Genomic DNA, 115,343 nt, shown 5'->3' on the forward strand with positions numbered 1-115,343 from the left:
GTCAACGACTTCAAAAGTTATTTTTTTTGAACAAACGCCTTTTGGATCATAACTATACATAATTTACTCCTCCGTCCTTTGTAATATTAATAATTACAATAGTTATTATATACTATTAAGTATCCTCATTTCAAGAATTTAATTTTAATGAAAACAATGTTAGCATATTAGCGCTATTTTCATATTATGGTTATGGGGAGGTGAGGGATTTGAGAAAGTTATATGTGTGTAGTACTTCAGCAGATTGCATATCAAAAGTTAACTTGGATTTGTTTATAGAAGAAGAAAAAATATATTTGGATAAAAAAAATCTCAAAAGAATTGGTCCTCATGGTATATATATATATAAAAACAAGATATTAACAGCTAATAGTTATGATAATAGTATTTCTATGGTTGATATTGATAATAATGAAACAGAAAGTTATTTTATAGGTATGCATTGTAATGATTTATCAGTTTATGATAATAGGGCATATGTTATTTGTGGAGATTCTGATGATATAATAGTTTTTGATTTAGACAAAAAAACAATTGTAGAAGTAATTCCATGTGGTAACTCACCACATAGTATTTATCTTTGTAAAAGAAAGAACCTTATTATAGTGGCAAATATGAATAGTGACAGCATAACAATAATAGATTGTGATCAGAATACAAATATTAAAAATATTAGGGTGGGGGCATATCCTACTAAAGCTCTAATTACCCCGGATGGAAATTATATTTTAGTTTGCGAGAGCAATATAGGTATGGACAATAAGGGAAGTATAAGCATTATTTCATTAAAAAACTATAACGTATTATACAAGATACCTGTTGGTAATTCGCCTGTGGACATGTATTGTAATGAAAAATACTGTTATGTATCAAATTTTGGAGATGGCACGGTGAGTATATTAGACATAAATAATTACAAAGAGATAAAAAAAATTAAAATTGGGGGTATGCCTCGGGGAATACTCGAAGATGAAAAATATTTGTATGTAGGTGATAATTATAACAATTTGCTTATTAGAATTGATAAAATTACTGAAAATAAAAAAGCCATCTCTATTGGCGGAGAGCCCACAGGTATGGCACTTTTATAAAAATCAGATTCTATAGAAGATTAAGATTAATCATCTATGAGAAGATTAATTATTTTAGCATAAAGTTCAGAAGGGTTTTTTCTCCATTTACTGCATAAATTTCGTGCTTGCTTGTTCGACGCAACACTAAGTTTAATATCTATAAGTGTAAAATTATCTTCTGAAGCGGTTAGATTAACTAAATAATTATTATTGTTTTCTATTGTGTAATCAGCACTAACCGTGAGTGCTTTTTTGATGTTTTCAATATGAACTTTCAAATAGCTATCAATAAGTTGTATCTTGCTTTCAGAAATTCTTCCTTTAAATAAAGATAGAACATTGTCACCTTTTTGCGAAATGACTAATCTATGCTTACCTTTCTGATCAGTATGCTTAAGTAGGTTAGATGCAATAAGTTCAGTAATATATTGTTGCAAAGTAAAATAATTTATAAAATTATTCTCTAAAATAATTTGCGTTATTTGAATATTAGAAATAGGGAGCTTTATTTTATAAAATATATAAAGTAAAAGAAGCTTATTTTCAGCTAAGTCTAAAGCATCCTCAAACATATCTGTTCCTCCTTGTAGTCTGCTTAATATAAAACAATAATGAACGGTATCATTTCATGTAAAATTAACTATAAACATTATAACATAAAAAGCACCGAAATGAATCGGTGCTTTTAATTTTAATACTATATAATGGTTTATCTGAATTTTCAAAAGAAATAAACTTTATAAATTAAATTATACACATATATATTAACTTATAGAATATAAATTTAAAGTATAAATGTGCGAGGAGACGATAGGGGATATCTATTACTTTGGCACAAAGTGATTATAAGGAGGATATAAGAGGATATGAATATGAATTACATAAAAAAAAAATTAATAGTATTTTGTGCGATTTTCATTGTGATTTTATCAATTATAGGTGTTTATAACTTAAAAACTAAGGGTGCGTTTTTGGGTGAGCAACGTAAATTACCAATTTACTCCGTAGATACTAAAGAGAAAAAGATTGCGATCTCTTTTGATGCAAACTGGGGCGATGATAGAACAGATGATATATTAAAAATATTAGATAAGTACAATGCTAAAGCAACGTTTTTTATAGTGGGAGCGTGGCTAGACCAGTATCCGGATAGGGTAAAGACGATGCATCAAAAAGGTCATGAAATAGGAAACCATTCCAATAAGCATCCTATAATGACTACAATATCCAAGGAGAGAATGAACAAAGAAATAACCACCACAGATGCTAAAATAATGGCTATAACAGGGAAAGAAACAACCCTTTTTAGATGCCCATCTGGAGAATATAATAATTTAGTAATTGAAACCGTAGAATCAACAAATCATTATTGTATTCAATGGGATGCAGATAGTATTGATTGGAAAGAGCAGGGGGCAGAAATTGAGTATAATAGAATAATTAAAAAGACTAAGCCGGGCTCCATACTTTTATTTCACAATAATGCAAAGTATACCCCTGAAAATTTAGAAAAAATTTTAAAACATTTTAAGGCTCAAGGCTATAAATTTGTAAAAATATCAGATCTTATATACAAAAAAAACTATTATATAAATGAATCAGGAAAACAAATACAAAAATAAAAATTAAATGTATTGAAATCCACGGTGTATTTGTATTATAATGGAAATACCAATTAGTTATAATTTTGGAAAAATAGATATAAACAAAATTCTCTTAATATTAGGTATATTACATTGAAAAGCTGAATATTTATATTCTAAAGAAAGTTTATTAAAAAAAACTAAGGGAAAGAGGGATTATGATGGATAATGTTATGTTAAATAACAAGATTTATTTAGAAGGAAAGGTAGTATCTGAATTGAAATTCAGTCATGAAATGTATGGAGAAGGCTTTTATGTATTTGATTTTGAGGTTTGGAGACTTAGTGAAACAACAGATATTTTAACTATAACAATTTCTGAAAGATTAATTGCAGGTATGAATATTACAATAGGAAATGAGTTTATAGTTGAAGGTCAACTTAGATCTTACAATAAATTCGTTGACGGATCTAACCGATTAATATTAACGGTATTTGCTAGAGATATTAAAATTTGTGAAGAACACAGTAAGAATCCAAATCAAATATTTTTAGATGGATATATTTGCAAGAGTCCAGTGTATAGGACAACTCCGTTTGGGAGAGAGATTGCGGACATGCTTTTAGCAGTTAACAGATTGTATAATAAATCTGATTATATACCTACAATTGCTTGGGGACGAAATTCTAGGTTTTGTAAAAGTCTTGAAGTAGGAGATAATATAAGAATATGGGGAAGACTTCAGAGTAGAGAATATCAAAAGAAATTATCAGATGACGAAGTTATAAAGAAAGTGGCATATGAAGTCTCTATATCAAAGATGGAAAAGGTTGCTAAAGATGGTGAGGGCACTGTAGAAACGGATATGATTGATGAAGAGCAGGACCTTGAAGCTCTACACGTTATATAGTATAGATATGTAGAATGAATTTTCTTCTTTTAATGGGGTTGAAAAGAGCATATATTACGTAAAATACATTCGAACAAGCTTTAGTAATTCAAACTAATTTTATCGGAAGATACGTTAAGAACAGTACATGTTTGAGCGTTAGCGAGTTTGTACTGTTTAGTATCTTTCAATAAAATTAGTTTAGAATTACTTAGCAAAGTAAGATGAATTTGTAGTAATATATGCTCTTTTAATTTTTGTTATTTTCTTAAATCATCAAGTAGTTTAGTTTTTTCTTTAGTTCCACTATCCACATTTTTTATTATTTTTGCGGGTGTTCCAGCAACTACAACATTTTCAGGAACATCATTTACAACTACAGATCCTGCTGCCACTATAGAATTATTTCCGATTTTTACTCCTTCTAAAATTACAGCATTGGCTCCAATTAGTACATTGTCTCCAATTTCACAAGGACTTTTACTTGGAGGTTCTAACACTCCTGCGATTACTGCACCTGCACCTAAATGAACTCTTTTACCGAGTTTACCTCTGGCACCAACAACAGCGTTCATATCTACCATAGTTTCATCGCCAATTTCAGCACCTATGTTAATTATGGCACCCATCATTATAACGGCATTTTTACCTATGGTAACCTTGTCGCGTATAATTGCACCTGGTTCAATTCTTGCATCGATATTTTTTAAATCTATCAAAGGAATAGCGGAGTTTCGTCTGTCTTGTTCAAGTTTGGATTTTTTGATTCTGTCTTTATACTTTATTAGAAAATCTGATACCTCATTACTTTCTCCAAAAAGGATATAAAAGCTTCCGTTACCAAAACTTTCTATATTGCCAAATTCGCATTGTGATAAATCTCCATCAATATAGAGTTTAAGTGGAGTTGCCTTTTTAGCTTCTTTTATGTATCTTGCAATTTCATAAGGGTCGGTTAAATCATAGTTCATAGTTAATCTCCTTTCGTATTATAAGTATTAAGCCAAATTTTCATTTTTATGCATTTAATTTCGATTACACCATAAATATTAGCATTATCCTAGAACAATTTAAAAAATACTGATTTTTATTCTATTATATAGTAAAATACTTATAATGCAAATAATTGAAAGCACAAACACATTGAAAAGGATGATGTTATGAATAATTTATTTTCAAAAAATGTAAGCAATGTAGAGATTTCTGGAATTAGAAAATTTTTTAATAAGGTTCCACAAGTTGAAGGGGCGATTTCACTGACTCTTGGTCAACCTGATTTTCCAGTGCCTAAAAATATTAAGAAAGCCATGATCCAAGCTATTAATGAAAATAAAACTGAGTATACAACTAATGCAGGTATTCCGGAGCTACGACATGAGATTTCTAATTTTTTATGCGGCACAGGCATCAACTATTCAGCTGATGAAATAACTGTGACTGTTGGTGGAAGTGAGGCACTTCTATGCACATTTGCAGCATTTTTAAATGTTGGAGACAAAGTGCTGGTACCGACTCCAGCTTATCCAGCTTATGAGAGCTGTGTAAAGATTTTTGGAGCAGAAGTAGTTAATTATAAGCTTAACAGTGATTTTACTATTAATTTTGAAACACTAAATAAACTTATTAATGAAGAAAATCCTAAGATTTTAGTGATGTCACATCCGTCTAACCCTACTGGAGCAACATTAACATTATTCGAGCGAAATAAACTTTTTCAAATTCTAAAAGAAAAAAATATTTACATAATAAGTGATGAAATTTATAGCTCATTATGTTATGAAAAATACTATTCATTAGCTCAAATTGATGAATTAAGGAATAAAGTAATTTTGGTGGGTGGATTTTCTAAAATGTTTTCAATGACGGGACTTAGAGTTGGATATGTTTGTGCTAGCAAATATATCATGGATAATATAATGAAAGTACATCAGTATAATGTTTCTTGTGCAGCCTCAATATCTCAATGGGGCGCGTGCGAAGGATTACTTTCTAGCATGAATGATGTAAATAATATGAAAGTGGAGTTTGAGAGGCGAAAAGATTATGTATATAAAAGGTTGAAGCAAATGGGAATGGATACAACTATTCCTAAAGGGGCCTTTTATATATTTCCCTCTATAACAAAATTTTCTATGAGTAGCGAAGAGTTTTGCAACAGACTGTTGAATGAAGGCAAGGTCGCTGTTGTGCCTGGTTCGGCTTTTGGCACCGGAGGAGAAGGTTTCATAAGGATATCATATTCTTATAGTATGGAAGTGTTAAAAGAGGCTTTAGATAGAATGGAAAAGTGGATTAAATCATTACCTGAGTAATTTTTAAAAATATTGAACTAGAAAAGCAACCTATTTAAGTATTTAATACTTTGAAGGTTGCTTTTCTAGTTTAAAGGCTAAATCATCTCCTGCGGAGCTGTATTAACGACTTCAGAAGGAGATTTGCACTCCAACTGAAGTTTTTTATTTGTTAGGGAACGTAACTCCAGCGTGTAGTAATGGGAGACTTTCCGTCTGAACTGTCGTTATATTGACATATTAACTACATCATCCATACTATATAGACCTTTTTCTTTTCCGTATATATATTCGCAAGCTTTAAGTGCACCTATTGCAAAAACATCTCTTGATATTGCAGTATGCTTAATTTCAATACATTCTCCTTTTCCTGCAAATATGACTTCATGATCACCTATAATACTTCCACCACGGATAGCATGAATCCCTATTTCATTAGGTTGTCTTTTACTTAAACCATCACGTCCTTTGACAAAGGTGGTTTCGTCATCTATAGAATCTTTAATTGTATTTGCAAGGAGTAAAGCGGTACCACTAGGGGAATCGACTTTTTGATTATGATGCTTTTCAATTATCTCAATGTCAAAATCCTTATAAAGCATATTGCTTATGCTTTTAAGTATATTATTAACAACATTTATACCTATAGACATATTTGCAGAGTGGAATACTGGGATTTCGGTGCTGAGGGAACTAATTTTAGATAACTGTTCTTGCGTGTAACCAGTAGTGCAGAACACAATAGGGATATTTTTCTCTTTAGAATACTTACATAAGGAATCTAAAGCATCTGGCCTTGAAAAATCTAAAATCACATCTATATCATTTTCGCATTCAAGTATGCTGTCATAGCATGTATAGCCTAAATTAAATGAATTTTTATCAACACCTGCAACAATTGAAATCGTTGTTGATGCTTTAGCCATTTCAGAAATAACTTTGCCCATCTTTCCATTGCAGCCATTTAGAAGCATTCTAATCATTTGATTTCCTCCTTTAAAGGGATATTATATGCTTTTAATTCTTTTTTTAGAATCTGTAAATTTATTTCATCCATTTCACATAGTGGTAGTCTTAAAGCCCCGACTTCCATTCCCATAAGATTCATAGCTGTTTTTACAGGGATAGGATTAGTTTCTATGAATATAGAGCCATTAAGAGGAAGATACTCCAATTGTATTTTTAGAGCTTTTGCATGCTCGCCTTTTAAATATAATTCACACATGTTATGAATCACTGTAGGAATTATATTTGAAAGAACAGATATAACTCCGATACCTCCTAAGGAAAGTATAGGTATAACTTGGTCGTCATTACCTGAATAGATATCTATTCTATCTCCGCAGAGTGCTTTAATCTGTGCTATCTGACTTATATCGCCGCTCGCTTCTTTAATTGCTACAATGTTTTGTACTTCGCATAATTTTAGAAGTGTGTTTGGAGTAATATTAAGACCTGTTCTCGAAGGAACGTTGTATATTATTATTGGTGAAGTTACACTATTTGCAATTGCTTTGAAATGCTCAACTAAGCCTTTTTGAGTAGTCTTGTTATAGTAAGGCGTAATTACAAGTAATCCGTCTACGCCTATTTTTTCTGCCCATCTACTCATACTTATTGCAGCGGCAGTATTGTTACTTCCTGTGCCCGCGATTACTGGAATTCTCTTATTAACTAGATCAACTACAAATTTTATAGTCTCTTTTCTTTCTTGCTCTGTCATAGTAGAAGCTTCACCTGTAGTACCACATACTACAATAGCATCTGTCATGCTTTTGATATGCCATTCTATTAATTCTTCGAGTTTTTTAAAATCTACGCCTCTTTCATTAAACGGAGTGACTATTGCAACACCAGAACCTTTAAAAATACTCATAAGATTACCTCCTAGTAGTTTATACTATATAGTTATTAATTTAGATCGCTTTTAGTGAAGCATTTCGTAATATTCTTCATAATGAATTAGGAAACACATAAATTATCACTAAAATATTTTTCTTCATTAGATTATATTATATAGCCCATATGTAAAAATATATATACTTTTAAAAAAAAAACTGAAAATCAGCAAGGTATAATTTAATGGGTATATTTATAAAACTGTAATTTAAATCATATTATGATTAAATAACGGGTAATATTTATTTTTTATTATGAATAAAAAAACCTCGAATTGTAAAAAATATAAGATATTACAATTATAATTAGGAGGTATATGATGGGTAAAACACCTTTGAAAAAAGTTATAAAAGCTAAGTTAAGAACTAATAAAGAGTTAACTAAAAACGAAATGCTAAGAGAATCGTTAAAATATGAAATAGCGGAAGAATTAGGATTAACAGAAAAGATAGATGTGGATGGTTGGAGTGGATTAACAGCAGAAGAAACAGGAAGAATTGGAGGCTTAATGACAAAAAGAAAGAAAGCCATAAATCTCCCTAAAAACAAAGATTTTTAAAGATATTAAGCAAATTAATTTGGACAATATTTGGTATATAGGTTAGTATATTATATACCATTATAGTATTAAGAGGAATATAAAGGAGAAATGTTAATATGAACTGTTACAAAGAGTTTGCTTGTATATATGATGAATTAATCAATTCTGATATTGATTATAAAACATGGGCTTCCCAAATATTATGTATTTGCAAAGAGCATCACTTAGATATGGAGAGTTATTTAGATTTAGCCTGTGGTACAGCAAATCTTACTATAGAAATTGCAAATGAGTTTAAGCATACCTGGGCAGTTGATTTATCTTGTGATATGTTAAGTCAAGCAGAGAAAAAGATGAGGGATGCTCGGGTAGGAGCAAAATTTGTATGCCAAGATATTTGTGAATTGAATTTAGATAATACTTTTAACCTTATAACTTGCGGATTAGATTCTAGCAACTATATATTAAAAAAAGAAAATTTTAAAAAGTATTTATTAGGCGCTTATGATTTATTAAAACAGGATGGGTTATTCATCTTTGATATTAACTCTTATTATAAACTTACCAATGTGCTTGGTAATAATATTTATAATTACGATAGTGATGATGTAGTGTATATTTGGGAAAATTATTTGGAAAATGATATAGTGCAAATGAATTTAACTTTTTTTGTAAAAGAAGGACAAGTGTTCAGACGCTTTGATGAGCAACACTCTGAAAGGGCTTATAAAGAAGAATATGTAGAAAGTGTTATAAAAGAAATTGGGTTCGAAATAATTAAAAAGATGGATAACTATGAAGATAAAGTAGTAAGTAAAATCACAGAGCGAATATGTTATGTACTTAAGAAGTAAAAAACAAAAATAGTTTACAGGAGGCTAGTATATGGATAAATTGGTTAGAGCTACTGCAAAGGAAGGCCAGGTTAGAATAGTCGCAGCAATAACTACGGGTTTAGTAAATGAGGGAGTTTCTATGCATTTGTGTGCACCCACGGCAGCAGCTGCTTTTGGTAGGATGCTAACGGCTGGTGCTCTTATGGGAAGCATGTTAAAGTCGCAGCAAGATAGTTTAACACTTCAAATTGATGGCGGAGGAGAAGCGAGAGGCGTGGTAGTAACTGCACATGCTGATGTAAGTGTAAAAGGGTACATAGGAAACCCTAATGTAGATTTGCCTGCAAACAAACAGGGGAAACTTGATGTAAGTGCTGCCGTTGGTACGGATGGTTATTTAAGGATTATAAGAGATATGGGACTAAAGGAACCGTACATAGGTCAAGTGCCAATCTGTACAGGTGAAATTGGGGATGACTTAGCTTATTACTTTACTGTATCAGAGCAAACGCCGTCTGCTGTGGGACTCGGAGTTTTAGTTGACACGGATATGAGCATTAAAGCTTCAGGAGGTTTTATAATCCAAATGATGCCTGGTGCAGACGAATTTTTAGCTGATATAATAACGTATAGGCTTGAAGAAATTCCATCTATAACTGAATTAATAGCAAAAGGGATGAACATCGAAGAAATTTTGGAATTTATTTTTGAAGATATGGAACTTAAAATACATGAAGAGGTTAAGCCGACGTATAAATGTGATTGCTGCAGGGAAAGGGTTGAGAGGGCCTTAATAAGTATAGGTAAAAAGGATTTAGAAGAATTATATAATGATGGTAAAACCGAAGAACTTAAATGCCATTTTTGTAATGAAAATTATGAATTTAATCATGAAGAAATTGGGCAATTACTTAAAGAAGCTAATTCATAGATAAAAATGCAGCTTTGGATAAAGAGAATATAGTATATGTGGTATTGCTTTTTATAGAAAGCAATACACAAACTATATTCAATAGTAATATATGTTTCAAATCGTAGCAAAGTGGAGTAAATTCGATAAATAGGGAGTATAATTTAAATATACGTGAATATTCACCATATTTATGGTTGACAGCCGTAAGAAAATCTTATAATATAATAAAGTACTCACAAAGTACACATGGACGAGGAAGTTAACAGTAAAGTAAAAAAACAGTTAATACATAAAGTTGTTGACAAGTTTTATGAAATGATGTAAACTGTACTAGTCTGATAAAGATATGTGGGAGCATAGCTCAGCTGGGAGAGCATCTGCCTTACAAGCAGAGGGTCACAGGTTCGAACCCTGTTGTTCCCACCACATATGGCTCAATAGCTCAGTTGGTTAGAGTGCCGCCCTGTCACGGCGGAGGTCGAGGGTTCGAGTCCCTTTTGAGTCGCCATTTGAATTTAGTAAATTTGAAAATTATTAAGGCTGGATAGCTCAGTCGGTAGAGCAGAGGACTGAAAATCCTCGTGTCCCTGGTTCGATTCCTGGTCTAGCCACCAGTGTTGCGGAAGTGGCTCAGTGGTAGAGCGTCACCTTGCCAAGGTGAACGTCGCGAGTTCGAATCTCGTCTTCCGCTCCAACTATAATTATGAATAATGGCGCTATAGCCAAGCGGTAAGGTCAAGGTCTGCAAAACCTTTATTCCCCGGTTCAAATCCGGGTGGCGCCTCCAAAACAATAAAAAGTAGTCTAAATGCTGATATTTCAGCATTTAGACTACTTTTTTTATTTCAGTATATTTTGGATTCGTTAGACTCTAAAAATACTACCTCTATCGATTAGTTTTCCATTTCTCAAAAATACAGGTTCTACCTTATGCTTATTTAAAAAATTTAATACTTCTTTCCCATACAAATAATGATCTAAGTGACCATAAAAAGCTAAGACATTATCTTCGATAAGACCTGTTACGCCACCTATAAAACCGTAGTTAAGCCCGGGAAGGATAATATCACCAGGTGGAATTAATAAAATATCTATTTTTTCAATGCTTAAAGCCTTAGCGATAGAAACATCACTAGTTATGACTGCATGATCATTTACAATGCAAGTAGAACATTTTGTATAACCTTGCTTAACGTTTATTAATTTTCTTGTTTTTAATAGTGACAAAAGATTAGTATCAGTAAAATTAACTGAGTGAATAAAAAGATTGCCTAGGCTTAATGAATTGAGACATATGTCATAAGGGTATTTATCTTTTAAAGTTGAATTTGATTTATAAACTTTATAATTTAACAAAATTAAGCTCAGTATGAATTCATTATCCATGTCTTTATGAACTATAATATCTTTGCCTAAAATATGCATAAGCATATCAGGGTGACCACATACAGCCTCGTATAAAATGTTGCTAGGTGGGCAAATAAGCAAGTTATATCCTCTAGAAACTAAATATTCTTTTTCTTCATTATGAATTCTAAAATCAACAATAATATTTTTCATTACAATACTCCTATTTAATATTTATTTTCTTATGTTTATTTTATAACACAAAGCTATCACAAATTGCAATATGTCGATAATTGTTTAATCTATTTTGCATATACATTAATATTACACACATACTATCTTAGTGAGAAAGGAGTGTGCGAAATGCTTTTATTAACTATTGTATATAATAGGAGTATGGAATGTATTATTGATGAAATTAAAGACATTAAGAAGTGTTTTGAAGATAAAAAAAATTTTTCAGGTATATCGGAAAATATAATAGGGGATACTCACGTAGTAAAGTTTTTTTGTGATGATGACAACTTAAGCGATGCTAGTATCAAAACATTTAATTTGCATGTTGCAAACATGTTATATAAAATAGTTGTAATGGAATTTTGTAAAAAAGGACTCAAAAAATTTTTAGATGAATCTTATTTTTTTCTGCAATATGATGAAATAGAACAAATTAAACCTAGGATACAAGAATACTTGAGTAGTGAGGGCGAAATATCCGGACCTAATGGAGTATATTGTATGAATAGGAAAAATAGTATAATTGATAAGATAACTAAATGTATAGAAGAAAATAATGAAATTAATATAAGTGGATTTTTAACCTTTAGGACAAAAGAGCTAAAGGGAGATTTAGAGTGCATAGTGGATAAAGTTGTGGAAGAGTATATGGTAGAGAAAGAATATAATGAGTTTATAAAATTGCTTAAATACTTTGTTGATGTTCAGGATAGTAAGGTAGATGAGATTAATATTCTAATTGAAAAAAACGGAAATTATCGTTTAACAGATGAAGAAGGTAATGATTTAGTAGGAAATATGATGATGGAGTTACCGGATGTTAAATTTGATTCAAAAGAAAATCGAGAGGAACTTATTATTAGCACTATGATAACCAATGCTCCTAAAAAAGTAATTATACACTGTGTAGAGCATTGTAAAAATAAAGAACTAATACAAACGATAAACAAGGTTTTTGCAGATAGGGTCTATTATTGTGATAAATGTGTTAAATGTGAAGAGATAAAAAAAGAAACTCTTGTATGGTAGTAAGGCATATTGATATGTGAATAAAATAAATAAAAAAGTGTTGACAAACAAATACTTAGATAGTATACTTTGAATTGTTGTGAGTGAAAATATAAAAAATATTTTAATATAATAGAGTTATCTTTTACAAGAAGAAACAGCCGTTTCTCACCTAACAGTAATGCTAGTTAGGTTAATTAGTAATTTAAATTTGTTACTATTAGGGACGGCATTTTGTCGTCCTTTTAATTGTTTAAATATTATATTTTTATCTAAATACACTTAGGAGGTGAAAATTATTAGTAAAAACAAAGATTTCATGATGAATGAAGAAATCAGAGTTAGAGAAATAAGAGTTATTGGAGCTGATGGTTCTGCATTGGGTATTTTGAATACTAAAGATGCGTTGAATCTTGCGGAAGAGAAAGATTTAGATTTAGTTATGATGTCTCCTACCGCAAAACCTCCAGTATGTAGAATAATGGATTTTGGTAAGTTTATCTATGAACAACAGAAAAAAGAAAAAGAAGCTAAAAAGAAACAAAAAGTTGTTAATCTTAAAGAAATACGATTAAGTGCAACAATAGAAGATCATGATATTGCAATTAAGGCTAGTAATGCTAAAAAATTCTTGTTAGATGAAGATAAGGTAAAGATAACCGTAAGATTTAGAGGTAGAGAAATTGAAAACTCAAAAGTCGGACATAAGATATTAAAATCTTTTGTAGAAAAAATCGGTGATGTTTATATTGTTGAAAAACCAGCGAGACAAGAGGGAAGAAATATGATAATGATTTTAGCTCCCAAAAAAGCATAACTGAGAGGAGGAATTTTATTATGCCTAAAATGAAAACACATAGAGGCGCAGCAAAAAGATTTAAGAAAACAGGAACAGGTAAGTTAAAAAGAGCTAAAGCTTTTACAAGTCATATATTAACAAAGAAAAGCCCGAAAAGAAAAAGAAACCTTAGAAAAACAGCATATGTTTCAACAACTCAAATAAAATCGATGAAGAAATTGTTACCATACTTATAATTGAATGGTGATTAGGAGGTATATTAAATGGCAAGAATTAAGCGAGCAGTTAACTCTCGTAAAAACCATAAAAAAGTATTAAAGCTTGCAAAAGGCTACTATGGTGGTAGAAGTAAGTTATTTAAAACAGCTAATGAAGCAGTAATGAGAGCACTTAGAAATGGTTATATCGGAAGAAAATTAAAGAAAAGAGATTTTAGAAAACTTTGGATAGCTAGAATCAATGCTGCTACAAGGTTAAATGACCTTTCATATTCAAGATTCATGAATGGAATGAAACTTTCAGGCATAGATATTAACAGAAAAATGCTTTCTGAAATTGCAATAAATGATCCAAAAGCTTTTGCTGAATTAGTAGAAGTTGCAAAAAAACAATTACAAGCATAAAAATTATTTATTCAAAAATGTAGCCATACGGCTGCATTTTTTATTGCATTTTTGACAAAAACATGTAAAGTGATATAATTAGTAAAACATCATAGTTGAAAATTTAGAGGTGAATAATTTGAAATTAGATATTAAAGATCTTAAAAAGAAAAGCATATATACTCCTGTTCGGATACTTGCATTAGGGTTTGCTATAGTCATAGTCATAGGGGCTATACTATTAAGCCTACCTATAGCTTCGCAAAGTGGTAAAATTACGCCTTTTATAGATTGTATATTTACCTCTACATCTGCTGTGTGTGTTACGGGACTTATAGTACTAGACACGGGAACGTATTGGACATATTTTGGCAAAACAGTGATCATGTTACTTATAGAAATAGGTGGACTTGGATTTATGTCTGTAGCTACTTTAGTTTTTTTAATTTTAGGGAAAAGAATAACATTAAAGGAAAGACTAGTGATGCAGGAAGCTATGAATGTAAACTCATTACAAGGGTTAGTGAAAATGGTCAGATATGTATTGATATTTACAATTTATGTTCAGATAACAGGTGCGGTGTTATTCTCAACACAATTTATTCCTGAATTTGGAATTGCCAAAGGGATTTATTATAGCGTGTTCCATTCGGTGTCTGCGTTCTGCAATGCTGGGTTTGATTTGATTGGAAACTTTAATAGTGTCACTGCTTATGCTAGTAATTCTGTAGTAATATTAACAATTGCAGCATTAATAATAATAGGTGGGTTAGGATTTTATGTTTGGGTAGAAATTTATAATTGCAAGGGAACAAAAAGATTGTCACTCCATGCTAGAATAGTTATTTACTCGACGATAGCATTGGTTGTTTTAGGGGCAATACTTATGTATATTTTTGAGATGAATAATGCTGACACTATGCAAGGAATGTCTATTAAGGGCAAATTTTTATCTTCCGTTTTTGCATCAGTTTCCCCAAGAACAGCAGGGTTTAATTCTATACCACTCGGTAAAATGACCACGGCGGGAAAGTTTTTAACAATAATTTTAATGTTTATTGGAGGATCGCCTGGATCAACGGCGGGTGGAATAAAAACGACTACTGCCATTGTGATTTTTATGACTATAGTGTCTGTGGTTCGTGGAAGAGAAGATACTGAAATATTTCAAAAGCGCATAAGCAAAGAATTTGTGTATAAAGCGTTTGCAGTATCACTTATTTCCCTAACAATTGTAATATCAGTTACCATGATATTATCTATTACACAGAGCCCGAATATTCCTTTTGAATACTTTTTGTATGAGGCTACTTCAGCATTTGCTACAGTTGGATTAACACTCGGATTAACTACAAAATTAACATTTGTAGGAAAGGTAATAATCTTACTTACCATGTATGCAGGGAGAGTGGGACCACTTACTATAATACTAGCATTAGCTAAAAATAAAAAAAGTAAATCGGGAAATATAAAATACCCAGAAGGCAAAATTTTAATTGGATAGGGGTGGGGTTAATGAGTAAAAAACAGTTTATCGTTATAGGTCTCGGAAGATTTGGAGAATCCGTTGCTGAAACATTATATTCTTTGGGAAATGATGTATTAGCAGTTGATTTTGATGAAGATGTAGTTCAAAATATTTCGGATAATGTAACTCATGCAGTTCAAGCTGATGCGAATGATGAAAATAGCTTAAGGGCTCTTGGAATTCGTAATTTTGATTGTGCAGTCATTAGTATAGGTTCTAATATCCAATCTAGCATTTTGGCAACACTCTTAGTTAAAGAATTAGGAGTAAAATATGTGATAACAAAAGCGACTAATGCCCTGCATGCTAAAGTATTATATAAAATAGGTGCAGACAGAGTAGTTTTTCCAGAAAGAGATATGGGTGTACGCGTTGCTCATAATTTAGTATCATCAAATATATTAGATTATATTGAATTATCTCCTGATTATAGTATAGCTGAAGTTATTAGTCCTGAAGAATGGCATAATAAAACCCTGGGAGAATTAAATATAAGAGCTCAATATGGTATAAATGTAATGGCTATAAAAAGAAACAATGATATTGATGTTGCTCCAGCAGCTGATAATATTGTTGAACCAGGTGATATTATTGTTGCAATAGGTAATATTGAAGAATTAAATAAGTTGGAAAATCTAGTTAAATAAGGAGCATTCAGTTTGGAACATATTCAAAGTAAGGATAATTTATTGATTAAAGATATCAAAAAGTTAAAAGAAAAGAAATATAGGAAAGACAGTAATATGTTTTTAGTTGAAGGTTTCAGATTTGTAGAAGAAGCTTTGGATTCTGATTTTGAAGTGGTGCACATTTTTATAAGTGCTAGAGGAGATTCAAAATATGAAAACTCTTGTATGAAAAACAAGCTACAGAAGAATACTAAAGTTTATAGTGTTAGTGACAGTTTATTTAAAAGTATTTGCGATACGGATAATCCGCAAGGTATTATTGCTACAGTTAGAAATAAACCGGTAGAGATTAAATATGATCATGGCTTCTATATGTTAGCTGATAAAATACAAGATCCAGGTAATATGGGAACTATAATTAGAACAGCTCATGCGGCGGGAGCACTAGGAGTTATAATTACAAAAGGAACTGTAGATATCTATAATGAAAAAACTTTAAGATCCACAATGGGTTCTATTTTTAAAATACCCGTTATTTGCGATAGTGATCTATCGGTGGTGCAAAAGCTTAGGAGCGCTGGATTTAAGCTAGTTACTAGTTCATTGGATACTGATAAAAACTTCTATAATGTAGACCTTAGAGAGAAAGTTATTATATCAGTTGGAAATGAAGGAAATGGAATAAGCGCCGAAGTTTATGAGATATGTGATTTGAAAATTAAAATTCCCATGCCTGGTGGTGCAGAATCTTTAAATGCAGCTGTAGCTGCATCAATTATGATGTATGAAGTCGTAAGACAGAAAAATAATATATGATTTTTAAATTCATAGTTGAATTTTTTTGTAGTTGTGGTTATAATATTTTGTATACTACCATAAATTAATAATAAACTGTGACGGAGAAAGTAAATATAAAGATACTTACAGGGATAAGAAGCCTTAGACTGAGAGCTTCATTAAGAAATTTTTATATCCAAGTTCACTCCAGAGTTCTAATGGTGAAAAAAAGTAGCCGATAGCGGGTAAAACCGATAAATTTATCTAAGAGGACTGTTTTTAGTCAATTAGGGTGGTAACGCGGATTTTCCGTCCCTTTATTGGGGATGGTTTTTTTTGTTTTATAAAGAATTATCAAAATATGAGAGGAGCATTCATTATGAAAGAAAAGTTAGAAACGATAAAAGCTGCAGTTTTAGAAGAATTAAAAGGAGCTGCTATTAAAACAGAATTAGAAAATATCAGAGTTAAATATTTGGGCAAAAAAGGTGAATTGACGCAAATATTAAGAGGCATGGGACAGTTATCAAATGAAGAAAGACCAATTGTTGGAAAATTAGCAAATAAAGTAAGAGAGGATATAGAGACACTTATAGATAAAGCTTCAGATACATTAAAAAACAATGAAAAAGAAATGAAGCTAAAAAGTGAAGTTATAGATATATCTATGCCAGGGAAAAAACAAACAGTAGGTAAAAGACATCCGTTAGAGTTAACACTTGAAAAAGTTAATGAAATATTTTTATCTATGGGATTTGTTATTGAAGAGGGCCCTGAGGTAGAAAGAGATTATTATAACTTTGAGGCATTAAACATACCTAAAAATCATCCGGCAAGAGGTGAACAAGATACTTTTTACATAAATGATAATATAGTTTTAAGAACCCAAACTTCACCAATACAAATAAGAACTATGGAGCTTCAGAAACCGCCTATAAAAATGATAGCGCCAGGTAAAGTTTATAGATCCGATGCAGCAGATGCTACTCATTCACCAATATTTTATCAAATTGAAGGGCTTATAGTAGATAAGGGAATTACCTTTGCTGATTTAAAAGGGACGCTAGAATTATTTACGCAAAAAATGTTCGGGGACGAAATGGAAACAAAGTTTAGACCACATCATTTTCCTTTTACAGAGCCATCAGCTGAGATGGATGCCACTTGCTTTGTGTGCAATGGTAAAGGGTGCAAGGTTTGCGGCGGTAGCGGCTGGATAGAACTTTTAGGTTGTGGCATGGTTCATCCGGACGTTTTAAGAAATTGTGGGATTGATCCAGAAGTTTATAGCGGATTTGCTTTCGGGTTTGGCCTTGATAGAATTACAATGTTAAAATACGGAATAGACGATATTAGAGCACTTTATGAAAGTGATATGAGATTTTTAAAACAATTCTAAAATATAAATAATAATGCAGCTTCGCAGAAGATGATTTAATACTATACAAATTCTAGGAGGATATAAAATGAAAGTTCCAGTTAAATGGCTTAAAGATTATGTAGATATAGATATTTCACCAAAGGTGCTTGGAGATAAGTTAACCATGTCTGGTTCAAAAGTAGAAGAGGTTATTATATCAGGTGCTGAAATTGAGAAGGTTGTTACAGGGAAAATAATAAAAATAGAAAAACATCCGGATGCTGAGAAATTAGTTATATGTCAAGTAAATATAGGATTAGACGAGCCGACACAAATCGTTACAGCAGCTACTAATATGAAAGAACAGGATATAGTACCAGTAGCACTTCACGGATCAACGTTACATGGAGGACTAAAAATAAAAAAAGGTAAACTCCGTGGAATAGTTTCAAATGGTATGTTCTGCTCTGAGGAAGAACTTGGAATTGCAGTTGATGAACCAGTTGATGGACTAATGATACTTCCAAGCGATACCATCATTGGAAAAGACATAAAAGAAGTATTAAATCTTCAAAGTGTACTAATAGATTTTGAAATAACTTCAAACAGAGCAGATTGCTTAAGTATTCTAGGAATAGCTAGAGAAACGGCTGCAACTTTAGGCACGCAGTATAGAAAACCAGCACTTGATTATAAAGCTACCTGCAAGGATAATGTGGAAGACCTTTATAAGGTTCATATTAATGATGAACTTTGCAGAAGATATATGTTAAAGGGTATAAAAAATGTAAAAATTGAGCCTTCTCCACAATGGATGCAGGAAAGACTTATAGAAGCAGAAATTAGACCTATAAATAATATAGTGGATATCACAAACTTCGTTATGGTAGAGCTTGGTCAACCTATGCATGCATTTGATGCTAGGCAAATTACGACTAATGATATAGTGATAGAAAGAGCGGGTAACGGAGAAAAATTTATTACCTTGGATGAGATAGAAAGAGATTTAGATGAAAGCATTTTAACTATTAAAGATGGAGATAGAACAATAGCAATTGCAGGCATTATGGGAGGCTTAAATTCAGAAATTAAAGAAGACAGCACAAGCATAATATTTGAGAGTGCAAACTTTAATGGGGTTAATATAAGACTCGCTTCTAAGAAATTATCTTTAAGAACCGATGCATCTTCTAAATTTGAAAAAGATTTAGATCCTAATATGGCTGAAATGGCAATGGATAGAGCTTGTCATTTAATAGAAGAATTAGGTGCGGGTGAAATAATGGACGGATGCACTGAGGTATATCCGAGTAAAGTTAAATCTCATACTTTAGAAGTAGATGCAAATTGGATTAATAAATTTTTAGGAACTAATATATCTATGCCCAATATGAAAATATACCTTGATAGATTAGAACTTGCTACAGAAATAACAGGGGATTTTTTAGTTATACATGTGCCTACGTTTAGGTCTGATATTAACATTAGAGAAGACGTCGCAGAGGAAATAGCTAGAATGTATGGTTATGATAACATACCATCTACTATTCCTAATTGTGAAACTTCAAAAAGTGGGAAAAGTGAAAAGCAAAAATTAGAAGATAAAGTAGTGCTTTCTTTAATTGGCAGTGCACTTAATCAATCCATAAGTTATTCTTTTGTAAGTCCTAAAATATTTAATAAAATATTAGTTCCAGAAGATAGTGAGTTAAGAAAAGTAGTTACTATAAAAAATCCTTTAGGAGAAGATTATAGTATAATGAGAACTACAACTATAGCATCTATGATGGAATGTTTATCAAGGAATTATTCAAGGAATAATGAAGAAGCTAGGTTATTCGAAATAGGTAAGGTGTATATACCAAATGAAGATGCAGATAAGCTTCCAGAGGAAAGAAATATATTAACTATAGGAATGTATGGAAATGCTGATTATTTGGATTTAAAAGGTGTAGTGGAAAATGTATTAGATATTTTGGGAATGAAAAATACATCATTTAAAAGAGAAAGTGAAAATCCAACTTATCACCCAGGAAAAACATCAAACCTATATGTAAAGAGAGAATTTATAGGTGTGGTTGGAGAAATTCATCCGAGTGTTTCGGAGAACTATGAAGTGCAGCCAAGATGTTATATAGCAGAATTAAACTTAGATATATTATATAAATATGCTGACTTAAATAAGAAATACAAAGCACTTCCAAAGTTTCCAGCTGTAACAAGGGATATCGCACTTATAGTTGATGAGAGGGTTCTAGTTCAAGACATTGATGATATAATTGTAAAGCAAGGTGGAAATATTTTAGAAAGTGTAAAATTATTTGACGTGTATAAGGGGAAACAAATAGCAGAAGGAAAGAAAAGTATAGCCTATGCTATAGTATATAGACGCTCGGACAAGACATTAACAGATGAAGAAGTAAACAAGGTGCATGAAAAGATATTAAGATCTCTAGAGCATAAATTAGGTGCTGAACTTAGATAATGAAAGTAAACTAAAACTCCCTTAGTAATAAGGGGGTTTTATCATTTCATGCAATCTCAAAAAACAAATGAATATTGTATTAATTGTATGCATAATTTGAAAAAATTGGTTTTATTAAAAGTTATATTGTGGTACAATAAGTTTAACTAATCTGTCTAAGAGGGTGTTTTAGATGAACGTTGTAACAATAAAGATAAACGGTGTTGAATATAATTTAAAAGGTGATGAAAGAGAAGAATATTTACATATGGTAGCTAGTTATGTTGATAAAAAAATAAAAAATATAATGAGTAATAATGAAAAGCTTAGTACTTCCTCAGCAGCAATTTTAACTGCTTTAAATTTAGGTGATGATATGTTTAAAAGTAAGTCACTTTGCAAGGAACTTTTGAGTAAGGGTGAATCTTTAGAAAAACATGATAATGAATTGACTGAGCAGTTAGAAGGTTTAAAAAAACAGTTAAATCATTTGGAAGACTATAATCAAGAATTACTTAACAAGTGTAAAAACACAGAAAAAACTGAATATGTAAAAACATTAGAGCAAGAAAATATAGAGATGCAACAACAATTAGATGTGATGCAAGTGACTAGTAAAAGTTGTATCGAAGAAAATAGAAGAACAAAAACAGAAAATAAAGAAATGAGATTTAAGCTTCAATCTTATAAGTACAAAATAATCGATTCACAAAATAAGTTGATAGAATACCAAATTAGTTTAGCTAAACAAAAGAAAATTAATAATCCACTTTTAGCTTCACATAAAAAATAAAAATTATTTAATTGTCGCCGAAAGGCGATTTTTTTAATGGACGAGAAATATATTTACAAAAGGCTCACAATTTTTTAAATAATTGTGAGTCTATTTTTTATTATAATGACTTTAAGTTGATAAAGTGTAATATTAAAATGCTCATGAAACATATAATTATATTGATAGCGAAATTAAAGACTGTTATATTAACAACAATTATTAAGTTATATCAAATTGTTTATAAAAAAAGGGGGGAAAACAATGAAAAGAAGAATTGCTGGATGTTTAAGTTTAGCAATGTCAATGGCTCTAGTATTATCGGGTTGCGGTAAAAGTGATGTTGGGAGAGCAGCGAAGGATTTAAAAGGATCAGAAGTTATAGCGGCTGTAAATCCAGAAAAAGTGCCACAAACAGCAAAAAACAGAAAAGATACTTTAATTGTTGGATTTACAGCACCAGAAGGAAAATTTAATCCCATATATGAAAGTTCAGTAGATGATGGTTATGTTGCTCAATTAGTTTTTGAAGGGTTATTGACAAATGATGCGAAAGGAAATCCTGTAGAAAAAGTAGCTAAGAAATGGGAGATTTCAAAGGATAGCAAAACCTATACCTTCCATTTAAACAAAGGCATTAAATTTAGCAATGGAGAAGAATTAACTGCAAAGGACGTGGAATTTACTTATACAGCTATTTGTGACCCAAAGTATGATGGACCCAGAACAGACGCTGTAGATAAATTGGTTGGGTATAAGGAATACAATAAAGGTGATGCTAAAACTGTTAAAGGCATAAAGGTTATAGATGACAATACAATTTCATTTACATTAACAGATGTTAAATCACCAGCTCTAAGTTCTGATTTTATTTATGGAATTATGTGCAAGAGTTATTATGCATTTGAAAAAGGTAATATAGATAAATTAAAAAAAACATTCTTAAAACCGATGGGCAGTGGTCCATATATATTTAAAGCATATAAGGCAGGTCAAGAAGCTGACTTTGAGAAAAACCCTAGTTATTGGAAGGGTGAAGCTAAGATTAATAAGTTAATATTAAAAGTTACTAATGCTCAAACCAATATTCAATCACTTTCCGCTGGTGAAGTAGATATTGATAGAATTGCAACTGAACCAGAAAATATCCAAATGCTTAAAAGTGCAGGATTCATAGATATGCAACTTTTTCCGGATAATGGATATGGATATATAGGGTTAAATCTTAAAGATGAAAAATTAAAAGATGAAAGGGTACGGCAAGCACTTACTTATGGTTTAAATAGAAAAGGATTTATAGATGCTAGATATAAAGGATATGCTGATGTTTGTAATGCACCAGTATCACAAGTATCTTGGGCATATACTGATGACATAAATAAATATGAATATAATCCTGAAAAAGCAAATAAATTATTAGAAGCAGCAGGTTGGATTAAAAAGGAAGATGGATTTAGATATAAGGATGGTAAAAAGTTTCAAATCCATTGGATGACTTATCAAGGAAGTAAATACGTAGAATTGTTAATTCCAATAGTAAAGGAGAATTGGAAGGCCATAGGAATAGATGTTATTCCTGAATTAATGGAATTCAAGACTATGTGTACAAAGGTTTTTGATGAACAAAAATTTGATATGTATAATATGTCTTGGACTTTAAGTATTGATCCAGATCCATCAGGATTATTCTCAGAAAAGCAAGCAGAGCTCGGTGGATTCAATCCAGGAAATTGGGTAAATAAAGAAAGTGAAAAATTAATGGCAGATGCTCTTAAGACTACGGATGTAAAAGAAAGAAAGGTATTATATCAAAAGTGGTTAAAACTTTTCACAGAGGAAGCTCCATATGTTTTGTTAGATCAATGTAAAATGATGTGGGCTGTAAGTTCAAGAGTTAAAGGTATAAACATCTCTCCATATGTTAATTTTACTTATCAAATTGCAGATGCAGAATTGATTGAACCTAAAGCTAAATAGGTAAATGATGCTTTAATTATATTTTGCTATGCTTGGGGTTACCAAGCATAGTTTATAAAGGGGGATTGTCATGAGGCAGTATATAACTAGAAGATTACTGCAAATGATACCAGTTTTAATAGGGGTATCTATAGTAATATTTTTAATATTGCAGTTGGCACCAGGTGATGCATTAACAGGTAAAATGGATCCACATTTAACACCAGAAAGAAAGCAAGAATTAAGACATCAAATGGGACTAGATCTACCGGCGTATAAGCAGTATCTTAGATGGGCTGGAGGAGTACTTCATGGGGATTTTGGCGAATCTACTAACTTTAAACAGCCAGTAGGAAAGGTTATGAACACATATATTTGGAATACATTTTACCTAGCTATACTCTCATTAATACTAAGTGTATTAATCTCAATTCCAATCGGAGTGGTTTCTGCAACTAAGCAGTACTCAAAATTTGATGGATTTTTCACCGTGTTTGCCCTGATAGGTATTTCTATGCCCTCATTCTTTTTTGGTATGCTTCTTATAAAAGTTTTTGCTGTAGACCTTAAAATACTTCCGGTTTCTGGAATGAGCACGGCTGGAAGTACAGTAGCAGGCATTTCCTATGGTTTAGATGTAGCTCGTCATATGATACTACCGCTAATTGTACTTACTTTAAGTAGTGTGGCAGGTCTTATGAGATACACAAGATCAAGTATGCTAGAGGTAATAAGGCAGGATTATATAAGAACAGCTAGAGCTAAAGGACTTAAAGAAAAAGTGGTTATATATAAACATGCTCTTAGAAATGGAATGATTCCTGTTATTACTTTACTGGGATTTTGGCTTCCTTTATTATTTTCTGGAGCGTTTATTACAGAAAGCATTTTTGGGTGGCCTGGCATAGGACCTATAGAAATTGCTGCAGTAAGTGGACGTGATTATCCACTGCTCATGGGAATAAATATCTTATTTGCAGTGTTAACTTTGGTTGGGAATTTAATTGCAGATGTTACTTATGCCGTAGTTGATCCGAGAATAAGGCTTAAATAGGAGGTGTTAAAATGCAAGCAGAAGTAAAACCAAAAGTGAAGCAAATTAAAAAAGAAGAAATTTTAAGCCCTTGGAAGATAATAAGAAAACGGTTAAAAAAGAATAAACTAGCTATATTTGGAATGTATATACTGTTGTTTATGGTGATTATGGCATTAATTGGTCCATTAATATCACCTTATAAAATGGAAACTATAGATTTATACAATGTATCATCTTCACCTTCTTTTAAACATCTTTTGGGTACCGATGATGTGGGAAGAGATGTTTTAGTAAGAGTGATGTATGGGGGCAGAATATCTCTGTCAGTAGGAGTGCTCGCTGTATTTGTTGAAGTACTAATTGGAAGTATGTTAGGAGGAATAGCAGGCTTTTATGGTGGAACAGTGGATAGTGTAATAATGAGGATAGTTGATATATTCTTATGCTTTCCAAGTTTGCCACTACTAATAATGCTGGCAGCTGTAATGTCAGATTTAAATGTTGCCCCACAGTATAGGATGTACGTAGTTATGTTTATTATAGGATTACTTGGATGGCCAAGCCTTTGCCGTATTGTTCGAGGACAAATACTATCGCTTAGGGAACAGGAATTTATGCAGGCAGCAGAAGCTTTAGGACTTAAGGATAGAAGGAAAATATTTAGTCATCTACTACCAAATACCTATGCGTCTATTATAGTTTCAGCTACTTTAGGTATAGGTGGTGCAATTCTAACGGAATCAGCATTAAGTTTTCTAGGACTTGGAGTTACTCCCCCTACGCCGTCTTGGGGTCAAATGGTCCAGGCAGTTAATAATGCATATATATTACAATTCAAACCTTGGATTTGGGCGCCTCCTGGCATATGCATTTTCTTAACGGTAATGGGTATAAATTTATTTGGAGATGGACTTCGCGACGCCATCGATCCCAAACTAAAGGTTTAGGGGGTGTATTATGAGTAAAAATTTAGTGGAGATAAAAAATTTGAAAACATATTTTTACACAGAAGATGGAATTGTGAAAGCTGTTGATGATGTTAGTTTTAATATTAGAAAAGGTGAAATAATAGGTGTAGTTGGAGAATCGGGTTGTGGTAAAAGCGTTACGGCAATGTCAATAATGAGATTAATTCCGTCACCACCCGGAAAAATAGTTGGAGGCGAAATTCTGTTTGAAAATAAAAATATTTTAGAACTTAAAGGCGATGAAATAAGAAAAATAAGGGGGAATGACATAGCGGTAATATTTCAAGAGCCTATGACTTCATTAAATCCTATATTCACTATAGGGTATCAAATAGAAGAAGTAATAATGCTCCATCAAAAGTTAAATAAAGTTAAGGCTAGGGAAAAAGCAGTAGATATGTTAAAGCTAGTTGGAGTGCCAAGAGCTGAGGACATAGTGAAGTGTTACCCTCATGAGCTTAGTGGAGGTATGCGCCAAAGGGCAATGATTGCAATGGCTGTGTCTTGTAATCCAAAGCTTTTAATAGCAGATGAGCCAACTACTGCATTAGATGTAACAATTCAAGCGCAAATACTTGATATTATGAAGGATCTAAAGAAAAAGCTTAATACTTCAATAATGCTAATAACTCATGATCTTGGAGTAATTGCTGAAATGGCAGAATATGTAGTAGTAATGTATGCTGGTAAGGTTATTGAAGAAGCACCTGTAATTGAGTTATTTAAAAATCCAATGCATCCATATACTGAAGGCTTAATGAAATCTAAACCTTCACTGGATAAAGATGTAGATAGATTATACTCAATACCCGGACAGGTTCCAAACCCAATTAATATGCCAGAAGAATGTTATTTTTGTGCAAGATGCCCGAAAGCTATGGATATTTGTAGAAAGAAGCAACCACCTACTTATGAGATAAGGCAAGGACATAAGGTAGCCTGCTTTTTATATGAGGAGCAAAACAACTAATAAATATTTTGTACTATGAAGCGATGCAAGGAGGGGAAGTAAGTGCACGATGAAATAGTTAGAGTAGAGAATTTAAAAACATATTTTCCTATTCAGGGTGGAATACTTAAAAAGACTGTAGGTTATGTTAAAGCTGTAGATGGGGTATCTCTATATATAAATAAAGGTGAAACCTTGGGCCTAGTGGGTGAATCAGGATGTGGGAAAACTACAGTTGGTAGAACTATGTTAAGGCTTATAAACAAAACAGAAGGCAATGTTTATTTTAAAAATCAAAATGTATTTGATTTATCGAAAAAAGATTTAAGAAAGATGAGACCTAAAATGCAAATAATTTTTCAAGATCCATATAGTTCTCTTAATCCAAGACTTACTATAGGGCAAATAGTTGGAGAATCGCTAATAGATCATGAGTTATTGCCTAAAAGCGAAATTGCTGGTAGAGTTAAAGAGGTGCTTGAGATTTGTGGGCTTGCACCTTATCACATAAGAAGATACCCACATGAATTTTCAGGTGGGCAAAGGCAGAGAATAGGAATAGCAAGAGCTCTTATATTAAATCCTGAATTTATAGTTGCTGATGAACCTGTATCAGCACTAGATGTGTCCATTCAATCTCAAATAGTTAATTTAATGTGTGATCTTCAAGAAAAAATGGGGTTTTCATATTTATTTATTTCGCATGATTTAAGTGTAGTAAAACATATTAGTCATAGAATAGGGGTTATGTACCTAGGATCTTTGGTGGAATTAGCATCAAAAAATGAATTGTATAATAATCCTCTTCATCCATATACGAAGGCATTGTTATCGGCAGTGCCTCTACCAGATCCAACATTAAAGAGAGAAAGAATTATTCTTAAGGGAGACATACCAAGTCCGGCAAATCCACCCTGTGGCTGTAAATTTCATACCCGATGTCAATATGCTGTGGAAAGATGCAAAAATGAATGTCCACAGTATAAAGATGTAGGCAGTAAACATTTTGTAGCTTGCCACTTGCTGTAAGGTAATGATTGGTAGCATAAAAGGATAGTATATTGAATTTCCAAAGTAAGGGGGGAATATATGAGACAGGAAAGAGAACTAGAAAGAATAAAGGATAGTGATTTGAATTGTGATGAAGGTGTAGGATGGAAGGACATTGTAGCCATTGTTATAGCACAATTTCAGATATTTATGCCAATAGTTATGGGAGCTGCATTAGTCATGAGTTTGTTGTTATTTATTGTAATGAAAGTATGGATCAGAAGTTAATAATAGTCAACTAGTAGTTGTAAAAAAAATGTATATTTGTTTAAGAATACACCCTAGAGATAATGAAAAATTTGTCGAAGATGAATTTGCACTATCACTTGGGTGCTTATTTGGGTATAATTGAAGTGTAGGGACATTTAATCTCATGCCCCTAATGTTAGAACATGAAAAGGATGGTATGTATATGAATTTGTTAACAATAGAAGAAATGAGTAAAAGTTATAGTGAAAAAATACTCATTAATAAAGTGTCATTAGGTATAAGTGATGGCGATAAAATTGGATTAATAGGAGTTAATGGAACAGGAAAATCAACTTTTTTAAAAATAATAGCTGGCTTTGAAGTTCCTGATGGGGGAAGAATTTTAAAGGGAAACAAAGTGAATATAGAATATTTATCTCAAAATCCTAAATTTGACCCAGAAGCTACAGTGCTTGAGCAAATTTTTAAAAGTGAAACTGATGTTATGAAGGTTATAAGAGAATATGAAGTAGCTATGGAGAAAATGGAGGAAAATCCAGAAGATGAATCCGTTCAAAATACTTTAATGAACCTTAACACTAAGATGGACGCATGTAACGGATGGGAAGTTCAAAATGAAGCTAAAATAATACTTACAAAGCTTGGAATAACCGATTTTAAGCAGCGAATAGGCAACCTTTCAGGTGGACAAAGAAAAAGAGTCGCTTTGTGTAGTGCTCTAATTACTCCCTCAGATTTATTAATTTTGGATGAGCCTACAAATCATATGGATAATAAAATAATAGATTGGCTTGAGAAATTTTTAAATAGTAGAAAAGGTGCACTACTTATGATTACTCATGATAGGTATTTTTTAGATAGAATAACAAATAAAATTATTGAGCTTGATAAGGGTAATCTATATAGTTATCAGGGGAATTATAGTGTGTTTTTGGAAAAGAAAGTTGAAAGAATGGCTTTAATGGATACAATAGAGAAAAAAAGAGAGAGTTTATTTAAAAAGGAACTAGCTTGGATAAGACGTGGGGCTAAAGCTAGAAGTACTAAGCAAAAGGCGAGAATTGACCGTTTTGATGAGCTTCGCGATGGAAAAGTTGATGTAACAAACGAAAAGTTAGAATTATCCTCGGCATCTACTAGACTTGGTAAAAAGATTATGAATGTAGAGAACATATATAAAGCATATGGTGATAAAAAATTAATTAGTAATTTTAGTCATACTTTTACTAGGAGAGATAAAGTAGGTATTATAGGACCTAATGGTATGGGGAAATCTACGCTTATGAATATTTTAAGTGGAGTATTAAGCCCAGATTCAGGGGTAATAGATTGGGGAGAAACATTGAAAATTGGCTTTTTCCATCAAGAAAATGGTGAGATGAACGAAAAGCTACGTGCTATAGAGTACATTCGAGAAGGTGCAGAATATATAACTACAGGCGATGGAGAACAGGTTACAGCTTCTCAAATGCTTGAGAGATTCTTATTTGATGGAACTACTAAGCATTCATTTATTTCTAGTTTATCCGGTGGAGAAAAACGAAGACTATATTTATTAAGGATTCTTATGGAAGCTCCAAATGTACTATTTTTAGATGAGCCAACTAATGACTTTGATATTCAAACTCTAGCAGTACTCGAAGATTATTTAGATGGGTTTAGTGGTGTGGTTATAACTGTATCTCATGATAGATACTTTTTAGATAGAGTATCTGACAAAATATTCAGTTTTGAGGGAAATGAAAAGATAATTCAATTTGTAGGTAATTATTCTGAGTATAAAGAATATATAGAAAAAAATCCGAATTTACTAGAAGTAGATAAAGAAGACAAAAAAGATGTAAATGAAGAGGTTGCAAGCAGTAAAGATGAGGCAATTAAAGAAGAGAAGCTTTTGAAAATTACATTTAAAGAGCAGAAAGAATTTGATGAAATCGACGGTAAAATTGAGCAAAAGGAAGCAGAACTTGTGGATATTAATAAAAAAATCAATGATGGAAGTAGTGATTTTGAATATTTGCAGAAACTAGTTAAGCAGCAAAAGAATATTGGAGTTGAAGCTGAACAGCTAATGGTGCGATGGACATATTTAAATGAATTAGTTGAGAAAATAGAGCAGCAGAAAAACAATTAAATCATCACCCACTTATACAAGTGGGTGATTTTGTTTCTGAAATGTTATTGAAAATTTATGAGTGATAAGTTTATTTAATAAAGAAGGTATGGTCTGTGGATAAAAATAGAGATATAAAAATATCTGTGCGTAACTTAGTAGAGTTTGTACTAAGGGCTGGCGATTTAGATATGAGGTTTATGGGGAGTAGCAGAGCTGTAGAGGGAACCAAAGCACATCAAAAAATTCAAAGTGAGAATAAAGAAAAGTATTCGGTATTACTTGGAGAAGAATATCGCGCTGAGGTAAGTTTAAAACACAGTATACTATATAATGGGGCCTCGATTATAATTGAGGGGCGTGCTGATGGTATTCTAATCAAAAATAATAAAGTTACCATAGATGAAATTAAAACAGTTGCTAAAGATATAGAACTTATTAAGGAAGATTATAATAGTCTTCACTGGGCTCAAGCCAAATGTTATGCATATATATATGGGATTCAAAATAATCTTGGGCTTATTAATGTTCAATTAACCTATTATGAAATAGATACGCAAAAAACTAAGCAGTTTGTCAAAGCTTTTTCAATTGAAAAACTACAAGAATTTTTTGATGAAATTATCTCTAGCTATTTTGTATGGGCAAATATTGCTAGTGAGTGGAATAAGGAAAGAGATAGTACTATAAAAGAGTTGTTGTTTCCGTTTGAAAATTATAGGGACGGTCAAAGGGAACTAGCTGTCTGCGTATATAAAACAGTAGTAGAGAAAAAGAAAATGTTTGTGCAAGCCCCCACAGGAATAGGTAAAACTATATCTACTTTGTTTCCGGTGGTTAAAGCTATGGGAGAAGGGCATACCACAAAGATTTTTTACCTAACAGCCAAAACTATAACAAGACGAGTTGCAGAGGATGCCTTTGATAAAATGAAATCAAATGGACTTAAATTTAAGACGATTACACTAACAGCAAAGGATAAAGTATGTCTTAGTAAAGGTAGTGCATGTAATCCGCAGCAATGTAAATTTGCAAAAGGACATTTTGATAGAGTTAATGAAGCGCTACTTGATATTCTGAAAAATGAAAATACATTTAGCAGAGAAATAATTGAGATATACTCAAATAAATATAACGTATGTCCATTTGAGTTTTCATTGGATTTAACTGTGTGGGCTGACAGCGTTATATGCGATTATAATTATGTATTTGATCCTAGGGTTTACTTAAAAAGATTCTTTACTGATAACGGTGGGGAATATACTTTTTTGGTTGATGAGGCTCATAACTTAGTGGATAGAGCTAGAGAAATGTTTTCAGCGCAAATTAGTAAAAAATTGATTATGCAATTGAAAAAAGATATAAAAGGTCTTGACGATCAAATGTGCAAAGTTTTGAATAAGTTAAATGCTCTTATCAACAGCATGAAGAAAATGTGTAATGAAGATGGATATTACAAACAAAATTCTGAACCAGTGGATATATATAACCTCCTTACGAGGCTTACTAAAATATTAGAAAAATGGCTCACGAAAAATGAAAAATCTGAAACATATGATAGTTTTTTAGAATTGTATTTTAACTCTTTGAGTTTTATTCGGGTAGCTGAACTTTATGATGATAAATATATAACCTATGTAGAAAGTGGGTTAGATGACGTAGTATTAAAAATGTTTTGCTTGGATCCATCTAAGCTTTTAAGCGAGGCGTCAAAAAGAGGTCAATCAGTGATATACTTCTCTGCAACGCTACTACCATTAGTATACTTTAAAGAGATTTTGGGTGGAGAAAGTAAGGATTACCATTTAACGCTGAATTCTCCCTTTGACAAAAGTAAGCTTAGGGTAATGGTAGCTAAGGACATTTCTACTAAATATAAATATAGAGAAAATAGTTACCTAAAGATAGTAGAGTACATATATTCTGTAATAAGTGCTAAGAATGGAAATTATATGGTGTTTTTTCCTTCATATAAATATATGGAGGAAGTGTGTAATAGTTTTACGCAAAAGTATCCACATATCAAAGTAAGTATCCAAACCAATTCTATGACTGAAGATGCCAGGGAAGAATTTTTGCAAAACTTTAGTAGTTCGAGTGATGAGAATATTTTAGGTTTTGGAGTTTTAGGTGGTATATTTTCTGAAGGTATTGATTTAAAAGGTGATGCATTAATTGGTGTTATAATCATCGGTGTAGGTCATCCTATGATTTGCTTTGAACGGGAAATTATTAAAGAATACTTTAATAATAAAAGCAATTGTGGCTATGAATATTCTTATATGTACCCAGGTATGAATAAAGTACTACAGGCGGCGGGAAGGGTAATTAGAACAGAGGAAGATAGTGGGATCGCGCTATTAATAGATGATAGATTCCTTAACCAAAGGTATAGACGACTTTTCCCAAAGGAATGGGACAATTATCATATAATAAATAATAGCACTCATGCTAAAAAAGAGATTTGTGAATTTTGGGAATAAGGAATTGTAAAAATAATATTATCTAAGAAAATAAAAAAACTTGAGCATTTGCTCAAGTTTTTTATATACAAATAATTAAAGTCTATTTATAAGATACTGTGGGGGGATAAAAAAGGAAACTAATTTAATAATAACCGCTACAGATACATCTACATAAAATATTTTCCTTTTTATAGTTGGGGGTATTTAATTTTAAAGGGATTATATCAAAATAAGTTTCCTATATATAAACGGTATATTTCGACTTATTTCTTACTCTAAGATTAACATGTATTACACATATAGTCAATGGGATTTTTAAAAGTTTAATATAAACTGATTAAAAATGAAAATAGATAAATATATTCGACAAAATATAATGAAATTTACATTTTCATTTAGTGATTTATCAGTGATGTTATAACATTTTTGTAAAAAATTAATTCTAACTAGTTTTATATTTTACTTATATCGTATTCTCTCTATAGGTTAGTTAGCTATATAGGTTGACGATTTCCTATACTATTAATTAAATAAGTAATAGTAACAGGAGCTTAAAAGGTTTTTGGGGGTATTTTTTACAGAAAATTAATAATAATATAGCATTTATAGTGCTAGAATATAATATAAGAATAACAATGCTGAAAGTGCTAAATTAAAATTATTATATTTAGTTTACTGCTTACACATGTTAAAGTAGATAACAATTAATAATTGTTATTTACTTCAGAAAATGATAGGGGGAATAGTATAAATGTTTGTTAAATCTTCTAGAGAAGTTTATGGCTGGGATAGATTTTCAACAGCAACCTTATTGATAGGAATATTTTTGTTAGTAGCTAGGTATTCATGGATTTTAGGAACAGCACTTATTATATATTCAATTTGGAGATGTAGGTCAACTAATGTACATGGGAGAAATAATGAAAAATTTGTTTTTGAAAATATAGAAAGACATTTTTATCGTAAAATCAATAATTTAAAACAAAATATTAAACTAATTAATATTAAAATTAAAAATTATAGACCTATAGAGAGATTAAAGGAAAAAAAGAAGTATATAATAACTAGCTGTCCTAAATGTGAACAAAAATTAAGATTACCAAGAGGAAAAGGTAAAATTATTATAACTTGCTCAAAGTGCTGTAGCGAGTTTAGGTTGAAGACATAAAAAAAAGATATCCTTTTAAAGGATATCTTTTTTTTATTGTTAGGCTTATATGCCCTATTTTATTTAATAAAAAATTATCTTGAATTATTTACCTGAACCTAACTCAGCAAGACAGTCTTTACAAATATTTTTACCTTTGTAGTTTACAACGTCTCTTGCATTTTGACAGAAAATACAAGCTGGTTCATATTTTTTAAGAATAATTTGATCACCATCTACATAGATTTCTAAAGCGTCCTTGATATCTATATCCAAAGTTCTTCTCAATTCTATAGGAATAACAATTCTTCCAAGTTCGTCCACTTTTCTTACAATACCTGTTGATTTCATTTAATTTCCTCCTCAAACATCTTTCGACTTATTTATAATTAAATTGTAGCAAAAATAACATAAAACGTCAATAGGTTTATGAAAATATTTAAGAAAAATAATAAAAATTAACAAACTTTTACGTATTATGCAAAAAAAATATAATGGTCTGTCATTTTAAACATTATTATAATATCTTATACAATATACATAAAATTTTAATAATTACAATATTCATAATAGATTGTAATTGGTGTAAATCATGATAGTAAATAAAAAAAGGTTAGTACAGTGGGTACTAACCTTTAAAAATGTAACTATCTATAATTAGTGAATTGTAGGGGAATATCAAAATCTTTCGATTTTATTAAAGCCATTACTTGCTGTAGATCGTCAAGGTCCTTACCGGTAACCCTTAGCTGATTATCCATAATTTGAGCTTGAACTTTAATTTTGCTGGATTTAATTTCAGCAATTATTTTTTTCGATTTTTCAGTAGAAATACCTTTTACAATTTTGGCTGTTTGCCTTGCAGAACCTAATGTAGCAGGTTCTTGTTTACCTAGATCTAATGCTTTTCCAGATATACCTCTTTTAATTAACTTACTTACAAGAACGTCTATAACTGATTTTAATTTAAAATCATCATCAGATATTATTTTAATATCTTCTTTTCCTAGGTTAATTTCAGTAATAGTATTTCTAAAATCATACCTTTGTTTAACTTCTTTCAATGCTTGGTTTATTGCATTGTCTACTTCTTGCATATCGACATCTGATACTATGTCAAACGAATGTGCAGTTGCCATAATTAAAAACCTCCTATATATTTTTATGTTAATTAATAGAATCTTATTAATTAATAGTAGATTAATAATTTGAAAATGTCCAGTAGTTAATGAGTAAAAATTATAAAAACTATAAACTTGATAGCGATTTGTTTATTTATGAAATGTTATTAAATCATGAAAATCAAATGTTTGATATGTTTTAAATATCATAAAGTTGACGAAAATAGATAATAATACATGTTTTGATTAAAACAAATACAAAGTTCGTCGCCATAAAGGTACAAATTTTTTAAAATAATGTTATACTATTGTAAGAAATTATTACGTATGAGAGGAAGAAATATATGTTGCGTGAAGCACAAGAAAAATTAAAAAAGTATTATGGATATGATAATTTTAGAAAAGGACAAGAAAATGTAATAGAGAGTATAATAAGCGGAAAAGATACCTTTGCTGTAATGCCTACTGGTGCAGGGAAATCGGTGTGTTACCAGATACCTGCTCTAATGCTAAAAGGAGTAACACTCGTAATATCACCACTTATATCGCTTATGAAGGATCAAGTAGATACATTGAATAGTATAGGGATAGCTGCAACATATATAAATAGCTCATTAAGTATTAATGAAGTTAATGAAAGAATTGATAAGGTAGCGCTTGGGGAGTTTAAGCTTCTTTATGTTGCCCCAGAAAGGTTAGAATCAGACTTCTTCTGCAATATGTTAAATAGATTAACAATATCGCTTTTAGCAGTGGATGAAGCTCATTGTGTATCTCAATGGGGACATGATTTTAGAACCAGTTATGCAGCAATTTCTAGTTTGATAGAAAAATTACAAGAAAGACCAATTATAGCAGCATTTACAGCTACTGCAACAGAGGAAGTAAGGTTAGACGTTATAAAGTTATTAAAATTAAGAGAGCCGGATGTTTATGTAACTGGTTTTAATAGAGAAAATTTGAGCTTTACTGTTATTCGTGGAGAAAACAAAAGAGATTTTGTATTAGAATACATTCAAGATAATAAAGACCAAGTAGGGATAATATACACTTCTACAAGGAAGGAAACGAATAATCTCTATGAGCTTTTGAATAAAAAGGGATATAGTGTTGGAAGATACCATGCGGGGCTAGGAGATGAAGAGCGAAAACAAAACCAAGAAAAGTTTTTGTATGACGATATCAACATTATTATAGCTACAAATGCTTTTGGAATGGGAATAGATAAATCAAATGTTCGATATGTAATTCATTATAATTTGCCAAAGAGTATGGAATCTTATTATCAAGAAGCGGGACGTGGAGGCAGAGATGGAGAGCCTAGCGAATGTATACTGTTATTTTCTGCAGCAGATGTGTTACTTCAAAAATTTTTTATAGAACAAAGTGTCGTATCACCTCAAAGGAAGGTAAATGAATATAAGAAACTTCAAGCTATGGTGGATTATTCACATACTTCAAGATGTTTACGACAGTTTATTTTGGAATATTTTGGCGAAGAAAATGTTCAAGATAAATGTGACAATTGCAGTACATGCAATGATGAAAGTGAACTGGTAGATATAACTATAGAGGCACAAAAAATATTTTCTTGCATCTTTAGGATGAAGGAGAGGTATGGTACTTCATTAATTGCAGAAGTACTTCGTGGCTCAAAGAATAAAAAAGTTTTGGAACTTGGATTTGATAAGTTATCTACCTATGGGATAATAAAGCAATATACTGTTAAAGAGATAAGAGACCTCATAAATGTGCTTACGGCAGAAGAATATCTTTCACTTGCAGATGGTCAATTTCCGGTGGTTCATTTAAAAGATAAAGCAGTGGCAGTACTTAAAAATGAAGAAAAAGTGTATCAAAAGGTTGAGAAAAAGAAAGCTAAGGTAGCTCGCGATACTGGTTTGTTTGAAATATTGAGGTCCCTTCGAAAAGAAATTTCAGACCGGGAAAAAGTTCCACCTTATATTGTGTTTGCAGATAGCGCGTTAAGAGAGATGAGCGAATATTTCCCAGTAAATAATAAAGAAATGCTAAACATTAAAGGGGTAGGAGAATCTAAGCTTAAGAAGTATGGTGAGGAATTCATTCAGGTTATAAAAAAATATATGCAGGAAAACAATATAGAACTAAAGGCAGAAATACTATATAATGAAAATGATGAGAAGGTTCAAACTGAATGTGCGGTAGAAAAAGCTTGCGAAAATGAAGGAAAGATCCCTAGCTATGTTATTACTTATAATATGTATAAAGAGGGTAAAAGCATAGAGGACATAATTTACGAGAGAAAATTAAAAAGCCTCACAGTACAAGAACATATATTTAAATGTGCTTATGAGGGTTTTGATGTTAATTTAGATGATTTTATTCCAAAACATCAGGAAGCACTTATTATTGAAGTTATAGAAAAAATTGGAGCTTCAAAGCTTAGACCTATCAAAGAAGCATTACCAGAAGAAATAGATTATTTAGCTATAAAAGCAACAATATTTAAATACGCTAACAATAAGATTTCTTAGAAAAAAGGAGAAAATATGATTAAATTATTTAATGAACTAGGATTACAAGAAAACCTTATAGAAGGTTTGATTAAACAGGGGATACAGAGCCCTACAGAAATTCAAGTAAAGGCTATACCAATTGGACTTGAGGGCAAGGATATTATAGGAGAATCAGAAACAGGTTCAGGTAAAACACTGGCTTACTTATTACCTATATTTCAAAAAATAGACACAACATCAAAGGATATTCAAGCGATTGTACTTGCACCTACTCATGAACTTGCAATGCAAATACATAAGCAAATAGAATTGCTATCAGAGAACTCAAATAGCAACATCAAATCAACTACCATAATAGGTAATGTTAACATCAAAAGACAGCTAGAAGCTCTTAAGGAAAAGCCACATATAATAGTTGGATCCGCAGGAAGAATTTTAGAACTTATAACTATGAAGAAACTGAAATCACACTTCGTTAAGACTATAGTAATAGATGAAGGCGATAGAATGATAGATGAAGATAACATAGATGGGGTAAAGGCCATAATAAAAACTACGCTTAGGGATAGACAAATTATGATATTTTCAGCTACGATTTCGCTTAAAGTTGTTGAGATTGCTAAAACTTTGATGAAGGATCCAGAAGTAATTAAAGTGGGTGATAAAAGTCAGGTAAATCCTAATATAGAGCACATGTATTTCGTAGTTGAAAAGAGAGAGAAACTGGTTCTACTCAGAAAACTCATAAGTGCTACTAAACCTGAAAAAGCAATAATATTTATAAACAAAAGTGATGAGGTAGAAATTACAACTTCAAAGCTTGGTTATCACGGATTAAAGGTTGAGGGTATTCATGGAAGCTCTGATAAACTTAATAGAAAAAAAGCTATTGAGGATTTCAATGCAGGAAAAATTCAACTATTAGTTGCTTCTGATTTAGCAGCTAGAGGCCTTGATATAGTAGGAGTGTCACATATATTTAATCTTGATATACCAGAGAATCCTAAGGATTATTTACATAGGGTAGGTAGAACGGCAAGAATGGGTGAACATGGTTTTGCATTATCTATAACAGAAGAGAGAGAACTTGATCTAATTAAAAACTATGAAAAAGATTTTAATATAGAAATTCTGCCTAAAGATATTCGTATGGGAACAATTATTGATTTACAAAACACACCTAAAGCAAAGTCAATAGAACATAATTTTAGATCTGATAGCAAAGCATCAAACACTAATAAGTCTAATAAAACTAGATAAGAAAGAAATAAATTACATTGGCCTAGTTTCTTTCCGTATGGTATAATGAGTCAGTAGTTTTGACTAGAATGAAATTACTTAATGTATGGAGGTATTTATAAAGATATGATTAGTACAAATAACGTAAGTTTAAGATATGGTGCACGTAAATTATTTGATAATGTTAATATAAAATTTACTCCAGGTAATTGTTATGGATTAATTGGTGCGAACGGTGCCGGTAAATCAACGTTTCTTAATATATTATCAGGTCAAATTGAACCTAATACAGGAGAAGTTAATATTACAGCAGGAGAAAGATTAGCATTCTTAAAGCAAGATCATTTTGAATTTGATGAATATGAAGTTGTCAAAACTGTAATGATGGGGCATGTAAGATTGTTTGAAATAATGAATGAAAAAGATGAATTATATGCAAAACCAGATTTTACTGATGAGGACGGAATTAGAGCTTCGGTACTAGAAGGCGAATTTGCAGAACTTAATGGATGGGAAGCTGAATCAGAAGCTTCAACTCTATTGATGGGACTTGGAATAACTGAAGACCTTCAAAACAAAACAATGAAGGAATTAACAGGATCAGAAAAGGTTAAGGTACTCCTTGCTCAAACACTATTTGGAAAACCAGACATTCTATTACTAGATGAGCCTACAAACAATTTAGATGTAAAATCTAAAAATTGGCTTGAAAGTTTCCTACTGAATTTTGATAGTACTGTTATAGTTGTTTCCCATGATAGACATTTTTTAAATAAAATATGTACTCATGTTGCAGATATAGACTTTAGCAAAATTCAATTATTTGTTGGAAATTATGATTTTTGGTATGAATCTAGTCAGTTGGCTCTTCAAATGGCTAAAGATCAAAATAAGAAAAAAGAAGAAAAAATTGTTGAATTACAAAACTTTATTGCTAGATTTAGTTCTAATGCATCTAAAGCAAAACAGGCTACTTCTCGTAAAAAGCAATTAGATAAATTGACTTTAGATGATATAAAACCATCTTCTCGTAAATATCCATTTGTTGGATTTAAGCCAGAAAGAGAAGCGGGAAATGATTTATTGACAGTTAAAAATCTAAGTAAAACTGTGGATGGAGAAATACTTCTTGATAATGTTTCTTTTATAGTTAACAAGGGAGATAAGATTGCTTTTACAGGTGCAGATGAAATAGCTAAAACTACATTATTTAAGATAGTAATGGGTGAAATGGAGCCGGATAGTGGTGAGGTTAAGTGGGGAATTACTACTTCTAAGGCTTACTTACCAAAGGATAACACGGAATATTTTAATGGCGTAGATTGCACATTAGTTGATTGGCTTCGCCAATATTCAGATGAAAAGGCTGAAAGCTTTATTAGAGGCTTTTTAGGCAGAATGCTTTTCTCTGGAGAAGAGGCCCTTAAAAAAGCCAGCGTATTGTCCGGTGGAGAAAAGGTTAGATGCATGCTTTCTAAAATGATGCTTAGTAATGCTAATGTATTAATTTTTGATGAGCCCACTAATCATTTAGACCTAGAGTCTATTACGGCGTTAAACAATGGGTTAACTAGCTATACTGGAACAATGTTACTTACATCTCATGACTCCCAACTAGTTGCAACAGTTGCAACTAGAATAATAGAAATTACACCTAAGGGAATAATGGATAAACAAATGACTTATGATGAATTTATAGAAAATAATGAAGTTCAAAAAGAACTAGAACTTATGTACAAATAAAAAAGAAGCACTTCTAATAATATTATTAGGAGTGCTTCTTTTTTTATTAAATTAACAACCAAAGCCACCAAAGCCGCCGAAGCCGCCACGGCCACCAATACCACCACAGCCTAATAGTAAAAGAATTATCAAGATACTGCCATTTCCGCAGCCAAAGCCACTTCCAAAGCCACTTCCAAAGCCACTTCCAAAGTTATTATCACAGCAGCAAGCAGGTTTACAACAACTAACAGGCTTACAACAACTAACAGGTTCACAGCAACAACAACAATTTTTATGTCTATGACTCATATAAATAACCTCCTTATTTTTAATAAGTAAAAGTTTAAAAATCAACGTAGGTAGCTAAATTAGCAACTTAAGAAGAAATTTTACACTTAAACTTAAGTAATGAAGTTGCTTTGGTGTTAATGCCACCATAAATAGGTGATGGACTGTTTTTGAAAGGTCGTTAAATGAATGAAGTTGTAGCTGTACTTTAATATATTCCGCATTTTATTAAGTGTGAATATAAGTTGTAGGAAATCTTTAAAAAAAAATTTGATGAATCCTTTTATTTTCTCATAAAATATTCATAAGACCTATTCATCATACAGAAGTAATGTCATTCCCATACGCATAGTATAATTATGTATATAATAACAAAAAATAGAATTTAATTGCGATTTATGATATAATAGAGTACATAATTAATATTAAGTTATAAATATCTTATATGGGTCACTGACAGTCACCTAAAAAAAGGGTTTTTCCTAAAAATATAGAATATAAGTATTAAGGATAAAAATTGTTTTAAAATGGGAGGTACATGATATGATAAAAGAGAATACGTTAACTTCGGCTAAAGAAGCTGGTGGATCAACAGCAGAAGAGGCAATAACAATAGTTTCTGATGTTACAAAAGAAAATGTTGATAAGACTATTAATGCGGTGAAGGATATTGCTAAAAATGTTAAATCAAAAGCTAGAAGGGCAACTACTGCTACAAAAAAAACAGCTAAAAAAACAATAGCGAAGAGAATTGATGTTGGATTCTATGTTCAATATAAGGGAAAAGAGGTTTCCAAAAAAACAATACTAGAAAAAGTTTATGAAGAATGGGTAAAATCTCACAAAATTACAGAACTTAAAACCTTAGATGTATATATAAAGGTTGAAGAAGATATAGCCTATTGCTTGGTAAATGGTGAAATTAAGATTAATTTGAAATTATCCTAACATAATTCAATAATATTTTAGGAGGGGATTTTTAATGTTGCAAGAAAGACTTAATAAGGTTCTAAAGATCATGGCGCTAAAGAAAACACCTCAAATGATAGTTTCTGACCCAGCGGCTATATTCTATCTTACGGGGAAGTGGATTTTATCAGGAGAAAGAATGCTTGTACTCTATATTAACTTAGATGGACATAACAAATTGTTTATAAATGAGTTATTCCCTATAAGTGAAGATTTAGGGGTAGAAAAGATATGGTTTAACGATACTCAGAGTCCAGTAGAAATTATTGCAAGAAACATTGATAAAGATAAGCCTATGGGAATAGATAAAAATTGGCCAGCTCATTTCTTAATAAAATTAATGAAGCTTAAAGGTGGAAGTACATTTGTTAATGGATCTGAAATTCTTGACAGAGTAAGAATGTGTAAGGACGAAGGTGAAAAAGATCTAATGAGGGCAGCTTCAAAATTAAATGATACCGCTGTGGATAAAATGATAAAGCTTATCCCTAAAAAATATTCAGAAAAGAAAATGGGAAAGTTGCTTGGTGATATATGGGAAGAAATGGGTACTGAAGGGCATTCATTTGATCCGATTATAGGTTATGGGGCAAATGCTGCTGATCCTCATCATGAATTGGATGGATCAATGGTTAAAGAAGGGGACAGCGTAGTTATTGATATCGGATGTAAGATGAATTCATACTGCTCAGACATGACTAGAACTGTTTTCTATAAAAGTGTATCAGATCATAGTAGAGAAGTTTATAATATTGTTAAAGAAGCAAATAAAAGGGGAATTGAAAAAGTTAAAGCAGGCGTTAGATTTTGTGATATTGATGCTGCAGCTAGAGACTATATCTCGGAGAAAGGATATGGAAAATATTTTACTCATAGATTAGGGCATTCAATAGGAATAGAAGTTCATGATTTCGGTGATGTTTCCTCTGCTAATACTGATAAAGTTCAGCCAGGACAAATTTTCTCCATTGAGCCAGGTATTTATCTTCCGGGTGACGTGGGTGTTCGTATAGAGGATTTAGTAATAGTTACGAAAGAAGGTTGTGAGGTATTAAACCATTATACAAAGGACTTAATTATTGTAGAATAGTATAAAAGTGCTAAATAAAATAAAAGAGCTAAATAATATAAAAGGGCTTTGATAAATTAAAATTTTATCGAAGCTCTTTTATATTATTTCGAGGGTATAAATAATTTTCATTGTTATATATAATGTATAAGGTGTGGGTACACTAATGTAAGAGGATATCCACAAAATTGAATTTAGTAAATAACAACAAAGTAAATGGATATAACTTGTAAGATAAATTTTAAAATTTAAAAGGAGCGATTTAAAATGGCGAAGAGCTTTCCAAAAGGATTTCTATGGGGCGGAGCAGTAGCAGCTAACCAATGTGAAGGTGCGTACAATGAAGATGGCAAAGGGTTATCAACACAAGATATTGCACCAAAAGGTATAATTGGGAAAGTTACAGAAGAACCAACAGAAGATAACATGAAATTAGTAGGTATTGATTTTTATCATAGATATAAAGAAGATATTAAACTGTTTGCACAAATGGGGTTTAAAACATTTAGAACATCAATTGCATGGTCTAGAATATTTCCAAATGGTGATGATGAAATGCCAAATGAGAAGGGATTACAATTTTATGATAATTTATTTGATGAATGTCTAAAATATGGAATTGAGCCACTTGTAACAATTTCACATTATGAGACTCCTCTTGCTCTTTCTAAGAACTATAATGGGTGGGTAAATCGTGCGTTAGTAGGATTTTTTGAGAACTATATAAGAATAATTTTTGCTAGATATAAAAATAAGGTGAAATATTGGCTTACTTTTAACGAAATTAATTCAGTATTAAATGCACCATATATGAGCGGTGGTATATTTACGGATAAAGAAAAATTAACGAAGCAAGATTTATATCAGGCGATTCATCATGAATTAGTAGCAAGTGCAATGGCAGTTAAGATTGGGCATGAAATGATACCAGGAGCAAGATTTGGATGTATGATTCTTGGTGTACCAAATTATCCATTAACGCCTCATCCAAGCGATGTAATTGAAGCAATGAAACAGGATAGAGAAAATTTATATTTCGCAGATGTTCACGCAAGGGGAGCATATCCTAAATATATGGATAGATACTTTAAAGATAACAATATTAAAATACATATGGAGCCAGGAGACACTGAGGTACTTAAAAATACAGTGGATTTTATCTCATTTAGCTATTATATGAGTTCTTGTGCAACAGCAGACCCTAAAAAGAGAGAAATGGGAACAGGAAACATTATTTCAGGTGTACATAACCCATATCTTAAGGCTTCAGATTGGGGGTGGCAGATAGATCCACAAGGATTACGTTACATACTTAATCTTTTTTATGACCGTTATCAAAAACCTTTATTCATTGTTGAAAATGGGTTAGGTGCTATTGATAAATTAATAATTGATGAAAATGGAAATAAAACAGTAATTGACGATTACAGAATTAAGTATTTAAATGATCATTTGGTTCAAGTAGCGGAGGCAATCGACGACGGAGTCGATATAATGGGGTATACTTCATGGGGATGTATTGATCTTGTCAGCGCAACAACTGCAGAACTCAGAAAGCGTTATGGATTTATCTATGTTGATCGTAATGATGATGGAACAGGTACATTAGAAAGATATAAGAAAAAAAGCTTTGATTGGTATAAAGAAGTAATTTCAACAAATGGAAAAAGTTTAATATAAAATAAGAATATAATTTTTTATAGGAGGGATAATCATGTTAAATATAGGTTGTCATTTATCAGTATCAAAAGGGTATAAAGCCATGGGGAAAGATGCTCTTAGCATAGGGGCAAATACATTTCAGTTTTTTACTCGTAATCCTAGAGGTAGTAAAGCAAAAGAAATTGATCCGAGTGATGTAGAAGCTTTATTAGAAATATTAAAAGAAAATAAATTTGCGACAATCTTAGCGCATGCGCCATACACACTTAATGCTTGTTCTGCTGATGAAAAAACAAGGGAATTTGCAGTGATGATTATGGAAGATGATTTATCTAGAATGGAATACTTCCCGAATAGTTTTTATAACTTCCATCCGGGTAGCCATATAAAACAGGGTGTTGAGAAGGGAATAGAATATATTATAAATATGCTTAACACTATATTGAAACCAGAGCAAACCACTACGGTACTTCTTGAAACAATGGCTGGTAAAGGAACAGAAGTAGGACGAACGTTTGAAGAATTAAAACAAATTCTTGATGGTGTTACCCTTTCAGACAAAATGGGTGTATGTCTTGATACTTGCCATATATATGATGCTGGTTATGATATCGTTAATGATTTAGATGGCGTAATAGATGAGTTTGATAGAATTATTGGACTTGATAAGCTTTATGCAATTCACTTAAATGATAGTAAAAATCCATTTGAAAGTCATAAAGACAGACATGAAAAAATTGGAGAAGGTTCAATTGGAATAGAAGCTATTAGTAGAATTATTAATCACCCCAAGTTACGTCACTTACCATTCTATTTAGAAACACCAAATGAATTAGCTGGTCATGCTGAGGAAATTAAGATATTAAGAGAAGCATATAAAAACTAATAAAATACTATTGATAAGTTAGGTTTTCTTTGTTAAAATAGAATCGAAGACATATTTCAATTATTGACCCAGTGGGACGTTTTAATTCCCACTGATTATAAAGCGTATTAAATTACCATATACATATGGAAGGAGATAATATTATGATTTATTCAACAGAAGTTTCAGAAATGATGTGTGTTGCAAAAGGACCTAATCATGGATCGGCACCAATTCCTGAAGAAGGAAAATGGGTACAAAGTAAAGAAATTAAAGATATCTCAGGTTTAACACACGGAATTGGCTGGTGTGCTCCTCAACAGGGTGCATGCAAGCTTACTTTAAATGTAAAAGAGGGTATAATACAAGAAGCATTAGTTGAGGTAATAGGATGCTCTGGTAGTACTCACTCAGCTGCAATGGCATCAGAAATACTTCCAGGAAAAACTATTTTAGAAGCGTTAAACACAGATTTAGTGTGTGATGCAATAAATACAGCTATGAGAGAGTTATTCCTTCAAATTGTTTACGGAAGAACTCAAACAGCATTTTCAGAAGGTGGACTACCTATAGGAGCTGGACTTGAAGACTTAGGTAAAGGTCTTAGAAGTCAAGTTGGTACAATGTATGGAACACTTGCTAAGGGCCCAAGATATTTAGAAATGGCTGAAGGTTATGTTACCAATATTGCATTAGATAAAAATAACGAGATAATAGGTTATAAATTTGTTCAACTTGGAAAAATGATGGAAATGATCAAAACAGGTATGGATGCTAATGAAGCTATGGAAAAAGCTACTGGAAGTTATGGTAGATTTGCAGAAGCAACAACAGTAATCGACCCAAGAAACAAATAATATAAGAAGGAGGAATAATTAAATGGCTTTATTTGAAAGTTATGAAAGAAGAATAGATCAAATATTACCTGTGTTAAGTAAGCACGGTATAAACTCACTAGAAGAAGCAAGAACAATTTGCGAAGAAAAAGGTATCGATGTTTTTGGTATAGTTAAAGGAATTCAACCTATAGCATTTGAAAATGCTTGCTGGGCATATGCAGTAGGGGCTTCTATAGCAATTAAAAATGGTTGTACTAAGGCAGCTGATGCAGCAGTATATATAGGAGAAGGTCTTCAATCGTTTTGTATACCGGGTTCTGTTGCTGATGACAGAAAAGTTGGAATTGGACATGGTAACTTAGCAGCTATGCTTCTACGCGAAGAAACTAAATGCTTCGCATTTTTAGCTGGACATGAATCATTTGCTGCTGCTGAAGGTGCAATTGGCCTTGCAAGAGCTGCAAACAAAGTAAGAACAGAACCTTTAAAAGTAATACTTAATGGTCTTGGAAAAGATGCTGCTTATATAATTTCAAGAATTAATGGATTTACTTATGTTCAAACTAAATTTGATTACTATACTAGTAAATTAACAGTAGTTAAAGAAACAGCTTATTCTGATGGAGAAAAAGCTAAAGTAAGATGTTACGGAGCAGATGATGTACGCGAAGGCGTTTCAATAATGCATTCTGAGGGAGTAGACGTTTCAATTACAGGAAACTCTACAAATCCAACAAGATTCCAACATCCAGTTGCTGGTACTTATAAAAAAGAATGTTGCGCAGAAGGTAAGAAATACTTCTCAGTTGCATCAGGTGGTGGTACTGGAAGAACTCTTCACCCAGATAATATGGGAGCAGGTCCTGCTTCATACGGAATGACTGATACTATGGGAAGAATGCATTCAGATGCACAATTTGCAGGTTCTTCATCAGTACCAGCTCACGTTGAAATGATGGGACTTATCGGAATGGGTAACAACCCTATGGTTGGAGCTTCAGTTGCAGTTGCGGTTGCAGTAGAAGAAGCAATGAGTAAATAAAGTCTAAGAAAAGGTACAAGCCCAGCATTTAGTGATAATTGACTAAATGCTGGGCTTTTATTTTCGTCTATAACTAATGTCAAATCAAATTACTAGATTCAAAAAAACCTGCTGAATGGTCAAGAGCGGAGTAGATAAAAAGATAGACATGAGAGAAGTCGCATGTCTATCTTGTGTTAATGAAAACTAGTAGTCATTACTACCAGTTGGTTTACCTACATAAAGGTTATATCCTATGAAAACCGAGACAATGCCTATTATAACTGTAGCAATAGCTACACAAATCAGAATAGTAGTTCCTAGAGGCATTATAGAAAAACTTTCAAAAAATTCTACTTCGCCAGTGTATGATGATATCGGCATAGAAGATTTTAGAAAAGCTAAAAGTCCATAACCGATAGTAGCAAACCCAGCAAAACTTAAGAGCCTAAGTTTTTTGCTTTTTATAAAAGTAATTGCAACTCCCACAAAAACAATTATTACTAATATGCATAACATTAATAGATCTCCTTTTGTTGTGTCTATTACTTGATTTATAGCAGAGTCTGGAGGAGCGTTACTAAAACCTTGGGAATCCGTAAGGTATACAAATCCAAATATACTACCGAGTAACACAGCACCAGAAATATAGAATAGGATGTACATTATAAATATCATAACTATTGGTAGCAAAAATATATTTAACGCTGTATATTTTCGGCTTACAGGAACAGTTTCAAAAAGTTTGTGATCACCATGAAGTATCCCATTAATCATCCATACAATTATAATAGGCAAATTACAAGGTAAAAAAGAATCGAAAATTGCTGTGTTTCCGAAAAATATAGATATATTCATGAAAATTATTACAGCAAAAGCAAAAACATAAAGTAATACCTTTAAAGGGGCTGGTGAGTTAATATCAATTGGAGGATATGAATTTAGCAATAGCCTTTGATATGCAATAAATTTTTTTAACATACTAAGCACCTCTTTCCTTTATAGAGTCTGTAGGATATTAACATTGAAATAGGGATTATTACTACGCAGACACAGACTAATAATAATAAAAATTCATTGTAATGAGGCATTGTTGCAATGCTTTCTAAAAAATGCAATGTACCAAATTCAGTCGAAACGGGCAATGCATTTTCGAATAATAGAAGTGCTATTGTGACAAGTGTAACTATCGATATTGTAAGGGCTTTTCTAAGAGGATTAAGCCTTATAAAAAATATGGGTAATAAGACACTTGCTATTATAGTAGATATGCAGCTTGTTACTAATACAGCTTTCCAATTATTTGCTAATGAAATCATATCCAAAACGTCGGTCGATTGTGGTGAAAGTCCAGTTAGTATGAGTCCTAAGGTAATTCCAACAGTAAAACAGAGATTTTTTACAAGAACAAATAAATAAATATTTATAATGGAATACAATTTTGGAACTGGTACAATCTCAAATAATTTGTTTTGTGAATTTATAGTGTAATAAACTGCATGTAAAGTAAAAAATATGGGGCAAAATACCAATCCTCCAGCGTCTAATATTAATGATAAAGTAAACAAAAATAACACGTAAATAAATACAGTGAAGAAACTCGATTTTAAAGAGTTTTCCGTACTAGCAATCCCTGATGAATAACTTAAAAGCGTCTGATAATTCAACAACTTCTTTAACATTGTTCCATCTCCTTGTAAAACTCTCTATAACTTGATATATGGTAGTTTCCATTCATCTTCATTTTTTCGCACCCATGTAAAGCATAATATCTTCAATTGTAGGCCTGGCAGTTTTAACCCCTTCAAAATTTTGAAGTTTTAGATTTTTGTTGCATAAACCCTCATATCCGAAGGTCGTTTCCTTTATTCCTACAAGTCCAGATTTAATTTCATCTGTCATAGATTCTCTTTCAATATGTGCAAGGAGATAGGTATCAAGCATTTCATCTTTCCCCTTAGAAAAAACAATTTTACCATTATCAATCATTGTTATATAATCTGCAATTTTTTCAAGATCACTTGTAATATGAGTTGAAAATAGTATGGATCTTTGCTCATTTTGCATAAGTTCTAAGAGTAAATCAATTACGTCAGCTCTTGCGATTGGGTCAAGGCCTGCTGTGGGTTCGTCAAGTATAATTAAATCTGGATTATGACATAGTGCCATTACAACTCCGAATTTCATCTGCATACCTTTTGAATATGCTTTAAGCTTTTTACTTGGATTAAGTTCAAAGCGCTTCATAAGTTCGTCAAATTTTTTATCATCAAAGGTTTTATAAAAGGGTGATATCATTTTTTTAATTTTAATAGGTTTGAGGTTAAGAGGATAAATTAGACTGTCAAAGACAACTCCTATTTTTGCTTTAACTGTTTCTTCATTTCCAAACATAGGAGTACCATCGAAGAATACTTGTCCCGAAGTTTTTGGAATCATATTAAGTATTGTTTTAATAAGGGTGGTTTTTCCTGAACCATTCTTTCCTATAAACCCCATGATAGTTCCTTTTTCAATTGAAAACCTTATATCATCCAAAGAGAAATCTCCTATATTTCCATTTAAGTTTTTGATTTCCAAAGCCTTATTAGTCATTTTTACTACCTCCGTATATTTCATTTATAACTTTAAGCATTTCCTCAGGGGATATGCCACAAGCGTCTGTAAATTCTTTAATTTCAAGAAGTTGTTCATGAAGCATGTCAATGTGTATTGACTTAATTTTTTTTCGGTCAATCTCTGCCACAAAGCATCCTCGTCCTTGTAAATTGATGACAATACCCTCTTTTCCAAGTTCTTCATAAGCACGTTTTACTGTTATGATTCCAACCTTCAAATCTTTTGCCATAAGCCTTATTGATGGCAATTGCTCCTTGGATTTTAGCTTTCCGCTGAGTACCATTTCTTTTATTTGATTTCGTATTTGCTCATATATGGGCGTTTGAGAAAGGGATGATATAAGAATATTCAAACATATGACCTCCTTGTCTACTGTTATTATAAGATAGACACAGAAAGATGTCAATAATTTCTTTGAAATACAATTTATTAATTAGAGACTATCCTTGACATGTTTTTTAAAAAGAATTAACATTATAATAATTAAAACTTAAGAGGGTGAGTCCTATAAAAAAAAGAATAGCTGTTGTAGCGTTGGATTATATGGCTGCAAAATTTTACGAAAATCAGATTAAAGAGCTTTTTGGTGAGTTAGTAACCACGTGTGCTTATAATGTATTAAATGGATCGGTTAAAAAAATAAAGGAAGCTGATTTATTTGTGGTTTCAACCGATGCTTTTGAAAACATTACGGATTTTCAGGAATGCATCCCCATTGATGTCCCTAAAGTAGAAATTGCAGTGGCCTTTACTAACAAATCTCTTGATATTTTAAGGAGTATTCCAAATGGAAGTAAAGCTTTATTTGTCAATCTCAGTGAAAAAATGGTGCGCGAGGCTATAACTAGACTCAGCCAACTAGGCATCAATCACATAGAGTTTACACCATATTATCCTGGAGCTAAGCCAGTTAGTGGGTTCGAGCTGTCGGTAACACCAGGTGAATTACGTTATGTACCAAAAGATATAAAGACTATTATCGACCTTGGGCAGCGTGTGCTAGATTCAACCACAATGGTGGAAATAGCACTGAGGCTAAAATTTGATTACCTATTAGAGAGGGAAAAATTCAAGGAATATTTTCGTTCTTTAGCTGTCAATAATTATAGCTTTAATCAACTGTTTGGAAGATCTCTTCAAATGGAAAGTCAATTTGAAATTTTGATGGAAATCATGGATGAAGGTATTATTGGTGTGAATGAGGATGATATTATTTTTGCTTGTAATTCAAGAGCACTAGAAATTACAGGTGTTACAAAAGAACAATCCATCGATCATCCTGCTGCGTTAATTTTATCGTTTTTACCTTTTGAGGAGTGTAGGAGTACGCGAAAAAAGATAAATAATCGTTTGATTAGAGTGAGTGGTGTGGATATTACTGTAACCGTTACTCCTGTAATACGTGGAGATGAATATCTCGGTTCTTTTGCTACTATACAAAAATTTACTGAAGAAGAGTATAAACAACATAATTTGCGTCTTCAATTACTTAATAAAGGTCATAAAGCTAAATATACCTTTGATGATATCATTGGGGAGAGTGATGTAATAAAAAAAGCATGTACCATTGCTAAAAAAATGGCGAGAACCAATTCTACTGTCTTAATTACAGGTGAGAGCGGAACGGGGAAGGAACTTTTTGCACATGCTGTACATAACGAATCAGAGCGTCATAACTATCCTTTTATTGCCATAAACTGCGCAGCGATACCAGATAATCTGCTAGAAAGTGAACTGTTTGGTTACGATGAAGGATCTTTCACTGGTGCTAAAAGGGGAGGAAAATTGGGGCTTTTTGAATATGCTCATAGGGGAACAATATTTTTAGATGAAGTAGAAGGGATGAGTCCAGCCCTCCAAATAAAACTGCTTCGTGTTATTCAAGAAAGAGAGATTATGCGAATTGGAGGCAATAAAATTATTAGTATTGATGTACGAATAATAGCTGCAGCCAATGAAAATCTTGAAGAGCTGGTGTCTAACGGGAGTTTTCGTAATGACCTCTACTTTCGTCTAAACACCTTGCCAATTCAGCTTCCTCCATTGCGAGAGCGTGGTGAAGACATTATGCTGCTGTTTGACTACTTTAAACATAAATTGGGAGGAAAATTCATCCTATCTACACAAGTAATTAATGCATTGCTCTCTCATAATTGGAATGGAAATATTCGTGAACTACACAACTATGTAGAATATCTCACCTATATAGATAAAGATATAGTGTATTACGATGATTTACCACCTGGGTTCTACAATAATGCTATGTCAACATTAAAATGTAAGTCTGATACTAGCACTAATCTAGATGCTAAACTTTTGGAGCAATTAGCAGGTAATCAATTAGATGATTATTTTTTTGTACTAGACAGATTGCATGTGGGATTTGTTCAACAAATTTCCATGGGTAGATTATCAATTTCTGAGCAAGCAGAAAAAACAGGACGCTACCTAAGCCAACAAGAAGTTCGCGGTATTTTAAACGATTTAAATAATTTAGGTTTAATTAAAATGTCGCGAGGTAGAGGTGGTAGTAAAATAAATGACCGAGGCATAAAGGTTTTCAACAAACTGCAATCTCAACTTAAATAGACATTATTTTTCATTTAAATGGTTTAACGACATTTCAGAAAAGGTATAGCAAAATTTTGCTATACCTTTTTATGAACTTATTATTTTTAAAACTTAAATAGGTCTTTTTGTGGGAACAATCCAAATGCTCCACCGGTATGAATAAATAGAATATTTTCGCAGTTTTTAAAGGTTCCCTTTTTAATTTCTTGTACTAATCCATACATTGCTTTACCGGTATACACAGGATCTAAAATAATTCCCTCTAGTTTTGCAAAGTCGTGGATAAATTGAAGCTCTTCTGCTCTGCTAAGAGCATATCCTCTTCCTACATATCCATCTATAATATGAATTTCATCTTTAGAAATATGTAAATTCACATCGATGTATTGCATACTTTCATGAGCTATTTTATAAATCTCATTTTTGAAGTGTTCAGCGTCATCACAAACGTTGACGCCATAGATTTCACCATTATACTCTAGTGTTTTGCTTGCTAGAAACAGTCCGGAATGGGTTCCACCAGATCCTACGGCTAGTACAATTTTATCAAAATGTACACCTAGCTCTTTTTCCTGGCAAATAATTTCCTTCATGGCATTATAGTACCCAAATCCACCAATCCCATTAGAAGCACCTTCTGGTATAATATAAGGTTTACAGCCCGTTGCCTCTAATTGCGCTTTGATTTGTTCCATAATTCCAGCTTTATTATTTTTATATTCTTCTGGAGTAACAAAACGAATCTCAGCTCCCAAAAGCTTATCTATAAACAAATTACCATCTGATTCTGTTTCTGAGTCCCCTCTTAAAACAAGGACTGATTTCATTCCAAGTCTTGCAGCGACTGCTGCCGTAGATCTACAATGATTAGATTGGATTCCTCCGCAGGTAATAAGTACATCACATTTTTGATCAAGGGCTTCCTTTACAGAAAATTCAAGTTTCCTTATTTTATTACCAGATACTTCGGTTCCTGTTTGATCATCTCTTTTTATATAGATATTAGGTCCGCCCAGTTTTTGAGAAAGTCTTTCTAGTTTTTCTATTCGTGTGGGTAAGTTTGCAAACGTTATTTTTTCAGGAATTTTAATCATTGATTACTCCTCCTTTTTTATACAAATGCTACAGCTTCTATTTCAAGTATTCCATCTTTAGGCAGTTTTGCCACCTGGACACATGAACGTGCTGGTTGATTTGAAGTAAAATAGCTTTCGTATACTTCATTTACTATTGCAAAATCATTCATATCTCTAAGAAAAATTACCGTTTTTACGACTTTATCAAGAGATGATCCTGCTTCTTCTAATATTGCTTTTAAATTTTCAATAGATCTTTCTGTAGCTTTTCTTACGTCGCCACTTATAAGTTCTCCGGTTTCTGGTACAAATGGTAGTTGACCAGATGTAAATAATAAATTTCCTACCTTAATTGCCTGTGAATATGGTCCAATTGCTGCAGGTGCTTTTTTAGTTGAAATAATTTCTTTTATCATAATTAATCTCCTTCTTTATGAAACTATATTTTAATTTTGAAAGTCTTTTTAGCTTTTATCTTACAATAATAATATACAAGTAAACCTAATAATGCAAGTTCTAATCCTAGCATAGTACTATTAGGTGAATACTTACTATTATTAAAGTTTACAGTTTAGGATTTATTGTACATAAAGTATTAGATGCTAAAAATCATCCGATGTAAGTTTTAATTGTAACTCGTATTTGCAAATACACTTATATTACAAGCAATAACTATGCCAATGTTATTGAACCCTTTTCTATATTATTAAGAATTTATAGGACTAAATCAGTTATTTAAGGGGAGAGCATTCAACCTATAATATAGAGTTAACATCTATAAATCATTAGCCTTTGATAGAAGATGATAAAGATTGAACATTCTTCTTCATCCAGTCTTTACCTTCTACCAATCTAGTAACTATCATAGATGTTACAGCGTCACCAGTGCAGTTTATCCATGTTGCAGCAGGATCTACAAGGAAACCAAGAGTTGCAATAATTGGAAACGCTTCTGGCGGAAACCCAAATAAGTTTACAATCAACATTTCACCGATAAGTCCACCACCTGGAACACCCGACATAACTACGCCGCCCATAACTGAAATGGCTAGTGCAGCAATATAGGTTCCAATTCCAGAGAATCCTTGTCCGAATATTCCAAATAAAAATGAAATTTTTAATATCGAAGAGATAACAGTACCGTCCATATGCATGGTCGCACCGATTGGCAATACAATTTCACGGATATCCTTTGGAACTCCCATATTATAAGTAGCCTTTAGGTTAACAGGTAGAGTTGCAATAGAGCTTTGTGTTGCAAGAGATGTAATTGACGGTTCTAAGATGTTTTTGAAGAAAATTTTTATACCCTGAGTACCACCAGCAAAATATGAATATCCAGAAAATGCAACAAAAAAATATACAATACATAGTGGATAATATATAATCATAGCTCTTGCATAAGCTCCCAAGAGCTGAGGACCAAATTCGCCAATGAGGCTTGCAAAATAAGCACCTAAACCAATTGGAGCGTACAACATAATAATGCTAATAAATTTCATCATAACTTTGGACATAGCGTCTAACCCCTTAGCTATAATGTTGTTTTCAGCGCCAAGGGAACTAACACATAAACCAAAGAAAATAGAGAATATAATAAGAGGCATCATATTAGAGCGAGAAAATAAGCCGCCAAAATCAGTTACAGTTAGTGTCTTAACAATTTGATCAGAAAGCTTGACGGATTCCAACGCTTTAGCAGATTGCAATGTTAGGTTAACGCCAGCAGCAGGGGGAAAAAACTTGACAACAGCAATAACGATAACGCCGGCAATAAGTCCCGTAGTAACAAATGTCAAAAACATGTTGCTTATAATTTTCCCAAGTCTTTTCATATTGACCATATTTCCTACTGCACCAGCTATGGTAACAAAGACTAGAGGGGTTACAACGGTGAACATTAAGTTAAGAAATACATCACCAAATGGTTTAAGTACTGTTGCTTTTTCACCGAAAACAATTCCAATTATGCTACCTATTATAATAGATAGCATTAAAACAATAGAGAAACGATAGTTTTTCCATGTGCTTTGTTTTTTTGTGTTCATTTTAATATCTCCTTTTCATTGGTTGGTATTGTTAAGAAATAAAAAGACATTTCAAACAATCCTTGATTTTGAGCAATTACCTGTTATACAATCTGTGGACAAATAATGACATTGTTGATTAATCACGATTTATAAGTACGGTATCGTTTACTTTGACGAAAATAATTTTGAATAAATATTGAAAATAGGTGTGATACCTATTCCATTATGTACGCTTAATATAAGAGTACAAGTACAATTGCTCCTTGCATTAGCAACTTAATAATTCCATTTTTGTAATCATAGTTTTTATCCTTTCATTTTTTATATCAAGCTTGCTATAATGGTAACTAGCAAATTTTATGCCAATAAATGAGGTTTTTGCTCTTTTTCAACAAAATTCGGTAATTAGAGATGAAGAATTATTGGTCTAAATGAGAATGATGTAATTTTTGATTGCAATTCAAGAGGAGTAGACATTATTTTTTATTTAAATGGTTTAAGTTGTATAACTTTAACCATTTAAATTATTCAAAAGCAATTTTTTCAATAAAAGATTTATATATAGTAGATACTTATTTAAAAACCGCTCCAAAAGATCAATCAGAAAATTGGCATCATTTTTGCTATATTTATGTTATAGCAAGTATTTCTTGCACAAATAAATATAAGAAGGGTGTAAATTATGAAGTATAATTTTGATGAAATAATTGACCGTAGTAACAACTTTGCTGCAAAATACGATGAAAGAGAAAAAAAATTTGGAACTTCTAATGTAATACCATTATGGATAGCAGATATGGAATTCGAGGTAGCTAAGCCCATTAATGATGCTATCATCAAAAGAGCGAAGCAAGGAATCTATGGATATACATCTCGCCCTGACTCCTATTATGAAGCTTTTTGTGATTGGGAAAAGACTCAAAATAATTGGATAGTTAATAAAGATTTAATTAGTTTCAGCCCCGGTGTTGTCCCATCTCTATCGGTTATTGTCAGAGAATTTTCTAATAAAGAAGATAAAATTTTGATACAGACTCCAGTCTATCCAGAATTTTATGACGTAATAGAATCTTGGGGAAGAGTGGTAATTGAAAATCAATTATTAGAACAAGAAGGAGTCTATTCAATAGATTTTGAGGACTTCGAAGAAAAATTAAAACAGAAACCAAAGTTATTTATTATGTGTAGCCCACACAATCCGGTAGGCAGAGTGTGGAGCCGAGAGGAACTAGAACATATTACTGAACTATGCCTACGCTACAATGTAATGATTGTTTCAGATGAGATACACTCAGATTTGATATTGTGGGATAATAAACACATTCCTACTGCTAGTATATCAAAGGAGGTTTCTAGTAAAACCATCACCTGTACTTCATGTACAAAAACTTTCAACTTGGCAGGACTACAGGCTTCTGTAGTGATTTTTCCGAATGCTGAAGTTAAAGAGACATTTGATGTTTTTTGGAGAGGTATGGATATCCATCGCAATAATTGCTTTAGTCTTGTAGCGGTAGAAGCAGCTTATAGGTATGGTCAAGAGTGGCTTACACAGTTAATTCCATATATTGAGGGCAATATTGATTTCATAGGAGAGTTTTGTAAAAACAACATACCAAAAATTAAACCTAGCAGACCTGAAAGTACTTATCTGGTTTGGCTTGACTGTCGTAAACTAGAATTGGGAAATGATGAACTGAAAGAATTTATGATAAATAAGGCGGGTCTAGGACTTAATGCTGGCAATGATTTCTGTCGTAGTCTTTCTGGATATATGCGTGTAAATATAGCATGTCCACGTTCAATACTTGAGAAAGCTATGCTACAACTTGAAAAAGCTGTTAATTCATTGGATGAGGATTAGGTAAAATTATAAACAAGCAGTGATATACTTGGATTTAACGAGGGATATGAAAATAAAGAAATAGCTGTAGTAATAATTAATTTTACTACAGCTATTTCTTATTTATCAAACAATCTTTGGAAAATTCCTTTTTTCCTGTGAAGAATTTCGTCGGCTACTGCTTTGGATCGTTGTCTTTCAAGACTTTGAGTTAGATTATTAACCAATTGAATATCGTGTTCTTTAATGGTTTCGGGTAATGATAACACGATTTTATTTTTCTCTTGTTCTTGTTTAAACAGGACCTGTGTATTTTCTAATAATTTATTAATATCATAGAGTTGACCGTCTTTAACAGTTAATTGCTGTTTAATAAATTCGATATTACTTTTAAGTATTTCAATCATATCTTCTTTTAATAGATTCACCACTGTAACTGCAACTTCTGATTCTGCTTCTGAAGAGTGATTATATTTTAGAGCTTGTTTAATTGCTTCTAGACCTTTTTCTTCTACACATGTTTTACCATTGTGGGATATTAAAAAAGGTTTTACTTCAGGTAATTTCATCTTAGCGTAAGCCGTTACTTTACTGATATTTAAATGTTTAGCTATTTTAAATGCATCATAGATCATTGTACACGCCTCCTAAATTATATATAGAAAGTATTCTCCAAATATTTCCAAATACCTTCTATAATAAATTAAATTTAATAAGGCCATTGTAAAATTTAATTAAACACTTAGCAGGAATGTATAGTAAAGTACTAAGATTAGGAGTTTTATCGGGTTAAGGGTTAGTTAATAGTGCCGTTAAATTTAACGACACTATTAACAATGGAAAAGGTTATTTTTGCTTAAATTCTTGCTGTAAGTACTTTTGAAAGTCTTGGCATCGTAATAATATTTTCTATATGGATTTTTATTTAAAAAAATTCATGAAGAATACAATAGTTGGGATACCTATGAGGTCAATTAGAAATGCTCCGACTAATGGAACTATTAAAAATGCCTTTGGAGATGGACCATATTTTTCAGTAACAGCTCCCATATTAGCTATAGCATTTGGAGTAGCGCCAAGACCATGACCTGCCATACCAGCTGCCATAACGGCTGCATCAAAATCTTTTCCAAGGAATTTAAATACAACAAATACTGTGTATAATATCATAAATATTACTTGTGCAGTAACTATTATTAATAATGGTCCTGCAAGTCCTACAAGTTCCCATAACTTCAATGTCATTAATGCCATTGAGAGGAAAATTCCAAGGGACACGTTGCCCATTAAATCTATGGTGTAATAATCAAGTTTAGCGATGTGTATTTTATCATTTATATTTCTAAAAGCTACAGATACAAACATAGCGCCTACATATCCAGGTAAAGAAAGGCCTGTAGCTGTTGAAAACCATCCGCTGGCAATAGACCCGATTGTCATACAAACAGTTATTATTGCCATATGAGCCATAACCATATTCGTTGTGATTTTTGTATTTCCTGTGTCGCTTACTACATTTTCAAAGGATTTTACGTCATAGTTATCTGATGTACTAGGTTTTAATTTGTGTTTGTCTATTAAATGCTTTGCAATGGGGCCCCCGATAAGACCACCAGATATAAGACCAAAAGTGGCGGCAGCTATAGCTACGGTAGTAGATCCTGCAATACCCATAGCCTCAGCAGTTTTTCCAAAAGCGGCTGCTGCACCATGTCCACCTTCCATTGAAACTGAACCTGCCATAATACCAAACATAGGGTGAATTCCAGTAATCTTTGCAAATACAATGCCTATAACATTCTGTGAAATAGCAAGGACTCCACATAGCAGCCAGTAGATAATTAAACATTTTCCACCTTTTTTAAGTAATTTAAAACTTGCGCCAAGTCCAATAGTCGTAAAGAAAGCTATCATAAAAGGAGATTGAAAAGTTGTATCCATACTAATTGTTATTAGACCGCTCTGTTTTAAAACAAGGGCAAGTATTGAAAATAGTAAACCTCCAATTACAGGGGCAGGAATACAAAACTTTCTAAAAAAAGCTACCTTTTTTATAAGCCAGTAACCTAATAGTAATAATAAAATTGCGGTTGCTAAGGTTGCTACCATATCAACCTTGAGAGTAAGTAAATCTTCTACTAATTCTGTTTTCATAATTGCTCCTCCTTTAACATCAAGATAGTGTAAACACTATCTTTACTTTTTTTATATAAATCCTTGCATTTGCAAGGATTTAAGTTGTTTTTAAAATAAAAAAACAATGACCCCTTCTATTTGATATAATTGTTGTATCTGAACTCAACAAAATACCAAAAGGAAGGTGTCATTGTGAGTACAATTATATCAATGTTAGTTACCTATAATCAAGTATTACTTTCTCAAATTAAACAATTACTTATTTTTATTGCTAAAAATATACCGCTAAAAGTTCCAAAATACGATATGACAAGTCCTAAATATAAAAAACTTACTGTAGACAAATTGCCTACTATCAAAACTTTTGAAAAGCTTAATTATAATCAACTATTAGATGAGTATAAAACCTCTCATGGTAAGGATAAAAAACCTGTCAATTCTCGTGGTAAATATCCAGTATCCCCAGAGACCATCTGCCCTCAATGTGGCGCTCCGCACATCTATATCTACGATAACGCTGGAGGCCGTGGGCAGCTTTGGTGCAAAGTTTGTGATCTGCATTTCAACAAAAATAAGGTTAATTTTAAAACTGAGAGCTTCCTTTGCCCATTTTGTGGACACTCTTTAAGTAAGAAGAAGGACCGTAAAAACTTTTATATCCATAAATGTGTTAATAAAAAATGTAATTATTACCTGAATTCTCTTTCAAGGCTTTCTCTTGAAGATATTAAAGAATACAAGAAAGATAAGCACAGATTTAAACTGCATTACATTTATCGTGAGTTTACAACGAATTATTTTGATGTAGATTTATCTTCTATGCCAAAAGGTGCTACTAGCCTAAATTTCAGAAATTTTTCGTCTCATGTAATGGGCCTATGTCTAACATATAACATTAATTTAGGATTATCTACACGCCGTACGGCGCTTGCTCTTTGGGAAATACATGGAGTTAAAATATCTCATGTCATGGTTAGCAGATACGCCGTCACAGCTGCCGCTTTAGTTAAACCCTTTGTCGATAATTATGACTATAAGCCTACTGATTACCTCGCTGCTGATGAAACTTATACTAAAGTCAAAGGAGTCCATCAATATGTTTGGCTTGTTATGGACGCTATCAAGAAATCAATTTTAGGATACCAAGCGTCTTTTAGCCGTGATACTGGCCCTTGCATTTTGACTATGCGTATGGCTTTCGATAAGTTCAAAGAGTTTCCCGGCAAGTCACTTAAATTCGTTGCTGATGGCTATACTGCATATAAGCTTGCTGAGCAACAGTTTAAACTTAACGGCATGGACTTCGATGTAATCCAAGTAATTGGTCTTACTAACTCTGATCCTATTTCAACCGAATATCGTTGGCTTAAACAAATAATAGAGCGTCTCAACAGAACATTTAAATTTTCCTATAGGGTTACAAATGGCTTTGGTAGTGAAGAAGGTTCCAACACGCACTTGGCGTTGTTTGTAGCATATTACAACTTTCTCCGCCCACATAGCTACGCTTATTGGGGACCATTGAACTCAATCCCTGAACTTGAAAAGATTTCTACTATGCCAGCAAAATGGCAAAAGTTAATCGAACTTTCACAGCAACTTATAATAGAAAAACAGGTTGTATAAGTGAATTTACCTTTTAATATAGTTTGAATTTTCTTACCCGGCAGGGTTCCGTAAAAAAGGAACAATCTGATTAGGTATATTTTTGCTGACTTTTTTTATTTACCAAAAAAATTACAAGGTTTTGATGAAGACAAAACTAATATTTCATTCCTTTAAGGTATATTTTCACTTTTCAAGGTGCAATTTAAATTCCAAAATTTTTAATCTTGTTTTTTCATAGATTAGTTAACACTATCAACATCAAGACAATGTAAACGTTGTCTTGATTAATTTTATTATACCACTTTCTAATTTTAACAGTGCTAGACATCTATAGAAACATAAGAGTGGTTTTAATAATATATGTAGAATTAAATGCTATATGTTCGATAAAAAAGTATCAGTTAATTATTTAGTAATAAGGATTCGTTTAGAGAGGATTTATAATAGATTTGAGATAATTAGTAAATAAAAACTGTATATTGAAATCAGTTCCAGATATTAAGGATCCACCAATCTGATACTTTAGGGAAATCCTTAATTGAATATGTGAAAAACTCTAGGGAACGGGGGTTTTGGTAAATCATTAGACTTTTCAAAGGCTTAAAAGAATATAAATAACTGTAAGGAGTGATTTATATGAAGTTGATATATATATTATTAGTTGTAAAAGTATTGTATAGTGGAAAAGCTAATCCGAAAAAAATAGTAAAAACAATTAAAAAGGAGTCTAAGTTTTGGGGTAAATTAATTACTGAAATCAGTAAACATTATAAGTAGGTTTGTATCTATATAAAAACGTTACAACTTCACTTGTGAAAACATAGGGTTTCCATCTTTATCTAACAATACAGTAATTCCTCCAGCATAATCCTCAATATTAATTAAATAATTTGTTACTGTGTCTGTATCTACAAGTATTTTACAACGTACTGCTAATGCATCAGCCCGATTGCATACAGTTTTAAATGTTTTATTTCTTATCTTATCATTCTTATTAAACATTTTTTCCTCCTATATTTTTTATTTCGCAATATTATTAAATATAGCCAAAAATTAAGGTTGTATACTTAATAGGGGGAGACTTTTGTTATTTGACGACAGTTTCTCAAAAAAATGTTTCTATGTTGATAATAATTAGCCATGTGTATCAGGATGAGAAACATTGAATTATTTAGACTAATATGTAGAAATATGAATGTAATCTAGCTAGAGTAGCTATGTTGTGAAATTATGCTCTTATTTATGTGATAGAATACTCCTTGTCGTCACAAACGAGTGGCACGATAAGCTAACTGTTGATAACTATTTAGTATGTTTTCAAATGAAAATAAATTAAAAAAATGTTGACAAAACAAGAAATACCTAGTAATATAGTAGAAGTCGTCACATGATGACAAAGCGAATTGGTCTTTGAAAATTAAACAGAGAAATAGGTAAAGATAGCGAAATAATATTTCGTTAAACCAGTTAATTACTTTAGTATAAAGTAAAATTTAGTCGTAAGACTAAAAGTATGTAATGAGCTTGCGTAACAACTTAACAGTTGTCGCAGATTAATCATTTCAACTAAAAAAGTGTAAACTTTTAAATTGAGAGTTTGATCCTGGCTCAGGACGAACGCTGGCGGCGTGCCTAACACATGCAAGTCGAGCGATGAAACCTTTCGGGGTGGATTAGCGGCGGACGGGTGAGTAACACGTGGGTAACCTGCCTCAAAGAGGGGAATAGCCTCCCGAAAGGGAGATTAATACCGCATAATATGTTTTGGTCGCATGATCGAAACATCAAAGGATTTTTCTTCGGAAAATTCCACTTTGAGATGGACCCGCGGCGCATTAGCTAGTTGGTGAGGTAACGGCTCACCAAGGCGACGATGCGTAGCCGACCTGAGAGGGTGATCGGCCACATTGGAACTGAGACACGGTCCAGACTCCTACGGGAGGCAGCAGTGGGGAATATTGCGCAATGGGGGAAACCCTGACGCAGCAACGCCGCGTGAATGATGAAGGCCTTCGGGTTGTAAAGTTCTGTCTTCTGGGACGATAATGACGGTACCAGAGGAGGAAGCCACGGCTAACTACGTGCCAGCAGCCGCGGTAATACGTAGGTGGCAAGCGTTGTCCGGATTTACTGGGCGTAAAGGATGCGTAGGCGGACATTTAAGTCAGATGTGAAATACCCGAGCTTAACTTGGGTGCTGCATTTGAAACTGGGTGTCTAGAGTGCAGGAGAGGTAAGTGGAATTCCTAGTGTAGCGGTGAAATGCGTAGAGATTAGGAAGAACACCAGTGGCGAAGGCGACTTACTGGACTGTAACTGACGCTGAGGCATGAAAGCGTGGGGAGCAAACAGGATTAGATACCCTGGTAGTCCACGCCGTAAACGATGAATACTAGGTGTCGGGGGTCGAACCTCGGTGCCGCCGTTAACACATTAAGTATTCCGCCTGGGGAGTACGATCGCAAGATTAAAACTCAAAGGAATTGACGGGGGCCCGCACAAGCAGCGGAGCATGTGGTTTAATTCGAAGCAACGCGAAGAACCTTACCTAGACTTGACATCCCCTGCATAACCCAGAGATGGGCGAAGTCCTTCGGGACAGGGTGACAGGTGGTGCATGGTTGTCGTCAGCTCGTGTCGTGAGATGTTGGGTTAAGTCCCGCAACGAGCGCAACCCTTATCATTAGTTGCTACCATTAAGTTGAGCACTCTAGTGAGACTGCCCGGGTTAACCGGGAGGAAGGTGGGGATGACGTCAAATCATCATGCCCCTTATGTCTAGGGCTACACACGTGCTACAATGGTGAGTACAAAGAGATGCAAGACCGCAAGGTGGAGCCAAACTCAAAAACTCATCCCAGTTCGGATTGTAGGCTGCAACTCGCCTACATGAAGCCGGAGTTGCTAGTAATCGCGAATCAGCATGTCGCGGTGAATACGTTCCCGGGCCTTGTACACACCGCCCGTCACACCATGAGAGTTGGTAACACCCGAAGTCCGTGAGGTAACCGTAAGGAGCCAGCGGCCGAAGGTGGGATTGATGATTGGGGTGAAGTCGTAACAAGGTAGCCGTAGGAGAACCTGCGGCTGGATCACCTCCTTTCTAGGGAGTAGATGTATTGACTTCGGTCGATGCAATAGAAGAATATTAATTTGTTCTTCAAAAATATCTATTGTAATTAATCGTACCTAGTTCTCTGTTTAATTTTGAGAGACTAATTTTATCTAACTCTTAGGAGTTAGATAATGAATAGTTTTTCTTAAAATGTTCTTTGAAAATTGCACAGTGAAAAAAGTTGTTTTAAAAAAATTAAAACTACGCAAGTAGTTTATAAATTAATTTAATACAATTTCGCAAAATTAATATAACCGTCTATGTAAATAGACAGAATCAAGGTCAAGCTACAAAGGGCGCATGGCGAATGCCTTGGCACTAGGAGCCGAAGAAGGACGCGTTAAGCTGCGATAAGCTTTGGGTAGGCGCAAATAGCCTGTGATCCAAAGATTTCCGAATGGGGGAACCCACATAGTAACAACTATGTACTGCATACTGAATAAATAGGTATGCAGAGGTAGACCCGGGGAACTGAAACATCTAAGTACCCGGAGGAAGAGAAAGAAACATCGATTTCCTAAGTAGCGGCGAGCGAAAGGGAAAGAGCCCAAACCCAGGTCTTTGATCTGGGGGTTGAGGATAGATCATAAATACTGCAATTCCTTAATTGAAGATAGCTGGAAAGCTGCTCCGCAGAAGGTAATAGGCCTGTAAATGAAAAGGAAAAACAGTCAGATCTAATCCAGAGTACCACGAGACACGTGAAACCTTGTGGGAAGCTGGGAGGACCACCTCCCAAGGCTAAATACTACCTAGTGACCGATAGTGAAGAAGTACCGTGAGGGAAAGGTGAAAAGAACCCCGGAAGGGGAGTGAAATAGAACCTGAAACCGTGTGCCTACAACCGGTCGAAGCACTTTATATGTGTGACGGCGTGCTTTTTGTAGAACGAGCCAACGAGTTACGATATGTAGCAAGGTTAAGTACTTAAGGTACGGAGCCGAAGGGAAACCAAGTCTGAATAGGGCGCATAGTTGCATGTCGTAGACCCGAAACCGGGTGACCTATCCATGGCCAGGATGAAGCGGAAGTAAAATTCCGTGGAGGTCCGAACCACGTTGGTGTTGAAAAACCATGGGATGAGCTGTGGATAGCGGAGAAATTCCAATCGAACTCGGAGATAGCTGGTTCTCCTCGAAATAGCTTTAGGGCTAGCGTCGATTAATTGAGTAATGGAGGTAGAGCACTGAATGGGCTAGGGGCTGACAACAGTTACTGAACCCTATCAAACTCCGAATGCCATATACTTTTATTTCGGCAGTCAGACTGCGAATGATAAGATCCGTAGTCAAAAGGGAAACAGCCCAGACCATCAGCTAAGGTCCCAAAGTGTAAGTTAAGTGGAAAAGGATGTGGGATTTCTAAGACAACTAGGATGTTGGCTCAGAAGCAGCCACTCATTTAAAGAGTGCGTAATAGCTCACTAGTCAAGAGATCCTGCGCCGAAGATGTCCGGGGCTAAAACTTACCACCGAAGCTATGGGTGTACACAATTGTGTACGCGGTAGAGGAGCTTTCTGTACTGGCTGAAGTCATACCGTAAGGAGTGGTGGACGGTACAGAAGTGAGAATGTTGGCATGAGTAGCGAGAGTTAAGTGAGAATCTTAACGGTCGAAAACCTAAGGTTTCCTGAGGAAGGCTCGTCCTCTCAGGGTTAGTCGGGACCTAAGCCGAGGCCGAAAGGCGTAGGTGATGGACAATCGGTTGATATTCCGATACCACCAATGGACGTTATTAGAAATGGGATGACGCAGGAGGATAAGATGTGCACACTATTGGATGTGTGTCTAAGCATTTAGGCGGAGCAGACAGGCAAATCCGTTTGCTCTTAACGCTGAGATGTGATGGGGAAGGGAATTTATTCCTGAAGTATCTGATTCCACGCTGCCAAGAAAAGTCTCTATCGAGGATATTGGTGCCCGTACCGCAAACCGACACAGGTAGGTGAGGAGAGAATCCTAAGACCATCGGAAGAATTGTTGTTAAGGAACTCGGCAAATTGACCCCGTAACTTCGGGAGAAGGGGTGCCTACGTAAGTAGGTCGCAGAGAATAGGCCCAAGCAACTGTTTAGCAAAAACACAGGTCTCTGCTAAAGCGAAAGCTGATGTATAGGGGCTGACGCCTGCCCGGTGCTGGAAGGTTAAGGGGATTACTTAGCGCAAGCGAAGGTATGAACTTAAGCCCCAGTAAACGGCGGCCGTAACTATAACGGTCCTAAGGTAGCGAAATTCCTTGTCGGGTAAGTTCCGACCCGCACGAATGGCGTAATGATTTGGGCACTGTCTCAACAACACATCCGGCGAAATTGTAGTGCAAGTGAAGATGCTTGCTACCCGCGATTGGACGGAAAGACCCCGTAGAGCTTTACTGTAGCTTAGCATTGAATTTCGGTATTGTCTGTACAGGATAGGTGGGAGACTGAGAAACATGGGCGTCAGCCTGTGTGGAGTCATCCTTGGGATACCACCCTGACAGTACTGAGGTTCTAACTGGAGGCCATGAATCTGGTCACAGGACATTGTTAGGTGGGCAGTTTGACTGGGGCGGTCGCCTCCAAAAAAGTAACGGAGGCGCCCAAAGGTTCCCTCAGCGCGGTTGGAAATCGCGCGAAGAGTGCAAAGGCAGAAGGGAGCCTGACTGCGACACTTACAAGTGGAGCAGGGACGAAAGTCGGGCTTAGTGATCCGGTGGTACCTCGTGGGAGGGCCATCGCTCAACGGATAAAAGCTACCTCGGGGATAACAGGCTGATCTCCCCCAAGAGTCCACATCGACGGGGAGGTTTGGCACCTCGATGTCGGCTCGTCGCATCCTGGGGCTGAAGTAGGTCCCAAGGGTTGGGCTGTTCGCCCATTAAAGCGGCACGCGAGCTGGGTTCAGAACGTCGTGAGACAGTTCGGTCCCTATCCGTCGCGGGCGTAGGAAATTTGAAGGGAGCTGTCCTTAGTACGAGAGGACCGGGATGGACAAACCTCTGGTGCACCAGTTGTCACGCCAGTGGCATCGCTGGGTAGCTATGTTTGGAAGGGATAAACGCTGAAAGCATCTAAGCGTGAAGCCCACCCTGAGATGAGATTTCCCATAATGCGTGTTTTTAACACAAGTTAGTAAGACTCCTGGAAGACCACCAGGTTGATAGGTTAGAGGTGTAAGCATGGTAACATGTTCAGCTGACTAATACTAATAAGTCGAGGGCTTGACCTAAATAAATAATTAAAAGTAATGCGATATACTTCTTTCGTAAGAAAGAAGCGAGGCTTTGAGCGTGAGCGAAAAGACTAATTCACTGTGCAATTTTCAGAGAATATTTATATTCTCAATCTGGTGATTATGGCATGAAGGTAACACCCGTTCCCATACCGAACACGAAGGTTAAGCTTCAATGCGCCGATGGTACTGCAGGGGTGACCTTGTGGAAGAGTAGGTTGTCGCCAGGTAAGAAAAAACCGCTAAGTTTAACTTAGTGGTTTTTATTTGGTTAAATACAATTACATTTTTGGATTTTAGTGACACTTTAATTTTAGGAGAATATACTATAGGGACAAGATCCATACTTCTAAAAAAAAGGGGTATTCAGTATGAATAAAAGATATCTATCAGGTATTGTCTTTATAGTTGTGGTTATGATAAGTGGATGTACTTTAGCGAATAAATCGGAGGCTGCGGTGAAATTGCCTCCTAGTGACGCAAAAATATATCAAACTAACGTTAGAGTGTCTCAAAATACTATACAAAAAGAAAATGTACAAAATAACAGTATTAAACTTTTAGCTCAAAAAAAACAACAGCCAATTGCTCAAATAATATTTAAGCAAGGAAATAAGGGCAGTAAAGTTAAGGAAATACAGCAAAAGCTTAATAAATTTGGTTATAAACTTTATGCAGATGGAGACTTCGGACGATTAACCTATTATGCGGTTATAGACTTTCAAATGAGAAATAAGCTAATCAAAGATGGCATAGTAGGTAATTTAACACTAAAGAAACTTAATATGAAACCAACTTCACAGTCTATGTATAAACCACCAGTAATACAAAAATATACACCTAAAGTTTCAGTTTCAAACAATTCGTTAGAAAAAACTATAAACAGTAAGAACATTTATAGTTCAACTGCTTATTTTATATGGATTGATTTATCTCACCAAAGGGTAAATATATTCAAAGGGTCTAACAGAAAATGGAATCTTGTTAGATCAATGGTTTGTTCTTCAGGAAAATCAAGAACACCAACAGTTAAAGGTAATTTTACCGTTGGAATTAAAGGAAGCTACTTTATTTCAGATGGAGGCGCTAGGTGTAAATATTATACTCAAATAAGAGGTAACTATTTATTCCACAGCGTACTATACGATAGAAAGGGTAATTATGTTATAGATAACACCCTTGGAGTTCCTGTATCTCACGGATGTGTAAGGTTAGCTTTAAAAGATGCTAAATTTATATATGATAATATTCCAGCTAGAACTGCTATTTGGAGCAAATAAAAAGTAAGTTATAAAAGGATATATACTCGAAAATAAGAATTCCATTTGGTATTCTTATTTTTATTGTATGCTACAATGTGTTAAGTTATTCTTTAGTTATGCTTAATAGCTCTATTTTATAATTTCCATCAGGAGATGCTACTTCTACTATAGTTCCTACTGTTTTTCCGAATAATACCATTCCTATTGGTGACTCAATACTAAACTTGCCATTTAATATATCCACTTGTAATGTTGTTACAAGTTCTATTTCTTCGATATCATCGCTACCTTCAAATTTTATCATTAATTTATCACTTATATTTGCCCCTTTAGTATTATAAATAACATCATCTATAACTTCAGCGGTTCTAATCATTTTTATTAAATATCCCATTCTTCTGTAGTTTTCGTACATATTTGTTTTGGCAGCTTTATATTCAGCATTTTCACTTCTATCACCGTGAGCAGCAGCTATCATTTTTTCATGTGCAATTTCCATGGTTAAAGGACCTTTACGATAATCAAATTCTTTTTGAAGGTCTTCAAGATCTTTTTTAGTAAGCTTATTATTCATTTTAGCACCTTCTTTTATCTTTTTTACAGATTGTTTACTATATAATTTAATAGTACATTTATAATTATATTTCTTAAAAAATCTGGAGTATTACTTGTATATTTTACTATTGAACTTGCCGTTTTTCAACTTTTTTCAGTAAGTACTGTTATTCTTCCATCCACATGACCACCAATGATCATAAGTTAATGATAGCATTAATAACTCCATCTAAGTCTATAAGGTATTTTATTGTGGGCATTTATGTAAACATTTACAAATAAAAAGCACCTCCGAAACAAATCTTCATGATTATTATAAATATGTAGAAATATGTTTAAAGTTTTTTATCCAAATCTTGAGAATAATAGAGTATAATAAAAGAAGTCATTGTAAGTAATATAAATAAAAAAATATTAAATATGAAGATGAGAAAAACAACTTAAAGAGGGGGTTGTAAATGCAATCAATATTAAGAACAGCAATTGAAAACAGTAAAAAAATTACGAAAGATGGACAAGTAGCAACGTATATTCCTGAACTTGCAAAGGGGGATAGAGATGCTCTTGGAGCATGTATATTTGACATATGCGGTAATATTATTGTAGAAGGTGACTACCTAACAAAGTTCACTATTCAAAGTGTATCAAAGGTGGTAATCCTTATATGTGCTCTTATTGATAATGGAAAGGATGTAGTTTTTTCTAAAGTAGGTAAGGAACCTTCAGCGGACCCATTTAATTCATTGGTTAAGTTAGAAATGAAGGAGACACATAAACCATCAAATCCGTTTATAAATGCAGGTGCAATAGTTTGTACATCCCTTGTGGAAGGAGATAATGGGATAGAAAAATTCAGTAAAATTCACAATATGATGAAAAAATTAGCAAATAATAATGACATTGAGGTGAATTATTCAGTTTATAACTCTGAAAAATTAACTGGGAATACAAACAGAGCTATTGCTTACTATCTAAAGGGAGCAGGCATAATTGAAAAGGATGTAGAAGACGTATTAGACGCATACTTTAAATGCTGCTCAGTTGAGGTAGTTGTTGAGGATATAGCAAGAATGGCATCAGTAATTGCAAACAATGGAGTAGCACCATGGTCAAATGAACGGTTAATTCCAGAGTACATCAATAAAATAGTTAAGGCTATTATGATGACCTGTGGATTATACGACAGATCCGGAGAATTTTGTATTGAGGTTGGTGTTCCTGCTAAAAGCGGAGTAGGGGGATGTATTATGGCTGTTGTTCCAAACCGTATGGGAATAGCAGTTGTAGGGCCAGCACTTGATATGTACGGAAATAGTATTGCTGGAACGAGAGTTCTAGAAGAACTTTCTAAAGAACTCAATCTAAGTATCTTCTGATTTTTCTAAGAAAATACATAATAGGGTATGGTGATGATAGAAAAAAGTTATTATATTTCAGTATTTAAATTATTAGAAGGAGTGTGACAAAATGTTAAATTTATTAAATTCTATTGTAACATCAGTTAATAACATACTTTGGTCTTACGTGCTCATAATTTTACTTATAAGTATTGGAGCATATTTTACTATTCATCTTAAGTTTCCACAGTTCAGATTTTTCTCTCATACATTTAAACTTCTTAGGAATGGTAGAAAAACCTCAGATGGCAAGGAAGGTGTGGCGGTATCATCATTTCAGGCATTCTGCATAAGTGTTGCTTCTCATGTTGGTACTGGAAATCTTGCGGGGGTTGCAATAGCCGTAACAGTTGGAGGTCCAGGAGCAGTTTTCTGGATGTGGGTTATAGCTCTTTTAGGTGCAGGCTCAAGCTTTGTTGAAAATACATTAGCACAGATTTATAAAGTAAAGGGTGAAAACGGATACAAGGGTGGTCCTGCATACTATATGGAAAAAGCGCTTGGCAAACGAAAGCTTGGTTTAGTATTCTCAGTACTTATAACTATATCATTTGGACTTGTATTTAATTCAGTTCAGGCAAATACTGTAACATTAGCGTTTGAAGGAGCATTTGGTATTACAAGATTCTGGGGGGGTATGATCCTGGTAGGACTTACTGCTTTGGTTATATTTGGTGGGGTTAAGAGGATAGCAAAAGTTGCAGAGATTCTAGTACCAGTTATGGCTGTAGCCTATGTATTCGTTGCATTCTTTGTAATTTTCAAAAATATAGCTCAAGTTCCAGCTGTATTTAAAATGATTTTCCAAGGTGCTTTTGGTTTAAAGCAATTTACAGGCGGCGGAATTGGTGCAGCGATTATGATGGGTATTAAAAGAGGCCTATTCTCAAATGAAGCAGGTATGGGAAGTGCCCCAAATGCAGCGGCTACAGCGGATGTAAGCCATCCTGTTAAACAAGGTATTGTGCAAGTATTTGGAGTTTTCCTAGATACTATAGTAATATGTAGTGCAACAGCATTTATTATTTTAATTTCTGGGGAACAGCTAAATAACGGACTTACTGGAATAGAACTGACACAGGTAGCATTAACCTCGCAGGTAGGTAACTGGGGCAATATATTTATAGCTGTATGCATTTTCATGTTTGCGTGGAGTTCTATAATTGGAAACTATTATTATGGTGAGTCAAATATTGAGTTTATGAATGGAAATAAAATATGGCTTACTACTTTTAGAGTAGGTGTACTTGGTATGGTATTTTGGGGGTCAATGTCTTCAATAAGTATTGTATGGAATATGGCAGATTTATTTATGGGAGCAATGGCACTCATAAATCTTGTTGTTATTTTCAAATTAAGCAAGGTACTTCCAAAGGTAATTAAGGATTATGCAATTCAAATTAAACAAGGTAAAGATCCAGTATTTCATGCGAATTCTATTGATGGACTTAGCAATACTGAGTGTTGGGATAAGGATTAGTAGGGTATTCTAATAGTATATTTAAATCGGTTATTGAACAGGCCATATACGGTGTATATTTTTAGTATATGGTCTGTTTTTATATATTATAAAAAAATTCTTTATGAATATTAGGGAAGCAAGATTTTTCATATCATAAATTTTATTGGAATTATTTTTAAAAGTGTTAGAATTAATTAACTTGGTATATAATGATATTATTAGATAGAAAAGTAGTTTTAAAATAAATTATAAGGTGTGTTGACATGGAAGAGTTAAGAAGCGCGATTAATGAAATATTAAAGCAGGATATTTTAAAATTAGTTATTAGTAATAAAATGAATAAAGATGTACAGTATAATAAAATAACATTCGTATTGAAAGAAGATGATGTAAAGCAATATTATCAAATAGAAAAAAACACCGATAAGCAAGCTTTCCATGAGAATATTACTATAGATGTTTTAGGAGAAAAAATACTAGAATATGTATCAGCGAGTTATAAACAAGTAGATGCTTGGTCAAATACAATTACATTTGATTTGAAAATATCTAAAAAAGGTAAAGTTCATTTAGGGAAGAAAAAAAGTGATAATGTAAAAATTGCTAATAAAGGACATAACAAAGAAAAAAATTATATTCTTAAAGAGGGTATGATAATAGAGCCTCTTATAGATTTAGGCATTTTTACAAAAGAAGGCAGGGTTGTTAATTCAAAATATGATAAGTATAAGCAAATAAATAAGTTTGTTGAAATTATTGATGAGGAAATTAAGAAGAATAATTTTAAGGAACTTACTATATTAGATTTTGGATGTGGAAAATCTTACTTAACATTTGTATTATATTATTACTTTGTTGAAATCAAAAAAATCAATGTAAAAATGATAGGACTTGATCTTAAGGAGGATGTAATTAAAGAATGTAATGACATATCTAAAAGATACAATTATGAAAACTTACATTTTGAGCTAGGGGATATAAATGGATTTAAATATGATAATAAAGTTGATATGGTAATTACATTACATGCGTGCGATACAGCTACTGATTATGCTTTATATAATGCGATAAAGTGGAATAGTAATATGATTTTCTCTGTTCCTTGCTGCCAACATGAATTCAATAGCCAAATTAAAACAGAGTCATTATCGATACTAACAAAGTATGGAATAGTACAAGAAAGGGTTTCGGCACTTATGACAGATTCAGTAAGAGCAAATCTTTTAGAAAGCGTCGGATATAAAAGTCAGCTTCTAGAATTTATAGATATATCACACTCTCCTAAAAACATATTAATTAGAGCTTCAAAAGCTAATATATCTAAGGATAAAAAAGAGAAAGCATTATCTGAAGTTAATATTTTAATGAACCAATTTAATTTAAATTCAACATTATTTAATTTATTAAAAAAAGATAATTTAATTTAAATTATATCGATTAATATGGATAACATAATGATAGCTTAATCAATCTAATTTAAATTCAACATTCTTTAATTTGTTTTAAAAATATAATTTTAATTTATTTTTTATATTAAGAGACGATAAGCTAGAGTGCTGAAAAAAATATATAAAAAGAGAGTAGATGAGATGAAAAAATGTTAACAATATATGCGGTATCGGATTCAATAGGAGAAACAGCGGAACTTGTGGCTAAATCAGTAGCGAGTCAGTTTCCAGATAGTGTAATAGTGAAAAAAACACCACATATTAAAACAGCTGAGGATGTTAATTATTTTATTAGCAAAATAGATAGGGATTCAAAAGTAATGATTATTTCGACTATTATTATGGTAGATGTAAAAGAATTTTTAGTACAAAGATGTGTAGAAAAAGGAATATTTGTATCGAATGTTTTAGGACCAGGGATAGGACTAGCTTCTAAGTTATTAAATAAACAGCCAGAATACATTCCAGGAGCAATATGGAAAATGGATAAGGATTATTATAAAAGAATAGAAGCTATGGAGTTTGCTATGCAATATGATGATAGCAGGGATTATGATGGGATAAAACATGCGGACGTAGTGCTTATTGGTGTTTCAAGAACTTCAAAAACCCCATTGTGTATGTATTTAGCTAATAAAGGAATTAAAGCTATAAATATACCGTTAGTACCTGAAGTTCCTGTTCCAGAAGAACTATATAACATTCCTGGAAGGAAGATCATAGGGCTTAAAATAAATCCTTTTGAGCTTATTGAAATAAGAAAAAATAGAATTGGTAAATTCAATGGGCTTAATGCTAACTTTCAATATGCTAATGATTCAAGAATATTAGATGAGTTAGATTATGCTGAAAAAATAATGAAAAAAACAAGGTGTTTAACAATTGATGTTACTAAAAGAGCTATAGAAGATACGGCTTTAATTATTATGAAAAGTATAGGGTATGATCAATAGTATTTTTAATGCTTTATTTAATAATAGTAATATTTTTAAATAAATGCTTTGCTGTGTAATGATTTTACTTAAAATAAAAAAATTGTATTTCGTGTGTGAATTTTATGATACATTAATAGCATAGTAAAAAAATATAAACTAAATGTTAAAAGGGAGTAGCTGCCTATATTGGTGATAAAGTCAACATACCGACCTTTTGGTCTGGCTTTATGGTGGCTGAGTTCAGTCAGGTTAGACTTTTAACACAATGGTTTTATCGTTGCATGTAAGGTCTTTTTTAGTATAATCATTTATGCTAAAGAAGATTTTTAGCAGGATAGAATTTCATTGTGTTGAAGGTCTTTTTATTTATAAATTTTAATTTAAAGGGAGGGCATCAAACGGCGATATTTATTAAAGCATTATTACTTACTTAATCGGTGTCCATTTCAGAAACAATATTATTAGCTATTAATTATTATATAGTATATAATGGTAACAAAGAAAGGAAGTTTTTGTATGAAGACAAGAGGAAATAAAATATCTATAATTGGAGCAGGTTTTGTAGGTTCTACTACGGCATTTGCTTTAATGACTGGAGGATTAGCATCTGAAATTGTAATTGTAGATATAAATAAGGAAAAAGCTGAGGGCGAGGCAATGGATTTATCACATGGAGCTTCCTTCGTAAGGCCTATTGAAATAACGTCTGGAGAGTATTCAGACACAAAGGATTCAGATATAGTAATTATTACAGCTGGAATTGGTCAAAAGCCAGGAGAAACAAGGCTTACCTGTATTTCGAAAAATTTAAAAATATTTCAAAGTATAGTTCCGGAAGTTGTAAAATTCAGTCCCAATTCTATATTATTGGTAGTGTCAAACCCCGTGGATGTATTGACTTATATAACCTATAAGCTTTCAGGATTTCCAAGCAACAGAGTAATTGGGTCGGGGACGGTTCTTGATACTTCGAGATTTAAATACCTGCTTAGTCAGCATTTTGAAATTGACGCTAGAAATATACATACCTATATAATGGGTGAACATGGGGATTCAGAAATTGCTACTTGGAGTTTAACTAGTATTGCGGGTATGAATGTTGATGAGTACTGTGATATGTGTCCTAAAAAATGTGGTGGAGAGATGAAGTTTGATATATATAAGGAAGTAAAAGAAGCAGCCTATACTATTATTAAAAAAAAGGGTGCAACATATTATGCTGTTGCCCTAGCCATAAAAAGAATAGTTGAAGCAATATTAAGCAATGAGAACTCTATTCTTACAGTATCATCTCTGCTAAAGGGTGAATATGGAATCCAGGACATTTATATGGGAGTTCCAACAATTTTAGGTAGAGAAGGGGTAAAAAAAATACTACAAGTCAAACTCAATGAGGATGAAACAGATAAACTTTTGGAATCTTCAAAGGTGCTGAAGACAGTTATAAAAGATTCCAAAATATAAGGTTGAGGCATCCGAAATAAAATAACAAGTAAAAAATTGCCGAATTTCATTTTAGAATAATTAAATAGGATTATGAATATAAAAAGAATCTTTTCTGAATAGTTAAGATTTTTTTTGTGCTAAATTTTTAACGTAACCCATCTCCTATAACACTTTTAGGCATAATATTATTCTCATTTGAACAAATATTAAGCCAACTATTACCCTTTATAAATGTGCCAGTGCCGATAGGAACATAACTGATGTTACTTATTTTATAATCTTCTTGAATTATAGAATTGTTGCCAGAACTATAAAATAATTTTGATAAAGGGAACCCATATAATGTTACCTCAATTTTGGGATATATTTTAAAGGTAATAATTTATATAGCAGTACTTTCAAAATAATCTCTATTTGAAAGTACCGCTGGAGAATCAGGCTTATATTCAGCCGCTTTATTATTATATTTAATTGACTCTGCTCTACTTCCTAACCTGTCATAACAAACACATAGTTGTAAATTGGGTATATATCCCCAATAATCATGAGATATAAAGCCCCAACTATTAACTGGCTTATTAAGTTCTGATGCGAGCTTATACCAAAAAATAGCCTTGTTATAATCGGAAATCTCAAAATAGTGGGTTCCTATAGTACAGCATATTTCAGCTCTTGGAGTATCATATTCAAAGCTTCTAAGTAGTATTTTTAGCATGGCTTTTTTATCACCTATAATGTTATAACAGTTAGAAAGATCAAAGCAGGCACTTATATTATCCTCTACCCAGCCCTTTTCTGTGTCTAAAAATTCATTGAAATATTTTATTGCTTCTTCAAAAAATCCATTTTGATGTAATTCCCTGGAATAATAGAAGAGTCCTCTTGGTGTTAAAGATTGCCCATCTGACAGCAATTTTTTATAAATAGATATATTTCTACCTTGTACTGCGGCATGTTCTTTTCTATGTGTTATGCAAACATCGGCGTTTATAATATTTCCTCCCATTACTAGGCATTCATGAACAGGTTCTGTCCATTTACAATTATTTATTCTTTTTGACAAGCGTTCTCTAAAATATGATAAGGTAACTGTTCCATTTTCATCAAAGCCTACGTTATACATCATCATAACATTATCTACATCTAGAGTTAAGCTTTGCTTAAGTTGTTTAAATTTTTTTATATCTTCTTCGAGAATGATATCATCAGCGTCTAGCCAAAGAATATAATCCATTTTTGCTTTAGAAAAAGAAAAATTTCTAGCAGCAGAGAAATCATCAATCCACTGGAAATTAAAAAAATCATCTGTATATTCTTGTGCAATTTTTTTTGTGTTATCTGTGGAGCCAGTGTCAACTATTATTATTTCGTCAACAATATCCTTAATACAGTCAAGACACCTACCTAAAACATCTTCCTCATTTTTTACAATCATACATAAACTAATAGTTACCATATAAGATATAAGCCTCCTAAAACAAATTTACAGTATATAATATGCTGTGGGTTGGAATAGGGAGCATATTTAAAAATAAATTATAAAATGTAACTAAGGTTATGAAAATCATTTCTAAGGCCATTAGGATGAATTTATAAATAGGATAGGTACATTTTTTAATAATAAGCGTAATATGTAATTGAAGCATAATTTGCTGTGACTAAGTGATCGAGGAAGGGATAAAGTAATGATTGAGAATAGGAAAACTTCAATAATAATTTTAACTTACAACAATCTTATTTACAATCACAAATGCGTTGATAGCATAAGGAAATACACTAAAGAGAATACCTACGAAATAATTGTTGTAGATAATAATTCTACTGATGGGACAAGAGAATGGCTTAAAGACCAGAAGGATATAAAATCTATTTTAAATGATGAAAATGTAGGTTTTCCAAAGGGCTGTAATATTGGAATAGCTGCATCAGGCAAAGAAAATGATATTTTGTTTTTGAATAATGATACGGTAGTTACTCCAAGGTGGCTTGATAATCTTAAAATATGTCTTTACAGTGATGATAAAGTTGGAGCAACTTCATCTATAACTAATAATTGTTCTAATTATCAGTCTGTAAGTGTGCCTTATAGTGATGTTAAAGATATGATTCCATTCGCTGAGGCTAATAATGTTTCAAACCCCGAGAAATGGGAGGGGAAAGTAAGGCTTGTGGCATTTTGCATGCTTATAAGGAGAGATGTTCTTAACAAGATTGGCGTTATGGATGAGCAATTTTCACCTGGAAATTTTGAAGATGATGATTTATGCATGAGAATTATAGAATTGGGATATAAGATGATGCTTTGTAATGACAGCTTCATACACCATTTTGGCAGTTCATCTTTTAATAAAGATTATACTGAATTTAATAATGTACTAACGACAAATCGTAAAAAAATTGAGGATAAGTGGGGGTTTAACTCTAACGTAGGCAGCACATTAAAATTTGACATAATACAGCGTATAGATGAGCCAAAAGAAAATGGTCTAAATATTCTTGAGTTTGACTGTGGGCTAGGTGCTACACTACTTAAGTTGAAATATATGTACCCTAACGCTGATATATATGGTATAGAGACAAATGAGCATGTAGCGAGGCTAGGTGGAAAAATTCTAGAGTTAATAACTGATGATTTTGAAGAAAATTATAGCATGAACTTTAAAAAAGACAAGACAAATTTTTTTGATTATATAATTCTTGGCAATAGACTTCAACTAAGTAAAGACCCTTGGACATTACTAAATGAAATAAAAAAATTTTTGAAGCCTGGGGGATATATAATTGCGACTATTCCTAACTTAATGCATCATTCAGTTATAAAAGAGTTATTAAGAGGAAGCTTTATGTACAGCGGAAATTCTATTTTAAATAGAAATAATAATAAGTTTTTTACTTTAACAGATATATGCAAAATATTCGATGAGTGTGGGTATAGTAATCCATATATATTTCATTATCGTACTGAATTAACACCGGAAGATGATCAGCTATTAAATAATATTTGTGGTATTGTTGGTAAAGATATGAAAGAGTATTTCTTATCTTACGAGTATGTAGCTAAATATCAAAAAAATGTATAGTGTGCAGAGATTGACAACTATGTTGGCAGTCTCTATTTTTTAGCAAGGAGAAAATTGGCATAGTGTAATTGTTAGACTTTTTTCGTTTATAGAAATATTTATGACTATCTGAGGCTAAGCTAGTTTATTTTTGTTGCAAATTGTCGTATGGTGTATAATGATTAATGTAAACAAAACTGGATATAATTACAAAAATAAATATTAAAGATTATCAGGTGGCAAAATTAAATACCAAGTGGTTAAAGGAAGGTAGTAAAAATGTATAAACATGAAATATTATTTCAAGATTATTTAGAACTAAAAAGTAAAGAATCAAAAGATTGTATTATGGGTTTTCAAGAATACAATGAGCCTGGGAAAGATATAGAAATTAAAGTTAATTTAATAAATGGCGACTGGTTAAGGGTTTATTATAATGATAGCGATATAGATTGGTGTTAAAAAATAATGTAGCTATTATATTAGAGTCAGTTGTTTGTAAACAGTCTGAAACATAAAAATAATCCTCCCAATTTGGGAGGATTATTTTTATGTTAAGATAAACCAAAGAAATACCTTAATTTTTTTATAGATAACATAACTTATTAGCAAGCTACCTTATTAGCAAGCTACCAAGCATATTCCCCTTAAGTATCTACAAGTATAAACTATGATTTCTCTAATTCTATATAGTTCACTTTCCTTATTTCGTGCCCTCCAGATTTTTGCATAATCACAGAACCATACTTCGAGATTTTCTGCGAGATCCATTGGACTAAATACTGTATCTACATCATTTTTAGAATACTCATTCTTCAAAAGATTTAGGAAAAAGCTATTCACAAGTTGTATTGCCCTTGCTGAAACAATAAATTCTTGCAGATCAAAGGTGTTTATGCACACTTTTTTAGACAATGTAGTAAACTTATTTTCTATTTCACAAGCTATGTCATAACCAGCTAAAATCTTTTTCCAATCAAGCTCGCTGAAACTTTCTTTAATATCTGAATTTTTACAATGATTTTCTTTCCATTCGACTAGTTCATACCAGCCTACGATCTGCTCCTTGGATAATTTATTAAGTAGAGACACGAGTTCAAGTGAGTCATCACCATACTCTATTAAGGACAACGCTTTAAATACATTTTCAAACTCTTTCTCGCCATCTGGGTTCCATGATAAGGACGCTCCGTATGCCATGCCTGGAATTGAGCTACTTAAAAAATTTATATGACCAAAATCTCCCCAGTCAGTATTGAGAACGCCTGTTGCACCATATTTAACACCATAGGCTACCATTCTTTTAATATTCTCAAAACCCTTATCGACTTTGTTCACTAGTTGATTCCATCCCCATACACCTGGGCACACGTACTGCTCCATACCTGACTCAGTTATTGCTTTTGTGCCATCCTCTTTGGCATTTTCGTTATAGTCCCAATTAAGACATATGGCATCCTTACTTATATTATTTAAAAGTTCAGGATGATGTAAAATCACATCCCCCCAGAACATAACCTTCTTGCCTTTTTTCTTGACTATATCTATTACTTTGTTCAAAAATTCAACATATAACATTCCAACCCCAACTTCATCGGCTTTGGCTTTACTTTTACCCTTTCCTAAATCAAAGGTTTCATCACAGCATATATTGAATGTGTCTGAGCTAAATAGCGGTATATATTGCATTAGCATTTCTTCAACTAGTTTTATGCTACCTTCATTAGTTGCATCCAGTGTGTGTGAAACCATTCTATGACCAAAAGAGTACTCGCCTCCCTCACTGTTTTCTAGCTCACACAATTCATTGAAGGACTTTGACCTAAGCACCTCATACATATGCCCGAAGGTAGACAAGGATGGGATTAATTCAACATGCCTTTTTTTGCAATATTGGTCAAGTATTAATATTTCCTCCGCTGTTAGTGGATCTTTGTCCATCCATATTTCACTCATGCCTTTAAATGCAAAAGTATGTTCTATATACAATTGCAACTGATTAATTTTATAAAAAGCTGCCCTGTCAACTAGTTCCATAAGCATTTCAAGTGTTGGTACCTTGCCTCTTGTAACATCATGATAGAACCCACGGTTAGTAAAATATGGCTCGTCTTCAATTTTGAGATTTGGAAGTAAAGTTCCATTTTGCCTAATAATTTGTCTAAATGTCTGTACTCCATAAAATATGCCTATGGAAGTAGCAGCACATATTTCGATGCAGGTTCCACCAATAATTAAGGTGTAAGCCTCTTTTGGACCTGATACTTTTTTAAATCTAATTACGGTTTTATCATTATGGCAATCAAAGGCCTTATTTATTACTAATTTGAAGCCTAATTGTTGCTGAATTTCATCTTGTAATACAATCGCGGCATTTAAGTCATCAAAATCACATTGGTAATCTAAGACTATCTCCGTATCACGTCTAAGTTGCAATGTACCTTTATTTAGTTCTAATTGTTTTGGACTTGGTATTAAAAACATATTGTACACTCCCTAAATTTTGTTTGATTAGAATCCGGGTTACTAGCCCTTAACTAGGGTAATAAATCCCGATTTTACTGAGTATTATAGAGAAAAATATCTATAAAATAAAAGCATCCATTTTATAATAGTTTTGCGATAAACTTTATATAAAAAGATGCTAATAAAATGAACAAAAAATATTTTAAATCAAACTCTTACCTACTTCTCTACGCTATACCATATTGGAGAAGAAATCAATAGACTTATAGATAATAAAAAAATTACCAAAAGCAATTAATAACAAGGATACGGTTTCAAGCCATAGTCTAAGACTTAGAAGTGTTTATATTAACATTTGTGTAAAAATAAACTACATATATAGTAAAAGCGTATATGTTAACTTTCTACATTATATGTGTCTATTATAAATGCATCTTGTTAAAAGAAATAAAAAATGTGTTATCAATATATAAAACGGTAAGATATTATATATTGATACTAATAGAGTTGATTTTGAAATGTATTGATAATACTTAGCCATGTGTATCTGGATGCGAAATATTGAATTATTTAGACTTACATGTAGAAAAATGAATATAATCTAGCTAGAGTACCTATATTGTGAAATTATGACCTTATTTATATGATAGAATACTCCTTGTCGTCACAAACGAGTGGCACGATAAGCTAACTGTTGATAACTATTTAGTATGTTTTCAAATGAAAATAAATTAAAAAAATGTTGACAAAACAAGAAATACCTAGTAATATAGTAGAAGTCGTCACATGATGACAAAGCGAATTGGTCTTTGAAAATTAAACAGAGAAATAGGTAAAGATAGCGAAATAATATTTCGTTAAACCAGTTAATTACTTTAGTATAAAGTAAAATTTAGTCGTAAGACTAAAAGTATGTAATGAGCTTGCGTAACAACTTAACAGTTGTCGCAGATTAATCATTTCAACTAAAAAAGTGTAAACTTTTAAATTGAGAGTTTGATCCTGGCTCAGGACGAACGCTGGCGGCGTGCCTAACACATGCAAGTCGAGCGATGAAACCTTTCGGGGTGGATTAGCGGCGGACGGGTGAGTAACACGTGGGTAACCTGCCTCAAAGAGGGGAATAGCCTCCCGAAAGGGAGATTAATACCGCATAATATGTTTTGGTCGCATGATCGAAACATCAAAGGATTTTTCTTCGGAAAATTCCACTTTGAGATGGACCCGCGGCGCATTAGCTAGTTGGTGAGGTAACGGCTCACCAAGGCGACGATGCGTAGCCGACCTGAGAGGGTGATCGGCCACATTGGAACTGAGACACGGTCCAGACTCCTACGGGAGGCAGCAGTGGGGAATATTGCGCAATGGGGGAAACCCTGACGCAGCAACGCCGCGTGAATGATGAAGGCCTTCGGGTTGTAAAGTTCTGTCTTCTGGGACGATAATGACGGTACCAGAGGAGGAAGCCACGGCTAACTACGTGCCAGCAGCCGCGGTAATACGTAGGTGGCAAGCGTTGTCCGGATTTACTGGGCGTAAAGGATGCGTAGGCGGACATTTAAGTCAGATGTGAAATACCCGAGCTTAACTTGGGTGCTGCATTTGAAACTGGGTGTCTAGAGTGCAGGAGAGGTAAGTGGAATTCCTAGTGTAGCGGTGAAATGCGTAGAGATTAGGAAGAACACCAGTGGCGAAGGCGACTTACTGGACTGTAACTGACGCTGAGGCATGAAAGCGTGGGGAGCAAACAGGATTAGATACCCTGGTAGTCCACGCCGTAAACGATGAATACTAGGTGTCGGGGGTCGAACCTCGGTGCCGCCGTTAACACATTAAGTATTCCGCCTGGGGAGTACGATCGCAAGATTAAAACTCAAAGGAATTGACGGGGGCCCGCACAAGCAGCGGAGCATGTGGTTTAATTCGAAGCAACGCGAAGAACCTTACCTAGACTTGACATCCCCTGCATAACCCAGAGATGGGCGAAGTCCTTCGGGACAGGGTGACAGGTGGTGCATGGTTGTCGTCAGCTCGTGTCGTGAGATGTTGGGTTAAGTCCCGCAACGAGCGCAACCCTTATCATTAGTTGCTACCATTAAGTTGAGCACTCTAGTGAGACTGCCCGGGTTAACCGGGAGGAAGGTGGGGATGACGTCAAATCATCATGCCCCTTATGTCTAGGGCTACACACGTGCTACAATGGTGAGTACAAAGAGATGCAAGACCGCAAGGTGGAGCCAAACTCAAAAACTCATCCCAGTTCGGATTGTAGGCTGCAACTCGCCTACATGAAGCCGGAGTTGCTAGTAATCGCGAATCAGCATGTCGCGGTGAATACGTTCCCGGGCCTTGTACACACCGCCCGTCACACCATGAGAGTTGGTAACACCCGAAGTCCGTGAGGTAACCGTAAGGAGCCAGCGGCCGAAGGTGGGATTGATGATTGGGGTGAAGTCGTAACAAGGTAGCCGTAGGAGAACCTGCGGCTGGATCACCTCCTTTCTAGGGAGTAGATGTATTGACTTCGGTCGATGCAATAGAAGAATATTAATTTGTTCTTCAAAAATATCTATTGTAATTAATCGTACCTAGTTCTCTGTTTAATTTTGAGAGACTAATTTTATCTAACTCTTAGGAGTTAGATAATGAATAGTTTTTCTTAAAATGTTCTTTGAAAATTGCACAGTGAAAAAAGTTGTTTTAAAAAAATTAAAACTACGCAAGTAGTTTATAAATTAATTTAATACAATTTCGCAAAATTAATATAACCGTCTATGTAAATAGACAGAATCAAGGTCAAGCTACAAAGGGCGCATGGCGAATGCCTTGGCACTAGGAGCCGAAGAAGGACGCGTTAAGCTGCGATAAGCTTTGGGTAGGCGCAAATAGCCTGTGATCCAAAGATTTCCGAATGGGGGAACCCACATAGTAACAACTATGTACTGCATACTGAATAAATAGGTATGCAGAGGTAGACCCGGGGAACTGAAACATCTAAGTACCCGGAGGAAGAGAAAGAAACATCGATTTCCTAAGTAGCGGCGAGCGAAAGGGAAAGAGCCCAAACCCAGGTCTTTGATCTGGGGGTTGAGGATAGATCATAAATACTGCAATTCCTTAATTGAAGATAGCTGGAAAGCTGCTCCGCAGAAGGTAATAGGCCTGTAAATGAAAAGGAAAAACAGTCAGATCTAATCCAGAGTACCACGAGACACGTGAAACCTTGTGGGAAGCTGGGAGGACCACCTCCCAAGGCTAAATACTACCTAGTGACCGATAGTGAAGAAGTACCGTGAGGGAAAGGTGAAAAGAACCCCGGAAGGGGAGTGAAATAGAACCTGAAACCGTGTGCCTACAACCGGTCGAAGCACTTTATATGTGTGACGGCGTGCTTTTTGTAGAACGAGCCAACGAGTTACGATATGTAGCAAGGTTAAGTACTTAAGGTACGGAGCCGAAGGGAAACCAAGTCTGAATAGGGCGCATAGTTGCATGTCGTAGACCCGAAACCGGGTGACCTATCCATGGCCAGGATGAAGCGGAAGTAAAATTCCGTGGAGGTCCGAACCACGTTGGTGTTGAAAAACCATGGGATGAGCTGTGGATAGCGGAGAAATTCCAATCGAACTCGGAGATAGCTGGTTCTCCTCGAAATAGCTTTAGGGCTAGCGTCGATTAATTGAGTAATGGAGGTAGAGCACTGAATGGGCTAGGGGCTGACAACAGTTACTGAACCCTATCAAACTCCGAATGCCATATACTTTTATTTCGGCAGTCAGACTGCGAATGATAAGATCCGTAGTCAAAAGGGAAACAGCCCAGACCATCAGCTAAGGTCCCAAAGTGTAAGTTAAGTGGAAAAGGATGTGGGATTTCTAAGACAACTAGGATGTTGGCTCAGAAGCAGCCACTCATTTAAAGAGTGCGTAATAGCTCACTAGTCAAGAGATCCTGCGCCGAAGATGTCCGGGGCTAAAACTTACCACCGAAGCTATGGGTGTACACAATTGTGTACGCGGTAGAGGAGCTTTCTGTACTGGCTGAAGTCATACCGTAAGGAGTGGTGGACGGTACAGAAGTGAGAATGTTGGCATGAGTAGCGAGAGTTAAGTGAGAATCTTAACGGTCGAAAACCTAAGGTTTCCTGAGGAAGGCTCGTCCTCTCAGGGTTAGTCGGGACCTAAGCCGAGGCCGAAAGGCGTAGGTGATGGACAATCGGTTGATATTCCGATACCACCAATGGACGTTATTAGAAATGGGATGACGCAGGAGGATAAGATGTGCACACTATTGGATGTGTGTCTAAGCATTTAGGCGGAGCAGACAGGCAAATCCGTTTGCTCTTAACGCTGAGATGTGATGGGGAAGGGAATTTATTCCTGAAGTATCTGATTCCACGCTGCCAAGAAAAGTCTCTATCGAGGATATTGGTGCCCGTACCGCAAACCGACACAGGTAGGTGAGGAGAGAATCCTAAGACCATCGGAAGAATTGTTGTTAAGGAACTCGGCAAATTGACCCCGTAACTTCGGGAGAAGGGGTGCCTACGTAAGTAGGTCGCAGAGAATAGGCCCAAGCAACTGTTTAGCAAAAACACAGGTCTCTGCTAAAGCGAAAGCTGATGTATAGGGGCTGACGCCTGCCCGGTGCTGGAAGGTTAAGGGGATTACTTAGCGCAAGCGAAGGTATGAACTTAAGCCCCAGTAAACGGCGGCCGTAACTATAACGGTCCTAAGGTAGCGAAATTCCTTGTCGGGTAAGTTCCGACCCGCACGAATGGCGTAATGATTTGGGCACTGTCTCAACAACACATCCGGCGAAATTGTAGTGCAAGTGAAGATGCTTGCTACCCGCGATTGGACGGAAAGACCCCGTAGAGCTTTACTGTAGCTTAGCATTGAATTTCGGTATTGTCTGTACAGGATAGGTGGGAGACTGAGAAACATGGGCGTCAGCCTGTGTGGAGTCATCCTTGGGATACCACCCTGACAGTACTGAGGTTCTAACTGGAGGCCATGAATCTGGTCACAGGACATTGTTAGGTGGGCAGTTTGACTGGGGCGGTCGCCTCCAAAAAAGTAACGGAGGCGCCCAAAGGTTCCCTCAGCGCGGTTGGAAATCGCGCGAAGAGTGCAAAGGCAGAAGGGAGCCTGACTGCGACACTTACAAGTGGAGCAGGGACGAAAGTCGGGCTTAGTGATCCGGTGGTACCTCGTGGGAGGGCCATCGCTCAACGGATAAAAGCTACCTCGGGGATAACAGGCTGATCTCCCCCAAGAGTCCACATCGACGGGGAGGTTTGGCACCTCGATGTCGGCTCGTCGCATCCTGGGGCTGAAGTAGGTCCCAAGGGTTGGGCTGTTCGCCCATTAAAGCGGCACGCGAGCTGGGTTCAGAACGTCGTGAGACAGTTCGGTCCCTATCCGTCGCGGGCGTAGGAAATTTGAAGGGAGCTGTCCTTAGTACGAGAGGACCGGGATGGACAAACCTCTGGTGCACCAGTTGTCACGCCAGTGGCATCGCTGGGTAGCTATGTTTGGAAGGGATAAACGCTGAAAGCATCTAAGCGTGAAGCCCACCCTGAGATGAGATTTCCCATAACTCGCACGTAAGTGCGATGTTAGTAAGACTCCTGGAAGACCACCAGGTTGATAGGTTAGAGGTGTAAGCATGGTAACATGTTCAGCTGACTAATACTAATAAGTCGAGGGCTTGACCTAAATATATAATTAAAAGTAATGCGAAATACTTCTTTCGTAAGAAAGAAGCGAGGCTTTGAGCGTGAGCGAAAAGACTAATTCACTGTGCAATTTTCAGAGAATATTTATATTCTCAATCTGGTGATTATGGCATGAAGGTAACACCCGTTCCCATACCGAACACGAAGGTTAAGCTTCAATGCGCCGATGGTACTGCAGGGGTGACCTTGTGGAAGAGTAGGTTGTCGCCAGGTAAGAAAAAAACACTAAGTTATAACTTAGTGTTTTTTATTTCGTCCTGGTGGCACAAGGTACCACAAATCTTACTTCAATAGAAATTGTATTATTGCTAATATCCATAAGTGCAATGGATAAAAAACGTAGAATAAATACTTACTAAATTTATTGTTAACCCCTCTTTTTCCATTATATAAAAGCATAAATGGAGCTGCTAGAATAAATAAGAAATCTGAATTGAACATTAACATGTTTATTGTCTCTTGTGGCGTTTCGTATGGGATATAACTCATATAGAATAAAAGTATGAATAATATTACACATCCAATTATAACTCTTTTCTTATTGCCTCTAAAGAAATATGCTATTAATGTAAATGGTATCAAAACAATACCACCCTCTGTAAATACTCCTAGTGGAATAAGAACTATTGCAAGTACTATTAATCCCGTCTTTTTAGCGCCAACATTTTTTTTACTATATTCAAATAAATTAATTATTGTGAACGGCAAACTCTGCTGATCCTAAAACCCTATTTATTACAAAATTTTCTGCTTGCATAAATACAGGCCATCCAAATAATCTGATGTTATACTTAAATTTATTTTTTGTGTGAAATAATCCTTCCACCATTAAGAATGCAAATAATGGTGCTACAAATCTTGATAATGGATGAAACCATAATGGAAATACTTGTCCAAATGCGAAGTATAAATGATCCATAAGCATTACTATAAGTGCTATAATCTTTAATTGAAATGCATCTAATTTTTTCATATTTTTATTCTCCTTTTTGTTATCTTATGTGTCTATTATATATTTTAAAGAGAGCGGAAACCATCTAACTTCATTACATTTCCCTTACGTTTTTGTAATACTCCCAGCAAATAAGAAAGAGCATATATTATGCAAATTGTAGCTGATTATTCTTTGCGTAGTATATACCTCTTTTCAGTACCAAAGGTTATTTTATAATCATATTTTTAGCATACTTTAGAGTTATAACGTAATATATAAAGTATCCAAGGCTGTGGTATAAAAAAAGAAGACTTAAATAGAATTTTTGAAAAAGGGTTTACTGGAACTAATGGTAGAAATAATGCCAAATCTACAGGCCTTGGGTTGTATTTAACAAAAGAATTATGTGAAAAACTAGATCATGGTATATATGTGGATTCAATATATAACGAATATACAGAGTTTATAATTACTTTCAAAGAGAATTTTTAGATAGTTTAAATGAAGTGAATAGATCATTATTGATATGGTTAAAAAGTATAGAATCTAAAAACGTATTAATAACGCTTATAAATAAATTAGTTATATGCGTAAATGTAAAAATGTTATCATATACTTAACCATGTGTGTCAATATAAACAAAACAAAGAATTATGAATCAATATAGAGAAAATAAAGAATAATAGCGATATACAGCAAGGAGGCTAAATATAGGTTTTTATTCTTGTGATAGAATACTCCTTGTCGTCACAAACGAGTGCACGATAAACTAAGTGTTGATAACTATTTAATATGTTTAAAAAATATTAAAAGAAGTTGTTGACAAAACAAGAAATACATAGTAATATAGTAGGAGTCGTCACATGATGACAAAGCGAATTGGTCTTTGAAAATTAAACAGAGAAATAGGTAAAGATAGCGAAATAATATTTCGTTAAACCAGTTAATTACTTTAGTATAAAGTAAAATTTAGTCGTAAGACTAAAAGTATGTAATGAGCTTGCGTAACAACTTAACAGTTGTCGCAGATTAATCATTTCAACTAAAAAAGTGTAAACTTTTAAATTGAGAGTTTGATCCTGGCTCAGGACGAACGCTGGCGGCGTGCCTAACACATGCAAGTCGAGCGATGAAACCTTTCGGGGTGGATTAGCGGCGGACGGGTGAGTAACACGTGGGTAACCTGCCTCAAAGAGGGGAATAGCCTCCCGAAAGGGAGATTAATACCGCATAATATGTTTTGGTCGCATGATCGAAACATCAAAGGATTTTTCTTCGGAAAATTCCACTTTGAGATGGACCCGCGGCGCATTAGCTAGTTGGTGAGGTAACGGCTCACCAAGGCGACGATGCGTAGCCGACCTGAGAGGGTGATCGGCCACATTGGAACTGAGACACGGTCCAGACTCCTACGGGAGGCAGCAGTGGGGAATATTGCGCAATGGGGGAAACCCTGACGCAGCAACGCCGCGTGAATGATGAAGGCCTTCGGGTTGTAAAGTTCTGTCTTCTGGGACGATAATGACGGTACCAGAGGAGGAAGCCACGGCTAACTACGTGCCAGCAGCCGCGGTAATACGTAGGTGGCAAGCGTTGTCCGGATTTACTGGGCGTAAAGGATGCGTAGGCGGACATTTAAGTCAGATGTGAAATACCCGAGCTTAACTTGGGTGCTGCATTTGAAACTGGGTGTCTAGAGTGCAGGAGAGGTAAGTGGAATTCCTAGTGTAGCGGTGAAATGCGTAGAGATTAGGAAGAACACCAGTGGCGAAGGCGACTTACTGGACTGTAACTGACGCTGAGGCATGAAAGCGTGGGGAGCAAACAGGATTAGATACCCTGGTAGTCCACGCCGTAAACGATGAATACTAGGTGTCGGGGGTCGAACCTCGGTGCCGCCGTTAACACATTAAGTATTCCGCCTGGGGAGTACGATCGCAAGATTAAAACTCAAAGGAATTGACGGGGGCCCGCACAAGCAGCGGAGCATGTGGTTTAATTCGAAGCAACGCGAAGAACCTTACCTAGACTTGACATCCCCTGCATAACCCAGAGATGGGCGAAGTCCTTCGGGACAGGGTGACAGGTGGTGCATGGTTGTCGTCAGCTCGTGTCGTGAGATGTTGGGTTAAGTCCCGCAACGAGCGCAACCCTTATCATTAGTTGCTACCATTAAGTTGAGCACTCTAGTGAGACTGCCCGGGTTAACCGGGAGGAAGGTGGGGATGACGTCAAATCATCATGCCCCTTATGTCTAGGGCTACACACGTGCTACAATGGTGAGTACAAAGAGATGCAAGACCGCAAGGTGGAGCCAAACTCAAAAACTCATCCCAGTTCGGATTGTAGGCTGCAACTCGCCTACATGAAGCCGGAGTTGCTAGTAATCGCGAATCAGCATGTCGCGGTGAATACGTTCCCGGGCCTTGTACACACCGCCCGTCACACCATGAGAGTTGGTAACACCCGAAGTCCGTGAGGTAACCGTAAGGAGCCAGCGGCCGAAGGTGGGATTGATGATTGGGGTGAAGTCGTAACAAGGTAGCCGTAGGAGAACCTGCGGCTGGATCACCTCCTTTCTAGGGAGTAGATGTATTGACTTCGGTCGATGCAATAGAAGAATATTAATTTGTTCTTCAAAAATATCTATTGTAATTAATCGTACCTAGTTCTCTGTTTAATTTTGAGAGACTAATTTTATCTAACTCTTAGGAGTTAGATAATGAATAGTTTTTCTTAAAATGTTCTTTGAAAATTGCACAGTGAAAAAAGTTGTTTTAAAAAAATTAAAACTACGCAAGTAGTTTATAAATTAATTTAATACAATTTCGCAAAATTAATATAACCGTCTATGTAAATAGACAGAATCAAGGTCAAGCTACAAAGGGCGCATGGCGAATGCCTTGGCACTAGGAGCCGAAGAAGGACGCGTTAAGCTGCGATAAGCTTTGGGTAGGCGCAAATAGCCTGTGATCCAAAGATTTCCGAATGGGGGAACCCACATAGTAACAACTATGTACTGCATACTGAATAAATAGGTATGCAGAGGTAGACCCGGGGAACTGAAACATCTAAGTACCCGGAGGAAGAGAAAGAAACATCGATTTCCTAAGTAGCGGCGAGCGAAAGGGAAAGAGCCCAAACCCAGGTCTTTGATCTGGGGGTTGAGGATAGATCATAAATACTGCAATTCCTTAATTGAAGATAGCTGGAAAGCTGCTCCGCAGAAGGTAATAGGCCTGTAAATGAAAAGGAAAAACAGTCAGATCTAATCCAGAGTACCACGAGACACGTGAAACCTTGTGGGAAGCTGGGAGGACCACCTCCCAAGGCTAAATACTACCTAGTGACCGATAGTGAAGAAGTACCGTGAGGGAAAGGTGAAAAGAACCCCGGAAGGGGAGTGAAATAGAACCTGAAACCGTGTGCCTACAACCGGTCGAAGCACTTTATATGTGTGACGGCGTGCTTTTTGTAGAACGAGCCAACGAGTTACGATATGTAGCAAGGTTAAGTACTTAAGGTACGGAGCCGAAGGGAAACCAAGTCTGAATAGGGCGCATAGTTGCATGTCGTAGACCCGAAACCGGGTGACCTATCCATGGCCAGGATGAAGCGGAAGTAAAATTCCGTGGAGGTCCGAACCACGTTGGTGTTGAAAAACCATGGGATGAGCTGTGGATAGCGGAGAAATTCCAATCGAACTCGGAGATAGCTGGTTCTCCTCGAAATAGCTTTAGGGCTAGCGTCGATTAATTGAGTAATGGAGGTAGAGCACTGAATGGGCTAGGGGCTGACAACAGTTACTGAACCCTATCAAACTCCGAATGCCATATACTTTTATTTCGGCAGTCAGACTGCGAATGATAAGATCCGTAGTCAAAAGGGAAACAGCCCAGACCATCAGCTAAGGTCCCAAAGTGTAAGTTAAGTGGAAAAGGATGTGGGATTTCTAAGACAACTAGGATGTTGGCTCAGAAGCAGCCACTCATTTAAAGAGTGCGTAATAGCTCACTAGTCAAGAGATCCTGCGCCGAAGATGTCCGGGGCTAAAACTTACCACCGAAGCTATGGGTGTACACAATTGTGTACGCGGTAGAGGAGCTTTCTGTACTGGCTGAAGTCATACCGTAAGGAGTGGTGGACGGTACAGAAGTGAGAATGTTGGCATGAGTAGCGAGAGTTAAGTGAGAATCTTAACGGTCGAAAACCTAAGGTTTCCTGAGGAAGGCTCGTCCTCTCAGGGTTAGTCGGGACCTAAGCCGAGGCCGAAAGGCGTAGGTGATGGACAATCGGTTGATATTCCGATACCACCAATGGACGTTATTAGAAATGGGATGACGCAGGAGGATAAGATGTGCACACTATTGGATGTGTGTCTAAGCATTTAGGCGGAGCAGACAGGCAAATCCGTTTGCTCTTAACGCTGAGATGTGATGGGGAAGGGAATTTATTCCTGAAGTATCTGATTCCACGCTGCCAAGAAAAGTCTCTATCGAGGATATTGGTGCCCGTACCGCAAACCGACACAGGTAGGTGAGGAGAGAATCCTAAGACCATCGGAAGAATTGTTGTTAAGGAACTCGGCAAATTGACCCCGTAACTTCGGGAGAAGGGGTGCCTACGTAAGTAGGTCGCAGAGAATAGGCCCAAGCAACTGTTTAGCAAAAACACAGGTCTCTGCTAAAGCGAAAGCTGATGTATAGGGGCTGACGCCTGCCCGGTGCTGGAAGGTTAAGGGGATTACTTAGCGCAAGCGAAGGTATGAACTTAAGCCCCAGTAAACGGCGGCCGTAACTATAACGGTCCTAAGGTAGCGAAATTCCTTGTCGGGTAAGTTCCGACCCGCACGAATGGCGTAATGATTTGGGCACTGTCTCAACAACACATCCGGCGAAATTGTAGTGCAAGTGAAGATGCTTGCTACCCGCGATTGGACGGAAAGACCCCGTAGAGCTTTACTGTAGCTTAGCATTGAATTTCGGTATTGTCTGTACAGGATAGGTGGGAGACTGAGAAACATGGGCGTCAGCCTGTGTGGAGTCATCCTTGGGATACCACCCTGACAGTACTGAGGTTCTAACTGGAGGCCATGAATCTGGTCACAGGACATTGTTAGGTGGGCAGTTTGACTGGGGCGGTCGCCTCCAAAAAAGTAACGGAGGCGCCCAAAGGTTCCCTCAGCGCGGTTGGAAATCGCGCGAAGAGTGCAAAGGCAGAAGGGAGCCTGACTGCGACACTTACAAGTGGAGCAGGGACGAAAGTCGGGCTTAGTGATCCGGTGGTACCTCGTGGGAGGGCCATCGCTCAACGGATAAAAGCTACCTCGGGGATAACAGGCTGATCTCCCCCAAGAGTCCACATCGACGGGGAGGTTTGGCACCTCGATGTCGGCTCGTCGCATCCTGGGGCTGAAGTAGGTCCCAAGGGTTGGGCTGTTCGCCCATTAAAGCGGCACGCGAGCTGGGTTCAGAACGTCGTGAGACAGTTCGGTCCCTATCCGTCGCGGGCGTAGGAAATTTGAAGGGAGCTGTCCTTAGTACGAGAGGACCGGGATGGACAAACCTCTGGTGCACCAGTTGTCACGCCAGTGGCATCGCTGGGTAGCTATGTTTGGAAGGGATAAACGCTGAAAGCATCTAAGCGTGAAGCCCACCCTGAGATGAGATTTCCCATAACTCGCACGTAAGTGCGATGTTAGTAAGACTCCTGGAAGACCACCAGGTTGATAGGTTAGAGGTGTAAGCATGGTAACATGTTCAGCTGACTAATACTAATAAGTCGAGGGCTTGACCTAAATATATAATTAAAAGTAATGCGATATACTTCTTTCGTAAGAAAGAAGCGAGGCTTTGAGCGTGAGCGAAAAGACTAATTCACTGTGCAATTTTCAGAGAATATTTATATTCTCAATCTGGTGATTATGGCATGAAGGTAACACCCGTTCCCATACCGAACACGAAGGTTAAGCTTCAATGCGCCGATGGTACTGCAGGGGTGACCTTGTGGAAGAGTAGGTTGTCGCCAGGTAAGAAAAAACCACTAAGTTTAACGAGGCCACTGAAAAACTATATGAAAAATCGTCATCTAATTAAAGATGGCGATTTTTTTATATAAAAGACTAAAAAACAAAAAGGAATTTTAAAAGATATGTCGAATTAGTATAGTAGAATAAAATAAAAGGGGCTAAACTATTATGCTAAAAGGACAATTGGAAATAAAAATAAATACATACCATAGCTTATATTCGTTAATTATTCCGAAAGATAACATTTTAAAGCAAATTAATGACCTTGTTGACTTTTCATTTGTTTATGACGAATTGATGATTAACTATAGTTCATCTATGGGTAGAGGTGCTATTAACCCCATAATGCTATTTAAATATTTACTTTTGAAAGTAATATATGAATTGTCTGATGAAGATGTTGTTGAAAGAACTCTTTATGACATGTCCTTTAAATATTTTCTAAATTTAGCCCCAGAAGAAACAAATTTAATAAACTCAAGTACACTAACTAAATTTAGAAAGCTTCGCCTTAAAGACATGAATTTATTGGATTTATTAATAAACAAGACTGTAGAACTTGCTATAAAAGAGGGGGTTTTAAAAAGTAAAGCAATAATAGTTGATGCTACGCATACCAAGTCACGTTATAACCAAAAGTCAGCAAGCGAGGAATTATTGAAACGTGCAAAAAACTTAAGAAAAACATTGTACGGAGTACATCCTGGTATTAAAGAAGAGTTACCTAATAAAGTTACAACTGGAGTACTTGAAGATATTCTTGAGTACTGCAAATTATTAATTGATACCATAAACGAGAAGCCAGAAACTGCAGCAAATCCAGCTGTGAAAACTAAATTAAACTACTTAATGGAAGCTATTAATGATGACTTAGAAAATCTAAAAATATCAAAAGATGAGGATGCAAAAGTGGGGCATAAAACTGAGGATAGTTCTTTTTTTGGATATAAATCACACCTTGCTATGAGTGAAGAACGTTTAATTACAGCAGCTGTTATTACAACTGGCGAAAAAAGTGATGGAAAGGAGCTCATAACCTTAATAGAAAAAAGCCGTGAGGCTGGTATAGATGTAAATGAAGTAATTGGAGATACAGCTTATTCTGAAAAGAAAAACCTAGAATATACAAAAGAAAATAAAATTGCATTAATTTCAAGACTAAATCCTGTAATTTCACAAGGAATGCGAAAAAAAGAAGATGAATTTGAGTTTAATAAAGATGCTGGTTTATTTGTATGTCCGGCAGGTCATATGGCTATTAAAAAAGCAAAACAGGGAAAGAAGAATGTTGGTAAAAATCAAGTGCTAACCTACTATTTTAATGTAGAAAAGTGTAAAAATTGTGTTCATAAAGATGGGTGTTATAAAGAAGGCGCTAAATCTAAAACTTATTCAGTTTCAATAAAGTCAAATACTCACAAAGATCAAATAGAGTTCGAAAAAAGTGAATATTTTAAAAAACGAGCTAGGGAACGTTATATGATAGAGGCTAAAAACAGTGAACTTAAGCACCAACATAGCTATGATGTAGCAATATCGTCAGGCTTAATTAGCATGCAAATGCAAGGTGCATTATCAATCTTCACTGTGAATCTAAAGAGAATAATTAAGTTGAAAAGCATGAAATAGGGCTTTTAAAACTTAATTATAAAATAAAAAGCATGAGATATCCCAAATATGGATATCTCATGCTTTTTCTATTCAAGCTTGAAAACTCTACTAAATAAAGAGTGCTTTTTTCAGCGGCCTCAGTTTAACTTAGTGGTTTTTATTTTGGTGAAATATATTATAAGGTGATTGTCAGTCAGCTTATAATATAACAAGTGAAGACACTAATAAAAGGAGCTTGACCGAAAATGGTTAAGCTCCTTCTATTAGTGCGCCAGGTACGGGGCAATTAGCTTCTTCTATTAATATCACTAAATAAAGCATTTAGTGAAGCCGTATCAATATTCGCAGAAATACCAACCCTAAAATACCTTTGTCCATTGTATTCTATTTGTATATAAGTGGAAGTTTATTGCCGGGATGGTAACTATATTTTTATCTATTTCAACATTTTGATAGTAAAGTGAATTTATACTGGACCAACACTACAACTCATAATATGAGCTCCCCTTGTTTAATTTATTTAATGATTATTTGCCATTAGTAAAATAGTTTAATGTAAAGCTTTTTTTATTTACCGCTTAGACTATAAGTGTATCCATACACTATTATATGCTATATACATATGGTATACTTTTACTATTAAATAAATTTTTTGGAGGTTATTCTATGGAAAGATATGAAATTAATAAAAATTTAGCTCAAATGCTAAAGGGCGGAGTAATAATGGACGTTGTGAATGTGGAACAGGCAATAATTGCAGAAAAGGCAGGGGCTTGTGCGGTAATGGCACTAGAGAGAGTACCATCAGATATTAGAAAAGAGGGTGGTGTGGCTAGAATGTCTGACCCTAGAATGATTAAAGAAATAAAGGCAGCCGTTTCTATTCCAGTAATGGCTAAAGGTAGGATAGGACATTTTGTTGAGGCACAAATTTTGCAGGAAATAGGGGTAGATTTTATAGATGAAAGTGAAGTTTTGACTCCAGCAGATGAGCAGTATCATATAAATAAATGGAATTTTAAAGTTCCTTATGTTTGTGGAGCAAGAAATTTAGGAGAGGCACTAAGAAGGATTGGAGAAGGTGCTGCAATGATAAGAACAAAAGGTGAAGCAGGCACAGGAAATGTAGTAGAAGCTGTCAGGCACATGAGATGTATAATGGATGAAATTAGAAAAGTGAAAAATGCTCCAAAAGAAGAGCTAATGACAATTGCTAAAGACTTTGGTGCCCCAATTAATTTAATTGAATATGTATGGGAAAATGGTAAACTTCCAGTAGTAAATTTCGCTGCAGGTGGAATAGCAACGCCAGCTGATGCAGCACTCATGATGCAACTTGGGGCAGAAGGAGTTTTTGTTGGTTCAGCAATATTTAAAGCGGAAAATCCACAGGCTGTAGCAAAAGCTATAGTTTTAGCAACTACATACTATAATGATCCAAAAGTTATAGCAGAAGTTTCTGAAAACCTTGGAGAAGCAATGAGTGGCCTAGAAATAAGCGAGATTAAAGAGAAGTTTTCAGAAAGAGGATGGTAAAATTGAGAATTGGAGTTTTATCACTTCAGGGTGGTGTAATAGAACATATAAATCATATTAATAAGCTTGGTCATGAAGCTGCAGAGATTAAGAAAATTGAGGATATCAAAGATATACAAGGGATCATTTTACCAGGTGGGGAAAGTACAACGATAGGGAAAATTTTAAAGGAAAGAAATATGATTATGCCTTTAAGAGAAAAAATACTCTCAGGATTACCTGTGTGGGGAACTTGTGCTGGTATGATACTACTTGCTAAATACATTGAGGGAACAGACAATGAATATCTTAAAATTATGGATATAAAAGTAAAAAGAAATGCCTACGGAAGCCAAATCGATAGCTTTAAAAGGAGTGTTGTAATCGATAAGATTTCAAGTGAGCCATTGCCACTAGTTTTTATTCGAGGTCCATTAATTACAGAAGTTTCGAGGGATGTTAAAATAATATGTACTCTTGATGGGAAAATTGTAGCAGCAAAACAAAATAATATGTTTGCTACGTCTTTCCATCCGGAACTTACTGATAGCTTAGAAGTTCATAAATATTTCATAAAAATGTGCAGCTCTAATAATACAAAGCTTTATTAATAAATTAATATTATTCCCATACATTTTAAGTTTCGAACTTATTTGAAAATTAAAATGTATGGGATGTTTATTTATACTTAAAATAATCTGCAATAGTAGGCAGCTCTTAGGGTAAACATTTATCAACTTGGTGACTTTACTAATAGTCTTGTAAAAGCCAAGGTAGGTGATAAGGCATACATTGATGGTAGTTTTGGTAGCTGTCTTTTGTGTCACTTGAGATCCTCACAACATTGTTCTTAGATTAATTTTGAAAGATTTTCAATTTAGCAAGTGATTTTAAGAAAAATCAGCACTTCTGTTTAATAACAGAGGTGCTGATTTCTTTATTGAAAAGGAATTAATTGCATAAAGTTAGAATTTTATGGTCATTATAGGGTCGATTAACAGAAGCGTTTAATAATCCAAGAAAAGTAAATAGTTAAACAATATGGGTTTAAACTTGCGCATATTTGCTATGAAAAAAGCGATAAAAACAAAAAGTTCATATATCTCTTTGAAGGTAGATACTGGGATATGTAGCTTTTAATAGTCGCGAGTTCATAATTTATTTATATCTTGACAAAGGATATTAAACCTTGTATTATATATAAATAATAAGAATGTGAATAGTACCAATATTTTATAAAATGAATTTTTTATTGTGAATTATTTCAATTGTATGAAAAAAAAGGACAACGTGTATAGTGAATCATGAAATGATACAGAGAATCAAAGAATCAAAGAATCAAAGAATCAAAGAATCAAAGAATCAAAGAATCAAAGAATGAAATCAGAATATGAATTATTAAGACCACTGAATTTCTCTGAAATCATTCGAATTTTTACAATCTATAACTTGGATGCTAAATTTTTTGTAAAACTAATTCCTGCTAAGCAGGGAGCTATTATACTTAGGATTTTTGTATTATAAATGAGAATTACTCTGAAAAATGAAAAAAGGGGGACTTATAATGTTAAAAAGATCATTAGCAATTGGTTTAAGTTTAGTTCTAACATTAGGTGTGGTAGGGTGCGCAAAAAAAACACCTGCTGGAGATGAGGCGAAAAAGATGCACATTGGTATTGTTACGGGTACTGTATCACAAGGTGAGGATGAGTTGCGTGGTGCCGAAGCAATGATTAAAAAGTATGGCGATGCTGCTTCCGGCGGAATGATAAAGCATGTTACTTATCCAGATAATTTTACGCAAGAACTAGAAACTACTATTGGAACAATTACTGGTCTTGCAGATGATGCAGACATGAAAGTAATAGTAGTAAATCAAGCAGTTCCAGGTACTGTTGCAGCATTTAAGCAGATTCGTGAAAAAAGACCTGATATATTATTGTTAGCTAATTCTTCTCAAGAAGATAGTGCTATGATTGAAGAAGCTGCGGATTTAGTTGTGGATCCTGATAACGTAAGCCGTGGATACCTTATGATACTCGCTGCGAAAAAGATGGGCGCAAAAACTTTCGTGCACATTTCTTTCCCTAGACATATGAGTATAGAACTTCTTTCACTCAGAAAAAATATTATGGAACAAGCTTGTAAAGACTTAGGAATTAAATTCGTATTTGAAACAGCTCCAGACCCTACCAGTGACGTTGGAGTTCCAGGAGCACAACAATTTATTCTTGAAAAAATGCCTGCATGGGTTGAAAAATATGGAGAAGATACAGCATTTTTCTGCACAAATGATGCTCAAACAGAGCCACTTCTAAAACGTGTTGCAGAACTGGGGGCGATATTTGTTGAACCAGATCTTCCTTCACCAGTAATGGGGTATCCGGGTGCATTCGGTATTGATTTAAAAGAAGAAGCTGGAGATTGGCCTGCTATCCTTAAAAAAGTTGAAGAAACTGTAGTTGCTAAAGGTGGTTCTGAAAGAATGGGTACATGGGCATTTTCTTATGGATACACAGCTAGTGAAGGTTTAGTAGAATATGGCAAGAACGTGGTAGAAGGCACAATGCAAAAGGGCAATCTTTCTGATGTAATAAAGGCATTTGGTGCATATACACCAGGCGCTGAGTGGAATGGTTCACTGTATACAGATAGAGTTAGTGGAAACGAGATTTCTAACCACGTAATGATTTATCAAGACACTTATGTATTTGGAAAAGGATACCTAGGTAACAGTAAAGAAGTTGTACCAGCACAATATAAGCTTACAAAATAAGCTAAAAAATATTGAACATTTAGGAAGCGGTCTATATAGACTATTCTCAGTGTATTATTATTATTATTATTATTATTATTATTATAACCAAATAAGTGTGAATTGCTTTGCTTGCATATGTGTGCAAAGTAATTTTCCTTATGTTGGGATAGAGGTGAATTTATTGTCTACAGAAAATGTACTACTTAAGGTAGAAGGCGTTGGCAAAGAATATGACGGAAACAGAGTGCTTAAAGATATAAGTTTCACACTTGAAAAAGGAAAGATATTGGGACTTGTCGGAGAGAATGGAGCGGGCAAATCTACATTGATGAATATCTTATTTGGTATGAAGGTGATTTCTGAAACTGGCGGTTATGAAGGTTCTGTTTATTTAAATGGAGAAAAAATCAAATTCAAGAGCCCTGTGGATGCTTTAAAAGCAGGAATAGGAATGGTACACCAAGAATTTTCACTAATTCCTGGATTTACGGTAGGAGAGAATGTACTTCTTAACATGGAAAAGACCAAGAAAAGCTTGATTTCAAAGGTCCTAGGTAAACGTATGGAAACTATAGACTTACCAGAAATTCGAAAGAGCGCTCAAAAGGCCATAGATACATTAGGGGTTCGGCTGGATACAGAAACACTGGTATCTGAAATGCCAGTTGGGCATAAGCAATTTATAGAAATAGCACGTGAAATTAACAGAAGTGGGGTTAAACTTATTGTTTTGGATGAGCCAACTGCAGTACTTACAGAATCTGAAGCTGAGGTTCTATTGAAATCTATGAGGCTTCTTGCAGATATCGGTATTTCCATTGTGTTTATATCTCACAGACTTCATGAAATAACAGCCATTTGCGATACTATTGTTGTACTCAGGGATGGGTTAGTTGTTGTAGAGACACCAGCAGAGAATGTGGATGTAAGACAAATTGCGGAATGGATGGTAGGTAGAGATGTTGATGCAGAAGCTAAATATATAAGGCCAGTAGTAAAAATTGACGAAAAGGATATAATTTTCGAAACTCGAAATCTCTGGGTGGACATGCCTGGTGAAACAATTAAAAATGTTTCATTAAAGGTTCGTAGAGGTGAAATTTTAGGTATTGGTGGTCTTGCAGGGCAAGGTAAGCTTGGAATTCCTAATGGAATTATGGGACTTTTTATGTCAGGCGGGGAGATTTTCTTTGAGGATAAACCACTCCGTTTAAACAATACATTAAATGCGCTACAAAGTGGCATAGCATTTGTATCTGAGGACCGTAGAGGTGTTGGATTACTTTTAGATGAACCTATTGACTGGAATATTGCTTTTAATGCCATGCAAGTACAAAACAAATTTCTTAAAAGTTATTTAGGGGGGGCGATTAAGTGGCGTGATGAGAAAGCTATGAAAGCATGTGCGCTGGAATACATAAAGTCACTAGAAATTCGGTGCACTAGCCAGCGTCAGCCAGTGCGTAATCTCTCAGGTGGAAATCAACAAAAAGTTTGCCTTGCAAAGGCATTTGCTATGAAGCCAAAGTTACTTTTTGTCTCTGAGCCTACCCGCGGTATAGATGTTGGAGCAAAAAAATTGGTTTTAGATGCATTAAGAAAATATAACGAAGAAAACAACACAACTATAGTTATAATATCCTCAGAACTGGAAGAACTTAAATCTATTAGTGATAGGATAGCTATTGTTTGTGAAGGGAAAATATTTGGTATTCTGCCACCAGATGCTCCTGTAGTTGATTTTGGGTTATTAATGGCGGGAGAATTTAAGATAAACGAAGAGGGTGAAAAAACATGGCTCAGATAAATAAATTCATCAAAAACTTTGGATGGGCTCGCATCATCATTGCCATGTTCCTTTTAGCATTATTTATTGTCGCTCCTATTTTCGGGGTAAAGGTTGATGCATCTTTAAATGATGTTATTGTGCGTTTTGGTATGAGTGGTATTATGGTACTTTCTATGGTGCCTATGATTCAATCAGGATGTGGCCTGAACTTTGGTGTTCCAGTAGGCCTTATATCAGGAATGATGGGGGCCGTGGTGAGCCTAGAGCTTAATCTTACAGGTATGGCAGGAATCGGAGTAGCCTTTCTAGTAGGACTTGCTATGGCCGCAGTTTTGGGTTTTCTTTATGGATTGCTTCTAAATCGAGTTAAAGGCGATGAAATGATTATAGCCACATATGTGGGTTTCTCGTTCGTCTTTTTAATGAATATATTATGGCTCAAACTTCCCTTTAAAAACCCAGCAAGTGTTATGGGGTTCAAAGGTGAGGGGCTTAGGGTCACAATTAGTCTTGAAGAGTACTGGATACATGTACTTAGTGATATCTTAAAAATTCCTGTTTCAAAATATCTAATTATCCCTACAGGAATGATTTTATTTTTTATTCTTATGTGTTTGATAGTTTGGGGATTTTTTAAAACAAAGATTGGTACAGCTATTACAGCGGTGGGCTCTAATCCGGATTATGCAAGGGCGTCAGGAATTAATATTAATAAAATGAGAGTAGTATCAGTAATGCTGTCAACAATGCTAGCGGCAGTTGGTATGATTGTTTTTCAGCAAAGCTTTGGTTTTGTTCAAATGTTCAACTCTCCCTTAGCATTTGTATTTCCATCGGTGGCAGCTGTTCTACTTGGAGGCGCCTGCGTTAATAAAGCAACAATTGCCAATGTAGTTATTGGAACATTTTTGTTTCAAGGTATTTTGACAATGACGCCGTCAGTGATAAACAGCGCCATAAATATTGATATGTCTGAAATCATCCGAATAATAGTTTCTAACGGATTGATTGTATATGCACTGACGCGGAAAGGGAGGTAGGTCATGAAATTTGATAAGAAAAAAATAGGCCCATTACTTACGGGCAGTGTTGTGCCGTTAATGTTTTTAATCATCAGCATAATAGCAATACCGCTTTCACAGTATTCTGGAAGTTATTTGGTGGATCAGATTATAACGAGGCTCGCAAGAAACTCTTTCCTAGTATTATCACTGCTGCTTCCTATTATGGCGGGAATGGGTATCAACTTTGGGATGATTTTAGGTGCTATGGCAGGCCAAATTGGATTGATATTTATCACTGACTGGGGTATTACAGGAGCTCCTGGACTACTACTTGCGGCAATTGTTGCAGCTCCTATAGCTATAGGCCTGGGATATTTTTGTGGCCTTGTACTAAATAGGGCTAAAGGACGTGAGATGATTACTTCCATGGTTCTAGGTCTTTTTATCGCAGGTATCTATCAATTTTTCCTTTTATACCTGTGCGGATCTATAATACCATTTAAGACTAGTTCAATGCTCCTTTCTAAAGGATATGGTGTACGTAATGCTTTGAACTTGAATGTAGCTAAAGGATTTGACACCCTAATTTTAATAAAAATAGGTAATATAAGTATTCCAGTTGGAACCTTTTTGATTATAGGTTTGATTTGTGTCTTCACTGTTTGGTTTAAAAAAACAAAAATGGGTCAGGATATGAGAGCTGTAGGACTTGACATGAATGTAGCTGATACTGCGGGAATTGATGTTGATAAGACACGTATTCAGTCCATCGTAATTTCAACAGTTCTTGCTTGCTTTGGACAAATAATTTATTTGCAAAATATAGGGACTATGAATACCTATAATGGAGCGGATCAAGCAGCCCTTTTTGCAGCTGCGTCACTTTTAGTTGGTGGTGCAACGGTTACTAAAGCTTCTATCCCAAATGCCATTGTTGGTACTGCGCTATTTCATTTAATGTTTATAGTCATGCCAATGGCAGGTAAATATATTACTGGATCGGCCATGATTGGGGAATACTTCCGTATGTTTATATCCTATGGAGTTGTTACCATAGCGCTAGTTCTCCACGCTTGGAAACGTCAAAAGGATAAAGAGATGGAGCGTCACAGTTTTCAGCTGGACATGGAAAAACAGTCTGGTAAATAATTAATATGTTAAAAATATATTAGTGTAAACAATATGAAAGACATAAGCCCTAGATTTAGGAGTACACTTCTAAATCAGGGGCTTATTTTTAATCTGGGGGTAATTAAATATCATACTAGAAGATTACCTGTGTTAAGGAAAGTTTAATTCGCATTTTGACCTAAAAAAGAATTGATAATATGCTACAAGGTCTTAAAATTATAAGTGTCTAATAAGTTGGATTTCCTGTCTTAGAAGACTAAATATCTGTCGTTATCCCATATATTCCAACCAAATTCAGATAATAATTCTGAATCAGTCACTGCGAATGCTTTTGTTAACTTTGTTAAAACTCCAATATAATCTGAAAAGATCAATCATGGCTTTAGCTAATTTTAAATGTAAAATTCTCAATACAATTTTTGTATGATATAATGAAAATAATAATAAATAGATTTAATGTAAAAAAATATGGTAACTATAAAAATATTGTAATATTAAATACTTGATTTATCCATGGGTGTAATCTTTTTTCATAATTAGAAAGTAGATAAACTTTAATTGTCTACTATTAACATGCTATACATCAGATATAGAAAGGAAGTGAGTATTTAGTGGGTTTGTGTACCTTTTATACAAGATCTCACTAAAGATAAAGTATGGATAGTAAATTTCTAAACGCAGACAAGGTATTAGAATGTCTATTAGAAAATTTGGAGGAAGGAATTCAAGTAATAGATTGTGAGGGCAAAACTATATATTATAATAGTGCCATGGGAAAAGTAGAAGGTGTAGATAGTAAAGAAGTAATAGGGAAAAAGGTTAATGAGTATCTAGAGGATGTAAAAGATGATGAATCTACACTTATGAGCGTATTAAAGACCGGTAAAAAAATTGTGGATTTAATACAACATTATGGTAATGGATATAAGAAAAAAGTCACTACTATAAATACTACTGTGCCAGTAACATTAAATAATAAAGTTGTAGCAGTGATTGAAATAGCTAAAGACATGACTCAGCTAAAAGAACTAACTGAAAACGTTTGTAAACTGCAAAATTTAAATAAAAAAATTCATAGACATTTTACTTTTAGTGATATATATGGTGACAATCCTGCTATGAAAAGTGTTATAGAAAAAGCTAAAAAAGCTAGCATGTCAAGTTCATCTGTACTATTATATGGAGAAACTGGATCAGGAAAAGAAGTTTTTTCTCAAAGCATTCATTATGATGGATTAAGAAAAGAGAAGCCTTTTATACCTATAAATTGTGCAGCTATTCCTGCCCTATTACTAGAGGGAATGCTTTTTGGTACAGAAAAGGGAGGGTTTACAGGGGCAGAGAATAAAAAGGGATTATTTGAAGAGGCAAATCATGGAACTCTTTTATTAGATGAGGTTAATTCTTTAGAACCGTATCTTCAATCTAAACTTTTAAGAGTACTTCAAGATGGTTATATAAGGCCTGTGGGAAGTACCAAAAGCATATATATTGACGTTAGAATAATAGCTACGTTAAATGAGGAACCAGAGAAACTTATTGAGAGTGGTAAATTGAGGAAAGATTTTTATTATAGGGTAGGTGTAATGAGAATAAATATACCCCCATTAAGAGAAAGAAAAGAGGATATTACTATATTCGTAGACAAAATAATCGAAAAATATAATAAAATTCTATGTAAGAATATAAGGGGTATCGATGAAGATATGATGAGAAAACTCCAAGAATATAATTGGCCGGGAAATATTCGTGAATTAACAAATGTTATTGAAGCTGCAATGAATATGGCGGACAATAATTCCATTCTAACAGAAAACTATTTTGATTCTATAATAACACATGAAAATTGTGAAAATGTTCATGACGTTATATCAAATACATATGAGAGCTTTGATTTAGAAAGTTATATGAGTAATATTGAAAAAAACTTAATAAAAAAAATGTTGGGAAAAAATAATTATAATGTTAGTAAGACTGCTAGAGACCTTAATATTTCAAGACAAAATCTTCAATATAAAATAAAGATACATAAAATAATAGAAAAATTTTAAAATAGCAAAATTTTTTGCTATGCATGCAAAATAATTTGCGCATATAGCTAATCCCAAGAAACACTGAGGTTACCTAAAATTACTAGGCTTAATTCTCAATTATAAAAAAAAGATGCAGAATATTTTGCGAATTCAAAACACATGTATTTGAGCGATGGCTTAAAAGCATGTGTTTTTTACTTGGCATGGTAATTGCTGTATATTAAAGTGAGTATATCAATAAAGTGCTTTAATAAATATTAAATTTGGGAGGTATAAATTATGATAAAAAAAGGCATCTGGGTTGAAGTAGAAGAAATCGTTTTAATGCCAGAAGACAGAGCTTTAAATATACCAGATGAGACAAAGAAAACTCCTCTTAAATGTTGGATAAGAGGGAAGTGCCTTAGTGATTGTGAATTAGGAGATGAAGTGCAAGTTGAAACTAATGTAGGCAGAATTGCTAAAGGTAAAGTTGTTGAAATAGAGCCAGGATATTACCACACCTATGGTAAGTATGTTGAAGAAATAAGTAATATAGGAAGACAAGCTAGGGAAATAATAGCACAGTAGGTGATAATTTAAGAGGAGGTTATAAAGTATGAATAAATATGATGAGCTTATGGCCCGAAAGAATGAAATAATTCTTAAATCTATAGGAATAGATTATAGTAAATACGAAACTGGTAAGCTTTCATTTGATTATGAAGCTTTGATGAGAGATGTTGAATACTCATTTGCAGAAGTTAAAGAAATTCAAAATGATGTAGGGGTAGGAAATACTCCACTTCTTGAACTAAGAAATATAACAAAATTAGCAAGAAAGGTTTCTAAGACTGGACGTGCGGCTAGAATATTTGTAAAGGATGAAAGCTGCAACCCATCCGGAAGTTTTAAAGATAGAAGAGCATGCATATCTGTATTTGATGCAATGAAGAGAGGGTACAAAGGCGTAGGGGCAGCTACGTCAGGTAATTATGGAGCAGCGGTTGCATCTCAAGCAAATATTAGAGGCCTTAAATGTATAATAGCAAATGAATGTTATGATTCAAGAAAAATAGGACAACCAGAAATATTAGAAAAAGGAAGAAAGTGTGAGGGGTTTGGATCAGAAGTTGTTAGACTTTCCGTAGGTCCTGAATTATTTTATACTTATCTAAAGATACTTGAAGATACAGGTTATTACAATGCTTCATTATATTCCTCGTACGGTGTAGCAGGAATTGAAACTTTAGGATATGAAATAGCTGAGCAGTGTAGAGAAAAATTAGGAAAAGATCCTGATGCAGTTATTATAACTCATGCAGGTGGTGGAAATGTTACTGGTACTGCAAGAGGACTTATTAGGGCAGGTGCAGTGGAAACAAAGATAATAGGGGCATCGGTTGACCTTTCTGGATTGCATATGGCATCTGATATAGACTTTAACAAGAAATCGTTTACCACAGGCCATACAGGATTTGGAATTCCATTTATGACTTATCCAGATAGATCAGATGTACCTAGGAGCGCGGCTAGACCATTAAGGTATTTAGATAGATATGTAACAACTACTCAAGGTGAAGTATTTTGGATGACTGAAATATTAGCTCAGCTTGAAGGCTTAGAAAGAGGTCCAGCAGGAAATGTATCCCTAGTAGCAGCTTTTGCAATTGCTCAGGAATACGATGATGATGCCGTAATCGTTGTCCAAGAAACTGAATATACGGGAGCTGGAAAACATTTATTGCCTCAGCTTAATTTTGCTAAAGAAAATGGGATTAAAGTTTATGTGGGTAATCCTAGCCAGCAAGTACCTGGCGAGAATATAGTAATTCCGTCTCATCCATCAATAGTAACAGTCACAGATATAGACATGGAAGGGTTGAAGAATTCCTACATGAAAAATGTTATTAAGAAATTGATTGAGAATAGAGTGCAGCAGGTTGATATTGAGTTTTTGTCTTTAGAAACAAAAATGTCTAAAGAAGAAATAGTAGAAATATTAAAACAGCATAATGTAGAAATGTAATAATCTTGCAAAACATAATCTTGAAATATGTTAGGGGGAGTTTAATTTATGAAAAGAGAAGATGATTTTGAAAAAAGAAGAGAACATTTGAAAGGTTTGACTAATGATCAGTTATATGAAAGATTTTGGAGCCTTACTAATCAAGTTGTAAAACCAATGGTGGATTTAGCGTATACGCATACATCACCAGCTATTGAACGTTCTGTAGTACTTAGAATGGGATTTTCTAGTATGCAAGCTCAGCCTATAATTTCTTATGCAGCAAAATGGAATTTGATTGGAAAAGGTATAGGAAATGTAATTTTAACTTATGCAAAGCTTAAAAATATGGACTATCTTAAAGCAGGAGCAGAACTCTCTAAAGGAATAGGGTGGGATATTGTATCTGAAAAAATGAAGGGAAGTGAGAACTAATGCAAGAAAAATTACAAGAAAATGAAAAGCTTAATGTAGAAGAAATATTAAAAGACTTAGATAAGTATGAACCAAAATGGAGAGGATGGCACTGGAGAGAAGAAAATGAAACTGGAAAGGTTGGAGAATTCACATATCATGAAATATCAGCACCTTTAAAGAAGAGTCAACCTCTTCCAGCAGCAAGAAGCTTTGAAAATATAGATCCGCAACCAAGAGCAGTTATTACGACAGAAATTGCTTCAGGAAGATTTGAAGATGATATAAGAAGAATGAGAATGGCAGCATGGCATGGTGCGGATCATTTAATGGTTATAAGGACAATGGGTCAAAGTCACTTTGATGGATTATTAGAAGGAAGCCCAGAAGGGTTTGGGGGGGTACCAATAACTAGAAAAGAAATTAGAGCAACAAGAAAAGCTATAGATTTAATAGAAGAAGAAGTAGGAAGAAAAATTAATTTCCATTCCTATGTATCGGGCGTTGCCGGTCCTGATGTAGCGGTTATGTTCGCAGAAGAAGGCGTTAATGGAGCTCATCAAGATCCACAATACAATGTACTTTATAGAAATATTAATATGGTTAGATCTTTCGTTGATGCTGCAGTTGCAAAGGGTATAATGGCTCATGCAGGAATGCTTCAAATAGATGGTGCACATAATGCAAACGCAACAGCTATGAAGGGATATAAGGTAATGCCAGAACTTATGGTACAACATGCTATAAATTCTTGTTTTTCAGAACTCGTTGGAATGAAACCAGAAAACATTTCTTTATCAACTGTACCCCCAACATCTGCACCAGCTCCTTGTATGAGATATGATCTGCCTTATGCAGTAGCACTTCGTGAGTTTTTCAAAAGATACAAAATGAGAGCTCAAATGAATACTAAGTATATAGAGTCTTGTGAAAGAGAAGCTACAGTTGGACATACTTTGAATCTTTTAATATCAGAACTAACATCAGCAGACATTCAAAGTACAATAACTCCAGATGAAGGACGTAATGTTCCTTGGCATTATAATAATATTCATGCTATAAACACAGCTAAACAGGCATTTATAGGTATGGATGGATTAATGGACATGATAGAGCTTAAGAAAACAGGATATTTACCAGAAAAGGCAAGAGAAATTCAAGAAAGAGCTATTTTGTTCTTTGAGGAAATACTTGAAGTTGGTGGATACTTTAAAGCTGTTGATTCAGGATTCTTTATTGATTCTGGTCAATATCCAGAAAGAAATGATGATGGTATTGCAAGAAAGATTGCGGGCGGAGATGCTGTCGGAACAATTGTAAAAAGAGAATCAGATTATTTTGCACCAGTTTGTGGCCATTTTGGATACAATAATGTTCCAAAAGAATATAAAAGACCTTGCGATGCAATAGATGAATGTACATTATGTAACCATTCCAAAATTCAATATATCGATGAATTGGATGATAATGACAATGTATTTAAGAGAATGGAAGAAGTTAAAGAAGATGGTACTGTAATTCCAGAAGTCCAATGGGCTAAAGACGGGTATGTAAAAATCACTTTATGTATCCCGGAAAATGAACAAATTAGTGAAGCAGCAGCACTTGAAATGGGCACGCGAATGAATTTGAAAAATGTAGAAATTATTCATAAACAAGTGTTACAAAAAGCTGAGGGAACTCTTGTGGAAATAAAAGGCGTATGTGATTTTACACCTGTAAAACGTGATGAGTTAGTTCTTCCAAAGAGAAGAAAGTCACTAACAGATCAACAAATGAAAGATTATGTAAAAGGACATCCACTTAAGGTTGTTGCAGCCACAGTAGGTGAAGATGAACACTCTGTTGGAGTTCGCGAAGTTATTGATATTAAACATGGCGGAGTTGAAAGATTTGGTATAGAAGCAATTTTCCTTGGAACTTCATGTCCAATAGAAAAACTAGTAGATGCAGCTATAGAGTCAAAAGCTCAAGCTATATTGTGTAGTACAATAATTAGCCATAACGATGTTCATACAAAGAACATGAAAAAACTTAGTGATCTTTGCATCGAAAAAGGAGTAAGAGATAAGATTATACTTGTTTCCGGTGGTACACAAGTAACTGATGAAATAGCTAAAGCAAACGGTATGGATGTTGGATTTGGACGTGGATCAAATGGTACAGCTGTTGCATCCTTCATAATCAAAAGGTTAATGGGTTTGCCTGATAATGAAGAAGAAGAATAAAAGGAGCGATTGCTTGTGAAGGTAAATTATCTTGTTGCTGAAATAGGTAGCACCACTACCCTGGTTACTGCTTTTAATGTATACTATGATGATAAGGGACAGGTTATTGTAGATATACCTTTTCAAGGTAATAGCTGTACAACAGTAATAGATGGTGATGTAACTATAGGATTAAAAAATGCTGTTAAAGATATTGAAAATCAAATTGGAGAATCAATTACATGGAAAAAGATGTTAGCGACGTCTAGTGCTGCAGGGGGACTTAGAATAACTGTTCACGGACTTATGCAGCAAATGACTGTTAAGGCTGCTAGAGAAGCAGCTCTTGGTGCTGGTGGTATCATAAAAATGGTTACTGCTGGGAAGATGCGAAAAAGTGATCTAAAGAGAATACATGATATAAATCCTAATATGATAATGATTGCTGGAGGCACTGACTATGGTGAAAGGGAAACCTCTCTTTATAATGCAGAAATTATAAGCCAAGAAAAATATAACAAACCCATTGTATATTGTGGAAATATTGAAAATAGGGAAGAAATAAAAGAGATATTTGAAGGGCAAGAACTTTATTTAATTGACAACGTTTATCCAAGTATAGATGAGTTAAATGTGGAGCCTGCAAGGAAAATAATACAAGAAGCCTTTGAGAAGAATATTGTAAAAGCACCTGGAATGAATAAAATAAAAGAAATGGTGAATGGAAGCATAATGCCAACTCCAGGAGCAGTTATGGAGAGCTCAAAACTTTTATATGATATGATAGGGGACTTAGTAGTTTTTGATGTAGGAGGGGCTACCACGGATGTGCACTCTGTTACAGAAGGAAGTAGAATAGTTTTAGATATGCTAATAAATCCTGAACCAAAGGCTAAAAGAACTGTAGAAGGAGACCTTGGAGTTTTTATTAACAGCAAAAATGTAATAGATTTACTTGACGTTAGGGATTTAGGTGAATATACTAAGGAATATATAAAGTTGCACATAAAACCTATACCGGAAGATATGGATGATATAAATGCAAGCAGCCTGCTAGCGAAGAAAGCTATATCCGTTGCAATAGATAGGCATGTAGGATTTATAAAAAGAAAATATGATGGTGAAAGTGGTTTTGTGGCTTATGGTAAGGATTTATCTGAGGTTAAATATATAATAGGTACCGGAGGGGCGCTTACAAGGCTTCCGAGTGGAGAAGCTTTGCTACTAGAAATAAGACACTTAAAAGACGAAGTTACAATGCTACCTAAAAAAGGTGCTAAAGTGCTTCTAGATAAAAACTATATTATGGCTTGTGCAGGGGTTTTAAGTAGAGAAAATAAAGAAGTGGCAATAGCGTTATTAACTCAAAGTTTAGGTATAACAAAGGATATGGGAATTAACGACATTTCAAAAGGGGAGTATCTATATGAAAAAAAATTATCCTTGTGTGGAAGTGAACTTGAAAAAATTAACACACAATGTAAAAACAATCCTAGCAATGTGTAATAAAAAGCATATAGATGTTACATCCGTAACTAAAGTATTTTGTGCACAAAAGCCTATTGTAGAAGCTATACTACGAGCTGGGGTGACTGAGGTTGCTGATTCTAGAATCTTAAATCTAAAAAAACTAAAGGATTTAAATTGTAAAAAGATGATGCTTAGAATTCCAATGATAAGCGAAGTCTATGAAGTTGTGAAGTATAGCGATTGCAGCTTAAATTCAGAGATCGACACAATTAGGAAGCTAGGAGCAGCTGCAAAAGATTTAAATAAGATGCACAACGTTATACTAATGGTAGATTTAGGGGATTTAAGAGAAGGAGTATTGATTGACGACGTAGCTTCCATTGTGAGTAAAATAGTAAAATTAGATAATATTAATTTAATTGGACTTGGAACCAATGTTACTTGTTATGGTGGGGTAATTCCTGACACAGAAAACTTAGGTAAGCTTATAAAGTTAAAATTAGATATAGAAAAAAACTTTAGTTTAAGGTTACCTATAATTTCAGGGGGGAATTCAAGTAGTTTATATATGGTTATTAATGATACTATGCCAGAAGAAATAAATCAGCTTAGAATTGGAGAAGCAATAGTTCTTGGTAGGGAGACTTCTTTTGGACTCGCAGTACCTAATTGCTATGAAGATGCCTTTATACTCAGTGGGGAGGTAGTTGAAATAAAGAGTAAACCAACAGTACCAACAGGCACTATAGGAATGGATGCTTTTGGTAATAAACCTCACTTTGAAGATAAAGGAATAAGAAAAAGGGCTATTATAGCAATTGGAAGACAAGATATAAGAGTTGAAGGGTTAATTCCTTTGGACACAGATATAAGCATTTTTGGTGCAAGTAGCGACCATTTAATTTTAGATGTGACTGATAGTAAAAAAGAACTAACAGTTGGCGATATAGTAGATTTTAAAATAGATTATGGATGTTTGCTTGCAGCAATGACCTCTCCATATGTGGAGAAGTATTACAATAATTAATTAAGACGCAGTTTAACATATAGAGTAAAATATAAAATTATGAGGGGGAAAATATTATGAGAAATAAAATAAAAGTTGTAGTTTGGGGATTAGGTTCAATGGGAAGCGGTATTGCTAGAATGGTATTAAGCAAAAAAGGATTTACTATCGTAGGGGCTATTGACATGGATCCGAGTAAGGTTGGCAAAAAACTTTATGAAGTGTTAGGTGTTCCAGCAAATGAAGATAATTCATGTATAGTTACAAAAAATGCTGGAGATGTTATAAAGAAGGGTTTTGCAGAGGTTTGCCTTATGGCTACAGCTTCATTTACAAAAGTTGTATTTCCATTAATAAAAATGGCAGCAGTTGCTGGCATGGATATTGTAACAACAGCTGAGGAAATGTCCTATCCAAGAGCTTTAGACCCAGAATTATCAGATGAAATGGATAGAATTGCTAAAGAAAATAAGGTTTCAATATTAGGAACTGGAGTAAATCCTGGATTTATAATGGATTTAGTTGCAATAATGCTTACAGGAGTTTCTGACACAGTTGATAGCATAAAGGCTACTAGAGTTAATGACTTAGCTTGCTTTGGCAGGGCAGTTATGGTTGAGCAAGGTATTGGCTTAAAACCAGAAGCATTTATACAGGGTGTTAAAGACAATACAGTAGATGGGCACGTAGGATTTTTACAATCATTTGGTATGTTTGAAGAAGCATTTAATATTAAGTTCAATAATATTAGACAAGAAAAATCACCAATTGTTACAACTGTGCCACGTAAAACAGATATTATCTCAGTAAATGCTGGAGAGGTTGCTGGATGTAGCCAATTGGGATATGCAAATTTAGGAGATAAAGTATTTGCTACAATGGAACATCCTCAGCAGATAAGACCAGAACTTGAGAATGTTGATACTGGAGATTATATTACAATTAACGGAGTTCCAAACTTGAACCTTCAAATAAAACCAGAAATACCAGGAGGAATCGCTACAATAGCTATATGTGTTAATATGATTCCACTAGTAATGAATGCAGAACCAGGACTCAAAACAATGCTCGATTTACCAGTTCCAAGAGCAATACTATCAGACGTTAGAAATTTACTAAAGTAAAAAGATATTAGAGGAGGTTTTTTATATTGGAAGAAAATAATAAAAAATTAGGACTAGGGTTACTTGTTGCTTTAGGCATAGGTACTATGATTGCATCAGGTATTTTTAATAGCCCTACAGATTTAATAACAACAACAAATCCAATGGTAGTCCTAATTTCATGGGGTATTGGAGTTTTTGGGGTAGTAATGCTAGGATTAGTATTTTACTTGCTTTCAAATAAAAAACCTGAATTACACGGGGGAATTTATTCCTATGCTAAAGATGGATATGGTGATTTTATAGGTTTTAATTCTGCTTGGGGTTACTTTACAAGTTCATTCCTTGGCAATGTTGCATTTATTGTTTTAATTTTCAAGACTATAAATAGCTTAATTGGAGAAGGATACACAATGCCTCGTGTTTTAGCATTTTTACTTGCATCTATTGTTTTGTGGTCATACTATTTTGTAATAAAAAGAGGAATTAGACAAGCTGGTATACTCAATTTGGTAGTTACAATTGGCAAAGTTATACCACTAATTCTAGTAATTGTATTTGGCCTTTCAGCTTTTAAACTAGGTACATTTAATGTTGAAAATTGGAAGACAGTTTTAGCAGTCAGTGGAGACACCGTTAGTATAGGAAAACAGATAAGTGGCGCAATGGGAACAATTTTATGGTGCTTCGTAGGTGTTGAAGGCTTAGTAGTTTTGTCTCAAAGGGCAGAATCTCATATAGTGGTTGGAAAAGCAACAATAATCTCACTTGTTATAACAGCGATACTTTATGTATCAATATCTATATTGTCAATGGGTATTTTGCCAGCTAAGGCTTTAGTTGCAGCACAAACTCCATTAGCAGCTGTTTTAGCACAGACTGCATTGGGAAGTGCAGGGGCTATTATAGTTAAAGTGGGAATTTTAATTTCTGTTATGGGTGCTTTACTTTGCTGGCTTTTGATAACCACAGAAATTTTATATGTTCCAGCAGAACAGGATGGGTTAATGCCTAAATGGTTTAAAAAGAACAATGATAAAAATGTGCCTATAAATGCTCTTTTATTTGGAATGGTAGCAACACAAATAGGGTTGCTAGCTATGCTCTCACCAGGCTTGCAAAAAGCTTATTTTGTTGTGACACATATGTGTACTACTAATATATTAATACCATACTTATTATCTTCTATGTATGCATTTAAGGTATATAATAAAGAAAGTGGACATCTTAAGGAAAAAATTATAGCAGTAATTGCAGGTATATATTCAATTTATGTTATATATGCAGTGGGAATTGGATATTTAGGTTTAGCAGTTGTAATTTATGCATTAGGGTTAGGTTTTTATTTGAAAGCAAAAAAAGAAAAAAAAGAAGCTATTACTCAGAAAGAAAAGTTGTCCATGATAGTTATGGTTATAGTGGCGATTGTTATGATAATAGCAGCAGCTATGGGTAAAATTTCTGTTTAACGACATTTCAGGAGATGATTTAACGCAGAGTCTTTGTAATCATTATTACAAAGGAAATAAAAGGCAGTCCTACGGGATATGCCTTTTATTTTTATTATGGGGGGATTAAGCTTGGATTACTGATTTTTGGAAATGATATATTACTAAAATAAATAACAAATATTTTTT

At 34.3% G+C, this 115,343-nt stretch carries 89 protein-coding genes, 5 tRNA genes, 9 rRNA genes and 2 other annotated features (1 of these 105 only partly in view); of the genes, 79 read left to right on the top strand and 24 right to left on the bottom strand.

Annotation, left to right across the window (positions count from 1 at the left end):
- Nucleotides 1–60: the start of a TIGR03905 family TSCPD domain-containing protein gene (locus KTC94_RS15610; RefSeq protein ID WP_216303280.1), read on the bottom strand. It extends 189 nt beyond the left edge of the window; 60 of the gene's 249 nt are visible here — the first part of the coding sequence; it begins with the start codon at nucleotides 58–60; its stop codon lies beyond the left edge, outside the window.
- Between the two features lie 149 nt (nucleotides 61–209).
- Between KTC94_RS15610 and KTC94_RS15615 the strand changes: the two genes are divergently transcribed.
- On the top strand, nucleotides 210–1,091 hold the full coding sequence (locus tag KTC94_RS15615; RefSeq protein WP_220319653.1) for a YncE family protein: 882 nt from the start codon (nucleotides 210–212) through the stop codon (nucleotides 1,089–1,091).
- 26 nt (nucleotides 1,092–1,117) lie between these two features.
- Here KTC94_RS15615 and KTC94_RS15620 read toward each other — a convergent pair whose 3' ends face one another.
- Nucleotides 1,118–1,645 carry a DUF4364 family protein gene (locus KTC94_RS15620; protein WP_216303278.1) on the bottom strand — a complete coding sequence of 176 codons (528 nt, stop codon included), beginning with the start codon at nucleotides 1,643–1,645 and terminating at the stop codon, nucleotides 1,118–1,120.
- A 300-nt stretch (nucleotides 1,646–1,945) separates the two neighbouring features.
- Between KTC94_RS15620 and pdaB the strand changes: the two genes are divergently transcribed.
- The gene (gene pdaB / locus KTC94_RS15625) at nucleotides 1,946–2,695 is read left to right on the top strand and encodes a polysaccharide deacetylase family sporulation protein PdaB (RefSeq protein WP_309550859.1); all 750 of its coding nucleotides are present in this window, start codon (nucleotides 1,946–1,948) and stop codon (nucleotides 2,693–2,695) included.
- Between the two features lie 182 nt (nucleotides 2,696–2,877).
- Nucleotides 2,878–3,567, top strand: coding sequence for a single-stranded DNA-binding protein (locus KTC94_RS15630; RefSeq protein WP_220319654.1), 690 nt, complete (start codon nucleotides 2,878–2,880; stop codon nucleotides 3,565–3,567).
- 239 nt (nucleotides 3,568–3,806) lie between these two features.
- Here KTC94_RS15630 and dapD read toward each other — a convergent pair whose 3' ends face one another.
- Nucleotides 3,807–4,517, bottom strand: coding sequence for a 2,3,4,5-tetrahydropyridine-2,6-dicarboxylate N-acetyltransferase (dapD, locus tag KTC94_RS15635; protein WP_216303276.1), 711 nt, complete (start codon nucleotides 4,515–4,517; stop codon nucleotides 3,807–3,809).
- Nucleotides 4,518–4,706: 189 nt separating this feature from the next.
- Here dapD and KTC94_RS15640 point away from each other — a divergent pair, with 189 nt between their 5' ends.
- Nucleotides 4,707–5,858, top strand: a complete 1,152-nt coding sequence (locus KTC94_RS15640) for a pyridoxal phosphate-dependent aminotransferase (protein WP_216303275.1) — start codon at nucleotides 4,707–4,709, stop codon at nucleotides 5,856–5,858.
- A 206-nt stretch (nucleotides 5,859–6,064) separates the two neighbouring features.
- Here KTC94_RS15640 and dapB read toward each other — a convergent pair whose 3' ends face one another.
- Together dapB and dapA are read right to left on the bottom strand one after the other, a co-directional pair.
- On the bottom strand, nucleotides 6,065–6,820 hold the full coding sequence (gene dapB, locus KTC94_RS15645) for a 4-hydroxy-tetrahydrodipicolinate reductase (RefSeq protein WP_220287413.1): 756 nt from the start codon (nucleotides 6,818–6,820) through the stop codon (nucleotides 6,065–6,067).
- On the bottom strand, nucleotides 6,817–7,713 hold the full coding sequence (dapA, locus tag KTC94_RS15650) for a 4-hydroxy-tetrahydrodipicolinate synthase (protein WP_220287415.1): 897 nt from the start codon (nucleotides 7,711–7,713) through the stop codon (nucleotides 6,817–6,819). Before dapA ends, dapB begins: the two co-directional genes overlap by 4 nt.
- A 342-nt stretch (nucleotides 7,714–8,055) precedes the next feature.
- Here dapA and KTC94_RS15655 point away from each other — a divergent pair, with 342 nt between their 5' ends.
- From KTC94_RS15655 to KTC94_RS15690, 8 genes are all read left to right on the top strand, one after another.
- The gene (locus tag KTC94_RS15655) at nucleotides 8,056–8,295 is read left to right on the top strand and encodes a small, acid-soluble spore protein, alpha/beta type (RefSeq protein WP_165414222.1); all 240 of its coding nucleotides are present in this window, start codon (nucleotides 8,056–8,058) and stop codon (nucleotides 8,293–8,295) included.
- Between the two features lie 98 nt (nucleotides 8,296–8,393).
- Complete coding sequence (locus KTC94_RS15660; protein ID WP_216303272.1) at nucleotides 8,394–9,131, top strand: class I SAM-dependent methyltransferase; 738 nt, start codon at nucleotides 8,394–8,396, stop codon at nucleotides 9,129–9,131.
- Between the two features lie 31 nt (nucleotides 9,132–9,162).
- Nucleotides 9,163–10,044, top strand: coding sequence for an Hsp33 family molecular chaperone HslO (hslO, locus tag KTC94_RS15665; protein WP_216303271.1), 882 nt, complete (start codon nucleotides 9,163–9,165; stop codon nucleotides 10,042–10,044).
- Between the two features lie 332 nt (nucleotides 10,045–10,376).
- Nucleotides 10,377–10,452 (top strand) — tRNA-Val (locus tag KTC94_RS15670).
- A 5-nt stretch (nucleotides 10,453–10,457) separates the two neighbouring features.
- Nucleotides 10,458–10,534 (top strand) — tRNA-Asp (locus KTC94_RS15675).
- Between the two features lie 30 nt (nucleotides 10,535–10,564).
- Nucleotides 10,565–10,640: transfer RNA gene (locus KTC94_RS15680), tRNA-Phe, on the top strand.
- A 5-nt stretch (nucleotides 10,641–10,645) separates the two neighbouring features.
- Nucleotides 10,646–10,720 (top strand) — tRNA-Gly (locus KTC94_RS15685).
- 18 nt (nucleotides 10,721–10,738) lie between these two features.
- Nucleotides 10,739–10,813, top strand: a tRNA-Cys gene (locus KTC94_RS15690).
- A 77-nt stretch (nucleotides 10,814–10,890) separates the two neighbouring features.
- On the opposite strand, the gene KTC94_RS15695 is transcribed toward KTC94_RS15690, so the two are convergent.
- Nucleotides 10,891–11,586 carry a DUF6873 family GME fold protein gene (locus tag KTC94_RS15695; RefSeq protein WP_216303270.1) on the bottom strand — a complete coding sequence of 232 codons (696 nt, stop codon included), beginning with the start codon at nucleotides 11,584–11,586 and terminating at the stop codon, nucleotides 10,891–10,893.
- 150 nt (nucleotides 11,587–11,736) lie between these two features.
- Between KTC94_RS15695 and ytxC the strand changes: the two genes are divergently transcribed.
- The 19 genes from ytxC (at nucleotide 11,737) to KTC94_RS15790 (ending at nucleotide 33,464) form a co-directional block, all read left to right on the top strand.
- Nucleotides 11,737–12,639, top strand: a complete 903-nt coding sequence (ytxC, locus tag KTC94_RS15700; protein ID WP_216303269.1) for a putative sporulation protein YtxC — start codon at nucleotides 11,737–11,739, stop codon at nucleotides 12,637–12,639.
- A gap of 122 nt (nucleotides 12,640–12,761) precedes the next feature.
- Nucleotides 12,762–12,873, top strand: a sequence feature (ribosomal protein L20 leader region).
- A gap of 34 nt (nucleotides 12,874–12,907) precedes the next feature.
- Nucleotides 12,908–13,435, top strand: a complete 528-nt coding sequence (gene infC, locus KTC94_RS15705) for a translation initiation factor IF-3 (RefSeq protein WP_165414227.1) — start codon at nucleotides 12,908–12,910, stop codon at nucleotides 13,433–13,435.
- 20 nt (nucleotides 13,436–13,455) lie between these two features.
- Nucleotides 13,456–13,653 carry a 50S ribosomal protein L35 gene (gene rpmI / locus KTC94_RS15710; RefSeq protein WP_165414228.1) on the top strand — a complete coding sequence of 66 codons (198 nt, stop codon included), beginning with the start codon at nucleotides 13,456–13,458 and terminating at the stop codon, nucleotides 13,651–13,653.
- 27 nt (nucleotides 13,654–13,680) lie between these two features.
- The gene (rplT, locus tag KTC94_RS15715; protein ID WP_165414229.1) at nucleotides 13,681–14,040 is read left to right on the top strand and encodes a 50S ribosomal protein L20; all 360 of its coding nucleotides are present in this window, start codon (nucleotides 13,681–13,683) and stop codon (nucleotides 14,038–14,040) included.
- A gap of 118 nt (nucleotides 14,041–14,158) precedes the next feature.
- The gene (locus tag KTC94_RS15720; protein WP_216303268.1) at nucleotides 14,159–15,523 is read left to right on the top strand and encodes a TrkH family potassium uptake protein; all 1,365 of its coding nucleotides are present in this window, start codon (nucleotides 14,159–14,161) and stop codon (nucleotides 15,521–15,523) included.
- 11 nt (nucleotides 15,524–15,534) lie between these two features.
- Nucleotides 15,535–16,194, top strand: a complete 660-nt coding sequence (locus KTC94_RS15725; RefSeq protein WP_165414231.1) for a TrkA family potassium uptake protein — start codon at nucleotides 15,535–15,537, stop codon at nucleotides 16,192–16,194.
- Between the two features lie 12 nt (nucleotides 16,195–16,206).
- On the top strand, nucleotides 16,207–16,992 hold the full coding sequence (locus tag KTC94_RS15730) for an RNA methyltransferase (protein ID WP_216303267.1): 786 nt from the start codon (nucleotides 16,207–16,209) through the stop codon (nucleotides 16,990–16,992).
- A 68-nt stretch (nucleotides 16,993–17,060) separates the two neighbouring features.
- Nucleotides 17,061–17,273: a binding site (T-box leader), on the top strand.
- Between the two features lie 59 nt (nucleotides 17,274–17,332).
- Nucleotides 17,333–18,352, top strand: coding sequence for a phenylalanine--tRNA ligase subunit alpha (pheS, locus tag KTC94_RS15735; RefSeq protein ID WP_165414233.1), 1,020 nt, complete (start codon nucleotides 17,333–17,335; stop codon nucleotides 18,350–18,352).
- Between the two features lie 67 nt (nucleotides 18,353–18,419).
- Nucleotides 18,420–20,798 (top strand): phenylalanine--tRNA ligase subunit beta, encoded by a 2,379-nt coding sequence (gene pheT / locus KTC94_RS15740; RefSeq protein WP_220319655.1) that lies wholly within the window; start codon nucleotides 18,420–18,422, stop codon nucleotides 20,796–20,798.
- Between the two features lie 172 nt (nucleotides 20,799–20,970).
- Nucleotides 20,971–21,570 (top strand): cell division protein ZapA, encoded by a 600-nt coding sequence (locus tag KTC94_RS15745; protein ID WP_216303265.1) that lies wholly within the window; start codon nucleotides 20,971–20,973, stop codon nucleotides 21,568–21,570.
- A gap of 243 nt (nucleotides 21,571–21,813) precedes the next feature.
- Nucleotides 21,814–23,526: an ABC transporter substrate-binding protein gene (locus tag KTC94_RS15750; RefSeq protein WP_220287390.1), complete on the top strand. Its 1,713-nt coding sequence runs from the start codon at nucleotides 21,814–21,816 to the stop codon at nucleotides 23,524–23,526.
- Between the two features lie 70 nt (nucleotides 23,527–23,596).
- Complete coding sequence (locus KTC94_RS15755; protein WP_220287388.1) at nucleotides 23,597–24,559, top strand: ABC transporter permease; 963 nt, start codon at nucleotides 23,597–23,599, stop codon at nucleotides 24,557–24,559.
- 11 nt (nucleotides 24,560–24,570) lie between these two features.
- Entirely contained in the window at nucleotides 24,571–25,488 is a 918-nt protein-coding gene (opp4C, locus tag KTC94_RS15760; RefSeq protein WP_216303262.1) for an oligopeptide ABC transporter permease, read from the top strand.
- A gap of 10 nt (nucleotides 25,489–25,498) precedes the next feature.
- Complete coding sequence (locus KTC94_RS15765) at nucleotides 25,499–26,479, top strand: ABC transporter ATP-binding protein (protein WP_220287386.1); 981 nt, start codon at nucleotides 25,499–25,501, stop codon at nucleotides 26,477–26,479.
- Nucleotides 26,480–26,521: 42 nt separating this feature from the next.
- Complete coding sequence (locus tag KTC94_RS15770) at nucleotides 26,522–27,487, top strand: ABC transporter ATP-binding protein (protein ID WP_220319656.1); 966 nt, start codon at nucleotides 26,522–26,524, stop codon at nucleotides 27,485–27,487.
- A gap of 60 nt (nucleotides 27,488–27,547) precedes the next feature.
- Nucleotides 27,548–27,736 carry a hypothetical protein gene (locus KTC94_RS15775; RefSeq protein WP_165414639.1) on the top strand — a complete coding sequence of 63 codons (189 nt, stop codon included), beginning with the start codon at nucleotides 27,548–27,550 and terminating at the stop codon, nucleotides 27,734–27,736.
- Between the two features lie 184 nt (nucleotides 27,737–27,920).
- Nucleotides 27,921–29,852 (top strand): ABC-F family ATP-binding cassette domain-containing protein, encoded by a 1,932-nt coding sequence (locus KTC94_RS15780; RefSeq protein WP_216303291.1) that lies wholly within the window; start codon nucleotides 27,921–27,923, stop codon nucleotides 29,850–29,852.
- A 170-nt stretch (nucleotides 29,853–30,022) separates the two neighbouring features.
- Nucleotides 30,023–32,314: an ATP-dependent DNA helicase gene (locus tag KTC94_RS15785; RefSeq protein ID WP_220319665.1), complete on the top strand. Its 2,292-nt coding sequence runs from the start codon at nucleotides 30,023–30,025 to the stop codon at nucleotides 32,312–32,314.
- Between the two features lie 733 nt (nucleotides 32,315–33,047).
- Entirely contained in the window at nucleotides 33,048–33,464 is a 417-nt protein-coding gene (locus KTC94_RS15790; RefSeq protein WP_165414641.1) for a hypothetical protein, read from the top strand.
- 84 nt (nucleotides 33,465–33,548) lie between these two features.
- Here the strand turns inward: KTC94_RS15790 and KTC94_RS15795 are convergent, their stop codons facing one another.
- Nucleotides 33,549–33,794 (bottom strand): AbrB/MazE/SpoVT family DNA-binding domain-containing protein, encoded by a 246-nt coding sequence (locus KTC94_RS15795; RefSeq protein WP_071614011.1) that lies wholly within the window; start codon nucleotides 33,792–33,794, stop codon nucleotides 33,549–33,551.
- A gap of 296 nt (nucleotides 33,795–34,090) precedes the next feature.
- Entirely contained in the window at nucleotides 34,091–34,582 is a 492-nt protein-coding gene (locus KTC94_RS15800) for a YajQ family cyclic di-GMP-binding protein (protein WP_165414514.1), read from the bottom strand.
- Nucleotides 34,583–34,908: 326 nt separating this feature from the next.
- Here KTC94_RS15800 and recQ point away from each other — a divergent pair, with 326 nt between their 5' ends.
- From recQ to KTC94_RS15815, 3 genes are all read left to right on the top strand, one after another.
- Complete coding sequence (recQ, locus tag KTC94_RS15805) at nucleotides 34,909–37,080, top strand: DNA helicase RecQ (protein ID WP_216303258.1); 2,172 nt, start codon at nucleotides 34,909–34,911, stop codon at nucleotides 37,078–37,080.
- 15 nt (nucleotides 37,081–37,095) lie between these two features.
- Complete coding sequence (locus tag KTC94_RS15810; protein ID WP_220287382.1) at nucleotides 37,096–38,322, top strand: DEAD/DEAH box helicase; 1,227 nt, start codon at nucleotides 37,096–37,098, stop codon at nucleotides 38,320–38,322.
- Between the two features lie 105 nt (nucleotides 38,323–38,427).
- Nucleotides 38,428–40,044: an ABC-F family ATP-binding cassette domain-containing protein gene (locus KTC94_RS15815; protein WP_216303256.1), complete on the top strand. Its 1,617-nt coding sequence runs from the start codon at nucleotides 38,428–38,430 to the stop codon at nucleotides 40,042–40,044.
- A 51-nt stretch (nucleotides 40,045–40,095) separates the two neighbouring features.
- On the opposite strand, the gene KTC94_RS15820 is transcribed toward KTC94_RS15815, so the two are convergent.
- Entirely contained in the window at nucleotides 40,096–40,335 is a 240-nt protein-coding gene (locus tag KTC94_RS15820) for a ground-like protein (RefSeq protein WP_220319657.1), read from the bottom strand.
- A 522-nt stretch (nucleotides 40,336–40,857) separates the two neighbouring features.
- Here KTC94_RS15820 and KTC94_RS15825 point away from each other — a divergent pair.
- From KTC94_RS15825 to KTC94_RS15850, 6 genes are all read left to right on the top strand, one after another.
- A complete protein-coding gene (locus KTC94_RS15825) occupies nucleotides 40,858–41,262 on the top strand; it encodes a DUF6465 family protein (protein WP_165414519.1) in 405 nt (134 codons plus the stop codon).
- A gap of 34 nt (nucleotides 41,263–41,296) precedes the next feature.
- A complete protein-coding gene (locus KTC94_RS15830; RefSeq protein ID WP_216303254.1) occupies nucleotides 41,297–42,373 on the top strand; it encodes a Xaa-Pro peptidase family protein in 1,077 nt (358 codons plus the stop codon).
- Nucleotides 42,374–42,619: 246 nt separating this feature from the next.
- The gene (locus tag KTC94_RS15835; protein WP_220287380.1) at nucleotides 42,620–44,032 is read left to right on the top strand and encodes a glycoside hydrolase family 1 protein; all 1,413 of its coding nucleotides are present in this window, start codon (nucleotides 42,620–42,622) and stop codon (nucleotides 44,030–44,032) included.
- A gap of 34 nt (nucleotides 44,033–44,066) precedes the next feature.
- The gene (locus tag KTC94_RS15840) at nucleotides 44,067–44,900 is read left to right on the top strand and encodes a deoxyribonuclease IV (RefSeq protein ID WP_220287378.1); all 834 of its coding nucleotides are present in this window, start codon (nucleotides 44,067–44,069) and stop codon (nucleotides 44,898–44,900) included.
- A gap of 143 nt (nucleotides 44,901–45,043) precedes the next feature.
- Complete coding sequence (locus tag KTC94_RS15845; protein WP_216303251.1) at nucleotides 45,044–45,736, top strand: iron-sulfur cluster assembly scaffold protein; 693 nt, start codon at nucleotides 45,044–45,046, stop codon at nucleotides 45,734–45,736.
- Nucleotides 45,737–45,758: 22 nt separating this feature from the next.
- Complete coding sequence (locus tag KTC94_RS15850) at nucleotides 45,759–46,760, top strand: GGGtGRT protein (protein WP_216303250.1); 1,002 nt, start codon at nucleotides 45,759–45,761, stop codon at nucleotides 46,758–46,760.
- A gap of 186 nt (nucleotides 46,761–46,946) precedes the next feature.
- On the opposite strand, the gene KTC94_RS15855 is transcribed toward KTC94_RS15850, so the two are convergent.
- Nucleotides 46,947–47,720 carry a hypothetical protein gene (locus KTC94_RS15855; RefSeq protein ID WP_216303249.1) on the bottom strand — a complete coding sequence of 258 codons (774 nt, stop codon included), beginning with the start codon at nucleotides 47,718–47,720 and terminating at the stop codon, nucleotides 46,947–46,949.
- 117 nt (nucleotides 47,721–47,837) lie between these two features.
- Between KTC94_RS15855 and KTC94_RS15860 the strand changes: the two genes are divergently transcribed.
- Nucleotides 47,838–48,158 (top strand): hypothetical protein, encoded by a 321-nt coding sequence (locus tag KTC94_RS15860; protein ID WP_216303248.1) that lies wholly within the window; start codon nucleotides 47,838–47,840, stop codon nucleotides 48,156–48,158.
- 321 nt (nucleotides 48,159–48,479) lie between these two features.
- Here the strand turns inward: KTC94_RS15860 and KTC94_RS15865 are convergent, their stop codons facing one another.
- Entirely contained in the window at nucleotides 48,480–49,334 is an 855-nt protein-coding gene (locus KTC94_RS15865; protein WP_216303247.1) for an ABC transporter ATP-binding protein, read from the bottom strand.
- On the bottom strand, nucleotides 49,327–49,710 hold the full coding sequence (locus KTC94_RS15870) for a GntR family transcriptional regulator (RefSeq protein ID WP_220287373.1): 384 nt from the start codon (nucleotides 49,708–49,710) through the stop codon (nucleotides 49,327–49,329). The genes KTC94_RS15865 and KTC94_RS15870 overlap by 8 nt, the downstream gene beginning before the upstream one ends.
- A gap of 191 nt (nucleotides 49,711–49,901) precedes the next feature.
- Between KTC94_RS15870 and KTC94_RS15875 the strand changes: the two genes are divergently transcribed.
- The gene (locus tag KTC94_RS15875) at nucleotides 49,902–51,947 is read left to right on the top strand and encodes a sigma-54-dependent Fis family transcriptional regulator (protein WP_220287371.1); all 2,046 of its coding nucleotides are present in this window, start codon (nucleotides 49,902–49,904) and stop codon (nucleotides 51,945–51,947) included.
- Between the two features lie 86 nt (nucleotides 51,948–52,033).
- On the opposite strand, the gene KTC94_RS15880 is transcribed toward KTC94_RS15875, so the two are convergent.
- The 3 genes from KTC94_RS15880 to KTC94_RS15890 form a co-directional block, all read right to left on the bottom strand.
- A complete protein-coding gene (locus tag KTC94_RS15880) occupies nucleotides 52,034–53,023 on the bottom strand; it encodes a D-cysteine desulfhydrase family protein (protein WP_216303245.1) in 990 nt (329 codons plus the stop codon).
- Nucleotides 53,024–53,040: 17 nt separating this feature from the next.
- A complete protein-coding gene (locus KTC94_RS15885; protein ID WP_216303244.1) occupies nucleotides 53,041–53,421 on the bottom strand; it encodes a RidA family protein in 381 nt (126 codons plus the stop codon).
- A gap of 369 nt (nucleotides 53,422–53,790) precedes the next feature.
- Complete coding sequence (locus KTC94_RS15890; protein WP_220287368.1) at nucleotides 53,791–55,053, bottom strand: dicarboxylate/amino acid:cation symporter; 1,263 nt, start codon at nucleotides 55,051–55,053, stop codon at nucleotides 53,791–53,793.
- Nucleotides 55,054–55,717: 664 nt separating this feature from the next.
- On the opposite strand from KTC94_RS15890, the gene KTC94_RS15895 reads away from it, so the two are divergent.
- On the top strand, nucleotides 55,718–56,899 hold the full coding sequence (locus tag KTC94_RS15895; RefSeq protein WP_220287366.1) for a MalY/PatB family protein: 1,182 nt from the start codon (nucleotides 55,718–55,720) through the stop codon (nucleotides 56,897–56,899).
- Nucleotides 56,900–56,997: 98 nt separating this feature from the next.
- Here KTC94_RS15895 and KTC94_RS15900 read toward each other — a convergent pair whose 3' ends face one another.
- Together KTC94_RS15900 and gltS are read right to left on the bottom strand one after the other, a co-directional pair.
- Nucleotides 56,998–57,513 (bottom strand): hypothetical protein, encoded by a 516-nt coding sequence (locus KTC94_RS15900; RefSeq protein ID WP_216303241.1) that lies wholly within the window; start codon nucleotides 57,511–57,513, stop codon nucleotides 56,998–57,000.
- A gap of 286 nt (nucleotides 57,514–57,799) precedes the next feature.
- Nucleotides 57,800–59,032, bottom strand: coding sequence for a sodium/glutamate symporter (gltS, locus tag KTC94_RS15905; RefSeq protein ID WP_220287364.1), 1,233 nt, complete (start codon nucleotides 59,030–59,032; stop codon nucleotides 57,800–57,802).
- A gap of 174 nt (nucleotides 59,033–59,206) precedes the next feature.
- Here gltS and KTC94_RS15910 point away from each other — a divergent pair, with 174 nt between their 5' ends.
- Both KTC94_RS15910 and KTC94_RS15915 read left to right on the top strand, forming a co-directional pair.
- A complete protein-coding gene (locus tag KTC94_RS15910) occupies nucleotides 59,207–60,640 on the top strand; it encodes a DDE-type integrase/transposase/recombinase (RefSeq protein ID WP_258280699.1) in 1,434 nt (477 codons plus the stop codon).
- A 618-nt stretch (nucleotides 60,641–61,258) separates the two neighbouring features.
- Nucleotides 61,259–61,399 carry a hypothetical protein gene (locus tag KTC94_RS15915; RefSeq protein WP_216303239.1) on the top strand — a complete coding sequence of 47 codons (141 nt, stop codon included), beginning with the start codon at nucleotides 61,259–61,261 and terminating at the stop codon, nucleotides 61,397–61,399.
- 21 nt (nucleotides 61,400–61,420) lie between these two features.
- Here the strand turns inward: KTC94_RS15915 and KTC94_RS15920 are convergent, their stop codons facing one another.
- Nucleotides 61,421–61,624: a DUF6440 family protein gene (locus tag KTC94_RS15920; protein ID WP_216303238.1), complete on the bottom strand. Its 204-nt coding sequence runs from the start codon at nucleotides 61,622–61,624 to the stop codon at nucleotides 61,421–61,423.
- Between the two features lie 583 nt (nucleotides 61,625–62,207).
- On the opposite strand from KTC94_RS15920, the gene KTC94_RS15925 reads away from it, so the two are divergent.
- From KTC94_RS15925 to KTC94_RS15940, 4 genes are all read left to right on the top strand, one after another.
- Nucleotides 62,208–63,725 (top strand): 16S ribosomal RNA (locus KTC94_RS15925).
- 292 nt (nucleotides 63,726–64,017) lie between these two features.
- A 23S ribosomal RNA gene (locus KTC94_RS15930) occupies nucleotides 64,018–66,943 on the top strand.
- A gap of 116 nt (nucleotides 66,944–67,059) precedes the next feature.
- Nucleotides 67,060–67,176, top strand: a 5S ribosomal RNA gene (gene rrf / locus KTC94_RS15935).
- Together the 16S, 23S and 5S rRNA genes form the textbook arrangement of a ribosomal RNA operon.
- A gap of 141 nt (nucleotides 67,177–67,317) precedes the next feature.
- Nucleotides 67,318–68,226 (top strand): peptidoglycan-binding protein, encoded by a 909-nt coding sequence (locus KTC94_RS15940; protein WP_216304463.1) that lies wholly within the window; start codon nucleotides 67,318–67,320, stop codon nucleotides 68,224–68,226.
- Nucleotides 68,227–68,311: 85 nt separating this feature from the next.
- Here the strand turns inward: KTC94_RS15940 and KTC94_RS15945 are convergent, their stop codons facing one another.
- Nucleotides 68,312–68,782, bottom strand: coding sequence for a GreA/GreB family elongation factor (locus KTC94_RS15945; protein WP_220287768.1), 471 nt, complete (start codon nucleotides 68,780–68,782; stop codon nucleotides 68,312–68,314).
- Nucleotides 68,783–69,221: 439 nt separating this feature from the next.
- Here KTC94_RS15945 and glsA point away from each other — a divergent pair, with 439 nt between their 5' ends.
- From glsA to KTC94_RS15970, 5 genes are all read left to right on the top strand, one after another.
- Nucleotides 69,222–70,139 (top strand): glutaminase A, encoded by a 918-nt coding sequence (glsA, locus tag KTC94_RS15950; RefSeq protein WP_220287770.1) that lies wholly within the window; start codon nucleotides 69,222–69,224, stop codon nucleotides 70,137–70,139.
- A 91-nt stretch (nucleotides 70,140–70,230) separates the two neighbouring features.
- Nucleotides 70,231–71,640: a sodium:alanine symporter family protein gene (locus KTC94_RS15955; RefSeq protein WP_220287772.1), complete on the top strand. Its 1,410-nt coding sequence runs from the start codon at nucleotides 70,231–70,233 to the stop codon at nucleotides 71,638–71,640.
- Between the two features lie 245 nt (nucleotides 71,641–71,885).
- Nucleotides 71,886–73,049, top strand: a complete 1,164-nt coding sequence (locus tag KTC94_RS15960) for an SAM-dependent methyltransferase (protein ID WP_220287775.1) — start codon at nucleotides 71,886–71,888, stop codon at nucleotides 73,047–73,049.
- A 170-nt stretch (nucleotides 73,050–73,219) separates the two neighbouring features.
- A complete protein-coding gene (locus KTC94_RS15965) occupies nucleotides 73,220–74,023 on the top strand; it encodes a pyruvate, water dikinase regulatory protein (RefSeq protein WP_165414415.1) in 804 nt (267 codons plus the stop codon).
- Between the two features lie 498 nt (nucleotides 74,024–74,521).
- Nucleotides 74,522–75,469, top strand: a complete 948-nt coding sequence (locus KTC94_RS15970; RefSeq protein ID WP_220287777.1) for an L-lactate dehydrogenase — start codon at nucleotides 74,522–74,524, stop codon at nucleotides 75,467–75,469.
- 364 nt (nucleotides 75,470–75,833) lie between these two features.
- On the opposite strand, the gene KTC94_RS15975 is transcribed toward KTC94_RS15970, so the two are convergent.
- Entirely contained in the window at nucleotides 75,834–76,907 is a 1,074-nt protein-coding gene (locus KTC94_RS15975; protein ID WP_220287779.1) for a glycosyltransferase, read from the bottom strand.
- Between the two features lie 229 nt (nucleotides 76,908–77,136).
- Between KTC94_RS15975 and KTC94_RS15980 the strand changes: the two genes are divergently transcribed.
- Both KTC94_RS15980 and KTC94_RS15985 read left to right on the top strand, forming a co-directional pair.
- Nucleotides 77,137–78,531: a glycosyltransferase gene (locus tag KTC94_RS15980; RefSeq protein WP_216304473.1), complete on the top strand. Its 1,395-nt coding sequence runs from the start codon at nucleotides 77,137–77,139 to the stop codon at nucleotides 78,529–78,531.
- Between the two features lie 258 nt (nucleotides 78,532–78,789).
- A complete protein-coding gene (locus KTC94_RS15985; RefSeq protein WP_165414411.1) occupies nucleotides 78,790–78,972 on the top strand; it encodes a hypothetical protein in 183 nt (60 codons plus the stop codon).
- Between the two features lie 159 nt (nucleotides 78,973–79,131).
- Here KTC94_RS15985 and KTC94_RS15990 read toward each other — a convergent pair whose 3' ends face one another.
- Complete coding sequence (locus tag KTC94_RS15990) at nucleotides 79,132–80,994, bottom strand: glycoside hydrolase family 20 zincin-like fold domain-containing protein (RefSeq protein WP_220287781.1); 1,863 nt, start codon at nucleotides 80,992–80,994, stop codon at nucleotides 79,132–79,134.
- A 966-nt stretch (nucleotides 80,995–81,960) separates the two neighbouring features.
- On the opposite strand from KTC94_RS15990, the gene KTC94_RS15995 reads away from it, so the two are divergent.
- From KTC94_RS15995 to rrf (KTC94_RS16005), 3 genes are all read left to right on the top strand, one after another.
- Nucleotides 81,961–83,478 (top strand): 16S ribosomal RNA (locus KTC94_RS15995).
- 292 nt (nucleotides 83,479–83,770) lie between these two features.
- Nucleotides 83,771–86,696: ribosomal RNA gene (locus KTC94_RS16000) — 23S ribosomal RNA — on the top strand.
- A gap of 116 nt (nucleotides 86,697–86,812) precedes the next feature.
- A 5S ribosomal RNA gene (gene rrf, locus KTC94_RS16005) occupies nucleotides 86,813–86,929 on the top strand.
- A gap of 69 nt (nucleotides 86,930–86,998) precedes the next feature.
- On the opposite strand, the gene KTC94_RS16010 is transcribed toward rrf (KTC94_RS16005), so the two are convergent.
- Nucleotides 86,999–87,424: a conjugal transfer protein TraX gene (locus tag KTC94_RS16010; RefSeq protein ID WP_258280640.1), complete on the bottom strand. Its 426-nt coding sequence runs from the start codon at nucleotides 87,422–87,424 to the stop codon at nucleotides 86,999–87,001.
- Complete coding sequence (locus tag KTC94_RS16015) at nucleotides 87,405–87,689, bottom strand: conjugal transfer protein TraX (protein ID WP_258280641.1); 285 nt, start codon at nucleotides 87,687–87,689, stop codon at nucleotides 87,405–87,407. Before KTC94_RS16015 ends, KTC94_RS16010 begins: the two co-directional genes overlap by 20 nt.
- Before the next feature lie 258 nt (nucleotides 87,690–87,947).
- Here KTC94_RS16015 and KTC94_RS16020 point away from each other — a divergent pair, with 258 nt between their 5' ends.
- The 5 genes from KTC94_RS16020 (at nucleotide 87,948) to KTC94_RS16040 (ending at nucleotide 95,307) form a co-directional block, all read left to right on the top strand.
- The gene (locus KTC94_RS16020; RefSeq protein ID WP_258280785.1) at nucleotides 87,948–88,142 is read left to right on the top strand and encodes an ATP-binding protein; all 195 of its coding nucleotides are present in this window, start codon (nucleotides 87,948–87,950) and stop codon (nucleotides 88,140–88,142) included.
- A gap of 569 nt (nucleotides 88,143–88,711) precedes the next feature.
- Nucleotides 88,712–90,229 (top strand): 16S ribosomal RNA (locus KTC94_RS16025).
- A 292-nt stretch (nucleotides 90,230–90,521) separates the two neighbouring features.
- Nucleotides 90,522–93,447 (top strand): 23S ribosomal RNA (locus KTC94_RS16030).
- Nucleotides 93,448–93,563: 116 nt separating this feature from the next.
- A 5S ribosomal RNA gene (gene rrf, locus KTC94_RS16035) occupies nucleotides 93,564–93,680 on the top strand.
- Nucleotides 93,681–93,846: 166 nt separating this feature from the next.
- The gene (locus tag KTC94_RS16040; RefSeq protein ID WP_220287894.1) at nucleotides 93,847–95,307 is read left to right on the top strand and encodes an IS1182 family transposase; all 1,461 of its coding nucleotides are present in this window, start codon (nucleotides 93,847–93,849) and stop codon (nucleotides 95,305–95,307) included.
- A gap of 268 nt (nucleotides 95,308–95,575) precedes the next feature.
- Here KTC94_RS16040 and KTC94_RS16045 read toward each other — a convergent pair whose 3' ends face one another.
- On the bottom strand, nucleotides 95,576–95,683 hold the full coding sequence (locus KTC94_RS16045; RefSeq protein WP_216301808.1) for a hypothetical protein: 108 nt from the start codon (nucleotides 95,681–95,683) through the stop codon (nucleotides 95,576–95,578).
- A 272-nt stretch (nucleotides 95,684–95,955) separates the two neighbouring features.
- Here KTC94_RS16045 and pdxS point away from each other — a divergent pair, with 272 nt between their 5' ends.
- The 15 genes from pdxS (at nucleotide 95,956) to KTC94_RS16120 (ending at nucleotide 115,175) form a co-directional block, all read left to right on the top strand.
- Nucleotides 95,956–96,825 (top strand): pyridoxal 5'-phosphate synthase lyase subunit PdxS, encoded by an 870-nt coding sequence (gene pdxS, locus KTC94_RS16050; protein ID WP_216301614.1) that lies wholly within the window; start codon nucleotides 95,956–95,958, stop codon nucleotides 96,823–96,825.
- Nucleotides 96,826–96,827: 2 nt separating this feature from the next.
- Complete coding sequence (gene pdxT, locus KTC94_RS16055) at nucleotides 96,828–97,415, top strand: pyridoxal 5'-phosphate synthase glutaminase subunit PdxT (protein ID WP_220286676.1); 588 nt, start codon at nucleotides 96,828–96,830, stop codon at nucleotides 97,413–97,415.
- 953 nt (nucleotides 97,416–98,368) lie between these two features.
- Entirely contained in the window at nucleotides 98,369–99,580 is a 1,212-nt protein-coding gene (locus KTC94_RS16060) for a DUF3798 domain-containing protein (RefSeq protein ID WP_258280642.1), read from the top strand.
- Nucleotides 99,581–99,743: 163 nt separating this feature from the next.
- Nucleotides 99,744–101,369, top strand: coding sequence for a sugar ABC transporter ATP-binding protein (locus KTC94_RS16065; protein ID WP_220286678.1), 1,626 nt, complete (start codon nucleotides 99,744–99,746; stop codon nucleotides 101,367–101,369).
- The gene (locus tag KTC94_RS16070; RefSeq protein WP_216301617.1) at nucleotides 101,357–102,391 is read left to right on the top strand and encodes an ABC transporter permease; all 1,035 of its coding nucleotides are present in this window, start codon (nucleotides 101,357–101,359) and stop codon (nucleotides 102,389–102,391) included. The genes KTC94_RS16065 and KTC94_RS16070 overlap by 13 nt, the downstream gene beginning before the upstream one ends.
- Nucleotides 102,392–102,394: 3 nt before the next feature.
- Entirely contained in the window at nucleotides 102,395–103,504 is a 1,110-nt protein-coding gene (locus KTC94_RS16075) for an ABC transporter permease (RefSeq protein WP_216301618.1), read from the top strand.
- Between the two features lie 638 nt (nucleotides 103,505–104,142).
- Nucleotides 104,143–105,537, top strand: a complete 1,395-nt coding sequence (locus KTC94_RS16080) for a sigma-54-dependent Fis family transcriptional regulator (protein ID WP_216301619.1) — start codon at nucleotides 104,143–104,145, stop codon at nucleotides 105,535–105,537.
- Between the two features lie 261 nt (nucleotides 105,538–105,798).
- Nucleotides 105,799–106,089 carry a 2-amino-4-oxopentanoate thiolase subunit OrtA gene (ortA, locus tag KTC94_RS16085; RefSeq protein WP_165413163.1) on the top strand — a complete coding sequence of 97 codons (291 nt, stop codon included), beginning with the start codon at nucleotides 105,799–105,801 and terminating at the stop codon, nucleotides 106,087–106,089.
- 28 nt (nucleotides 106,090–106,117) lie between these two features.
- A complete protein-coding gene (gene ortB, locus KTC94_RS16090) occupies nucleotides 106,118–107,527 on the top strand; it encodes a 2-amino-4-oxopentanoate thiolase subunit OrtB (protein ID WP_220286679.1) in 1,410 nt (469 codons plus the stop codon).
- A 48-nt stretch (nucleotides 107,528–107,575) separates the two neighbouring features.
- Nucleotides 107,576–107,941: an ornithine aminomutase subunit alpha gene (locus KTC94_RS16095; protein ID WP_165413165.1), complete on the top strand. Its 366-nt coding sequence runs from the start codon at nucleotides 107,576–107,578 to the stop codon at nucleotides 107,939–107,941.
- Entirely contained in the window at nucleotides 107,941–110,148 is a 2,208-nt protein-coding gene (gene oraE / locus KTC94_RS16100) for a D-ornithine 4,5-aminomutase subunit OraE (protein ID WP_216301621.1), read from the top strand. The genes KTC94_RS16095 and oraE overlap by 1 nt, the downstream gene beginning before the upstream one ends.
- Before the next feature lie 15 nt (nucleotides 110,149–110,163).
- Complete coding sequence (locus KTC94_RS16105) at nucleotides 110,164–111,633, top strand: GlmL-related ornithine degradation protein (protein WP_220286680.1); 1,470 nt, start codon at nucleotides 110,164–110,166, stop codon at nucleotides 111,631–111,633.
- Nucleotides 111,554–112,624 carry an ornithine racemase Orr gene (gene orr / locus KTC94_RS16110; protein ID WP_220286681.1) on the top strand — a complete coding sequence of 357 codons (1,071 nt, stop codon included), beginning with the start codon at nucleotides 111,554–111,556 and terminating at the stop codon, nucleotides 112,622–112,624. Before KTC94_RS16105 ends, orr begins: the two co-directional genes overlap by 80 nt.
- A 56-nt stretch (nucleotides 112,625–112,680) precedes the next feature.
- On the top strand, nucleotides 112,681–113,727 hold the full coding sequence (gene ord / locus KTC94_RS16115) for a 2,4-diaminopentanoate dehydrogenase (RefSeq protein WP_165413169.1): 1,047 nt from the start codon (nucleotides 112,681–112,683) through the stop codon (nucleotides 113,725–113,727).
- 26 nt (nucleotides 113,728–113,753) lie between these two features.
- Nucleotides 113,754–115,175: an amino acid permease gene (locus KTC94_RS16120; RefSeq protein ID WP_220286682.1), complete on the top strand. Its 1,422-nt coding sequence runs from the start codon at nucleotides 113,754–113,756 to the stop codon at nucleotides 115,173–115,175.
- Nucleotides 115,176–115,343 lie beyond the last annotated feature (168 nt).

It is taken from the genome of Clostridium sp. CM028 (assembly GCF_030585565.1).
GTDB lineage: Bacteria > Bacillota > Clostridia > Clostridiales > Clostridiaceae > Clostridium_AD > Clostridium_AD estertheticum_B.

Excerpts from the sequence above, each read along its gene's own strand:
- KTC94_RS15620 (WP_216303278.1), bottom strand. The coding sequence starts at position 1,645 with ATGTTTGAGGATGCTTTAGACTTAGCTGAAAATAAGCTTCTTTTACTT.
- pdaB (WP_309550859.1), top strand. The coding sequence starts at position 1,946 with ATGAATTACATAAAAAAAAAATTAATAGTATTTTGTGCGATTTTCATT.
- KTC94_RS15630 (WP_220319654.1), top strand. The coding sequence starts at position 2,878 with ATGGATAATGTTATGTTAAATAACAAGATTTATTTAGAAGGAAAGGTA.
- dapD (WP_216303276.1), bottom strand. The coding sequence starts at position 4,517 with ATGAACTATGATTTAACCGACCCTTATGAAATTGCAAGATACATAAAA.
- KTC94_RS15640 (WP_216303275.1), top strand. The coding sequence starts at position 4,707 with ATGAATAATTTATTTTCAAAAAATGTAAGCAATGTAGAGATTTCTGGA.
- dapB (WP_220287413.1), bottom strand. The coding sequence starts at position 6,820 with ATGATTAGAATGCTTCTAAATGGCTGCAATGGAAAGATGGGCAAAGTT.
- dapA (WP_220287415.1), bottom strand. The coding sequence starts at position 7,713 with ATGAGTATTTTTAAAGGTTCTGGTGTTGCAATAGTCACTCCGTTTAAT.
- KTC94_RS15655 (WP_165414222.1), top strand. The coding sequence starts at position 8,056 with ATGGGTAAAACACCTTTGAAAAAAGTTATAAAAGCTAAGTTAAGAACT.
- KTC94_RS15660 (WP_216303272.1), top strand. The coding sequence starts at position 8,394 with ATGAACTGTTACAAAGAGTTTGCTTGTATATATGATGAATTAATCAAT.
- hslO (WP_216303271.1), top strand. The coding sequence starts at position 9,163 with ATGGATAAATTGGTTAGAGCTACTGCAAAGGAAGGCCAGGTTAGAATA.
- KTC94_RS15695 (WP_216303270.1), bottom strand. The coding sequence starts at position 11,586 with ATGAAAAATATTATTGTTGATTTTAGAATTCATAATGAAGAAAAAGAA.
- ytxC (WP_216303269.1), top strand. The coding sequence starts at position 11,737 with ATGCTTTTATTAACTATTGTATATAATAGGAGTATGGAATGTATTATT.
- rpmI (WP_165414228.1), top strand. The coding sequence starts at position 13,456 with ATGCCTAAAATGAAAACACATAGAGGCGCAGCAAAAAGATTTAAGAAA.
- rplT (WP_165414229.1), top strand. The coding sequence starts at position 13,681 with ATGGCAAGAATTAAGCGAGCAGTTAACTCTCGTAAAAACCATAAAAAA.
- KTC94_RS15725 (WP_165414231.1), top strand. The coding sequence starts at position 15,535 with ATGAGTAAAAAACAGTTTATCGTTATAGGTCTCGGAAGATTTGGAGAA.
- pheS (WP_165414233.1), top strand. The coding sequence starts at position 17,333 with ATGAAAGAAAAGTTAGAAACGATAAAAGCTGCAGTTTTAGAAGAATTA.
- pheT (WP_220319655.1), top strand. The coding sequence starts at position 18,420 with ATGAAAGTTCCAGTTAAATGGCTTAAAGATTATGTAGATATAGATATT.
- KTC94_RS15745 (WP_216303265.1), top strand. The coding sequence starts at position 20,971 with ATGAACGTTGTAACAATAAAGATAAACGGTGTTGAATATAATTTAAAA.
- KTC94_RS15750 (WP_220287390.1), top strand. The coding sequence starts at position 21,814 with ATGAAAAGAAGAATTGCTGGATGTTTAAGTTTAGCAATGTCAATGGCT.
- KTC94_RS15755 (WP_220287388.1), top strand. The coding sequence starts at position 23,597 with ATGAGGCAGTATATAACTAGAAGATTACTGCAAATGATACCAGTTTTA.
- opp4C (WP_216303262.1), top strand. The coding sequence starts at position 24,571 with ATGCAAGCAGAAGTAAAACCAAAAGTGAAGCAAATTAAAAAAGAAGAA.
- KTC94_RS15765 (WP_220287386.1), top strand. The coding sequence starts at position 25,499 with ATGAGTAAAAATTTAGTGGAGATAAAAAATTTGAAAACATATTTTTAC.
- KTC94_RS15775 (WP_165414639.1), top strand. The coding sequence starts at position 27,548 with ATGAGACAGGAAAGAGAACTAGAAAGAATAAAGGATAGTGATTTGAAT.
- KTC94_RS15780 (WP_216303291.1), top strand. The coding sequence starts at position 27,921 with ATGAATTTGTTAACAATAGAAGAAATGAGTAAAAGTTATAGTGAAAAA.
- KTC94_RS15785 (WP_220319665.1), top strand. The coding sequence starts at position 30,023 with ATGAGGTTTATGGGGAGTAGCAGAGCTGTAGAGGGAACCAAAGCACAT.
- KTC94_RS15790 (WP_165414641.1), top strand. The coding sequence starts at position 33,048 with ATGTTTGTTAAATCTTCTAGAGAAGTTTATGGCTGGGATAGATTTTCA.
- KTC94_RS15795 (WP_071614011.1), bottom strand. The coding sequence starts at position 33,794 with ATGAAATCAACAGGTATTGTAAGAAAAGTGGACGAACTTGGAAGAATT.
- KTC94_RS15800 (WP_165414514.1), bottom strand. The coding sequence starts at position 34,582 with ATGGCAACTGCACATTCGTTTGACATAGTATCAGATGTCGATATGCAA.
- recQ (WP_216303258.1), top strand. The coding sequence starts at position 34,909 with ATGTTGCGTGAAGCACAAGAAAAATTAAAAAAGTATTATGGATATGAT.
- KTC94_RS15810 (WP_220287382.1), top strand. The coding sequence starts at position 37,096 with ATGATTAAATTATTTAATGAACTAGGATTACAAGAAAACCTTATAGAA.
- KTC94_RS15815 (WP_216303256.1), top strand. The coding sequence starts at position 38,428 with ATGATTAGTACAAATAACGTAAGTTTAAGATATGGTGCACGTAAATTA.
- KTC94_RS15820 (WP_220319657.1), bottom strand. The coding sequence starts at position 40,335 with ATGAGTCATAGACATAAAAATTGTTGTTGTTGCTGTGAACCTGTTAGT.
- KTC94_RS15825 (WP_165414519.1), top strand. The coding sequence starts at position 40,858 with ATGATAAAAGAGAATACGTTAACTTCGGCTAAAGAAGCTGGTGGATCA.
- KTC94_RS15830 (WP_216303254.1), top strand. The coding sequence starts at position 41,297 with ATGTTGCAAGAAAGACTTAATAAGGTTCTAAAGATCATGGCGCTAAAG.
- KTC94_RS15835 (WP_220287380.1), top strand. The coding sequence starts at position 42,620 with ATGGCGAAGAGCTTTCCAAAAGGATTTCTATGGGGCGGAGCAGTAGCA.
- KTC94_RS15840 (WP_220287378.1), top strand. The coding sequence starts at position 44,067 with ATGTTAAATATAGGTTGTCATTTATCAGTATCAAAAGGGTATAAAGCC.
- KTC94_RS15845 (WP_216303251.1), top strand. The coding sequence starts at position 45,044 with ATGATTTATTCAACAGAAGTTTCAGAAATGATGTGTGTTGCAAAAGGA.
- KTC94_RS15850 (WP_216303250.1), top strand. The coding sequence starts at position 45,759 with ATGGCTTTATTTGAAAGTTATGAAAGAAGAATAGATCAAATATTACCT.
- KTC94_RS15855 (WP_216303249.1), bottom strand. The coding sequence starts at position 47,720 with ATGTTAAAAAAATTTATTGCATATCAAAGGCTATTGCTAAATTCATAT.
- KTC94_RS15860 (WP_216303248.1), top strand. The coding sequence starts at position 47,838 with ATGCTTTCTAAAAAATGCAATGTACCAAATTCAGTCGAAACGGGCAAT.
- KTC94_RS15865 (WP_216303247.1), bottom strand. The coding sequence starts at position 49,334 with ATGACTAATAAGGCTTTGGAAATCAAAAACTTAAATGGAAATATAGGA.
- KTC94_RS15875 (WP_220287371.1), top strand. The coding sequence starts at position 49,902 with ATGGCTGCAAAATTTTACGAAAATCAGATTAAAGAGCTTTTTGGTGAG.
- KTC94_RS15880 (WP_216303245.1), bottom strand. The coding sequence starts at position 53,023 with ATGATTAAAATTCCTGAAAAAATAACGTTTGCAAACTTACCCACACGA.
- KTC94_RS15885 (WP_216303244.1), bottom strand. The coding sequence starts at position 53,421 with ATGATAAAAGAAATTATTTCAACTAAAAAAGCACCTGCAGCAATTGGA.
- KTC94_RS15890 (WP_220287368.1), bottom strand. The coding sequence starts at position 55,053 with ATGAACACAAAAAAACAAAGCACATGGAAAAACTATCGTTTCTCTATT.
- KTC94_RS15895 (WP_220287366.1), top strand. The coding sequence starts at position 55,718 with ATGAAGTATAATTTTGATGAAATAATTGACCGTAGTAACAACTTTGCT.
- KTC94_RS15900 (WP_216303241.1), bottom strand. The coding sequence starts at position 57,513 with ATGATCTATGATGCATTTAAAATAGCTAAACATTTAAATATCAGTAAA.
- gltS (WP_220287364.1), bottom strand. The coding sequence starts at position 59,032 with ATGAAAACAGAATTAGTAGAAGATTTACTTACTCTCAAGGTTGATATG.
- KTC94_RS15915 (WP_216303239.1), top strand. The coding sequence starts at position 61,259 with ATGAAGTTGATATATATATTATTAGTTGTAAAAGTATTGTATAGTGGA.
- KTC94_RS15920 (WP_216303238.1), bottom strand. The coding sequence starts at position 61,624 with ATGTTTAATAAGAATGATAAGATAAGAAATAAAACATTTAAAACTGTA.
- KTC94_RS15940 (WP_216304463.1), top strand. The coding sequence starts at position 67,318 with ATGAATAAAAGATATCTATCAGGTATTGTCTTTATAGTTGTGGTTATG.
- KTC94_RS15945 (WP_220287768.1), bottom strand. The coding sequence starts at position 68,782 with ATGAATAATAAGCTTACTAAAAAAGATCTTGAAGACCTTCAAAAAGAA.
- glsA (WP_220287770.1), top strand. The coding sequence starts at position 69,222 with ATGCAATCAATATTAAGAACAGCAATTGAAAACAGTAAAAAAATTACG.
- KTC94_RS15955 (WP_220287772.1), top strand. The coding sequence starts at position 70,231 with ATGTTAAATTTATTAAATTCTATTGTAACATCAGTTAATAACATACTT.
- KTC94_RS15960 (WP_220287775.1), top strand. The coding sequence starts at position 71,886 with ATGGAAGAGTTAAGAAGCGCGATTAATGAAATATTAAAGCAGGATATT.
- KTC94_RS15965 (WP_165414415.1), top strand. The coding sequence starts at position 73,220 with ATGTTAACAATATATGCGGTATCGGATTCAATAGGAGAAACAGCGGAA.
- KTC94_RS15970 (WP_220287777.1), top strand. The coding sequence starts at position 74,522 with ATGAAGACAAGAGGAAATAAAATATCTATAATTGGAGCAGGTTTTGTA.
- KTC94_RS15975 (WP_220287779.1), bottom strand. The coding sequence starts at position 76,907 with ATGGTAACTATTAGTTTATGTATGATTGTAAAAAATGAGGAAGATGTT.
- KTC94_RS15980 (WP_216304473.1), top strand. The coding sequence starts at position 77,137 with ATGATTGAGAATAGGAAAACTTCAATAATAATTTTAACTTACAACAAT.
- KTC94_RS15985 (WP_165414411.1), top strand. The coding sequence starts at position 78,790 with ATGTATAAACATGAAATATTATTTCAAGATTATTTAGAACTAAAAAGT.
- KTC94_RS15990 (WP_220287781.1), bottom strand. The coding sequence starts at position 80,994 with ATGTTTTTAATACCAAGTCCAAAACAATTAGAACTAAATAAAGGTACA.
- KTC94_RS16015 (WP_258280641.1), bottom strand. The coding sequence starts at position 87,689 with ATGAAAAAATTAGATGCATTTCAATTAAAGATTATAGCACTTATAGTA.
- KTC94_RS16040 (WP_220287894.1), top strand. The coding sequence starts at position 93,847 with ATGCTAAAAGGACAATTGGAAATAAAAATAAATACATACCATAGCTTA.
- pdxS (WP_216301614.1), top strand. The coding sequence starts at position 95,956 with ATGGAAAGATATGAAATTAATAAAAATTTAGCTCAAATGCTAAAGGGC.
- KTC94_RS16060 (WP_258280642.1), top strand. The coding sequence starts at position 98,369 with ATGTTAAAAAGATCATTAGCAATTGGTTTAAGTTTAGTTCTAACATTA.
- KTC94_RS16070 (WP_216301617.1), top strand. The coding sequence starts at position 101,357 with ATGGCTCAGATAAATAAATTCATCAAAAACTTTGGATGGGCTCGCATC.
- KTC94_RS16075 (WP_216301618.1), top strand. The coding sequence starts at position 102,395 with ATGAAATTTGATAAGAAAAAAATAGGCCCATTACTTACGGGCAGTGTT.
- KTC94_RS16080 (WP_216301619.1), top strand. The coding sequence starts at position 104,143 with ATGGATAGTAAATTTCTAAACGCAGACAAGGTATTAGAATGTCTATTA.
- ortA (WP_165413163.1), top strand. The coding sequence starts at position 105,799 with ATGATAAAAAAAGGCATCTGGGTTGAAGTAGAAGAAATCGTTTTAATG.
- ortB (WP_220286679.1), top strand. The coding sequence starts at position 106,118 with ATGAATAAATATGATGAGCTTATGGCCCGAAAGAATGAAATAATTCTT.
- KTC94_RS16095 (WP_165413165.1), top strand. The coding sequence starts at position 107,576 with ATGAAAAGAGAAGATGATTTTGAAAAAAGAAGAGAACATTTGAAAGGT.
- oraE (WP_216301621.1), top strand. The coding sequence starts at position 107,941 with ATGCAAGAAAAATTACAAGAAAATGAAAAGCTTAATGTAGAAGAAATA.
- orr (WP_220286681.1), top strand. The coding sequence starts at position 111,554 with ATGAAAAAAAATTATCCTTGTGTGGAAGTGAACTTGAAAAAATTAACA.
- ord (WP_165413169.1), top strand. The coding sequence starts at position 112,681 with ATGAGAAATAAAATAAAAGTTGTAGTTTGGGGATTAGGTTCAATGGGA.